The sequence below is a fragment of the Pseudomonas faucium genome (genome assembly GCF_021602585.1).
Lineage (GTDB): Bacteria > Pseudomonadota > Gammaproteobacteria > Pseudomonadales > Pseudomonadaceae > Aquipseudomonas > Aquipseudomonas faucium.
Genome location: NZ_BQIP01000020.1, coordinates 1 through 113,381, shown reverse-complemented (window position 1 = coordinate 113,381; position 113,381 = coordinate 1). Strand labels below are relative to the sequence as shown.

The 113,381-nt window shown below is 64.7% G+C and carries 99 protein-coding genes, 5 tRNA genes and 1 pseudogene (1 of these 105 running past the window's edge); 59 read left to right on the top strand and 46 right to left on the bottom strand.

Features of this window, described 5'->3' with window-relative positions; translation table 11 throughout:
• The 5 genes in view from L6D75_RS21010 to L6D75_RS20990 are tightly spaced (at most 40 nt apart) and all read right to left on the bottom strand, a layout consistent with a single transcriptional unit that may run on beyond the window.
• Positions 1-202, bottom strand: partial view of a pyocin activator PrtN family protein gene (locus L6D75_RS21010; protein WP_176512153.1) — the 5' portion only. 77 nt of this gene lie to the left of the window's left edge; the window shows 202 of its 279 coding nt (coding positions 1-202); its start codon is at positions 200-202; its stop codon lies beyond the left edge, outside the window.
• Positions 203-211: 9 nt separating this feature from the next.
• On the bottom strand, positions 212-424 hold the full coding sequence (locus tag L6D75_RS21005; protein WP_176512152.1) for a hypothetical protein: 213 nt from the start codon (positions 422-424) through the stop codon (positions 212-214).
• 10 nt (positions 425-434) lie between these two features.
• A complete protein-coding gene (locus L6D75_RS21000) occupies positions 435-1,778 on the bottom strand; it encodes a hypothetical protein (RefSeq protein ID WP_176512151.1) in 1,344 nt (447 codons plus the stop codon).
• Positions 1,775-2,092 (bottom strand): hypothetical protein, encoded by a 318-nt coding sequence (locus L6D75_RS20995; protein WP_176512150.1) that lies wholly within the window; start codon positions 2,090-2,092, stop codon positions 1,775-1,777. Before L6D75_RS20995 ends, L6D75_RS21000 begins: the two co-directional genes overlap by 4 nt.
• 40 nt (positions 2,093-2,132) lie before the next feature.
• Complete coding sequence (locus L6D75_RS20990; protein ID WP_236193783.1) at positions 2,133-3,752, bottom strand: DNA cytosine methyltransferase; 1,620 nt, start codon at positions 3,750-3,752, stop codon at positions 2,133-2,135.
• Here L6D75_RS20990 and L6D75_RS20985 point away from each other — a divergent pair.
• Both L6D75_RS20985 and L6D75_RS20980 read left to right on the top strand, forming a co-directional pair.
• The gene (locus tag L6D75_RS20985) at positions 3,699-4,802 is read left to right on the top strand and encodes a hypothetical protein (RefSeq protein ID WP_236193782.1); all 1,104 of its coding nucleotides are present in this window, start codon (positions 3,699-3,701) and stop codon (positions 4,800-4,802) included. The genes L6D75_RS20990 and L6D75_RS20985 overlap by 54 nt on opposite strands.
• Positions 4,803-4,808: 6 nt before the next feature.
• On the top strand, positions 4,809-6,047 hold the full coding sequence (locus tag L6D75_RS20980) for a NosD domain-containing protein (RefSeq protein ID WP_176512149.1): 1,239 nt from the start codon (positions 4,809-4,811) through the stop codon (positions 6,045-6,047).
• A 48-nt stretch (positions 6,048-6,095) separates the two neighbouring features.
• Here the strand turns inward: L6D75_RS20980 and L6D75_RS20975 are convergent, their stop codons facing one another.
• On the bottom strand, positions 6,096-8,132 hold the full coding sequence (locus L6D75_RS20975; protein ID WP_176512148.1) for an acyltransferase family protein: 2,037 nt from the start codon (positions 8,130-8,132) through the stop codon (positions 6,096-6,098).
• Positions 8,129-8,719: a sel1 repeat family protein gene (locus L6D75_RS20970; protein ID WP_176512147.1), complete on the bottom strand. Its 591-nt coding sequence runs from the start codon at positions 8,717-8,719 to the stop codon at positions 8,129-8,131. The genes L6D75_RS20975 and L6D75_RS20970 overlap by 4 nt, the downstream gene beginning before the upstream one ends.
• Positions 8,720-8,921: 202 nt before the next feature.
• Here L6D75_RS20970 and L6D75_RS20965 point away from each other — a divergent pair, with 202 nt between their 5' ends.
• Both L6D75_RS20965 and L6D75_RS20960 read left to right on the top strand, forming a co-directional pair.
• A complete protein-coding gene (locus tag L6D75_RS20965; RefSeq protein ID WP_176512146.1) occupies positions 8,922-9,458 on the top strand; it encodes a hypothetical protein in 537 nt (178 codons plus the stop codon).
• A 9-nt stretch (positions 9,459-9,467) separates the two neighbouring features.
• Positions 9,468-10,640: a hypothetical protein gene (locus tag L6D75_RS20960; RefSeq protein ID WP_176512145.1), complete on the top strand. Its 1,173-nt coding sequence runs from the start codon at positions 9,468-9,470 to the stop codon at positions 10,638-10,640.
• Between the two features lie 398 nt (positions 10,641-11,038).
• Here L6D75_RS20960 and arsH read toward each other — a convergent pair whose 3' ends face one another.
• Genes arsH through L6D75_RS20940 form a run of 4 tightly spaced genes read right to left on the bottom strand, consistent with a single transcriptional unit; the run spans position 11,039 to position 13,901 of the window.
• On the bottom strand, positions 11,039-11,740 hold the full coding sequence (gene arsH / locus L6D75_RS20955) for an arsenical resistance protein ArsH (protein WP_176512144.1): 702 nt from the start codon (positions 11,738-11,740) through the stop codon (positions 11,039-11,041).
• A gap of 12 nt (positions 11,741-11,752) precedes the next feature.
• Positions 11,753-12,223 (bottom strand): arsenate reductase ArsC, encoded by a 471-nt coding sequence (locus L6D75_RS20950; RefSeq protein WP_176512143.1) that lies wholly within the window; start codon positions 12,221-12,223, stop codon positions 11,753-11,755.
• Between the two features lie 27 nt (positions 12,224-12,250).
• Positions 12,251-13,534 carry an arsenic transporter gene (locus L6D75_RS20945; RefSeq protein ID WP_176512142.1) on the bottom strand — a complete coding sequence of 428 codons (1,284 nt, stop codon included), beginning with the start codon at positions 13,532-13,534 and terminating at the stop codon, positions 12,251-12,253.
• A 19-nt stretch (positions 13,535-13,553) separates the two neighbouring features.
• The gene (locus L6D75_RS20940) at positions 13,554-13,901 is read right to left on the bottom strand and encodes a metalloregulator ArsR/SmtB family transcription factor (protein WP_176512141.1); all 348 of its coding nucleotides are present in this window, start codon (positions 13,899-13,901) and stop codon (positions 13,554-13,556) included.
• A gap of 127 nt (positions 13,902-14,028) precedes the next feature.
• Between L6D75_RS20940 and L6D75_RS20935 the strand changes: the two genes are divergently transcribed.
• The gene (locus tag L6D75_RS20935; protein ID WP_176512140.1) at positions 14,029-14,649 is read left to right on the top strand and encodes a LysE family translocator; all 621 of its coding nucleotides are present in this window, start codon (positions 14,029-14,031) and stop codon (positions 14,647-14,649) included.
• Positions 14,650-14,653: 4 nt separating this feature from the next.
• On the opposite strand, the gene L6D75_RS20930 is transcribed toward L6D75_RS20935, so the two are convergent.
• Both L6D75_RS20930 and L6D75_RS20925 read right to left on the bottom strand, forming a co-directional pair.
• Positions 14,654-16,426 (bottom strand): phosphoethanolamine transferase CptA, encoded by a 1,773-nt coding sequence (locus L6D75_RS20930; protein ID WP_176512139.1) that lies wholly within the window; start codon positions 16,424-16,426, stop codon positions 14,654-14,656.
• Between the two features lie 126 nt (positions 16,427-16,552).
• On the bottom strand, positions 16,553-17,578 hold the full coding sequence (locus tag L6D75_RS20925; RefSeq protein ID WP_176512138.1) for a LacI family DNA-binding transcriptional regulator: 1,026 nt from the start codon (positions 17,576-17,578) through the stop codon (positions 16,553-16,555).
• Positions 17,579-17,827: 249 nt separating this feature from the next.
• On the opposite strand from L6D75_RS20925, the gene L6D75_RS20920 reads away from it, so the two are divergent.
• From L6D75_RS20920 to L6D75_RS20880, 9 genes are all read left to right on the top strand, one after another.
• On the top strand, positions 17,828-19,177 hold the full coding sequence (locus L6D75_RS20920) for a uracil-xanthine permease family protein (protein ID WP_176512137.1): 1,350 nt from the start codon (positions 17,828-17,830) through the stop codon (positions 19,175-19,177).
• A gap of 21 nt (positions 19,178-19,198) precedes the next feature.
• Entirely contained in the window at positions 19,199-20,596 is a 1,398-nt protein-coding gene (locus L6D75_RS20915; RefSeq protein ID WP_176512136.1) for an amidohydrolase family protein, read from the top strand.
• A 21-nt stretch (positions 20,597-20,617) separates the two neighbouring features.
• Positions 20,618-21,331 (top strand): sulfite exporter TauE/SafE family protein, encoded by a 714-nt coding sequence (locus L6D75_RS20910; protein ID WP_176512135.1) that lies wholly within the window; start codon positions 20,618-20,620, stop codon positions 21,329-21,331.
• 46 nt (positions 21,332-21,377) lie between these two features.
• A complete protein-coding gene (locus tag L6D75_RS20905) occupies positions 21,378-22,634 on the top strand; it encodes an OprD family porin (RefSeq protein WP_176512134.1) in 1,257 nt (418 codons plus the stop codon).
• Between the two features lie 225 nt (positions 22,635-22,859).
• Entirely contained in the window at positions 22,860-23,342 is a 483-nt protein-coding gene (locus tag L6D75_RS20900) for a formate dehydrogenase subunit gamma (RefSeq protein WP_176512133.1), read from the top strand.
• Positions 23,336-24,895: a formate dehydrogenase beta subunit gene (locus tag L6D75_RS20895; RefSeq protein WP_176512132.1), complete on the top strand. Its 1,560-nt coding sequence runs from the start codon at positions 23,336-23,338 to the stop codon at positions 24,893-24,895. Before L6D75_RS20900 ends, L6D75_RS20895 begins: the two co-directional genes overlap by 7 nt.
• Positions 24,892-27,762 (top strand): formate dehydrogenase subunit alpha, encoded by a 2,871-nt coding sequence (gene fdhF, locus L6D75_RS20890; RefSeq protein ID WP_176512131.1) that lies wholly within the window; start codon positions 24,892-24,894, stop codon positions 27,760-27,762. Before L6D75_RS20895 ends, fdhF begins: the two co-directional genes overlap by 4 nt.
• Positions 27,759-27,962 (top strand): formate dehydrogenase subunit delta, encoded by a 204-nt coding sequence (locus L6D75_RS20885; protein ID WP_176512130.1) that lies wholly within the window; start codon positions 27,759-27,761, stop codon positions 27,960-27,962. Before fdhF ends, L6D75_RS20885 begins: the two co-directional genes overlap by 4 nt.
• 189 nt (positions 27,963-28,151) lie before the next feature.
• Entirely contained in the window at positions 28,152-29,969 is a 1,818-nt protein-coding gene (locus L6D75_RS20880) for an ABC transporter ATP-binding protein/permease (RefSeq protein ID WP_176512129.1), read from the top strand.
• Between the two features lie 103 nt (positions 29,970-30,072).
• On the opposite strand, the gene L6D75_RS20875 is transcribed toward L6D75_RS20880, so the two are convergent.
• Positions 30,073-30,765 (bottom strand): SOS response-associated peptidase family protein, encoded by a 693-nt coding sequence (locus L6D75_RS20875; RefSeq protein WP_176512128.1) that lies wholly within the window; start codon positions 30,763-30,765, stop codon positions 30,073-30,075.
• Between the two features lie 100 nt (positions 30,766-30,865).
• Between L6D75_RS20875 and L6D75_RS20870 the strand changes: the two genes are divergently transcribed.
• Positions 30,866-31,297: a LexA family protein gene (locus L6D75_RS20870; protein WP_176512127.1), complete on the top strand. Its 432-nt coding sequence runs from the start codon at positions 30,866-30,868 to the stop codon at positions 31,295-31,297.
• Here the strand turns inward: L6D75_RS20870 and L6D75_RS20865 are convergent.
• The gene (locus L6D75_RS20865) at positions 31,292-32,497 is read right to left on the bottom strand and encodes an MFS transporter (protein WP_176512126.1); all 1,206 of its coding nucleotides are present in this window, start codon (positions 32,495-32,497) and stop codon (positions 31,292-31,294) included. The genes L6D75_RS20870 and L6D75_RS20865 overlap by 6 nt on opposite strands.
• A gap of 136 nt (positions 32,498-32,633) precedes the next feature.
• On the opposite strand from L6D75_RS20865, the gene L6D75_RS20860 reads away from it, so the two are divergent.
• Entirely contained in the window at positions 32,634-33,911 is a 1,278-nt protein-coding gene (locus L6D75_RS20860; RefSeq protein WP_176512125.1) for a Y-family DNA polymerase, read from the top strand.
• Positions 33,912-34,032: 121 nt separating this feature from the next.
• Here L6D75_RS20860 and L6D75_RS20855 read toward each other — a convergent pair whose 3' ends face one another.
• Positions 34,033-35,316 (bottom strand): arsenic transporter, encoded by a 1,284-nt coding sequence (locus L6D75_RS20855; protein WP_176512124.1) that lies wholly within the window; start codon positions 35,314-35,316, stop codon positions 34,033-34,035.
• Between the two features lie 231 nt (positions 35,317-35,547).
• Between L6D75_RS20855 and L6D75_RS20850 the strand changes: the two genes are divergently transcribed.
• The 4 genes from L6D75_RS20850 (at position 35,548) to L6D75_RS20835 (ending at position 40,054) form a co-directional block, all read left to right on the top strand.
• Positions 35,548-37,788: a TonB-dependent siderophore receptor gene (locus tag L6D75_RS20850; RefSeq protein ID WP_176512123.1), complete on the top strand. Its 2,241-nt coding sequence runs from the start codon at positions 35,548-35,550 to the stop codon at positions 37,786-37,788.
• Between the two features lie 138 nt (positions 37,789-37,926).
• Positions 37,927-38,214: an iron transporter gene (locus L6D75_RS20845; RefSeq protein WP_176512122.1), complete on the top strand. Its 288-nt coding sequence runs from the start codon at positions 37,927-37,929 to the stop codon at positions 38,212-38,214.
• On the top strand, positions 38,211-39,725 hold the full coding sequence (locus tag L6D75_RS20840; RefSeq protein ID WP_176512121.1) for a PepSY-associated TM helix domain-containing protein: 1,515 nt from the start codon (positions 38,211-38,213) through the stop codon (positions 39,723-39,725). The genes L6D75_RS20845 and L6D75_RS20840 overlap by 4 nt, the downstream gene beginning before the upstream one ends.
• Positions 39,722-40,054: a DUF3325 domain-containing protein gene (locus L6D75_RS20835; protein WP_176512120.1), complete on the top strand. Its 333-nt coding sequence runs from the start codon at positions 39,722-39,724 to the stop codon at positions 40,052-40,054. Before L6D75_RS20840 ends, L6D75_RS20835 begins: the two co-directional genes overlap by 4 nt.
• Here the strand turns inward: L6D75_RS20835 and L6D75_RS20830 are convergent.
• The 3 genes from L6D75_RS20830 to L6D75_RS20820 all read right to left on the bottom strand — a co-directional run bounded on the left by L6D75_RS20830 (position 40,047) and on the right by L6D75_RS20820 (position 42,250).
• Positions 40,047-40,640, bottom strand: a complete 594-nt coding sequence (locus tag L6D75_RS20830) for a biliverdin-producing heme oxygenase (RefSeq protein WP_176512119.1) — start codon at positions 40,638-40,640, stop codon at positions 40,047-40,049. The two genes, L6D75_RS20835 and L6D75_RS20830, sit on opposite strands and share 8 nt — an antisense overlap.
• Positions 40,641-40,732: 92 nt before the next feature.
• Positions 40,733-41,518: a sulfite exporter TauE/SafE family protein gene (locus L6D75_RS20825; RefSeq protein WP_176512118.1), complete on the bottom strand. Its 786-nt coding sequence runs from the start codon at positions 41,516-41,518 to the stop codon at positions 40,733-40,735.
• Between the two features lie 108 nt (positions 41,519-41,626).
• The gene (locus L6D75_RS20820; protein ID WP_176512117.1) at positions 41,627-42,250 is read right to left on the bottom strand and encodes a helix-turn-helix domain-containing protein; all 624 of its coding nucleotides are present in this window, start codon (positions 42,248-42,250) and stop codon (positions 41,627-41,629) included.
• Positions 42,251-42,364: 114 nt separating this feature from the next.
• Between L6D75_RS20820 and L6D75_RS20815 the strand changes: the two genes are divergently transcribed.
• The 3 genes from L6D75_RS20815 (at position 42,365) to L6D75_RS20805 (ending at position 45,025) form a co-directional block, all read left to right on the top strand.
• A complete protein-coding gene (locus L6D75_RS20815; protein WP_176512116.1) occupies positions 42,365-43,501 on the top strand; it encodes an NAD(P)/FAD-dependent oxidoreductase in 1,137 nt (378 codons plus the stop codon).
• A 12-nt stretch (positions 43,502-43,513) separates the two neighbouring features.
• The gene (locus L6D75_RS20810; protein ID WP_176512115.1) at positions 43,514-43,891 is read left to right on the top strand and encodes a RidA family protein; all 378 of its coding nucleotides are present in this window, start codon (positions 43,514-43,516) and stop codon (positions 43,889-43,891) included.
• Positions 43,892-43,960: 69 nt separating this feature from the next.
• Positions 43,961-45,025 (top strand): YkvI family membrane protein, encoded by a 1,065-nt coding sequence (locus tag L6D75_RS20805; protein ID WP_176512114.1) that lies wholly within the window; start codon positions 43,961-43,963, stop codon positions 45,023-45,025.
• A gap of 107 nt (positions 45,026-45,132) precedes the next feature.
• On the opposite strand, the gene mcpA is transcribed toward L6D75_RS20805, so the two are convergent.
• Both mcpA and L6D75_RS20795 read right to left on the bottom strand, forming a co-directional pair.
• A complete protein-coding gene (mcpA, locus tag L6D75_RS20800; protein WP_176512113.1) occupies positions 45,133-47,019 on the bottom strand; it encodes a methyl-accepting chemotaxis protein McpA in 1,887 nt (628 codons plus the stop codon).
• Between the two features lie 144 nt (positions 47,020-47,163).
• Positions 47,164-48,042, bottom strand: coding sequence for a LysR family transcriptional regulator (locus L6D75_RS20795; protein ID WP_176512112.1), 879 nt, complete (start codon positions 48,040-48,042; stop codon positions 47,164-47,166).
• A 100-nt stretch (positions 48,043-48,142) separates the two neighbouring features.
• Here L6D75_RS20795 and L6D75_RS20790 point away from each other — a divergent pair, with 100 nt between their 5' ends.
• Positions 48,143-48,571, top strand: coding sequence for a PACE efflux transporter (locus tag L6D75_RS20790; RefSeq protein ID WP_176512111.1), 429 nt, complete (start codon positions 48,143-48,145; stop codon positions 48,569-48,571).
• A 7-nt stretch (positions 48,572-48,578) separates the two neighbouring features.
• On the opposite strand, the gene L6D75_RS20785 is transcribed toward L6D75_RS20790, so the two are convergent.
• The 5 genes from L6D75_RS20785 to L6D75_RS20765 form a co-directional block, all read right to left on the bottom strand.
• Positions 48,579-49,628 (bottom strand): hypothetical protein, encoded by a 1,050-nt coding sequence (locus tag L6D75_RS20785; RefSeq protein WP_176512110.1) that lies wholly within the window; start codon positions 49,626-49,628, stop codon positions 48,579-48,581.
• Between the two features lie 115 nt (positions 49,629-49,743).
• Positions 49,744-50,424 (bottom strand): GntR family transcriptional regulator, encoded by a 681-nt coding sequence (locus L6D75_RS20780; protein ID WP_176512109.1) that lies wholly within the window; start codon positions 50,422-50,424, stop codon positions 49,744-49,746.
• 17 nt (positions 50,425-50,441) lie between these two features.
• Positions 50,442-51,143 (bottom strand): FadR/GntR family transcriptional regulator, encoded by a 702-nt coding sequence (locus tag L6D75_RS20775; RefSeq protein ID WP_176512108.1) that lies wholly within the window; start codon positions 51,141-51,143, stop codon positions 50,442-50,444.
• 44 nt (positions 51,144-51,187) lie between these two features.
• Positions 51,188-52,498, bottom strand: a complete 1,311-nt coding sequence (locus L6D75_RS20770) for a C4-dicarboxylate transporter DctA (protein WP_176512107.1) — start codon at positions 52,496-52,498, stop codon at positions 51,188-51,190.
• A gap of 240 nt (positions 52,499-52,738) precedes the next feature.
• Positions 52,739-53,053 (bottom strand): helix-turn-helix domain-containing protein, encoded by a 315-nt coding sequence (locus L6D75_RS20765; RefSeq protein ID WP_176512106.1) that lies wholly within the window; start codon positions 53,051-53,053, stop codon positions 52,739-52,741.
• A 172-nt stretch (positions 53,054-53,225) separates the two neighbouring features.
• On the opposite strand from L6D75_RS20765, the pseudogene L6D75_RS27645 reads away from it, so the two are divergent.
• The 3 genes and pseudogenes from L6D75_RS27645 to L6D75_RS20755 form a co-directional block, all read left to right on the top strand.
• Positions 53,226-53,648 (top strand): annotated as a pseudogene (locus L6D75_RS27645) (PAS domain-containing protein); the annotation flags it as partial.
• 237 nt (positions 53,649-53,885) lie between these two features.
• The gene (locus tag L6D75_RS27640) at positions 53,886-54,884 is read left to right on the top strand and encodes a methyl-accepting chemotaxis protein (protein WP_443096554.1); all 999 of its coding nucleotides are present in this window, start codon (positions 53,886-53,888) and stop codon (positions 54,882-54,884) included.
• A 12-nt stretch (positions 54,885-54,896) separates the two neighbouring features.
• Positions 54,897-56,585 carry a putative bifunctional diguanylate cyclase/phosphodiesterase gene (locus tag L6D75_RS20755; protein ID WP_176512104.1) on the top strand — a complete coding sequence of 563 codons (1,689 nt, stop codon included), beginning with the start codon at positions 54,897-54,899 and terminating at the stop codon, positions 56,583-56,585.
• A 5-nt stretch (positions 56,586-56,590) separates the two neighbouring features.
• Here L6D75_RS20755 and L6D75_RS20750 read toward each other — a convergent pair whose 3' ends face one another.
• The 4 genes from L6D75_RS20750 to folD all read right to left on the bottom strand — a co-directional run bounded on the left by L6D75_RS20750 (position 56,591) and on the right by folD (position 64,195).
• Positions 56,591-61,420, bottom strand: a complete 4,830-nt coding sequence (locus L6D75_RS20750; RefSeq protein ID WP_176512103.1) for a dermonecrotic toxin domain-containing protein — start codon at positions 61,418-61,420, stop codon at positions 56,591-56,593.
• A 71-nt stretch (positions 61,421-61,491) separates the two neighbouring features.
• Complete coding sequence (locus L6D75_RS20745; RefSeq protein WP_176512102.1) at positions 61,492-61,980, bottom strand: Lrp/AsnC family transcriptional regulator; 489 nt, start codon at positions 61,978-61,980, stop codon at positions 61,492-61,494.
• A gap of 73 nt (positions 61,981-62,053) precedes the next feature.
• Positions 62,054-63,118 (bottom strand): ornithine cyclodeaminase, encoded by a 1,065-nt coding sequence (locus L6D75_RS20740; RefSeq protein ID WP_176512101.1) that lies wholly within the window; start codon positions 63,116-63,118, stop codon positions 62,054-62,056.
• A gap of 222 nt (positions 63,119-63,340) precedes the next feature.
• Positions 63,341-64,195, bottom strand: coding sequence for a bifunctional methylenetetrahydrofolate dehydrogenase/methenyltetrahydrofolate cyclohydrolase FolD (gene folD, locus L6D75_RS20735; protein ID WP_176512100.1), 855 nt, complete (start codon positions 64,193-64,195; stop codon positions 63,341-63,343).
• Between the two features lie 255 nt (positions 64,196-64,450).
• Here folD and L6D75_RS20730 point away from each other — a divergent pair.
• From L6D75_RS20730 to L6D75_RS20675, 12 genes are all read left to right on the top strand, one after another.
• Positions 64,451-64,527, top strand: a tRNA-Arg gene (locus L6D75_RS20730).
• A gap of 42 nt (positions 64,528-64,569) precedes the next feature.
• Positions 64,570-64,645, top strand: a tRNA-His gene (locus L6D75_RS20725).
• Positions 64,646-64,698: 53 nt separating this feature from the next.
• Positions 64,699-64,783, top strand: a tRNA-Leu gene (locus L6D75_RS20720).
• A gap of 43 nt (positions 64,784-64,826) precedes the next feature.
• A tRNA-His gene (locus L6D75_RS20715) sits at positions 64,827-64,902 on the top strand.
• A gap of 57 nt (positions 64,903-64,959) precedes the next feature.
• Positions 64,960-65,044: transfer RNA gene (locus L6D75_RS20710), tRNA-Leu, on the top strand.
• Positions 65,045-65,312: 268 nt separating this feature from the next.
• Positions 65,313-65,612: a DUF6388 family protein gene (locus L6D75_RS20705; protein WP_039603708.1), complete on the top strand. Its 300-nt coding sequence runs from the start codon at positions 65,313-65,315 to the stop codon at positions 65,610-65,612.
• Between the two features lie 247 nt (positions 65,613-65,859).
• The gene (gene tig / locus L6D75_RS20700) at positions 65,860-67,173 is read left to right on the top strand and encodes a trigger factor (RefSeq protein ID WP_176512099.1); all 1,314 of its coding nucleotides are present in this window, start codon (positions 65,860-65,862) and stop codon (positions 67,171-67,173) included.
• 91 nt (positions 67,174-67,264) lie between these two features.
• The gene (clpP, locus tag L6D75_RS20695; protein ID WP_003259400.1) at positions 67,265-67,906 is read left to right on the top strand and encodes an ATP-dependent Clp endopeptidase proteolytic subunit ClpP; all 642 of its coding nucleotides are present in this window, start codon (positions 67,265-67,267) and stop codon (positions 67,904-67,906) included.
• A gap of 108 nt (positions 67,907-68,014) precedes the next feature.
• Positions 68,015-69,298 (top strand): ATP-dependent Clp protease ATP-binding subunit ClpX, encoded by a 1,284-nt coding sequence (clpX, locus tag L6D75_RS20690; RefSeq protein WP_176512098.1) that lies wholly within the window; start codon positions 68,015-68,017, stop codon positions 69,296-69,298.
• Between the two features lie 162 nt (positions 69,299-69,460).
• The gene (gene lon, locus L6D75_RS20685) at positions 69,461-71,857 is read left to right on the top strand and encodes an endopeptidase La (RefSeq protein WP_176512097.1); all 2,397 of its coding nucleotides are present in this window, start codon (positions 69,461-69,463) and stop codon (positions 71,855-71,857) included.
• Between the two features lie 152 nt (positions 71,858-72,009).
• Positions 72,010-72,282, top strand: coding sequence for a nucleoid-associated protein HU-beta (gene hupB, locus L6D75_RS20680; RefSeq protein ID WP_176512096.1), 273 nt, complete (start codon positions 72,010-72,012; stop codon positions 72,280-72,282).
• A 183-nt stretch (positions 72,283-72,465) separates the two neighbouring features.
• A complete protein-coding gene (locus L6D75_RS20675; RefSeq protein ID WP_176512095.1) occupies positions 72,466-74,337 on the top strand; it encodes a SurA N-terminal domain-containing protein in 1,872 nt (623 codons plus the stop codon).
• A gap of 153 nt (positions 74,338-74,490) precedes the next feature.
• On the opposite strand, the gene L6D75_RS20670 is transcribed toward L6D75_RS20675, so the two are convergent.
• Positions 74,491-75,531, bottom strand: a complete 1,041-nt coding sequence (locus tag L6D75_RS20670) for a patatin-like phospholipase family protein (RefSeq protein ID WP_176512094.1) — start codon at positions 75,529-75,531, stop codon at positions 74,491-74,493.
• A gap of 154 nt (positions 75,532-75,685) precedes the next feature.
• Between L6D75_RS20670 and L6D75_RS20665 the strand changes: the two genes are divergently transcribed.
• The 3 genes from L6D75_RS20665 to L6D75_RS20655 all read left to right on the top strand — a co-directional run bounded on the left by L6D75_RS20665 (position 75,686) and on the right by L6D75_RS20655 (position 77,633).
• The gene (locus tag L6D75_RS20665) at positions 75,686-75,964 is read left to right on the top strand and encodes a hypothetical protein (RefSeq protein WP_176512093.1); all 279 of its coding nucleotides are present in this window, start codon (positions 75,686-75,688) and stop codon (positions 75,962-75,964) included.
• A 14-nt stretch (positions 75,965-75,978) separates the two neighbouring features.
• Entirely contained in the window at positions 75,979-76,758 is a 780-nt protein-coding gene (locus tag L6D75_RS20660) for a CHAD domain-containing protein (RefSeq protein WP_176512092.1), read from the top strand.
• Positions 76,759-76,835: 77 nt separating this feature from the next.
• On the top strand, positions 76,836-77,633 hold the full coding sequence (locus L6D75_RS20655; RefSeq protein WP_176512091.1) for an acyl-CoA thioesterase: 798 nt from the start codon (positions 76,836-76,838) through the stop codon (positions 77,631-77,633).
• A gap of 92 nt (positions 77,634-77,725) precedes the next feature.
• Here L6D75_RS20655 and L6D75_RS20650 read toward each other — a convergent pair whose 3' ends face one another.
• The 3 genes from L6D75_RS20650 to L6D75_RS20640 form a co-directional block, all read right to left on the bottom strand.
• Positions 77,726-78,094, bottom strand: a complete 369-nt coding sequence (locus L6D75_RS20650) for an Mpo1-like protein (RefSeq protein ID WP_176512090.1) — start codon at positions 78,092-78,094, stop codon at positions 77,726-77,728.
• Between the two features lie 75 nt (positions 78,095-78,169).
• A complete protein-coding gene (locus L6D75_RS20645) occupies positions 78,170-79,648 on the bottom strand; it encodes a methyl-accepting chemotaxis protein (protein WP_176512089.1) in 1,479 nt (492 codons plus the stop codon).
• A 126-nt stretch (positions 79,649-79,774) separates the two neighbouring features.
• Positions 79,775-80,572 (bottom strand): TatD family hydrolase, encoded by a 798-nt coding sequence (locus tag L6D75_RS20640; protein ID WP_176512088.1) that lies wholly within the window; start codon positions 80,570-80,572, stop codon positions 79,775-79,777.
• Between the two features lie 152 nt (positions 80,573-80,724).
• Here L6D75_RS20640 and L6D75_RS20635 point away from each other — a divergent pair, with 152 nt between their 5' ends.
• The 3 genes from L6D75_RS20635 (at position 80,725) to greB (ending at position 83,142) form a co-directional block, all read left to right on the top strand.
• The gene (locus L6D75_RS20635; RefSeq protein WP_176512087.1) at positions 80,725-82,131 is read left to right on the top strand and encodes an MltF family protein; all 1,407 of its coding nucleotides are present in this window, start codon (positions 80,725-80,727) and stop codon (positions 82,129-82,131) included.
• A gap of 217 nt (positions 82,132-82,348) precedes the next feature.
• Positions 82,349-82,657 carry a hypothetical protein gene (locus L6D75_RS20630; RefSeq protein ID WP_236193779.1) on the top strand — a complete coding sequence of 103 codons (309 nt, stop codon included), beginning with the start codon at positions 82,349-82,351 and terminating at the stop codon, positions 82,655-82,657.
• 11 nt (positions 82,658-82,668) lie between these two features.
• Positions 82,669-83,142: a transcription elongation factor GreB gene (gene greB, locus L6D75_RS20625; RefSeq protein ID WP_176518410.1), complete on the top strand. Its 474-nt coding sequence runs from the start codon at positions 82,669-82,671 to the stop codon at positions 83,140-83,142.
• A gap of 22 nt (positions 83,143-83,164) precedes the next feature.
• On the opposite strand, the gene L6D75_RS20620 is transcribed toward greB, so the two are convergent.
• Both L6D75_RS20620 and L6D75_RS20615 read right to left on the bottom strand, forming a co-directional pair.
• Complete coding sequence (locus L6D75_RS20620; protein ID WP_236193778.1) at positions 83,165-85,672, bottom strand: ABC transporter permease; 2,508 nt, start codon at positions 85,670-85,672, stop codon at positions 83,165-83,167.
• Positions 85,672-86,355, bottom strand: a complete 684-nt coding sequence (locus L6D75_RS20615) for an ABC transporter ATP-binding protein (protein WP_176517679.1) — start codon at positions 86,353-86,355, stop codon at positions 85,672-85,674. The genes L6D75_RS20620 and L6D75_RS20615 overlap by 1 nt, the downstream gene beginning before the upstream one ends.
• Before the next feature lie 10 nt (positions 86,356-86,365).
• On the opposite strand from L6D75_RS20615, the gene L6D75_RS20610 reads away from it, so the two are divergent.
• From L6D75_RS20610 to L6D75_RS20600, 3 genes are all read left to right on the top strand, one after another.
• Positions 86,366-86,971, top strand: a complete 606-nt coding sequence (locus tag L6D75_RS20610) for an arylesterase (RefSeq protein ID WP_176517678.1) — start codon at positions 86,366-86,368, stop codon at positions 86,969-86,971.
• 58 nt (positions 86,972-87,029) lie between these two features.
• Positions 87,030-87,311, top strand: coding sequence for a hypothetical protein (locus tag L6D75_RS20605; protein WP_176517677.1), 282 nt, complete (start codon positions 87,030-87,032; stop codon positions 87,309-87,311).
• Between the two features lie 106 nt (positions 87,312-87,417).
• Positions 87,418-88,395: a L,D-transpeptidase family protein gene (locus L6D75_RS20600; protein ID WP_176517676.1), complete on the top strand. Its 978-nt coding sequence runs from the start codon at positions 87,418-87,420 to the stop codon at positions 88,393-88,395.
• Between the two features lie 131 nt (positions 88,396-88,526).
• On the opposite strand, the gene oprI is transcribed toward L6D75_RS20600, so the two are convergent.
• Positions 88,527-88,778, bottom strand: a complete 252-nt coding sequence (gene oprI / locus L6D75_RS20595) for an outer membrane lipoprotei OprI (RefSeq protein ID WP_003259780.1) — start codon at positions 88,776-88,778, stop codon at positions 88,527-88,529.
• Between the two features lie 507 nt (positions 88,779-89,285).
• Here oprI and L6D75_RS20590 point away from each other — a divergent pair.
• Positions 89,286-89,567: a GNAT family N-acetyltransferase gene (locus tag L6D75_RS20590; protein WP_008095521.1), complete on the top strand. Its 282-nt coding sequence runs from the start codon at positions 89,286-89,288 to the stop codon at positions 89,565-89,567.
• Positions 89,568-89,643: 76 nt separating this feature from the next.
• Here the strand turns inward: L6D75_RS20590 and L6D75_RS20585 are convergent, their stop codons facing one another.
• Complete coding sequence (locus L6D75_RS20585; protein WP_176517675.1) at positions 89,644-90,720, bottom strand: 3-deoxy-7-phosphoheptulonate synthase; 1,077 nt, start codon at positions 90,718-90,720, stop codon at positions 89,644-89,646.
• Between the two features lie 233 nt (positions 90,721-90,953).
• Between L6D75_RS20585 and L6D75_RS20580 the strand changes: the two genes are divergently transcribed.
• From L6D75_RS20580 to cysB, 3 genes are all read left to right on the top strand, one after another.
• Positions 90,954-91,901, top strand: coding sequence for a putative 2-dehydropantoate 2-reductase (locus tag L6D75_RS20580; protein ID WP_176517674.1), 948 nt, complete (start codon positions 90,954-90,956; stop codon positions 91,899-91,901).
• Between the two features lie 104 nt (positions 91,902-92,005).
• On the top strand, positions 92,006-92,503 hold the full coding sequence (locus tag L6D75_RS20575) for a universal stress protein (protein ID WP_176517673.1): 498 nt from the start codon (positions 92,006-92,008) through the stop codon (positions 92,501-92,503).
• Positions 92,504-92,632: 129 nt separating this feature from the next.
• Entirely contained in the window at positions 92,633-93,607 is a 975-nt protein-coding gene (cysB, locus tag L6D75_RS20570; RefSeq protein ID WP_176517672.1) for an HTH-type transcriptional regulator CysB, read from the top strand.
• A gap of 123 nt (positions 93,608-93,730) precedes the next feature.
• Here cysB and L6D75_RS20565 read toward each other — a convergent pair whose 3' ends face one another.
• From L6D75_RS20565 to rloA, 5 genes are all read right to left on the bottom strand, one after another.
• Complete coding sequence (locus tag L6D75_RS20565) at positions 93,731-94,465, bottom strand: phosphoadenylyl-sulfate reductase (protein WP_176517671.1); 735 nt, start codon at positions 94,463-94,465, stop codon at positions 93,731-93,733.
• 83 nt (positions 94,466-94,548) lie between these two features.
• A complete protein-coding gene (gene pabB, locus L6D75_RS20560) occupies positions 94,549-95,892 on the bottom strand; it encodes an aminodeoxychorismate synthase component I (RefSeq protein ID WP_176517670.1) in 1,344 nt (447 codons plus the stop codon).
• 191 nt (positions 95,893-96,083) lie between these two features.
• The gene (locus L6D75_RS20555) at positions 96,084-97,064 is read right to left on the bottom strand and encodes an alpha-L-glutamate ligase-like protein (protein WP_176517669.1); all 981 of its coding nucleotides are present in this window, start codon (positions 97,062-97,064) and stop codon (positions 96,084-96,086) included.
• The gene (gene rloB / locus L6D75_RS20550) at positions 97,064-98,599 is read right to left on the bottom strand and encodes an osmotic stress tolerance membrane protein RloB (protein ID WP_176517668.1); all 1,536 of its coding nucleotides are present in this window, start codon (positions 98,597-98,599) and stop codon (positions 97,064-97,066) included. Before rloB ends, L6D75_RS20555 begins: the two co-directional genes overlap by 1 nt.
• Before the next feature lie 5 nt (positions 98,600-98,604).
• Positions 98,605-99,141 (bottom strand): retropepsin-like aspartic peptidase RloA, encoded by a 537-nt coding sequence (rloA, locus tag L6D75_RS20545; RefSeq protein ID WP_176517667.1) that lies wholly within the window; start codon positions 99,139-99,141, stop codon positions 98,605-98,607.
• A 289-nt stretch (positions 99,142-99,430) separates the two neighbouring features.
• Between rloA and L6D75_RS20540 the strand changes: the two genes are divergently transcribed.
• The 6 genes from L6D75_RS20540 (at position 99,431) to prpD (ending at position 107,963) form a co-directional block, all read left to right on the top strand.
• Positions 99,431-100,147, top strand: coding sequence for a GntR family transcriptional regulator (locus L6D75_RS20540; protein ID WP_176517666.1), 717 nt, complete (start codon positions 99,431-99,433; stop codon positions 100,145-100,147).
• Positions 100,144-101,034 carry a methylisocitrate lyase gene (gene prpB, locus L6D75_RS20535; protein ID WP_176517665.1) on the top strand — a complete coding sequence of 297 codons (891 nt, stop codon included), beginning with the start codon at positions 100,144-100,146 and terminating at the stop codon, positions 101,032-101,034. Before L6D75_RS20540 ends, prpB begins: the two co-directional genes overlap by 4 nt.
• A 66-nt stretch (positions 101,035-101,100) precedes the next feature.
• The gene (gene prpC / locus L6D75_RS20530) at positions 101,101-102,228 is read left to right on the top strand and encodes a bifunctional 2-methylcitrate synthase/citrate synthase (RefSeq protein WP_176517664.1); all 1,128 of its coding nucleotides are present in this window, start codon (positions 101,101-101,103) and stop codon (positions 102,226-102,228) included.
• Between the two features lie 164 nt (positions 102,229-102,392).
• Positions 102,393-104,981 carry a Fe/S-dependent 2-methylisocitrate dehydratase AcnD gene (gene acnD / locus L6D75_RS20525; RefSeq protein ID WP_176517663.1) on the top strand — a complete coding sequence of 863 codons (2,589 nt, stop codon included), beginning with the start codon at positions 102,393-102,395 and terminating at the stop codon, positions 104,979-104,981.
• Between the two features lie 150 nt (positions 104,982-105,131).
• On the top strand, positions 105,132-106,322 hold the full coding sequence (prpF, locus tag L6D75_RS20520) for a 2-methylaconitate cis-trans isomerase PrpF (protein WP_176517662.1): 1,191 nt from the start codon (positions 105,132-105,134) through the stop codon (positions 106,320-106,322).
• A gap of 156 nt (positions 106,323-106,478) precedes the next feature.
• The gene (gene prpD, locus L6D75_RS20515) at positions 106,479-107,963 is read left to right on the top strand and encodes a 2-methylcitrate dehydratase (RefSeq protein ID WP_176517661.1); all 1,485 of its coding nucleotides are present in this window, start codon (positions 106,479-106,481) and stop codon (positions 107,961-107,963) included.
• 119 nt (positions 107,964-108,082) lie between these two features.
• On the opposite strand, the gene acnB is transcribed toward prpD, so the two are convergent.
• Positions 108,083-110,692: a bifunctional aconitate hydratase 2/2-methylisocitrate dehydratase gene (gene acnB, locus L6D75_RS20510; RefSeq protein WP_176517681.1), complete on the bottom strand. Its 2,610-nt coding sequence runs from the start codon at positions 110,690-110,692 to the stop codon at positions 108,083-108,085.
• Between the two features lie 405 nt (positions 110,693-111,097).
• On the opposite strand from acnB, the gene L6D75_RS20505 reads away from it, so the two are divergent.
• Positions 111,098-111,577, top strand: a complete 480-nt coding sequence (locus L6D75_RS20505; RefSeq protein ID WP_176517660.1) for a DUF1289 domain-containing protein — start codon at positions 111,098-111,100, stop codon at positions 111,575-111,577.
• A 130-nt stretch (positions 111,578-111,707) separates the two neighbouring features.
• Here L6D75_RS20505 and queD read toward each other — a convergent pair whose 3' ends face one another.
• On the bottom strand, positions 111,708-112,064 hold the full coding sequence (queD, locus tag L6D75_RS20500; protein WP_176517659.1) for a 6-carboxytetrahydropterin synthase QueD: 357 nt from the start codon (positions 112,062-112,064) through the stop codon (positions 111,708-111,710).
• Positions 112,065-112,117: 53 nt separating this feature from the next.
• Complete coding sequence (locus tag L6D75_RS20495) at positions 112,118-113,197, bottom strand: patatin-like phospholipase family protein (protein ID WP_176517658.1); 1,080 nt, start codon at positions 113,195-113,197, stop codon at positions 112,118-112,120.
• Positions 113,198-113,381: the final 184 nt, after the last annotated feature.

Genomic DNA, 113,381 nt, shown 5'->3' with positions numbered 1-113,381 from the left:
AGGCAGCCAGGTCATTCAGGTGCACGCCGCGCGCACCCTTCTGGCTCGATTCCATCCAGACCAGCGGCAGGTTGATTTCGCCCTTGGCCACCTTGGCCTTGAGCTTGGTGGGCGTGATGTCGAAGTAGTCCTTGCAGACCAGCTCGATGGGGATGATGGCCTGGCCGTTGTACTGGGCCATCAGCAGGAAGGCGGTATTCATGTTGACCTCTCAGAAAATGTAACGGACAGGGGCAAGGTGGGTGGCCGGCAGCCTGGCCAGCACCGGCCCTTCGTCGAACTGGTCGCCGGCGGGTGGTGGCGGGTGTTGGTCATCGGCCTGGGCCACGCGGTGGTTGGTGGCGTAGATGGTCAGCACCACGCCGATCAGGAAGGCAAAGGCTGCTGCGGTGAGGCGGGCCCAGAAGACGGTGGTGTGCTTCACGGCGCCGGCCTCAGTAAGGGATGCACTTGTTGCAGGCGCCGGTCCAGCCTGGCGTTCCGCACCCTGAGCAAGGTTCGGTTTCCGGTGTGCCGCGCTCTTCCGGCCGGCTTTCAAGGTCGGGCAGGAGCAGAGCCAGCGCTTTCTGGTAGTTGGGGTTATCGTCCAGCATCTTGGAAATGCTGTCGCAGTCACCGCCAAGCCCGGTGATCTTGTCGTAGCCGGCCTGAACGACCGAACGGTAGTCGTAGACCATGTAGCGCAAGAGGTCCTGCGTCTGGTCGAGCTTTTCGTCCAGCGCTGTCAGGTCGGCCTGCAGCTGGTCGCACAGCACGCACCTGGAGAGGACAGTAGGTTTGAAGCCTGCCAGTGCGGCGCGCGCCATCCAGCCCGACAGCCGTAGGTTCAAGTCAATGGAGTCGGTTTCCTCGATATTGCGGCCATTCATCGAGCGGTATTCCTTTCGCTCTGGAGAGAAGCACACCCCCTCTTGAACGACGAAAGCACGCTCAAACGCTGCTTGCTCATCGTGCTCGGCCGGCGGCGCTGCTGCACAGTCCGGGCATGGCACGGTGTCGAGGATGTTGCCGACGGCGCCCTCGTCGTTGCAGGTGGTGCATCCTGGCGCTATCGCTTCTGGACCGGCGGACAGGGTGGCACGCGCCTTCCAACTGCTCCAGCCCGCCTGGGTGTGCGTGTCTGCGTAGCTTTCCGGGTCATCCTGGCTGCGGGTGAAGTCCAGGATGCTGGGGTCGAAGCCAGCCATTTCGGCGTGGTCTTGGCAGGACTTTACATACTCCGCCCGCTCATCGATCTCAGCCGGGGCACGAAGAATCGCCTGTGCTTCTCTTTCGGTCGGCCCTGCGCCGGCGGATAGGGCGTCGTGGTGGGCGCGCATCTTGCGCTTGAGCGCCGTTCCTATGTCGTGCTGATAAGCCTCATCCAGCAGCGCAGCCTGCTCGGCAAGCTGGGCGTGCAGGCTTTCGTTCCCAGCTTTCAAGGCATGGAAGGCTTGCGTGCAGTTCTTCAGCTCCAAGCGCAGCCACTCAACGTCGCAAGGATCGGCGTGGGTGTAGAGCGGCCCCAGCTTGGAGATCTCGTCGAGGCAGGCCCTCCAGCCCCCGCGATAGCCTTGGTCCCAGTCGTGGGAATCGCTCAGCTTGGCATTGCAGGAGGGAAGCGCCACCGGCTCGTCCTGGTGCTGCTCGGTTGACTTGGTCAGGAAGGCGCGCAGCTCGTCGTCAGCCTGGTGCAGCTCTGCCAGTGACTTGAAGTCGATGCGGATGCAGCCTTTGTCGCCCAGCGATTGGGTGGTGTAGAAGCCTGTGCGCAGCATGGCTGCCTTGTCGTTGCTCATTGTCCTTGCTCCAGTAGTTGAATGACGTCCAGGTAACCGGCGATGTGGCTGCCGGGCTTGTCGGCGGCGGTGCGCTTGAGGTGTCCCACCACCAGGGCCACGCCGTTGGTAGCGGCCAGCGTGCGGTGCATGGCCAGGACCGTGTCAGTGGCTTCCTTGCGTGCCTGCTGGCGCATGTATTCGTTGATGGGGCCGCGCACCACCAGCACCGGGATGGGCTTGGGGCGAATGGCGGTTTCGGTGGAGTAGGCTGGAACAGGCGCAGGGGTAGAGCGGCGAGCCCGGTCAAGGGCTGCCTGGGCGGTTGGGCTCATGGTGATCTCCAGCAGGCGCCGGTTGCCCGGAGCGGCATGGTCAGGATCTGCTGACCTGGGAAACGCTCAGCCCAACCGCAACCGGGCGAACCCAGATCGGCATGCTGCTGAGCATGAAGGTTTCGCCCTGGGCGGCCAGGAGCAGGGTGGTTCCCATCACATGGGCGATGGCCTCCGCCGCTGCCGGCGGTACCGCGTTGCCGATCCGTTCGCGCCAGGCCTGATCGCTCAGGCCGTCCAGCTCCAGCTGTTCCTCTGGCTCCACCAGGCTTTGCAGGGCGGCCAGCTCCAGGGTGGTGAACGGGCGGTGCCAGGTGCCGTCGAGCGACTCGATCACACAGGTGAGCCGATCGTTGGCCTCGGGCAAGCGGGGATCGGCAACGCTCCAGCGCCCGTTGTCGTGCATGGCGCTGGCGGAAACGGCCCCAGCAGAGCCACTCCAAGGCACGACGCCATAGTGGCCACCGGTCAGGTAGGCATCGCCCTTGGTGCGGCGCATGCCTGGGCGCGGGTCCTGCACTGCGAAGGCGCCTTGGCCAGTGGTGCTGCCAGCGATGACGGTGCGAGCCGCACGATCCCATTGAGTTACGTTGTACTTCCCATGCCCAATACCAACGTGGCGAGGGTCAGCGATGCATTGGCCGCCTGCGCTCGGCGACTGGCCGCCGGTGACAGTACCGGCATGGGTGTCCATCTTCACGATGCGGTACACGTTGTTATGGCGAACACCGTTTGGGCGTGGGTCAGCCACGCTGAACGTGCCTTGCCCAGGGCTCTTCACCCCGATCACCGCGCCGCTTGTGTCCTGCCAGCGGCGAACGCCGTACTGCTGGTACTGCAGGGCGCCGGCCCTGGCGCGCGGATCAGCGACCGAGAACTTGCCGTTGGTTGGGCCGCTGCGGGCAGCAACAGTGCCGGCCGGCTCCTGCCAGTCGTGCACACCCAAGAACCCTTCGCGGAATTGCGGAACGATGATCAGGTCGCGCAGGTAGCCATCCTCGATTGCTAGGTCGTTCAGGCTGCGCCAGTCCTTGCCGGCCTCGACGAGGGCCAGGCGAACCCAGGTCTTCCATTGCAGGGCCGGTACCCGGTGCATGGGGCCGGCCTGCTCGATGTCGCCGGCCAGGGGCATGCGGCCGAGGATATCGCCCACGGCGCGCAGGTTCTTCTTCTCCGGCTCGTACAGGAACGGCGGTACCTTCTCGACGTGGCGGGCCACCAGCAGGAAGCGTTTGCGGCTCTGGGCCAGGCCGCCGATTACGCCGCAGTCGTGGGTGGTTTCGGCAACCGCATAGCCAAAGTGGCTGAGCAGGGCGCCGATCTGGTCCAGCAGGTGCCGGCCGCGGCTGGCCAGGCGAGGAACGTTCTCGAACACCAGCAGCGGCACCGGGTCATCGCGCCAGGCCTCGCCGAACAGCCAGATGCAGCGCAGCGTCAGCTCGTTCAGGGCCTGGTACTTCGGGGTCATGCTCATGGTTTCGGACAGCAACCCGCTGGCGCCCTTGCAGGGAGAGCTGATGAACACCGCATCGGGGCGGCGGCCGCCGGCGGCGCGACGGATGTCCTCCGGCGTAGCCTCGCGCCAGCCTGACGGGGGCTCTTTGCCGTGGAAGCGGATGTACTGGTCGCGGGTGAACAGATCGATCAGCGTGCCATTCACGCCGCTCAAGCGCTCGAAGTCGGCCAAGCCGCCCTGGCCAACTTCAACACCGCCCGCCGTGGCGTGATCGACAACCGCTTCAAGGAGATCAGCGGGCAGACGCGCATTCCTGGCAATGCCACCCAGGCGCGAGTGGCCGCCAACGTCCGGGCATGGCAGTCGCTGTCCAAGCTCGGCGGCGCGCTACTTTCCAGCTTCACCGACTTGCCGGTGGCGGCCAGCGAGATGCGGTACCAGGGCCAGAGCTTCCTTGGCAGCCTGGCCGAGATGGGCGCCGGCCTGCTGAAGGGCAGGGGCAGCGCCGAGCAGCGCCAGATCCTGTCGGCCTATGGCGTCTACGCCGACTCGATGCGCGGCGAGATCATGCGCCGCTTCTCCGCCGACGACTCGGTGGGCGGCAAGATGTCCCGCGGCATGAGCCAGTTCTTCCGGCTCAACGGGTTGTCCTGGTGGACCGATGCCAACAAAGCCAGCGCCGGCTTGATGATGGCGCACAACCTGGCGCAGAACAAAGGCAAGGGCTGGGGGGCGCTGAACGCCGATTTCAAGCGCGCCTTGGGCCTCTACGACCTCGACGCGGGCAAGTGGGATCTTCTGCGGGACATGGACATGCGAATGGCCGATGGCCGCGACTACATGACCCCTGATGGCATATCTGGAATCAGCGATGAGCGTATCGGGGAGTATCTGTCCGGTCGCAATCGCCCCGTATCCGTGGGCGCTATCCGCGAAACTCGCCAGGACCTGAAGCGCAGCCTGCGCGCCTACGTCAACGACCGTGTTACCTATGCAGTGCTGGAGCCGGATGCGCGCACCCGCTCGATCATGAACCAGGGCACGCAGCCCGGTACCGTCCCCGGTGACCTGTTGCGCTTCGTCACCCAGTTCAAGAGCTTCCCCGCGGCCTACATGCAGAAGACGCTGGGGCGCGAGATCTTCGGTTTCACTGACGATGCCATCAATCACTACGGTATAGCCTTCTGGAAGGCATCGAACAGGAATCTGGTCTACGGAAACAAAATCACTGGCGTGGCTAACCCAACAAGTTGAGGTCTGTTGATCGACTTCATCGGCGAGGGGGCCGAATTTGCTGGCTACTTCGCCAACAGCGGCGCCACAGTCCGGGCGACAATCCCATGCTCCGACAACATCATTGTTCATAACCATCTCATTAACGGAAGTTACGGCGTAGTCTTGCTGGGCTGCGAGCGTACTCTAATTGCAATAAACGTAATGACAGGCCAGAACCACCGTTCCGTCTATATGGCGGAGTCGTGTGCGTGGACCGTGGTAGCGAACAACGAACTATCAAACTTTCTTTCCACGGCGGTTCTTCTCGGCTATGGCTGCATCGAAAACATTGTCATAGGCAACGTTTGTAAGCGGGAGCCAGGTGTGCAGCCAGCAGGCACCGGCGAGGCGGTTATCAACCTGACAACTGGCGCGCAACGAAACCTCATCACCACAAACAAGATATACGCAGACACAAACTACGGCATCTACATGGGTTGCGGGATGCAGCACAACCGCATCATCGACAACGATATCCGTGGCTACTACCTTGCGGGCATCGCACTGGAGAGCGACTGGGAGGCAATTGCCGACCGGCCTGCAGGTGCTTTGTACTCCAGGCCAAACTACCAGGCGCCGGGAACCGTGGCGCCAGGGGCTACGCAGTGGGCCTACCAGAACGCTGACAGTAATGTGATTCGCATCAACACAATTCGAGAGGGTGCGCCAGGTCGGTCGGTTGCCGCAATTTACATTGCCCAAGTTGATTCGAACTCTAACCTGAGTCTGACCAGAAACATTATCGCGGACAACGTCGTGTTCGGTAATGCCGATATGGCTTACTACCTGTGCGTGTACGAGGAAACATCCGGGCGGTTGGTGAACTGCAAGCTAGTAGGTCAGATGTTCTCTGATATTGCTGGGCCGCCTGTGGCATCAAAGGTCTTCATCAGTCGTGGTCGACTTCATTTCAGCACTTACAGGAATAACGACGTTTGCGATTCGATTGTCGTTAACTTTTCGGCTGGCGCCACAACACCATCGGTTTCTTACGGTGGCCGTTTCCAAACAGCGAATACTGCAGCTACGAGTATTACGACTTTCTCTGGTGGCGCTGAAGAACAGTTAGTCAACGTTCGCCTAGATCAGTTCACGACGTTAGTCCACAACAACGCTTTAATGCGGCTCAAGGGAAATTCGAACGTTGTGGCGACATCGTCAAACAGCTTCATTAAGCTGCGACTTATATCTGGAGTCTGGTTCGAGGAGGATAGGAGTTTCTAATTTGTGGAGTATGTGGCGGCGAGGTTTCTCGCCGTCACAGCTTTATATCTACTTGTTTGTAATAAGTTTTCCGAATGGGAAACTTGGCGTTTTCTCCCACTTGAGCGCTAGGTACTTGGCCCCTTCCACGGTGAAGTGAGTTTCGTCCTGGAACAGCCGATACCCGTCAGCTGAGGTCACGCAGTTTTCTTGGTCGTCACTGCAGAAGTACTCAGTCGGTATTACGGCGTGTACTCTTTCTCTGCTGGCCGCAATACCTCGAACAACGCTGTTCGTGAACTCTTGGCGCTGCAGAATTGTTGGCTTATCGAGAGCCTTGCAGCGCTCGATCACTTGGCGTTCGCTTAAAATGTATCGAGGGACGTTGTCGCAACCGTCCAGCGATTTTCCGATGTTCGGCGACTGTGCAAACACAATCACTTGCCCGGCGCTCTTCAGCGCCGCGTCTACTGTGCTGCCCAGCTTTTCCGCAAAGACCTTTCTGGAGGCGTCGATTGTTTTCACTGGGTTGGCGGTGTCCACGATGTATTGCTGCGGCACCTTGTACGGACCGTACTGGCTCGGCTCAACAGCCCACGCCCATCGTGAGGAAATGATCACGTAGTCATATTTGTTCGTCTTAAGGTGATTTTCCCAGGCATTGTTCTGAATGCGGCAACCTTCCTCTCGCGGATCGGGCGCAGCAAAGATGTGGGTGGTTCCGAATAGCGGGTTGCAGCCTACGTAATACCAGAGCGTTACCTTGATATTGTGCTTTTTCCCGATGTAGTCGAAGGCCCCGCGAATGTGTGCCGCGTGGCTGTCACCGATAATCAGCGCCGTCTTGGCGTCCGGATTTCGGGAGCCAACATCCTGAGCGTTCGAGTACGTCGAGATCAGCGAATTGTGCCAGTCGTTGCGTCGCAGATCGATGGCCTGGGTTACTTCCGACGACGCCTGCTTGTCAGTGGCGATACGCCATTCCCACCCGTTCTGCGAGTAAACCGCCACGCCGAAAGCCACCAGTAAACTCGCCGGCGCTGCAAGGTATGCAGTGAACCGCTTGTTGCTCACAGACGGACTGGAGCCGCCACGCACACGCAGTGGCACCTCAATGTAGCGATACTGGGCTTGGGCAGTTATCAGGGTGATCACGCCCATCAGGACAATGTCGAAGGTGCTTGGCTGGGTGAAGATGTAATAGTTGTAGAAGACGATGACCGGCCAGTGTGTCAGATACAGGGAGTAGGAGCGCTCGCCAACCCATGTCATCGCCCGGTTTCTCAGCAGCCACCCTAAGCGCTTGGCGCCGCCCGAATAGATCACCAAGGCAGCCGCCGCGCAGGGGAGAAGGGCTGTGTATGAGGGGAACGGCGTGTTCTCTGTAAATGTCGCCATGCACCATGCGATTACCGAAAGACCGACTGCAAGTAGGATTTCGTTAGCCTTGTTGGGCATGCGGTTTGCCGGCGCCCACACCAGCAGCGCACCAATCGCAAACTCATAGATCCGGAATGGCATGAGGAAGAACGGAGACGTTGGATCGAGACGGATCCAGGCCCAGGCGAAGTAGAGGCTAATGCATCCAGAGATGAACAGGATCGCAGGGGCTACCAGGCGACTGCGCGCCGATAGCAGGAAAACCAGAGCTGCTGGCCAAACCATGTAGAACTGCTCCTCAACGCTCAGCGTCCAGGTGTGCAGCAGTGGCTTTGTCAGCGCAGACGAATCGAAATACCCACTCTCAAGCCAGAACCATATATTGGAGGCCGAGAAGAGCGCGGCCACTGACGAAGCTGCAGAGCTCTTGAAATGCTCGCCAGACAGAAGTAGAAACGAGACGATGAACGAAACAATGATGGTGCAGGCCGCCGCAGGTATCAGTCGCCTTACCCGCCTAATGTAGAAATTGGCGAAGCTGAACTTGTTTCGCTCCACCGCATCACGTATCAGGCCGGTAATTAAAAAGCCAGATATGACAAAAAATACGTCAACACCAACAAATCCGCCGGGTATGAATGGCAGGCTTAAGTGAAAGAGTATGACGCCAAGAACGGCAATCGTCCGAAGTCCGTCAATGTCTGGTCTGTACTTTAAAGCGCTCACATCGTTTCCTTAAGCTTTTTCTTTGCCGCTACAATCCCTGCTGCTGCGGATTCTTTTAGAAGTCGCTGCGCCTCAATAGGATCCTTATTAGGGTTGCTATCATCTAGCAACATTTCTGCAAGGTAAAATTTCGAGATAGGAACATTTATCAATACAGGACTAGTGAAGATGGTTGTTGCTTTCTCAACGTTTTTCTGAACGAACCTACCCATCTTGTACTCAAGGGCCGCACGGTTGGCGAGTACAATATCGCCTTTCAGGATGAATCCTTGCTCAGCAATAAATACGGCGAGTCTTTTGCTTTCTTTATCTTTGCCGGTGTAGATGAAGGAGTTTGTGAGCGTCTGCGAAAATTTTATATCCCGAGACTCAACGATCGATCGGGCCAGATTCGAGAGCTGGGCATCGCTGAAGTTACTGATGGCTTCCCTGAGGAAGGTGGCAGCTTGTTCCGGCTGCTCAGGGGCATCTTGCGCAAGCTCATCCCAAATGTTTTTTTTGTTCAGTCGCCATTCACCCAAGGTGAAGATCGATGCAATTACCGCTGCGGCAACTGCGATGACAAATAGGTTGCTTCGTTTGGTCACTCTGGCCATCCCTTATGAGCCTGACTGGCTTGCGCGGCGCGCAAAAAATCGCGGGAATGTAGCAAATAGCCATTGCCTATGCAATGTGCCTGCGCGACGAAGGGAAATATCGTCTCACCAATGGCCTCTTGCCTGACCGACGCACTGCATCGATGTCAGAGAAGCATCTCTGCGGCTCGGTGCAGCAAGCATCCCCAATGCCGTGCTGATTGAAGCAGATCAGATCTGGACTGTCTCCGGCGCTCAGTACACCGAGGCCCAGCGCACGCAACGCGGACTTTCGTCAGGGGTACACCCGGAGGAGATTGGACACCGGCTGGTGGCCGAGACACTGGCTCAGCGCTTCGGGCTCTCCGTTACCTCGAAGAAGCAAGCGATTCGCCGAGACCCAATGTGGAAAGCCTTAGACATCAGCGCCAGTGGCCTTGTCAACAGCTCCACCGAGCCAGGGCGCTTCACCGGGTATCGGATCAGCGACCGCAGTATTGAGATCATCGTGAACCTAGCTACAGTGCCTACGGGGCCAGTGACCTTGGGCACTATTCCGATTGCCGACTTTACCGGCTTCGCTGGTGCCAATTTCAAGTCAAACCCTGACATCACTGGGAAAAACGGACTATTCACGGTTGGCTCAAGTGGCACCATCGCGTATCGTCCCGACCCAACCGTTACGGGAACTCCGACATCTTGCACGTTGTACTTGTCAATCCCGTATCACGATCCGTATTTCTGGTTCTAAGAGGAAGGCATGAAGCTGTTGATCTTTGGTGTTGCGGCAGTATTAGGGTCGACGAGCGTTTTCGCAGGAAACGAAACTGAGGCGTCACTCGTTGGCGACTCGGTTTTTATCCGATCTTCCTTCGGAATAAACCGTAACCTTATTAGAAGGGTTGAACTCCAAGATCCAGCTCTCGGGAATCAAGTGGTGAACTATGGCGGAGCTAGGATAGTTCCTGCTAATGGGGAGATTCCATTTGCTCGGGGTTATCTCGTTTCTGCGGAGCGCGACGAAGCTGTGCCAGTGAAGTTCAATGGCACGTATATCGGGGCGAACCATGGTGCTTTCTTTGGTGTGTCTATCCCTATCAGTTCAAGGGTTAAGGTTGGCAGCCAATGGACTGATCAGGAAGGCACGCGTTACAGGGTCGTGTCAGTTGATAAGAGCGCAGCAACTCTTATATCCAGCGAGCAAGCATCGCCGGGTAGCTGGAAATTCAAGACAGTGGTTTCTGGCGACCTGGTCGAGGTTGGTGGTGACGCGAAGCTTTCATCCAATGGCCAGACCAGGACGCAGATCTACCCGTCAGTCCGGAGGATTTCGATATCCGTTCGATCCGGCAACAATCAGCCGTTGCGGGAAGGCTTCAGCGCGGTGGACAAGGTTGCGGTCGATGAGGTTTACGACATCCTCAGCCCTGCGGAAGACCGCGCAGTGATGGCCAGGGTCTCGGTTGGATATGTGTTCCAGGGAACCGGGAACACCATCGATATGTCGGTTAGGGCAATGCAAGACCTGCATGGATTCTCATTGGCGGGAGCCCAGATATACCCGATCAATGCCAGCGGAACCGAATTGCTGCAGCGTGTTGAGTCCGGTGATCAGCTCTCGACATGGAGTGGTGCGGGGAAGGCCGTTACCGCATTGCGTATATCCACCAAACAGCACAGTGCTTCGCAACGTATCGAGACTGGGTCTTTCCAGTTTGGACATAGCGCTGTCGTGCGGGAAGCAACCCTCAATGGAAGACCCCTGCCGCTCGTTGAGCGCATCGACATCTCTGCAGCCCATAAGCAATACCTCATGGCTGTGGAGGGCGGTTCGGGTGGGTTCAGTGGAAATTTGAGGGCCGGTGATGTCGTGAAGGTATCGGCCTACCGAACCTATTGGATAGGAACGGAACCAGTTGCAAGCGAGCCTTGAGTGATCCGGGCGAGCAATGAGCCTGAAGTGATAGAAACACCTGCAATGCCAGTCCGGGATGCTGCCTTTTTCCTGACCAAAAAATAGCCACTTATGTGGCTATTCCTTCCCTCTTGCTTAATTTTTGCTACAGCAAAAACACGGCATGTCTACAGGCCCCGTAACCACAGGGCTTTCCCGATTAATCGACCCGATCCATCATCGGTGCAGCGCTGAAGCGGCGTGACGGCTCAGGGCGCGTGTTTTGGTTTGCAGTGTTCACGTTCAACGGGTTCCATACCGATTTTCAAGGCGTTTGGAGCGTTTCATCCGCAGGTCGGCACAACAGCGCGCGCCGTACCTGCTCGAATCAATCGCACAGGCCGCTAGTTTACCAACAGCGCCTGGCATCCGCCCCTTCAAATCGCCCGCTGATTCACCCGCGACGAAAGCGCCTCGGCACTCTCCTTACGCTCCGAATACCGATCAACCAAGTAATCCTGCCGATCACGCAGCAACAGCGTGAACTTCACCAACTCCTCCATCACATCCACCACCCGGTCGTAATACGCCGAAGGCTTCATCCGCCCAGCCTCATCGAACTCCAGGTAAGCCTTGGGCACCGACGACTGGTTGGGAATGGTGAACATGCGCATCCAACGCCCGAGCACGCGCAGCTGGTTGACCACATTGAACGACTGCGACCCCCCGCACACCTGCATCACCGCCAAGGTCTTGCCCTGGGTGGGCCGCAGCGCGCCAAGCGCCAGGGGTATCCAGTCGATCTGCGCCTTGAACACCGCCGACAGCGCGCCATGGCGCTCCGGCGAGCACCAGACCTGGCCTTCGGACCACTGCACCAGCTCGCGCAGCTCCTGCACCTTGGGATGCTCGACCGGCACATCGTCAGGCAGGGGCAGGCCGGAGGGGTTGAAAATGCGGGTTTCGGCGCCGAAATGCTCGAGCAGGCGCGCGGCTTCTTCCACCAGCAGGCGGCTGAAGGAGCGCTCGCGGGTCGATCCGTAGAGCAGCAGGATGCGCGGCTTGTGCTCGCTGCTGCGCGTCTTGGCGGGCGGAGCATCGAACAGGGAAAGGTCGAGGTTGGGCAGTTCTTCTGACATGGGTCCTCCTGCTCAGAGCGCGCCGATCCGGGCCAGCTCGTGCTTGAGCTGGTCACGGTCGAGGGCGTCGAAAGGCAGTGCAAAGAAGGCTTGGAAGCGTTTTTCGATATGGGCGAGGGTCGAGTTGAAGGCGGCGCTTATGGCGGCTTCGTTGCCTGTGACGTCGGACGGGTCCGCCAGCCCCCAGTGAGCTTTCAGCGCCGGGCCGAAATACACCGGGCAGGCTTCGCCGGCGGCCTTGTCGCACACAGTGATGACGATATCGGGCGGGTTGCCTTCGAAGGCATCGTTACCTTTGCTGCTGAGGCCTTCGATGGAGATGCCGGCTTGCTGCAGGGTGCTGAGGCTGCGCGGCAGTACCTGGCCCTTGGGGAAGCTGCCGGAACTGATCGCCTCGAACCCGGCGGGGGCCATGTGGTTGAACAAGGCTTCGGACAGGATGCTGCGGCAGCTGTTTGCCGTGCACATGAAAAGAACTCGCATGAAAGGCTCCTCGGTTCAGGTCGGGTTTCAGTAGCTCAGGCGCAGGGCCAGGGCGCTAAGGGTGATCAGCAGGACGGGCAGGGTCAGGACAATGCCGACCTTGAAGTAGTACGCCCAGGTGATGCGTACCCCCTTGCGTTCCAGCACATGCAGCCAGAGCAGCGTGGCGAGGCTGCCGATGGGGGTGATCTTGGGCCCCAGGTCGCAGCCGATGACGTTGGCGTAGATCATCGCCTCGCGCACCAGCCCGTCCGCGCCGCTCGCCTGGATCGACAGCGCGCCGATCAATACGCTAGGCATGTTGTTCATGACTGACGACAACAGCGCTGAAAGCAGGCCAGTACCCAAGGCGGCGCCCCACACGCCGTGCTCGGCCAGGCGGTCGAGCAGCTGCGTGAGCAAATCGGTGAGCCCGGCATTTTTCAAGCCGTACACCACCAGGTACATGCCCAGGGAAAAGACCACGACTTGCCAGGGCGCCTCACGCAGCACGCGGCGGGTAGAGATCTTGTGGCCGCGCGCGGCGACCGCGAACAACAGCGCTGCGCACATGCCAGCCACCGCGCTGATCGGGATACCCAGCGGTTCCAGTGCGAACAGGCCGACCAGCAGCAACAGCAGGGTCCACCCACCCACCACGAATGTGGCGCGGTCGCGGATGACTGCGCTGGGCTGTTGCAGCGCGTCAAGGGCGTAGTGCCTTGGCAGGTCGCGACGGAAGAACACGAACAGCACCAGCAAGGTCGCGGCCACGCTGGCCAGGTTCACCGGTGCCATCACCGAGGCATACTCGGCGAAGCCGAGCTTGAAGTAGTCGGCCGAGACGATGTTCACCAGGTTGGAGACCACCAGCGGCAGGCTCGCCGTGTCGGCAATGAAGCCTGCGGCCATGACGAATGCCAGCGTCGCCGCCGGCGAAAAGCGCAAAGCGACCAGCATCGACATGACGATGGGCGTAAGTATCAGCGCCGCACCGTCGTTGGCGAACAGTGCCGACACCGCAGCGCCCAGCAGCACGCAAAAGGCGAACAAGCGGTAGCCACTGCCTTTTGCCCAGCGTGCCACGTGCAGGGCGGCCCACTCGAAAAAGCCTGCTTCATCCAGCAACAGGCTGATGATGATGACGGCGATGAAGGTGGCGGTGGCATTCCAGACAATGGCCCAGACGGTGGGGATGTCTTGCAGGGAAACCGCGCCGGCAGCCAGTGCGATGAGCGCGCCCAGCGCCGCGCTCCAGCCGACGCCAAGGCCTCTGGGTTGCCAGATGACCAGAACCAGGGTGAAGACGAAGACAGCTACTGCAATCAGCATGGCAGGCTCGCTCGAGGGTTCAGCAGCAGGCGGCGTCACGAACGGGCCGGCCGTCCATGTTCTGCAGGCGCGAGGCGTTGTCCTGCAGCCATTGGGCATTGGCCTGCAAGGTCAGCTGCAGCATCTCGTGCACCCAGGCGGGCAGTTCGGGGTTGAGGCGGTAATACACCCACTGGCCCTGGCGGCGGTCGAGCAGCAGGCCGCTGCTGCGCAGTTGCGCCAGGTGGCGGCTGATCTTCGGCTGGCTGTCGTCCAGGGCGCACATCAGCTCGCAGACGCACAGCTCGCCCAGGCGGGTGATGAGCAGCGTGGCACGCACGCGGGTCTCGTCGGACAAGCTTTTGAAGACCTCGGGAGGAGTGAGCATGGCAGGGCCCTTTACATATGGATAATCGAATATACGGATTTCCATATGTAAAAAGCAAGTCGCCTGCGATGAGCGCCGGGGGAGGCATGCTAACCTCAAGCCATTTCACCCTCAGGCACGAATGCCCATGTCCATTGCCGACAACCTGCTTGCCTTCACCTTCGCTGCCACCTTGCTGACCCTGACCCCGGGCCTGGATACCGCGCTGATCCTGCGCACCGCCACCGTGGAGGGCCGCCAGCAAGGGCTGCGTGCCGCGCTGGGCATCAATGCCGGTTGCCTGCTGTGGGGCGCTGCGGTTGCCTTTGGCCTGGGCGCACTGCTTGCGGTGTCGGCGCTGGCCTACGACATCCTCAAGTACTGCGGCGCCGCCTACCTGGCGTGGCTGGGGGTGAACATGCTGGTGCGGCCCAGGCAGTCGCTGGGGGCCGTTGCAGGGGAGGGGCGCGGGCAAGCCAATTGGTTTCTCAAAGGCATGCTGGGCAACCTGCTGAACCCGAAGGTGGGGATTTTCTACGTGTCCTTCCTGCCGCAGTTCATCCCGCAGGGCCAGCCGCTGGTGGCCTGGACATTCGGCCTGGTGGGCATCCACGTGGCCCTGGGGTTGCTCTGGTCGATGGCCCTGATCGGCGCAACACAGTCACTGGCGGGTGTGTTGCGCCGGGGCAGGGTCATCCAGTGGATGGACCGTGCGACAGGCCTGGTCTTCGTCCTGTTTGCCGCACGGCTGGCACTGGGCAGGCGCTAAGGGCTCAGTGCCTGGCGGGTTGTTCCTGGCTGATGTCGGCCGTTTTCTGCACCTGCTCGGCCTTGTCCTGGGGCAGCTTGTCGAACTCGTGCAGGCCGTCCTTGCGGTACGGGTCGCCGATCCAGCGCGGCGCCACCACGAACTGCGGGCTCACCAGGCTTTTCGCCGGCTCGAAGCGGTCGTAGCTCAGGCCAGCCAGGTCCGACAGCGTGTGGATCAGGTGCGAGCTGCTGTACGGCCGGTTGGCCAGGGCCTGCAGGTCACGCGGGTGGGCCGCCTGCCAGCTGGGGGACGTCCACAGCAGGAACGGGATGGTGTACATCGGCCGGGTCGGCGCGCCTTCGTTGCGGCCCAGGCGGTCATGGTCGCCGGAGCTGTACACATCCTCGCCATGGTCCGACAGGTACATCAAGAAGCCGTTGGGCGTGGTGGCCGCATAGCGCTTGATCAGGCTCGACACCACGTAGTCGTTGTAGCGCACCGCGTTGTCATAGAAGTTGTAGGTTTCCACCTGGCTGTCGCTCAGCGCCGCAGGGGCGCCCTGGCGGTCGGTGAAGTGCTCGTAGTCCTGCGGGTAGCGGTAGCGGTAGTCCATGTGCGTGCCAAGCAGATGGATGATGATGAACTTGTTCTTGGCCGGGTCCTGCAGGGCCTTTTCGAACGGCGCGAGCACCACATCGTCGTACTGGCTGGCGTTCTGGCTGCGCTGGTTGTTCAGGTACGCCTGCTCGTCCGTCTGCTGGGAGAAGGTGGTGAGCATGGTGTTGCGCTTGGTCATGGTCTGCTGGTTGGTGATCCAGAAGGTCTTGTAGCCTGCCTGTTTCATCAAGTTGATCAGCGACGGGTCGGTGAGGAAGCGGTCAGGGTTCTGCTCGTCGCCGAAGGTCAGGATCTGCTGCATCACCTCGATGGTGTAGGGGCGCGGCGAAACCACGTTCTGGAACACCGTCAGGCCCTTGTCGCTGGCGGCCAGGGCGTCGAGGTTGGGCGTGGTGTCGCGGTTGTAGCCATACAGGTGCATGTGCTCGCGGGTGGTCGACTCGCCCAGCACCAGCACCAGGGTGCGCGGGGCGTCGCCGCTGCTGTCCTGCAGCTGCTGCAAGGGCGGCAGCGCGGCGTTCTGGGCCAGCAGGGCCTGCATGTTGTCGAGCTGCTGGCGGTACTGTTTGTAGCCCACCAGCAGTTGCCACGGCACCGCAGGCTCCATGCGCTGCTGGACCTTCTCCAGGGCGTCGGCGAAGTTGCGTTCCTGCGTGACCATCTGCTTGTAAAACGGGAACACCAGGGTGGCCGCCAGCAACAGCAGCACCACCGGCAGGCGGCTGCGCAGGGGCAGGGTGACCGGCCGCACGCGTTTCCACAGCAGCACGGCGCCCACGGTGTACAGCAGCAACGCCAGCATCAGCCAGATGTTGAAGTACTGGCTGAAGTATTCCCCGGCTTCGGCGGTGTTCGACTCGAACATCACGAAGATCACGCTCTGCGAGAACTCCTGGCGATAGATGCCGAAGTAGCTCAGCCCTACCAGCGAGGCAGCCCACAGCACCAGGCCGATGACTGCGGTGGTGGCGCGGGTGAAACGCGGCAGCAACAGCACCGGGGCAAGCCACAGGGTGCTGAGGAACAGCGAGTCACGAAAGCCGGCAAAGCCGGTCGTGCCGCTGAACAGCAAGAGCGCCTGGGTGACGCCGGAGAAGTACCAGAAGAACAGCAGGAGCCAGCCCAGGCCGGCCCAGTCCACGCGCTTGGGCGCGGATGGGGATGCAGTGTTTGCCACGTTTGCCTCTTAGAACCATGGCGGCGGCCAAGTGGGCACGCTGCCGAAAGGCGGTGACGCTAATCTGCCGTATGTGAAAATTGCGTCATCCAGGCATGGAAAATCCATCAAGTGGCGCGAATGGCGCTATGCCTGCCGGGTTGAGTCGCGCACCACCAGGCTGGGCATGGGGGCATGGATGCATTCGCGCGCGCCAGTGCCGTTGATGTGTTCGAACAGCAGTTCGATGGCGAGCGCGCTCACCTCTTCAAGGTGCATGTCCAGCGATGTCAGGGGTGGGGAGCATTCCCGCGCACGCAAGCCGTCATAGCGGGTGACCACTTTCACATCCTCCGGCACCTGCCGCCCGCTGCCCTGCAGCGCCTGCACGGCGCCGGTGGCGAAGGCGTCGACCGGCACGCACAGGCCGTCGATGCCAGGGTGTGCCTGCAGCAGTTGCAGGCAGGCCGCCGCGCCCGCCGCTTCGCCACCGCCTTCATCGGCCCGCACGATCGCCGCCACCTGGCCGTGACGCGCGCAATAGGCGCGGTAGGCCCGCTCCATGTCCAGGTAGGAATGCCGGGCCTGCGCGCCGATGATCAGGCCGATGTGCCGTGCGCCCTGTCGCTGCAGGTGCTCGAGCAGCAGCGCGCCGGTCTGTTCGCCGTGCATGTCGATGTACGGCAGCGCCTCCCGGGCCTCGGGCTGGCGCCCGATGGTCACCACGTTTACCCCGCGCTTGCGCAGGCAGGCGACGTTGGGGTCGTCGGCGACCGGTTCGATGATCACCGCGCCGTCGATGTCCAGCGTGTGCAGCAATGCCTGCGCTTCGTCCATCGGCGGCACCAGCACCAGTGCCACGCCTTGGCGCATGGCCGCCTCGGTCGCGGTGGCGGCGATCTCCATCAAGAAGCCCAGGCGCGAGGAGCCACCGGCAACCGCGAATGGCATGGACGAGAGCAGGGCGATGGCATTGGCGCGGCCGGTGCGCAGGCGCTGGGCGCGCAGGTTGGGGCTGTAGCCAAGGCGCTCGGCCACGGCCTTGACCATGGCCCGCGTCTGCGGGTCGACCTGCCCACGGTCGTTCAAGGCGTGGGAAACGGTGGTGCGCGAAACGCCTGCAGCGTCGGCGACATCGGCGATGGTGGGGCGGCGAGAAGGGCTGCTGGGCATGGGCGGGGCGGCTCTTTGAACGATGGCCGCAGTTATACGCTGCCACAAAGTCAGCGGCTACTTGGCGGCCCGTGTCGAACAGCCGTTGACACTGCCAAGGGTTGAGTCTAGATTTCAACTAAATCGATTTGGGTAAGTATAAAAATCGATTTGGTCTGGTAAATACCTGCATTTTCCAGGCGGCTTCACCCAGCGCTTAATAACAATAATTCAATGGGCCGCCCAAGGCGGCTCAGCTTGAGGTGGGATATGCCGAATCGCGTGGATACACCGCTTTGCCCTGTTGACGAGCGCCTGCCCTGGCGCCAGCTGTTGATGTTTGGTGCCCAGCATGTGCTGGTGATGGCGGCATCGCCGATTGCCTCGGTGTTTCTGATGGCCACCGCGCTGGGCTTTTCCAGTGCGTTGACCCTGCAGTTGCTCAGCGCCACCTTCCTGGTCTGCGGCCTGGGCACGCTGGTGCAGTCGCTGGGCCTGCGCGGCTGTGGCGCGCGGCTGCCGTTCATCATGCTGCCGGGCGGCGCGCCGATCATGCTGTTCATCCTGATCGCCCAGCAGAACGGGGTCGCCACCGCGTCCGGTGCGGTGATCCTCACGGGCGCGTTCTACTTCCTGGTATTGCCGCTGTTCCGACGGCTGCTGCGGTTTTTTCCGTCCGTGGTGGTCGGCACCATGTTGCTGCTGGTGGCGGTCAACCTGGTCAAGCTCTCGGGGCAGTTGATCGTCGGCCAGCCTGGCAGCAGCCACTTCGCCGCGCCCGAGCAACTGCTGCTGGCCTTCGCCACCATCGCCATCACCGTGGCCTGCGCCCGGCTGTTGCGGGGCATGCTGGCGCAGCTGTCGATTCTGCTCGGCCTGCTGGGGGGCAGCTTGCTGGCGGTGGCGCTGGGCGCTTTCGATTATTCAGGCGGCGGTGACGCCCCGCTGTTCAGCCTCCCTGCCTTCATGCCCTTTGGCGTGCCGCACTTCGACCTGTTCGCCTCCATCCCGCTGATGCTGTTCTGCCTGGTTTCGATGGTCGAGGCCACGGGGCAGACGGTGGCGATCAGCGAGGCGGTGGACAAGCCCCTGGATGTCGACCGCGATGTGGTGCGCACCATTCGCGGGGACGCCTTGACCTCGATCCTGGGCGGCTTCATGGGCACTTCGCTGATCATCACCAGCGGCGAGAACATCGGTGTGATCCGCGCCACCCAGGTGCGCTCACGCTATGTAACGGCCGTTTCCGGGGTGTTGCTGCTGCTGTTCGCCGTGCTGGCGCCGCTGGCGCGGCTGATCGAAGGCGTGCCCGAGGCCGTGGTCGGCGGCACCAGCCTGATCGTGTTCGCCATCGTCGGCACCATGGGCATCGACATGCTGCGCAAAGTGGACATGCGCAGCCACGGCAACCTGTACGTGGTGTCTGTCGCCCTGGCAGTCGGCCTGCTGCCGATTCTCGTGCCGGGCGTCTACAGCCAGTTCCCCAGTGGCGTGGCCGGCCTGCTCGGTAACGGCGTGGCCATGGGCGCGCTCACTGCGGCGGTCATGAACTTCCTCTTCCATTGCACGGGCGCCAAAGCCTCTTCGGCAGATGCCAAGGCCAAGCTGCTCAATCCCTGACGCGTACACTAAGGCTCACTTATGAACTCCATTGTTTCCAAGCATTTGGCGCTTGCGCCTGAACAACTGCTGGCTGCCGGCCAGTTGCTGGCCCCTGACTGGCTGTTGCTGCCCGAAGGGCCGCGCCGCGGGCAGGCCGTGCTGGTGGTCGATGGCCGCTTTGCCGACGTCGGGCCGCTGGCGCTGCTGCAGGCCCGGTACCCAGGCCATGCGCTGCTGCGGCTGGAAAACCAGTTGATCATGCCCGGCTTCATCGATACCCATCACCACCTCAGCCAGAGCTTTGGCAAAGGGCTGGTGTTTGGCGAACCGTCGGAGATCTTCCGCCGGGTGTGGATCCCGCTCGAGGGCTCGCTCGATACCGACCTGCTGTACCTGACCAGCAAGCTGGCGGCATTCGAATCGCTGCGCGGCGGCTTCACCACCGTGTGCGATGCCGGTACCCGCTCCAGGGAAGGGGTCGAGGCCATCGCCCAGGCGGTGCATGAAGTGGGCATGCGCTGCGTGCTGGCAAAAACCTGCAACGACCTCGAAGGTGAGCGGGTGCTGGATGCCGCCGGGGTGCTTTCGCGGGCGCAGCAACACCTCGCGCAGTGGGACAATGACCCGCTGATCACGCCGTCTTTGGCGGTGCCGATTCCGGAAATTGCCACCGACAGCACCCTGGGGGCGGTGTATGGCCTGTGCCGTGAAGCGGGGAGGGTGTTCCAGAGCCATGTCAACGAGCACCTGGTCGCGGTCGAGCGCTCGCTCGAACGCTACGGCGTGCGCCCGTTGGAGCACCTGCACCGGGCCGGTGCGCTGGGCCCTGGGGCGCTGCTCGCCCACGCAACGCTGCTCACCTCGAACGAAATCTGCCTGTTGCGCGAGAGCGGCGCCACGGTCAGCTACAACCCGGTGGCCAGTGCCTGGAAGGGCAATGCCGTGGCCCAGGCGCATTTGATGCACTGCCTGGGCATCCCCGTGGCGCTCGGCACCGATGGCACCCGCGGCGATGGCTTCCGCCTGCTCGACTACGCCGAGGCGGCGCAACGCTTTGCCCATGGCTTGCCGGTCGGCGACTCGGTGTGTGGCGGTGGCCAGCTGTGGCTCGACATGGCGACCCGCCAGGCCGCCGACGCGCTGGGCTTGGGCCAGGTGACCGGCAGCATCGCCGCCGGCCGGGCGGCGGATTTTTTGCTGGTGGACCTGGCGGTGCCGGAGCTGCTGCCGTCGTGGAACCTCAGCTGGGACCTGGTCCGGCTGGCCAACCGCGAGCAGATCCAGGCCGTCGTGGTGCACGGCAAGCTGCGCCTGTGGCAAGGCTGGCCGACCGATTGGGACGCCCGCGCGCTGATGCGCCAGGTGGACGAGCTGGCCAGAAGCGTCGTGCACCAGGCGCCCATCCATAAAGTGCATCCCCTGCCGACTGTGGCGTGACTCCCGTGGAACGAGCAAAAAATGAATCTACCTTTCGACCCCCTGTACCTCATCGCTGTCGCCGTGGCCTGCGGCGCGCTCGTCCAGGGCGCCACCGGCATGGGCTTCGCGCTGATCGTGGCGCCGGTGATGGGCCTGCTGGCGCCCCAGACGCTGCCGGTGAGCCTGTTGATCCTCATGCTGCCGTTGAACGCAGCCGTCGCCTGGCGCGAACGCCGCGCCATCGACTTCAGGGGCAGTTCGTGGATTACCCTGGGGCGCTTCGCCGGCACCTTTGGCGGGGTGTGGATCCTGCTCTGGCTGCCGCTTTCGCAGCTGAACCTGTTCATCGGCCTGTCGACCATCGCCGCCTGCCTGGTCACCTGGATGGCGCCTTCCTTCGTGCCGGGGCGGCGGGCGCTGATTTCCACGGGGGTCATCACCGGCATTACCGAAACCGCCACCGGCGTCGGTGGCCCGCCGCTTGCCCTGGTGTACCAGCACTCGCCGGTGGCCACCTTGAGAGGGTCGGTGGCGCTGTGCTTTTTGGTGGGGGAGGTGATCTCGCTGGTGGTGCTGGCCCTGGGCGGGCATCTGCGCACCGAACAGCTGTCTCCGGTGCTGGCCCTGTGCTTGCCCTTGGCGCTGGGTGTGATCGCCAGCAACTGGGTGCGCAATTACCTCGATGAAGCGCGCCTTAGGCGCTTCGTGCTGATCTTCGCCTTCGTCTCCGGGGCGCTGTTGCTGGTGCAGTAAGTCACGTCCGCCGTATTCCACAACAAGTACAACAAAGGAATTCGCCATGTTGAACGTCAAGCTGCCCACTGGCTGGGCGGGTTTGCTGTGCCTGTGCGCCTGCGCGCTGGATGCTGATGCGGGGCTCGTCGACGAAAGCAAGGCGACGTTGCTGCTGCGCAATTACTACTTCGATCGCGACTACCGCGACACCGGCGCGGTGCAAAGCCAGCGCCAGGAATGGGCCCAGGGCTTCATCTTCAAAGCCACCTCCGGCTACAGCCAGGGGGTGCTCGGCGCCGGGCTGGATGTGCTGGGGCTGTTGGGCGTGAAGCTGGACAGCAGCCCGGACCGCACCGGCACCGAATTGCTGCCCTATGACCATGATGACGGCCGCGCCCCGGGTGATTACGGGCGGCTGGGCCTGACCGCGAAGGTGCGCCTGGCGCGTACCGAATTGCGTGTGGGCGAACTCCTGCCAGAGCTGCCGATCTTGCGCTACAACGACGGCCGCCTGCTGCCGCAGAGCTTCCAGGGCGCCATGCTCACCTCGAACGCCATCGACCACCTCACCCTGCAGGCCGGGCGCATCCACGCCTTCAGCCCGCGCAGTGCGGCGGACAGCGAAGCGCTTTATCCATCGATCGCCGGCCGCACCGTGGCAACGGCCACCTCGGACCGTTTCACCTTCCTGGGCGGTGAGTACCGCCTGGGCCAGGCGTCGGTGCTGGGTGCATGGACGGCCGAGCTGCAAGACGTCTACCGGCAGAACTACTACAGCATTGCCCATGCCCAGCCGCTAGGTGGCTGGACGCTCGGCGGCGTGCTCGGCGCCTTCGACACGCGCGAGGCGGGGCGAGCCTTCGCGGGGCAGCTGGACAACCAGGCGGCGTCGCTGCTGCTGTCGGCCGCGCACGGCGGCCACCGCTTCTACCTGGGCTTGCAGCGGATGTACGGGGAGGATGGCTGGGTCACCATCGACCGCACCCTGGGCAGCACCCTGGCCAACGACATGTTCGCCAACACCTTCGTGTACGCCAACGAGCGCTCCTGGCAACTGCGCTACGACTACAACTTTGCCGCATTGGGCATCCCCGGCTTGATGCTGCTGGCGCGCTATACCCATGGCGACCAGGTGCGCAATGCCGACACGGCGGATGGGCGCGAATGGGAGCGTGATGTGGCGCTCACCTACACCTTCCAGTTTCGCCAGCTGCAGGGGCTGAGCGTTCGCTGGATCAATGCCAAGGTGGGGCGTGATTTCGGCACGAACGACTTCACCGAGAATCGGCTGATCGTCAGCCTGCCCATCGAGCTGTTCTGAGCGGGTCGGTTTCAGGACGCGCCTGGTCGCTCGCATGCATCTGCCTGGCGCTACAAGTGCCATGCTTGTGTGATGCCGTGAGCCCAGTGCGCGCAGACGCACGGCCATCGGCAAGGAGGCGGCCGACACGCAACCGTGGCGTGGCCGGTATGCCGCAGCAGAACACGCCGGATACCTGCCCCGCCTACCCATCCAGGCAGGGTCCGTGATGCCGAGGTCCGCTGAATGCCTGATGAACTGCTTCACCTGCCTGCCATCCAGAGCATCCTGAGCCGCGAGAAGGACGCCCCCGGCGCCCTGTTGCCGATCCTTCACGCCATCCAGGACGCCATCGGCTTCATCCCCGAGGCCGCCGTGCCTCAGGTCGCCCACGCCCTCAACCTCAGCCTTGCCGAAGTGCGCGGGGTGATCAGCTTCTACCACGACTTTCGCACTGCGCCGCCGGCCCGCCATACCTTGCGCCTGTGCCGGGCCGAGTCGTGCCAGAGCCGCGGCAGCGAAGCGTTGGCCGCGCAACTGCGTGACCAGCTGGCGCTGGACGACCACGGCACCAGCGCCGATGGCGCCATCAGCCTGCGCCCGGTGTACTGCCTGGGCGCCTGCGCCTGTTCGCCGGCCCTGGAGCTGGACGGCCAGGTGCATGCACGGCTCACCCCCGAACGCCTGCGGGCGCTGGTGAACGGTTGCCTGGAGGACGCAGCATGCTGAAGCTGTTCATTGCCTGTGATTCCGTGGCGCGAGCCGTGGGCGCCGACCAGGTCGCCGCGGCCCTGCAGCGCGAGGCCGAGCGCCGGCAGTTGCCCATCGACATCCAGCGCACCAGCGCGCGCGGCCTTTATTGGCTGGAGCCGCTGGTGGAGTGCGATGGCCCGCAAGGGCGCAACGGCTTTGGCCCGGTCACGCCTGAGGCGGTGCCCGCGCTGCTCGATGCCTTGGCCGGCGAGCCGGGCGGCCATTCATTGGCGCTGGGGCCGGTGGAACAGATCCCTTACCTGAAAAGCCAGCAACGCCTGCTGTTCGCCCGTGCGGGGATCACCCGGCCGCTGTCGCTGGACGACTACCGCGCCCATGGCGGCTTCACTGGCCTTGAGCGGGCCTTGGCCCTGGGCGCTGCCGAGGTGGTCGCGGCCGTGCTCGATTCCGGCTTGCGCGGGCGCGGCGGCGCGGCGTTCCCGGCCGGGATCAAGTGGCGAACCGTGCGCGACGCCGTGGCCGTGCAGAAGTACGTGGTGTGCAACGCCGACGAAGGCGACTCCGGCACCTTCGCCGACCGCATGCTGATGGAGGGCGACCCGTTCCTGCTGATCGAAGGCATGCTTATCGCAGGTCTCGCCGTGGGGGCCAGCAAAGGCTACCTCTATGTGCGCTCGGAATACCCCGACGCCATCCGCGTGCTGGGCCAGGCCATCGCCATCGCCCGCGCTGCCGGCTACCTGGGCGCGGACGTGGCCGGCAGCGGTCAGGCGTTCGATCTGGAAGTGCGCGAGGGTGCCGGTGCTTACATCTGCGGCGAGGAAACCGCGCTGCTCGAGTCCATCGAGGGCAAGCGCGGCATCGTCCGCGCCAAGCCGCCGCTGCCAGCCCTGCAGGGCCTGTTCGGCCAGCCGACCCTGGTGCACAACGTGCTCACCCTGGCGTCGGTGCCGGTCATCCTGGCCAAGGGCGCGGCGTTCTACCGCGACTTCGGCATGGGCCGTTCGCTGGGCACCATGGCCTTCCAGCTGGCCGGCAACATCCGCCATGGCGGCCTGGTCGAGCGTGCCTTCGGCCTGACCCTGCGCGAGCTGGTGGAAGGCTACGGCGGCGGCACCGCCAGCGGCCGGCCGTTGAAGGCCGCCCAGGTCGGTGGCCCGCTTGGCGCCTGGGTCCCGCCCAGCCACTTCGACACGCCACTGGACTACGAGGCCTTCGCCGCCATGGGCGCGATGCTGGGCCACGGCGGGGTGGTGGTGGCCGACGACACCCTGAACATGGCCAGCATGGCGCGCTTCGCCTTGCAGTTTTGCGCCGAGGAATCCTGCGGCAAGTGCACCCCGTGCCGCATCGGCTCGACGCGCGGCATGGAAGTGGTCGACCGGCTGATCGCCAGCAGTGGCTTCACGGAGCGCCACGACCAGGCCCTGTTGCTGCGCGACCTGTGCGACACCCTGCAATACGGTTCGCTGTGCGCCATGGGCGGCATGACCGCCTACCCGGTGGCCAGCGCGCTCAAGTACTTCCCCGCCGATTTCGGCCTGACCACCCCGGAGGCCGCCCAGTGATCAACTACTTCGACCCCGCCAGCGACCTGGGCACCCCCGCCCGCGACAGCGACGTACAGGTCAGCCTGAACATCGACGGGCGCAGCATCAGCGTGCCCGCCGGCACCTCGGTGATGCGCGCCGCGGCGCTGCTCGGCACCAGCATCCCCAAACTGTGCGCCACCGACAGCCTCGAAGCCTTCGGCTCGTGCCGTATGTGCATGGTCGAGATCGACGGCATGCGCGGCTACCCGGCCTCGTGCACCACGCCGGTCAGCGAAGGCATGGTGGTGCGCACGCAGACCCCGCGCCTGGCCGACCTGCGCCGCAACGTGATGGAGCTGTACATCTCCGACCACCCGCTGGACTGCCTGACCTGCTCGGCCAACGGCAACTGCGAGCTGCAGACCGTCGCCGGCCAGGTCGGCCTGCGCGAGGTGCGCTACGGCTATGCCGGCGCCAACCACTTGTCCGAGCAAAAGGACACCTCCAACCCGTACTTCGACTACGAGCCCAGCAAATGCATCGTCTGCAGCCGCTGCGTGCGCGCCTGCGAAGACATCCAGGGCACTTTCGCCCTGACCATCACCGGGCGTGGTTTCGAATCACGGGTGGCCGCCGCGGGCGGCGACAACTTCCTGGCCTCCGAATGCGTCTCCTGCGGCGCCTGCGTGCAGGCTTGCCCGACCGCGACCCTCACTGAAAAAAGCCTGGTGCAGCTCGGCCAGCCCGAGCGGGCGGTGATCACCACCTGCGCCTATTGCGGCGTCGGCTGCTCGTTCCGCGCCGAGATGAAGGGCGACCAGCTGGTGCGCATGGTCCCGGACAAGAACGGCGGCGCCAACCACGGCCACGCCTGCGTCAAGGGCCGCTTCGCCTGGGGCTATGCCACCCACCCGGACCGCATCACCCGGCCGATGATCCGCAAACGCCTGGAAGACCCGTGGCAGGAAGTCAGCTGGGACGAGGCGGTGGCCTACGCCGCCAGCGAGTTCCGGCGCATCCAGCTCAAGTACGGGCGCGATTCGATTGGCGGCATCACCTCCAGCCGCTGCACCAACGAAGAAGCCTACCTGGTGCAGAAACTGGTGCGCACGGCGTTCGGCAACAACAACGTCGACACCTGCGCGCGTGTCTGCCATTCCCCCACCGGCTACGGCCTCAAGCAGACCCTGGGCGAGTCGGCCGGCACCCAGAGCTTCGACTCGGTGATGCAGGCCGATGTGGTGCTGGTGATCGGTGCCAACCCCACCGACGCGCACCCGGTGTTCGGCTCGCAGCTCAAGCGCCGCCTGCGCCAGGGCGCGCGGCTGATCGTCATCGACCCGCGGCGCATCGACCTGGTCGACTCGCCCCACGCCCGCGCCGAGCTGCACCTGCAACTGCGCCCAGGCACCAACGTGGCCATGCTCAATGCCCTGGCCCATGTGATCGTCAGCGAGGGCCTGCTGGCCCAGCGCTTCATCGATGCCCGCTGCGAAACCGAGGACTTCGCCCGCTGGCGCGACTTCGTCAGCCTGCCTGAAAACGCACCGGAATCTCTGGGGCCGGTGTGCGGCGTGCCTGCCGAACAAATCCGCGCCGCCGCCCGGCTGTACGCCACCGGCGGCAACGCGGCCATCTACTATGGCCTGGGCGTGACCGAGCACAGCCAGGGCAGCACCGCGGTGATGGCCATCGCCAACCTGGCCATGGCCACCGGCAACATCGGCCGCGAAGGGGTAGGGGTGAACCCGCTGCGCGGGCAGAACAACGTGCAGGGCTCGTGCGACATGGGCTCGTTCCCCCACGAGCTGCCCGGCTACCGGCACATTTCCAACGAAGGCGTGCGCGCCGAGTTCGAGCAGGCCTGGGGCGTGACCCTGCAGCCCGACCCGGGGCTGCGCATCCCCAACATGTTCGAAGCCGCGCTCGATGGCAGCTTCAAGGCCCTGTACTGCCAGGGCGAGGACATCGCCCAGAGCGACCCCAACACCCAGCACGTCACCGCCGCCCTGCGCGCCATGGAGTGCGTGGTGGTGCAGGACATCTTCCTCAACGAAACGGCCAAGTTCGCCCATGTGTTCCTGCCGGGCAGCTCGTTCCTCGAAAAGGACGGCACCTTCACCAACGCCGAGCGCCGCATTTCGCGGGTGCGCAAGGTGATGGAGCCGCTGGCCGGCAAGGCCGACTGGCAAGCCACGGTGGCCCTGGCCAACGCCCTGGGCTACCCGATGCACTACCGCCACCCGTCCGAGATCATGGACGAGATCGCCCGCCTGACACCGAGCTTTCGCCGCGTCAGCTACGCCGAGATCGACCGCCACGGCAGCCTGCAGTGGCCGTGCAACGACGTAGCGCCCCACGGCACCCCGACCATGCACATCGACCAGTTCGTGCGCGGCAAGGGGCGCTTCATGCTCACCGGCTACGTGCCCACTGACGAGAAGGTCAACAGCCGCTACCCGCTGCTGCTGACCACCGGGCGCATCCTCAGCCAGTACAACGTCGGCGCCCAGACCCGGCGCACCGGCAACGTCGCCTGGCATGATGCCGACCGCCTGGAAATCCACCCCACCGATGCCGAGAGCCGTGGCATCCGCGACGGCGACTGGGTAGGCATCGGCAGCCGCGCCGGGCAGACGGTGCTGCGCGCCAAGGTCAGCGGCCGGGTGGCGCCGGGGGTGGTGTACACCACCTTCCACTTCCCCGAGTCTGGCGCCAACGTGATCACCACCGACAACTCCGACTGGGCCACCAACTGCCCGGAATACAAGGTCACGGCCGTGGAGGTGGTGAAGGTGTTCCAGCCGTCGCAGTGGCAGAAGCGTTACCAGGACTTCAGTGATGAACAGCGGCGTTTGCTCGAGGAGCGGCGCAGCGCGGAGCAAGCCGAGGTGCGCCGATGAGCAGTGACAACCTGGTCAAGATGGCCAACCAGATTGCCCATTATTTCGATTGTGAGCCGAGCCATGAGCTGGCGGTGAAGGGGGTGCGGCAGCATCTGTTGAGCTTCTGGACCCCGGCGATGCGCCAGCAGCTGGGGGAGTGGATAGCGGCCAATGCGGGGCAGGGGCTGGACCCCAAGGTGGTGGAGGCTTTGGGTTAGGCGTTGGCTGCACTGGCCCTATCGCCGGCAAGCCGGCTCCCACAAAGCACCTATGTACCTCTGTACCTGTGGGAGCCGGCTTGCCGGCGATAGGGCCGGTACAGACAACATGAAATGTCCGTCATTTAGGCCAGAATAATCCCGGCACAATGCTACGCTCGCGGAAACACTCTGCACGGATACCCCCCCATGGACATGAACTGGCACCAGGCCCTGCAAGAGAGCCTGAGCTGGCTTGCAATCGCCTCGTTCATCACCCTCATCGGCTTCACCGCCGCCGCTGCCCTGGCCGTGCGCTACACGCGCTGGGGCCGGCAGTTCTGGCAGCTGGCCGGCCCGTACTTCACCTTCCGGCGCAGTTGGCGGCCGTTGCTCGGGTTTGCCCTGCTGCTGGTGCTGACGCTGTTCTCGGTGCGCATGAACGTGCTGTTCTCGTTCTGGTACAACGGCTTCTACAGCGCCTTGCAGGCCCTCGACCAGGCAGCCTTCTGGTACCTGCTGGGGGTGTTCGCGGTGCTGGCGACCCTCCACGTGCTGCGCGCGCTGTTCACCTTCTACGTGACCCAGGCGTTCAGCATCCAGTGGCGCGTGTGGCTGACCGAACGCCTGACCGGTGACTGGATGCACGGCGATGCCTACTACCGCGGCCAGTTCCTCGCCGAGCCGGTGGACAACCCCGACCAGCGTATCGAGCTGGACGTCAACGCCTACGTCACCAACTCGGTGTCGCTGGCGCTGGGCGCGGTCAGCGCGCTGGTGTCGCTGGTGGCCTTCACCGGCATCCTCTGGGGGCTGTCGGCGCCGTTGACGGTGGCCGGCTACGAGATCCCGCGGGCGATGGTGTTCGCCGTCTATGTGTATGTGCTGATCGCCACGTGGGTTGCCTTCCGCCTCGGCCAGCCGCTGATCCGCCTGAACTTCCTCAACGAAAAACTCACCGCCAACTTCCGTTACGCGTTGATGCGCCTGCGCGAGAACGCCGAGAACATCGCCTTCTACCAGGGCGCGCCGGTGGAGCGGGCGACCTTGCTCGGGCGCTTCGGCGCGCTGATCGTCAATGTCTGGGCGCTGGTGTACCGGAACCTGAAGTTCAGCGGCTTCAACCTGGGGGTCAGCCAGGTGGCCGTGGTGTTCCCGTTCATCCTCCAGGCGCCACGCTTTTTCAGTGGCGCGATCAAGCTGGGCGATGTGATGCAGACCTCCCAGGCGTTCGGCCAGGTGCAGGATTCGCTGTCGTTCTTCCGCGAGTCCTACGACACCTTCGCCCAATACCGCGCCACCCTCGACCGTCTGACCGGTTTTCTCGATGCCAACCGGCAGGCCGCCGCATTGCCGCGGGTGCTCACCGAGGAGCAGGCGCAGGCCTTGGACATCAGCGGGCTGCAGGTGCTGCGCCCCGATGGCCATGCGCTGATCGCCAACCTCGACCTGCGCCTGCACGCCGGCCAGGCGCTGCTGATCAAGGGCCCCTCGGGCAGTGGCAAGACCACCCTGCTGCGTGCGCTGGCGGGCTTGTGGCCGTATGCCGAGGGTGAAGTGCGACGGCCCACGGGCACCCAGGCGTTGTTCCTCTCCCAGCGCCCGTACTTGCCCCTGGGCGACCTGCGCACCGCCATCGCCTACCCCGCCGGCGGCACGGCCGAGGACATGCCGCGCATGCAGCAGGCCCTGCGCCAGGTCAACCTGGCGCACCTGGCTGAGCGGCTGGAGGTGAGCTGCGACTGGTCGCACATCCTCTCGGTGGGCGAGCAGCAGCGCCTGGCGTTCGCCCGGGTGCTGTTTAACCGGCCGCAGGTGGTGTTTCTCGATGAGTCGACGTCGGCGATGGATGAAGGGCTGGAGCATGCGCTGTATTCGCTGCTGCGCCGGGAGATGCCGCAGACCTTGCTGGTGAGTGTGGGGCATCGCAGCACGCTGGCGGACTTCCATACCCATCGGCTGGAAGTGGATGGGCAGGGTGGGTGGTCGCTCCTCGAGCAGCGGCCGGAGGTTGAGCTGCAGGTGTAGGTGTATGGGCTGGCCCCATCGCCGGCAAGCCGGCTCCCACAGGTACACAGGTACTTTGTGGGAGCCGGCTTGCCGGCGATAGGGCCGGAACACCCCCCGCCATTCACGCGTCGTGCATCACGATCAACTCAGCCCCTTCATTGCGCGCATTCCCCACCGCCTTGCCCACCGCAAACCACTCGAACGCCTCCACCGGCAAGCACTGCTCGCGCGCCAGCCGCTCGGCTTGCGCGGCCGGCACCTGGGGGTCGATCCACGCCCGCGCATCCGCCGGCGCCAGCACCAGCGGCCGGCGGTCATGGATATCGACCATCCCGGCATCACTGGCAGCGGTGATGATCACGAAGCCATCCCCCTCGTTCGGCTCGAGCCCCACACGCACCTGCGCCAGCGCCGCCATGAACATCGGCGCCTGGTTTTTCAGGCGAATGAAATAGGGCTGCTTGCGCTTGGGGTCGTTGGGGTCGGTTACCCATTCGTACCAACCATCAGCCATCACCAGGGCCCGCCCCTGGGGCCACAGGGCCTTGAAGAACTTGCCGGTGGTCACCGTCTCCACCCGCGCGTTGATCGGCGCAGGCCGCTTGCCGGTGGCCCAGAACGGCGCCCAACCCCAGTGGCAAGGGTCGATGCGCAGGCCGTCGGCGGCGTTGTGCAGGATCAGCACGCGGCTGCCGGGGGCGACGTTGTAGCGGCCGATGGGCAGGTTGTCGTAACCGCTGATCACGTCCTGCTCGGCGTCCAGTTCACGCAGGTAATCGGCGAGGCCCTGGTACTGGGCGAAGCGTCCGCACATGGCATGCACCCCACTTGTCGAAATTTCCTACGCCGAGATTGACCGGGTCGCAGGCATATCATTACTGTATATGTATACAGTTATTATTCAAGGCAGTGACATGGCTTCCATCCTGGGCCCGCTCACCTGTGGCAGCGCTGCGCTGCCGCGCTACCTGTTTCGCGTTCCGGCGGGGTTCCCGTCGCCGGCGGCGGACCACATGGAGCAACCCATCTCGCTGGACGAGTTGTTCAACCTGCGCGCGCCGCACATGTACCTGGTCAGGATAGACGGCGACAGCATGCAGGGCGCCGGGATCTTCGACGGCGACCTGGTGCTGGTCGACCGCTCGATCGAGGCGCGCCACGGCCATATCGTGATTGCCGCGGTCAACGGCGAACCCTTGTGCAAGCGGTTGCAACGCATTGGCGCGCAGGTGGTGCTGCGCTCGGAAAACCCGCGGTTTGCGCCACGCTACATCATGGAGGGTGACGAATTGACCATCTGGGGAGTGGTGACCTTCAGCGTGCGCAGCCACGACCCACATTCATGAGGCCCGCAGCGCGATGCCCAGCAAGGTCGCGCCGGCAAAACCGGCGCCCACCAGGAAGGTGGCCTGAAAGCCCAGCCCATCCCACAGCAGCCCCGCCACCACGCTGGCGGCCAGCAGCGCCAGCCCGGTCAGCAGGTTGAACAGGCCGAACGCCGTGCCGCGCAGGTGGGCCGGCGCGCTGTCGGCGATCAGCGCCGCGAAGATGCCCTGGGTAAAGCCCAGGTGCAGGCCCCAGGCCACCACCCCCAGCGCCAGCCCGGCCCAGCCCGGCACTAGTGCCAGCAGCACGTCGGCCGCGACCAGCAAGCCGAGCCCGGTCATCAGCACGCCGCGCCGGCCGACGCGGTCCGACAGCGCGCCGGCGGGGTAGGCCGACAGCGCGTAGGCCAGCGCCATCAACACCAGCACGGCCGGCGCCCACAGCGGCGCCAGGCCCATGTCCTGGGCTCGCAGCAGCAGGAACGCCTCGCTGAAGCGGCCCAGGGTGAACACCATCGCCAGGCCGATCAGGCGCCAGTAGGCCGGGCCCAAACGTGCCAGTTGGTGCCATGCCAGCGGCGAGCGGGCGCTGCTTTTCGCTGCCGAAGCCGGCGGTTCGCGGACGAAGGCGACAAGAATGTACACGGCCAGAAACGCCGGGATCACCGCCACCCAGAACACCGTCTGGAAGTGGCTGGCGGTCAGCCACATCAGCAGGATCGCCAGCAGCGGCCCGAGGAAGGCGCCGACCGTGTCCAGCGCCTGGCGCAGGCCGAAGGCCGCCCCGCGCAGTTCGGCCGGGGTCACGTCGGCCACCAGCGCATCGCGCGGCGCGCCGCGGATACCCTTGCCGACCCGGTCGACGAAACGCGCCCCGATCAGCCATTCCAGCCCCGAAGCCATCGGGAACACCGGCTTGGTCAGCGCGCCCAGGCCATAGCCCAGCACCGTCAGCAGCTTGCGCTTGCCGAAGCGGTCGCTGAGGGCGCCGGAAAACACCTTGGTGATCGACGCGGTGGCCTCGGCAATGCCTTCGATGACGCCCACCGCCACCACCGAGGTGCCGAGCACGGTGACCATGTACAGCGGCAGCAGGGCGTGGATCATCTCCGAGGAAATGTCCATGAACATCGACACGAAACCCAGCGCCCAGACGCTGCGGGGGATCTTCGGCAAGGCCTTGCTGGCGGCCGGTGGTGCGGTTTTTTCGACGCTGCGCATGGTGGAGCCTCGGCGCGATCGCTACGTTCGAAACTGTAGGAGCCTGGGCGCAGGATGCAAATCGGATGAGTGGGCAGCGCGTGCGCCCGGCGCTGTGGTTAACTGTATATAAATACAGTATTCGTGAACCCGCCCGATGAAACCTTCTCCTGTCTATGCCCTGGTCGACTGCAACAGTTTCTACGCCAGCTGCGAGCGCGTGTTCCGCCCCGACCTGCTGCGCACGCCCATCGTCGTGCTCAGCAACAACGACGGCTGCATCATTGCCCGCAGCGCCGAGGCCAAGCCGTTGGTGAAGATGGGCCAGCCGTACTACCAGGTGAAGGACCTGCTGCGCCGTCACGGGGTGGTGGCGTTCTCGTCCAACTATGCGCTGTATGGCGACATGAGCCAGCGGGTGATGACCGTGATCGAGGGCATGGTCCCGGCGCTGGAGGTGTATTCCATCGACGAAGCCTTCGTCGACCTTAGCGGCATGCCTGGCGACCTCGAGTACCTGGGCCGTGGCATCCGCGAGCGGGTGTTCAAGCACACCGGCATCCCGGTCGGGGTCGGTATTGCCGGCACCAAGACCCTGGCCAAGCTGGCCAATCACGCGGCCAAGCGCTGGGCGGTGCAGAGCGGCGGGGTGGTCGACCTGCGCGACCGGCCACGTTGTGAGTGGGTGCTGAAAAAGTGCGACGTGTCCGAGGTATGGGGCATCGGCAAGCGCCTGACCGCGCACCTGCAGGCCATGGGCATCCGCAGCGCCTGGGAGCTGTCGCGCGCTGACCCTGGCCTGCTGCGCAAGACCTTCAGCGTGGTGGTGGAAAAGACCGCCCGCGAACTGGCCGGCACGCCGTGCCTGCAGCTGCAGGAAATCGACCCGCCCCGCCAGGAAATCTGCTGCAGCCGCATGTTCGGCCAGCGCCTGACCGAGCTGGCGCCGATCAAGGAAGCGGTGGCCACCTACGTGATGCGCGCCGCCGAGAAGCTGCGCGGGCAACGCTCGCTGGCGCGGCGCATGCGCGTGAGCATCCGCACCGGCATGTTCAACCCGGACGAGCCCCGTTATGCCAATGGCGTGGTGGTGCAGCTGCCGTATCCCACCGACGATGTGCGACTGCTCACCCGCATGGCGCTGGAGGCGCTGGAGCGGGTTTATCGCCAGGGCTTTCGCTACAGCAAAGCCGAGGTGCTGCTGCTGGAGCTGTGCCAGCGCGGCGAGTTCACCGGCGACCTGTTCACGCCAACGCAGACGGCGCAGGCCGAGCGGGTGATGGGTGTGATCGACGGGGTGAACGCGCGCTGGGGTAGGGGCACGCTGCGCAGTGCCGCGGTGCCGGCAGTGGGGGAGTGGGCGATGCGGCGGGAGTTGATGAGTGCGGGGTTCACCACGCAGATGGCGGGGTTGTGGCGGGTGAACGGCTTGTGACATCGCGGGGGCCGCAGCGCGGCCCATCGCCGGCAAGCCGGCTCCCACAGGTTCCGCGCCGCCCTTGAGGACCTGTGGGAGCCGGCTTGCCGGCGATGGGCTGCACAGCAGCCCGACACACTCAAAGACTCAACCGCAAGGCCAACGCCGCCAACGTCACCAGCAACACCGGCACCGTCAACAACACCCCCACCTTGAAGTAGTACCCCCAACCAATACTCACGCCCTTGCGCGCCAGCACATGCAGCCACAGCAACGTGGCCAGGCTGCCGATCGGGGTGATCTTCGGCCCCAGGTCGCAGCCAATCACGTTGGCGTAGATCATCGCCTCCCTCACCACCCCCTGCGCCTCGCTGGCATGGATCGACAGCGCGCCGATCAGCACGCTGGGCAGGTTGTTCATCACCGACGACAACAGCGCCGCAATCAGCCCTGTCCCCAGCGAGGCGGCCCACATCCCGTGGCCGGCCAGCCAGTTCAGCGCGCTGGTGAGCGAGTCGGTCAGGCCGGCATTGCGCAAGCCATAGACCACCAGGTACATCCCCAGTGAGAACACCACGATCTGCCACGGCGCCTCGCGCAGCACGCGGCGGGTGGAGATCACGTGACCGCGCGCAGCGACGGCGAACAGCACCGCCGCGCACGCTGCGGCCACTGCGCTGACCGGGATGCCCAGCGGTTCGAGCACGAACAGGCTGGCCAGCAACGCCAGCAGCACCACCCAGCCGACACGGAAGGTCGCCCGGTCGCGCACGGCCATGGCCGGCAGCTTCAACTCATCGGTGGCATAGCGTTGCGGAATGTCCCGGCGAAAATACAGCCACAGCACCAGCAGCGTGGCCGCCACCGCCACCAGGTTGACCGGCACCATCACGGCGGCATAGGCGTTGAAGCCCAGGCCGAAGTAATCCGCCGACACGATATTGACCAGGTTCGACACCACCAGCGGCAGGCTGGCGGTGTCGGCGATGAAGCCGGCGCCCATGACGAAGGCCAGGGTCGCGGCAGGGGAGAAGCGCAGCGCCAGCAGCATCGACATGACGATCGGGGTGAGGATCAGCGCCGCACCGTCATTGGCGAACAGCGCCGACACCGCCGCGCCCAGCAGCACCATGAAGGCGAACAGGCGGCGCCCGTCGCCTCGCGCCCAGCGCGCCACATGCAGTGCGGCCCATTCGAAGAACCCGGCTTCATCCAGCAGCAGGCTGATGACGATCAGGGCGATGAAGGTGCCGGTGGCGTTCCAGATGATGGCCCACACGGCAGGAATGTCGTGCAGCGAGACCACCCCGAACAGCAGCGCCAGCGCGGCGCCGAGGGTGGCGCTCCAGCCCACGCCCAGGCCTTTGGGTTGCCAGATGACCAGGGTCAGGGTGAACAGGAAGATCAGTGCGGCGGTGAGCATGGACAGCTTGTCTCGACGTGGATGGGAAGGGCGGTCCCGACTGTACACGGGCCACCGTCGCTTCGGACAAGTTCCGTTACAAACATGTAAGTTTCGTAAATAAGATTTAAACTCATTTGAGAATCACTATATTCACCATCCCTGTTGGCCCCCAAACGAGGCCGGTGGGCGAAGGCTCCCGGCATCCGCCTGGGGTGTGCCGTTCGCCCATGATCCGCAGGAGATGTGTCAATGCAGTGCAAAACCTCACCCAACAGCGTGGCCCTGGCCTTCGTCGCCCTGGCATCGCCAGCCATGCTGGCCAATGCCGCCGACGCCGAGCCGCAGCGTTCCGGTGAGGTGCTGCAGGCCCCGGCAGGGGAAAAGGCGCTGGTGATCCAGGACACCCTGATCACCGCCGAGCGCGAAGCGCGCCAGGCGCTGGGCTCCTCGATCATCACCGAAGAAGACATCAAGCGCCGCCCGCCGGCCAACGACCTCTCGGACATCATCCGCCGCGAGCCTGGCGTCAACCTGACCGGCAACAGCGCCAGCGGCGCACGCGGCAACAACCGGCAGATCGACCTGCGCGGCATGGGCCCGGAAAACACCCTGATCCTCATCGACGGCAAGCCCTCCAGTGCGCGCAACGCCGTGCGCTACGGCTGGAACGGCGACCGCGACACCCGCGGCGAAACCAACTGGGTGCCGGCCGAGGCGGTCTCGCGCATCGAGATCCTGCGTGGCCCGGCGGCCGCGCGCTATGGCTCCGGGGCCATGGGCGGGGTGGTCAACATCATCACCAAGCGGCCCACGGATGAGCTCAAGGGCAACCTCAACTTCTACACCCAGATGCCCGAAGACAGCGCCGAAGGCGCCAGCCGCCGCGCCAACTTCAACCTCAGCGGCGGCCTTACCGACGACCTCGGGTTCCGCCTGTTCGGTGGCCTGGCCAAGACCGACGCCGACGACCTGGACATCAACGCCGGGCATGCCAACAGCGCGCTGGTGGCCGGCCGCGAGGGCGTGCGCAACAAGGACATCAACGGCCTGCTGAGCTGGAAGCTCAACGACGAGCACCGCCTGGAGGCCAGCGCAGGCTACAGCCGCCAGGGCAACATCTACGCCGGCGACACCATGAACAGCAACGGCGGCGGCAACCTCGAACTGATCGACAGCCTGTATGGCCACGAAACCAACGTCATGCAGCGCAACACCTACGACCTGACCCACCTGGGCGACTTCACCTGGGGCACCAGCAAGAGCACCCTGGCCTACGAGTACGTGCGCAACTGGCGCCTCAACGAGGGCCTGGCCGGTGGCCCGGAAGGGGCGATCAACGACAGTGGTGCGGCGATGTCGCGGCTGCGCAACACGCGCCTGAGCAGCGAGGTGAACCTGCCGTTCGCCATGGGCAGCACCGAGCACGTGCTGACCTTGGGTGGCGAGTACCTGTACGAGTCGCTCAATGACCAGGGTTCGTTCCGCCCGCAAAGTTTCGACCCGAGCGGCGGCAGCGGCAACGCGATCATCGGTTTCGACCGCAGCGACTCGAAGATGACCGCCAAGAGCTACGCGCTGTTCGTCGAGGACAACATCATCCTTGGCGACACCACCGTGACCCCAGGCCTGCGCTTCGACCACCACGAGATGTTCGGCGACAACTTCAGCCCCAGCCTCAACCTGTCGCACAAGCTCACCGAGGCGCTGTCGGTCAAGGGCGGCATCGCCCGGGCCTACAAGGTGCCGAACCTGTACCAGTCCAACCCCAACTACCTGCTCTACAGCCGAGGCCAGGGCTGCAGCGTGCAGCAGGGCAACTCGGGCGGCTGCTACCTGCAGGGCAATGCCGACCTCAAGCCGGAGATCAGCGTCAACAAGGAAATCGGCCTGCTGTACGACCGTGGCAGCTGGCGCACCAGCGCGACGTACTTTCGCAACGACTACCAGAACAAGATCATCGGCGGCACCGACCTGCTCTACACCATCAACAACGGCCGCCGCGTGACCCAGTGGGAAAACGCCGGCAAGGCGCGGGTGGAAGGCATCGAGGGCAACCTGTTCGTCGAGCTCAGCCCGGTGCTGGACTGGAACACCAACCTGACCTGGATGCTCGACAACGACAACCGCGAGACCGGCGAGCCGCTGTCGGTGATCCCCGAGTACACGGTCAACAGCACCCTCGACTGGCGTGCCACCGACAAGCTGTCGTTCCAGCTGGCCGGTACCTACTACGGCAAGCAGAAGTCGCCGACCTACAACTACCGCACCCAGGAAAAGTACGACAGCGAGGCGCAGCAGGACGTCGAGGCCTATGGGCTGGTGGATGTGAGTGCCGGGTACAAGTTCAACGCCAACTATGACGTGCGGGTGGGGGTGAACAACGTGTTCGACAAGCAGATTCTGCGTGGCGGCAATGCCAGCAGCTCGGGGGCCAATACCTATAACCAGCCGGGGCGGGCGTTGTTTGCTGCGCTGAATATCTCCTTCTGATTGCAGGGCCGCTTTGCGGCCCTTTCGCGACACAAGGCCGCTCCTACAGGCAGGCGAATGTTCCTGTAGGAGCGGCCTTGTGTCGCGAAAGGGCTGCAAAGCAGCCCCAATGCCACAATGACCTCAAGGAATCCCCCAATGAGCAACCCCCCCGCCTGGCTGCAAATCCTCTCCCGCAGCGCCGCCGCGCTGCTCGGCGGCTATGCCTTCAGCTACGCCGCCACCGCCTGCCTGGCCCGGCTGTTGCCACTGGCCGACCGCGACGCGGTCATCGTCGCCACCTTGCCCGCCTTCATCTTCTACACCCTGGCCATCCTCTGGGCCTTCGCCAGCCGTGACGCCCTGCGCGCCTGGGCACCGCTGGCGGTGGCGGTGCCCTTGGCACTGGTCGGTTTCTGGCCCCAGGCCCTGGAGTGGCTGGCATGAAAAACACCTTCACCCAATCGATGGCCTGGCTGCACACCTGGGCCGGGCTGATCTTCGGCTGGCTGCTGTTCGCCATCTTCGTCACCGGCACCCTGGCGGTCTTCGACAAGGAGCTCAACCACTGGATGCAGCCGGAGATTCCGTCGGCAGCAGTGCCCCAGGCCACCGCCGCGCAACGTGCCATCGACTACCTGCAGGCAAACGAAGCCCAGGCCGGCAACTGGGGCGTCAGCCTGCCGACCGAGCGTGCCCCTGGGCTGCGGGTGTCCACCGGCGAGCGGCGCCATGGCGGCGGGGTGCAACTGGACCCAGGCAGTGGTGAGCCCATCGCGGTGCGCGACAGCGTCGGCGGCAACTTCTTCTTCCGCTTTCACTTCACCCTCGACCTGCCGCGCAACTGGGGCATCTTCGTGGTCGGGGCGCTGGCCCTGGTGATGCTGGCGGCGCTGGTCACCGGCATCGTCATCCACAAGAAGATCTTCAAGGAGTTCTTCACCTTCCGGCCCGGCAAGGGCCAGCGTTCCTGGCTGGACTTTCACAACGCCAGCGCGGTGCTGTTGCTGCCGTTCCACCTGATGATCACCTACACCGGCCTGGTGATCTTCATGCTCATCTACATCCCGGCCGGCGTCGATGCGTTGTTCGCCGGCGACAACCGCGCCTACTTCCAGGCCCAGGGCAACGCCCGCCTGGAGCAGCCACGGGCGCTGAGCAAACAGCCGGCCGAGCTGGTCGACATCGCGCCGTTGCTGGCCCAGGCCGAGGCGCGGTTGGGGCCGATCGCCGGGTTCAACATCCGCAACCCCAACACTGCAGGAGCACGTATCGAAATCCGCCCCGAACTGGGCAATCGCATCGCACTGTCAAAGGGCCAGGCGATGGTCTTCGACGGAGTCAGCGGCGCGCTACTCAGCGATGTCAGCGAGTGGCGGGCGGCGCCGTTGACCCAGCGGGTGATGGCCGGCCTGCATTTTGCCCAGTTCGGCGGCTACCCGATGCGCTGGCTGTACTTCGTCTGCGGCGTGATCAGCTGCGTGATGATCGCCAGCGGGCTGGTGCTGTTCTGCGTCAAGCGCGGGCGCAAGTACGCCAGCAGCGAAGCGCCTGGCCACCGCTGGTACAGGCTGGCCGAGGTGTGCAATGTCGGCTTCGTTTCCGGGCTGCTGCTGGCGTGCGTGGGCCTGTTGTGGGCCAGCCGCCTGTTGCCGATGGAGCTGGCCGGGCGCGAGGCCTGGGAAGTGCGGGCGTTCTTCGGCCTGTGGTTGTTGGCGCTGCTGCACGCGGGCGTGAGGCCGGCGCGGCAGGCTTGGGTCGAACAACTGGGTTTGGCGGCGCTGCTGTGCATGGGCCTGGTGGCGTTCGGCGGGCTGGATGACGCGTTGCGCCTGGGTGTGGCGGCAGGCGCGCTGGCCTTGGGCGCCTTGCTGGGCCTGGTGGCGCTGCGCGTTCAGCGGGCGCAGCCGGCAACGCGCAAGGTCGGGGCAGGGCGGCGGCTGGAGGTGGGCGCATGATGCTGTTGATCGCAGGTGCCGGGCTGTTTGCCTATGCCGGCATGCTCGGGCTGTGCCAGGGGCTGCAGCGGCACTACAAACAGGTATGGCAGCGCGAGTGCCCGGCCGTGCTTGGCAAGCTCCTGCGCGGCGCGGGTTGGCTGGCGCTGCTGGCCAGCCTGTGGCTGTGCGCCCAGGCCTGGGGTTGGGCGATGGGGCCGGTGGCGTGGTGCGCGTTGCTGTCCCTGGCCGGGCTGCTGCTGGTCGTGCTGTTGCCTTACTGGCCGCGCCTGGCGGTGTGGCTGGCCGGCGCACTGCCGGCTTGGGGGCTGTGGCAGTGGGTCAGTTGACCGGCGCCGGGTTGAGCACGTTGCGCTGCCCCAGCCAGTGTTCGAAACAGGCGAAGGTGTCGATTGCTGCCTGCACGGTGGCGGCCTGCGCCGCCGGGGCGCTCGGGGCCCGGTCGAGGCGCTCGAGGAAGTCGCGCCAGTAGCGCCCGGTAAGGGCGCCATACACATCCAGAAACCCCGCGCCGCTGCTCGGCCCCAGGCCAAGGCGCTCGGCCATCGCCCGCTTGAGCACCTGGCCGCCCAGGGTCGAGCCTTCCAGTACGTACATCACGCCCAGTGCGCTGGCTTCGTCGCGCACCACCGGCAAGGCCTGGCACAAGGGCAGGGTGTCGATGTCGCTGGCGCTCAGTGCGAGGGCCTGCAGGTCCAGGGCCAGTGCGGGGGTCTTGGCGCGCAAGGGTTCCTGGTACGCGCCCAGGCGCGCTTCGAGCGGCGCGTGGAAGCCGTAGTAGGCTTGCATCAGCCGGCTGTAGGCGGCGGTGTCGAAGCCGGCATCGAAGAACGGCAGGCGCGCCTCGAGGGCTTTGTGGCAGGTGAGGGTGCCTTCGCGCAGGGCGAGCAGTAACGGGCTGGGGGTGGCTGGCATTGAACGGGCTCTGGTGGCATTTCGCCTAGTTGGACTGGCGATCGTACCGCAGTGTTCCTGCCAGGCCGCGACTTTATCGCGGCCTGGCCGCTTCAGAATGCCAGTTTGTAGCCGATCAGCAGCAGCATCGCCGCCAGGCACGGGCGCAGCACGCGGTCGGAGATGCGCCCGGTGAGGTGGCTGCCCAGGTAGATGCCGGGCAACGAACCGAGCAGCAGGTAACCCAGCAGCGACCAGTCCATGTTGCCCATGCCGGCGTGGCCGAGGCCCGCCACCAGGGTCAGGGGCACGGCGTGGGCGATTTCGGTGCCCACCAGGCGGCGGGTGACCAGGAACGGGTAGAGCAGGAACAGCGCCACGGTGCCCAGCGCGCCGGCACCGATCGAGGTCAGCGTGACCATCACCCCGAGCACCACGCCGGTCAGCACGGTGAGGATATTCAGGCTGCGGTCGCTCAAGTGATAGTGGTCACCGGCATGGCGGCTGGCGAAGGCCTGCAGGCGCGACTTGAACAGGATCGCCAGCGCGGTGAGGATCAGCACCACCGCCAGGCCCTGCTTGATGATGGCGTTGAGCGCCGAGGTGTCGGTGTGCAGGGTGCTGAGGAACAGCAGGGTGAGTGCCGCAGCCGGCACGCTGCCCAGGCTCAGCAGGCCGGTGATCTTCCAGTCGATGTTCTTGTTGCGGGCATGCACCCAGACGCCACTGGCCTTGGTGATGGCGGCGTAGAGCAGGTCGGTGCCCACGGCGGTGGCGGGGTTGATGCCGAACCAGAGCAGGATTGGCGTCATCAGCGAGCCGCCACCCACGCCGGTCATGCCGACGATGAAACCCACAACCAGTCCGGCCAGGGTGAAACCGAAAGAACCTACATCCATACGCTACTCGACTGCCCAGCTTTGCCCGTGATCGGATGGGTGCCAGCATATAGGGAGTTTTTATAGCCAAATAGACTTGTTCGTTATTAGGTTATAACCAGCGGCAGCTCAGCGGTCGGTCATCACCACCATCACATGGGCGTCGCCACCGTCGTCGCTTTCCGACAGGTAGATATGCCCCACCTGGCTGTCGAAATACGCCGTTTCCTGCGGGCCGATACGCACCGCCTCGCCGGTTTCGAACTCGATGCGCACGCGCCCGCTCAGCACCACGGCGAACTCCTGCCCGGGGTGGCGGATAAAGTCATCGAACTGGCCGCGTTCGCGCGCGATGATGCGGGCATAGGCGGGGGTCATGCGCCGCTGCGGGAAGTCCCCGGCAAGCGGGTGGTAGTCGTAGGTGCCGGTGGAGTAGCCCGCCGCCGCCGGCAAGGAGTCGACCACCACGGTCACAGGTACCGGGGCATTCACCGAGCCGCTGGCACGAAACAGCTGGGCGATGTCGATATTCAGCGCCCGCGCTGCGGCGGCGAGTTTCTCGTAGCCCACCGACACCTGCGCCAATTCCATCTTCGACAAGGTCGAGACCGGCACACCGCTGAGCGCAGACAACTGCTTGAGCGTCAGCTGGCGGGCCTTGCGCACCTGGCGCAGGCGCCCGCCAACCTCGGCGCGATCGAGCAGGGGCAGGGCAGTGGGGCGGCCTGTGGCGGCAGGGCGGTCATCGGGCATTCGCGGCTCTCGGTGTAGGGCAAAGGTCGGGCATCTTACCTTGCGGCCTTGCTTAATTCTAAATTCTCATATATTAGAATTCTCATAAATGATAATTCCCTGGCAGGAGCGTGCATGACCCCGATCTACGACACCTTGATCATTGGTGCCGGCATTGCCGGCGCCTCCCTGGCCTACCGCCTGGCGGGCCAGCGCCAGGTGCTGCTGCTGGAGCGTGAAGCGCAGCCGGGCTACCACTCCACCGGGCGCTCCGCGGCGATGTTCATGGAGGCCTACGGCACCCCGCAGATCCAGGCCCTGACCCGCGCCAGCCGGGCGTTCTACGAAACGCCGCCGGCCGGCTTCTGCGAGCACCCGCTGCTGGAGCCACGTGGCTGCCTGTACGTCGCCAGCCATGAGCAGGGCGAATTGCTCCAAGCCACCTACGCGCAGAACCTGGCCAATGGCACCGACGTCAGCCTGCTGGACCGCGAAGCCGCCCTGGCGCTGGTGCCGAGCCTGCGCGACGAAGTCATCGCCGGTGCCGTGCACGAGCCAGGCGCCATGGACCTCGATGTGCATGCCCTGCACCAGGGCTTCCTGCGCGGCTACCGCGCCGCCGGCGGCGAGCTGCGCTGCAATGCCGAGCTGCTCCAAGGCCGTTACCTGGATGGCGTGTGGCATGTGACGCTGGCCGACGGCAGCCAGTTGCAGGCGCGCGAGCTGGTCAATGCCGCAGGCGCCTGGGCCGACCGGGTGGCCGCGCAATGCGCGGTGGCGCCGATCGGCCTGCAGCCGTGCCGGCGCAGCGCCTTTACTTTCCCCGGCCCGGCCGAGCAGGACTTCGCCCGCTGGCCGGCGGTGATCGGTGTCGACGAGAGCTTCTACTTCAAGCCCGACGCCGGCCAGTTGCTGGGCTCCCCCGCCAACGCCGACCCGGTCGAGCCGCAGGACGCCGCCCCCGAAGAGCTCGACATCGCCCTGGGCATCTACAACATCGAAGCCATGACCACCCTGGCCATCCGCCGCCCCAGCCACAGCTGGGCGGGCCTGCGTTCGTTCGTCGCCGATGGCGACCTGGTGATCGGCTTCGCCCCGCGCGCGCCGGGCTTCTTCTGGCTGGCGGCGCAGGGCGGCTATGGTATCCAGTCGGCGGCCGGTGCTTCGCGCCTGGCCGCCGACCTGTTGCTCGGGCAGCCGCTGTGCCCGAGCCTGATTGCCCAGGGCGTGGCGCCCGAGCGCCTGTCCCCGGCACGTTTCCAGTCATCCTGAAAGGAGCTTTGCATGAGCAACGACATCCAGCGTTTCCCCAGCAGCCTGCCATTCCCGTTCTCGCGTGCCGTCAAGGCGGGCGGTTTCCTGTTCCTTTCCGGGCAGGTGCCGATGAGCCCGGCGGGCGAGGTGGTGCGTGGCGATATCCAGACCCAGACCCGCGCCGCCTGCGAGCGCATCGCCGAGAGCCTGGAGGCCTGCGGCGCGCGCTTCGACCAGGTGGTCAAGGTGACCGTGTGGCTGTCCGACATGGCCCACTTCGCCGGTTTCAACGAGGTCTACAAGGCCTTCTTCGGCGACGCGCTGCCGGTGCGCTCCACCGTGGCCTCAGCACTGGCGCTGGGCGTGGACGTGGAAATCGAAGTGCAGGCCTATATCGGCCAGGGCTGAGTGCAGCCCCGTCGCGGCCATGCCCGCGACGGGGCCACCCACACACAACAAAAATAACCTGAGGTTCACATGCAAGAACAACTGAAGATCGCCGGGGCCTTCGTCGGCGTGATCGTAGGGGCGGGCTTTGCGTCCGGGCGGGAATTGCTGTTGTTCTTCGTCGATTTCGGCGTCTGGGGGCTGGCCGGGGCGCTGGTCAGCGCCGCGCTGTTCACCTTCCTGGGCATGGCCTTGGCGGCGCTTGGCAATCGCCAGCGGGCGACGTCGCACAAGGATGTGATCCAGGCCATCTGCGGGCGCCACCTGGGTTTGTTCGTCGACTGGCTGATCACCTTCTTCATGTTCGCCGTGACCGTGGTCATGCTGGCCGGCGGCGGTGCCTTGCTGGAGCAGCAGTTCGGCATCCCGGCGCTGACCGGCAGCGTGCTGGTGACCCTGCTGGTGGTGGGCATCGTGTGTCTGGACGTGCGCAAGGTGATCGTCGCCATCGGCGCCATCACCCCGCTGCTGATCCTGGTGGCCTCGGCCATCGCCCTGTATGCCGTGTTCACCCGCGGGCAGAGTTTCGCCATGCTCGACCAACTGGCCAGCCAGCAGCAGGCCGGTACGCGCCACTGGCTGCTGGGGGCGTTCTTGTATGTGTCGTACAACATCGTCGCCGGCGCGCCGATCCTGGCGATTCTTGGCGGTTCGGCCAAGGGCGAGAAGACCGCGATATGGGGCGGCTTGCTCGGCGGCGCCGCGCTGGGTGGGCTGATGCTGGTGATGAGCGCAGGCTTGCTGTCGCGCCTGGACAGCGTCGCCGACCTGCCGATGCCGATGCTGTCGATTGCCAACGAGGTTTCACCGCTGCTGGGGCTGGTGATGTGCCTGATCATTTTCGGCATGATCGTCAACACGGCGGTGGGCACGCTGTTCTCGTTCCTGTCCCGGCTGCTGCCGGCGGGCACCGCCAAGTTCCGCTGGGGCTCGGTGGTGACCGGGGTGGTGGCGTTCGTCTGCAGCCTGGTGGGCTTCATCAGCCTGGTGGGGCAGGTGTATCCGCTGTTCGGCTACCTGGGGTTCGTGCTGATGGCGGCGGTGTTGCTGGCCTGGCTGCGGCGCGGCAGGCAGGGCAAGGTGGCGGTGGCCTAGGGCTGCTGCGCAGCCCAATCGCCGGCAAGCCGGCTCCTACAGGTTTCATGCGATTTTGGCTGCAGCATATTGCCTGTGGGAGCCGGCTTGCCGGCGATGGGCTCACCTCAGATGCGGAAGCTGCCCACCAGTTGCTTCAAGCGCCCGGCCTGCTGCGCCAGCGCATCGCAATGGCGCAGGGTTTCATTCAGGTTCTCCACCCCTTGCTGGTTCAGCGCGTTGATCTGGGTAATGTCCAGGTTCAGGCTCTCGACCACCGCCGTCTGCTCTTCGGTCGCGGTCGCCACCGACTGGTTCATGCCGTCGATCTCGCCAATGCGCTGGGTCACGCTGGCCAGGCGCACGCCGGCCTGGTTGGCCACCTGCACGGTCTGCTCGCTGGACACCTGGCTGGTGTTCATGGTGTGCACCGCCTCGCGTGAGCCCACCTGCAGGCCGGTGATCATGCGGTGGATCTCTTCGGCCGACTCCTGGGTGCGGTGCGCCAGGTTGCGTACCTCGTCGGCGACCACAGCAAAGCCGCGCCCAGCCTCGCCCGCGCGCGCAGCCTCGATGGCGGCGTTGAGCGCCAGCAGGTTGGTCTGCTGGGAAATGCCCTTGATCACGTCGAGGATCTTGCCGATTTCGTCGGTGCTGGCATTGAGCGTTTCGATCTGTGCGCAGGACTCGCTGATGCGCTGGGACAGGGCGGTCATCGCACTGATCGTTTCCTCCACCACCTCGCGCCCGCCGTGGGCCTGTTCGCTGGCGCCGCTGGCATGCTGCGAGGCGTCGGCGGCGTTGCGGGCGATTTCCTGGGTGGCGGCGCCCAGCTGGTTGATCGCCGCGGCAACGCTGTTGGTGCGCATGCTCTGCTCTTCGGAGCCAATGATCGAGGCATTGGAGGCGTTGACCACCTGCTCCGACAGGTCATGCACCAGGCGCGTGGCCGAGGACACTTCGCTGATCGAGGTGTGGATGCGCTCGACGAAGCGGTTGAACGAGCTGGCCAGTTCGCCGAACTCGTCCTTGTGCTGCACGTCCAGGCGCCGGGTCAGGTCGCCTTCGCCCTCGGCGATGTCGCGCATGGCCCGGCCCATGGTGGTCAGCGGGCGCATCAGTACCGGGATCAGCAGGCCCAGCAGCACGGCGATGGCGACCACGGCGATGAGCATGGCGATGACCGCCGAGGTGCGGAATTGGCCGATGGCGGCGTAGGCCTTGTCCTTGTCGATCGACAGGCCGATGTACCACTGCGCCGACGGCAGGCCGGCCACCGGGGCGAACGAGATCAGCCGCTCCTGGCCATCGAGCTGCACATCCTGCATCCCCGCGGCCACGCGTAGGCCGCTGCCGGGGTAGATGTCCTTGAGGTTCTTCATCAGCTGGCTTTTGTCGGGGCTGACGATCACCTGGCCTTCGCTGTCGGCCAGGAAGGCATGGCCGATGCCGCCGAAGTCGACCGAATTGATGATCTGCACCAGGGTGTCGAGGGTCAGGTCGCCGCCGACCACGCCGATCAACTCGCCGCTGGCCTTGCTTTTGACCGGGGTGGCGATGGTCACCATCAGGCCGCCGACAGCGCCCTGGTAGGGGGCGGTGAGCACGGTCTGCCCGGCGTTCGCCGCACTGGCGTACCACGGCCGCTGGCGCGGGTCGTAGCCGGCGGGCATCTGCGTGTCGGGGCGCTGGGTGAACACGCCGTTGGCCTGGCCCAGGTAGGTGAAGAGGAAGTTGCGCGTGTAGGAAGGTTGCTCGATCAGCCCGGCCAGCGTGTCGCCGGCCCCTTGCGTGGCGATGTCCTGGGCGAGGTTTTCCAGCACCAGGATGCGCCCGCTCATCCAGTTCTGCACGCTGCTGGCGGTCAGGGCGCCAGCCTGCTGGACCGACGCTTCGATGTTCTGGCGCAAGGTGTTGCGTTGCAGGTAATCGTTGTAGAGGGTGAACAGGGCGAATGCCAGCACCACGACGCCGCAGGCGCTGAGCAGGATTTTGTGGCGAAATTTCAGGTTCATGTTTCGAGACCTTAAGCCATGGAGGGGAGGGCGCCGCGCGCTTGTGGCGCGCTGGCGGGGCCTGTCTCCTGAGCTATCGGCGCGGGCGGTAAAACATTGAAATGCCGGCGCATTGTCTTGCGCCGCAGGCGACGGACGGCACCCCTAGCGGTGCGCCAGCTGCTCGATCAGCAGGCGAGCTGCCTGGCCCAGCGGTTGTTGCTTGCGCCACAGGGCGTGGATGGGCAACTGCAGTTCGTTGCGCGTGTTGCCGAACGCCAGGCGCACCAGCCGGCCGCTGGCGATCAGCGGCGCGACCCGGGCCAGTGGCAGGTCACCCCAGCCAAGGCCGGCTTCGACCATCTGCAGGGCCAGGTCGAAACTGTCGGTGGACCAGTGCGTGGCACCGATCAGCGCCCGCGGGTCGAGCAGCGGCAGGTCGCGGCTGCGCACCAGGATCTGGCGCACCTCGATCAGGTCTTCAAGGTTACGGATGCGGCCTTCGCGCAGGGCCGGGTGATGGGGCGCCAGGGTCGCCACCAGGGTTTGCGTACCGACGTGCTGGAAGCCGCGCCGGGCATCGACCTGCAGGCCGGCGAAGGCCACGCACAGGTCGGCGCGGCCGCTGTCGAGCAGTTGCAGGGCTTCGTCCTGGGGGGCGCTGAGCAAGTCGATGTCGAGCAGCGCAAAGCGCTCGCCGAGGCTGGCGATGGCGGCCAGCAGGGGGCGGTGGTCGATGTCCGGTACCACGGCCACGGTGAGGCGGCTTTCCAGCCCCTGGGACAGCTCCAGCGCATGCACCTGCAACAGCCCCAGCTGTTCGGCGATCAGCCGCGCGTGGGGTTCGAGCGCCAGGGCCTGGGCGGTGGCGCGCACTTCGCGTGGGCCGCGCTCGAACAGGGCATAGCCCAGCTCCGCCTCCAGGTTGCCGATTGCCATGCTTACCGCCGAGGGCACGCGGTGCAAGGCCCGGGCCGCTGCCGAGAACGAGCCGCGGTCGAGCACGGCGAGAAACAGCAGGATGTTGTCGCTGGAAAAGTTCATGGGCGCATGCTGTCAGTTAATCTGAAAGCTGCCAACTTTTTCTGTCAGGTTAATTGAAGCATCCTTGCGCCCTTCGTTTTCGCGACATGAGGTTTTCCCGGTGCAGGGAGTCAAACGCAAACTGGTCTATGTGACCTTCTATGAACTGATCGGGCTGTGCATGTCGACCCTGGGGCTGGCGTATCTGTCCGACACCCAGGCCTCGCACACCGGGCCGCTGGCGGTGATGATCACCACCATCGCCATGCTCTGGAACCTGATCTACAACAGCCTGTTCGAGTACTGGGAAAGCCGCCAGGCCAAGCGCGGGCGCAGCGTGGCGCGGCGGGTGGCGCATGCGGTGGGGTTCCAGCTGACCTTGGTGGTGTACCTGATTCCGCTGATTGCCTGGTGGCTGGGCATGAGCCTGGTCGAGGCGTTTCTGGTGGACCTGGCGTTCATCATTCTGGTGCCGTGCTACACCTTTGCCTACAACTGGGCGTTCGATCGCATCTTTGGCTTGCCGACATCGGCCATGGCCACTGCCTGAGGCGCCGCTAGGGCAGGCGAATCAGCAACGGTTGCTGGACTTGTGGCACCTCTTCCGGCTCCTGCGCCCGTGGCGCACTGGCCAGCAGGCTGTCCTCGACCTGCCCCGACAAGTAGTACACCCCCGCCATGGCCCCGCTCTGGCGGTTTTCCATCAACTCCTGCCACTCCTGGTTGAGCGCCACGTTGAGGATCACCCGCAACTGCTCGACCATCTCCGGGTGGTCGCGGTCATGGGTGATCATCCCGTAGCCCGCCGCCGCCACCGAAATCATCGCTCCGGCCACCTTGCCCACCGCGCTCGCCACGGCGCTGGCGATGCCCCGTGGGGCGAGCGTGGCGCCGAGTTTTTCGCTGGCCCGGTTGGCCACCGATGACAGGCCGACATCGGTCCTGCCTGGCCCCTTGGCGGCTTGTTGATGCAGGTATTCGCGCAGGGCCAGCCAGGCGGGTTGCTGGTCCAGGGCCTTGGCCCGCAGCAGTTGGTAGAGGCTGGCATTGCGCGCCGGTGGCGGGCCCAGGTTGATCGCCGGGATGCGGTTGAGGCGCTGGCTGACCTGTTCGGGCGGGGCGTTGTAGCGCTGAATGATGGCCGGCAACTGCTGGCCGAACAGCTGGATGTACAGCTCGCAGGCGCGGTCGCGGATGCTTTCGGGGTTGATCTGCTCAGCCACCGGGTCGATCACCCGCTTGTGGTACTGCTCCTGCAGGTACAGGGCCAGGCGTTTTTCCGCAGGCTCGCGGCCTTCGCCGCTGTCGAGCTTGTACCAGGCCACCTTGAGGGTCAGCCATTGCTGGGTCCAGTAGCCGGTGAACCAGGGGATGAAATCGCTCTCGGTGCGCTGCTGCACCTGCTCCTTCCACACCCGCATCGAGCGCCGCGCATAGTCGTTGGCCGAGCCTGCGGCGCCGACCGAGGCATCGATCAGCTCCTGGTCGATGCGTTGCCAGGCGGCGGGGTTGAGTACGGCGGGCGGCGGCGGCGGAGCAGGGCGTTTGCCGGCGCAGCCGGCGAGGGCCAGCACAAGGCAGAGCAGCAGGGGGATGCGCAAGCTCACTCGGTGGCCTCCCTGGGGTAGAGGCTGGGCGGTTATCCGAGTATAGGGCGCGGTGCTGGGGGCTGCGCTGCAGCCCATCGCCGGCAAGCCGGCTGCCACAGCTGCAGCGGCCCATTCACTCCAGGTTCAGCTTGTCTTCCAGACGGTCCAGGTGCTCGTGCATCAACGCCAGCGCCGCCCCTTCGTCACCGGCTTCCACGGCATCGATGATCGCCGCGTGCTCCTGCCAGGCGCAGTGGTCGCAGCAAGGCGATTCGTAGCGGGCGATGATCAGCGAGGTCATCGGCACCAGCCCATTGAGAAACCGTGCCAGCGGTGCGTTGGCGGCCACCTGGGCGAGCTTGAGGTGGAACTCGCCACCCAGGCGGATCGCCGCACAGCGCTCGCCGCGTTCGTGATGCTGGCGTTCGCGCTCCACCAGCTGGCGCAACTGGCGCACCTGCGCCGGCCGGGCACGCTGCGCGGCCAGGCTGATCAAGGTGGTTTCGGCCAGGCGCCGGGCGCTGAGCACCTGGCGCGCCTGTTGCGGGTCCGGGGCGGCCAGGTGCGCGGTGTGGCTGGGGCGCTGCACCACCACCTGCTGGTCCGAGAGGCGCCCGAGCACCCGGCGGATCACCGTGCGGCTGACGCCGAATGCGTTGCCCAGGGCCTGTTCGGGCAGCAGGCTGCCAGGCGGCAGGCGCTGCTCGAGGATGGCGTCGAACAGGCGTGGGTAGATCTGCTCGGCCGACAGGCGGGTTTCGCCGGCGGCGAGCAGGGCAGGCAGGCGGGGGGCGGCGTGGGCGCAGGCGGTCATGGTCGCTCTCCTTTGGGTCAGGGCTGCGGATGGTCGTCCGGGATGTTCAGTTCGATGCCCATGCGCTGGCCCTCGGCGAGGATGTGCAAGCGCATCTGGGCACTGGCCTGGGCGCTGTTGCGCTCGCGGATGGCGCGCACCACCGCTTCGTTTTCCTTGAGCCGCGCGGCCAGGTGCTCGGGCGAGTTGCGCAGCATGCCGGCGCTCTGCTTGAGGGCATTGCCGGTCTGCTGCACCACGCTCTGGAAGATCGGGTTGGTGGTCAGGGCGAACAGCGCTTCGTGGAAGGCGATGTAGGCCTTGGCACCGGCCTCGCTGTCATCGGCCTCCAGGGCTTCGCGCATGTCCATCAGGGTCAGGCGCAGTTGGCCGATGTCCTGGCTGTTGGCCGACTGCGCCACCAGGCCGACGATGAAGGGTTCGAGGGTGTAGCGCAGCTCCAGCACGTCGGCCAGGCTGGCGGCGGCGGTATCGCTGGCGGTTTCCAGCGTGGCGGCCTCGGCGTCCAGCACCAGCACGCCCTTGCCCGGCATCGAACGCACCAGGCCCAGGGTTTCCAGCACGGTCACCGCTTCGCGCAGGCTGGGGCGGCTGATGCCCAGTTGCTCGGCCAGTTCACGCTGGCCCGGCAGCATGTCGCCGGAGCGCCATTGGCCGCGGGCCAGGGCTTGGCGCAGTTTTTCCACCACTGAGGTGACGACGGTCGATGAGCTGATCACGTTTCGCTCCTGAAAGGGCCGGCGCCAGCGCCGGCCACATGGGCTCAGAATTCCTGTTGATGGGCGTTGGCGGCCTTGCGCGGTGCATGGGCGAAGCCGGGTTTGCCATCGAGCACGTTCTGCGCGCGCTCAAGGTCGATGTCCTTTTCCCAACGGGCGATGGCCACCGTGGCCACGCAGTTGCCGATCAGGTTAGTCAAGGCTCGGCCGATGCCCATGAACCAGTCCACCGCCAGTACCAGCACCAGGCCCACCACGGGGATGGCCGGCACGGCGGTGAGGGTGGCGGCGAGGATCACCAGCGCCGAGCCTGGGATGCCGTGGGCACCCTTGGACGTCACCAGCGACACCAGCAGGATGGTCAGCAGGTCGGTCATTTCCAGCGGCGTGCCGGTGGCGTTGGCGATGAACACGATGGCCAGGGTCAGGTAGATGGAGAAGCCATCGAGGTTGAACGAGTAGCCGGTGGGGATCACCAGGCCGACGGTGGAGCTGCCGATGCCCAGGTGCTCGAGCTTGCGCATGATCTGCGGCAGCACGGCGTCGGAGGAGGCGGTGCCCAGCACGATGGTCAGCTCTTCGCGCAGGTACTTGATGAACGGCAGCAGCTTCAGGCCGGAAATGCGCATCACCGTGCCCAGCACGATCAGCACGAAGCCTGCGCAGGTCAGGTAGAACAGCGCCACCAGGCCGCCCAGGTGCTGCAGCGATTCCAGGCCGTACTTGCTGGTGGTGAAGGCGATGGCGCCGAACACGCCGATCGGCGCCAGGCGCACGATCATGCCCATGATGCGGAAGATCACGTGGCTCAGTTCGTTGATCAGCCGCGAGATGCCGGCCGCCGATTCGCCCACCAGGTTCAGCGCGCTGCCGAACAGCACCGAGAACAGCAGGACCTGGAGGATGTTGTTGTCGGCAAAGGCGCCCACCACCGAGGTCGGGATCAGGTCCATGAAGAACGCGGTGGCGCCGTGGATGTGCTGGCCACGCTCGGCCAGGCTGCTGGCGTCGGCGCTGGACAGCTGGTCGAGGTGGATGTTGGCACCGCTGCCGATCCCACTGCTGAAGGCGAACACCAGGCCGATGACGAGGGCGATGGTGGTCAGCACTTCGAAGTAGATCACCGATTTGAGGCCGATGCGGCCGACTTTCTTCAGGTCGCCGGCACCGGAAATGCCGCTGACCACCACGCAGAACACGATCAAGCCGATCAGCATCTTGATCAGCTTGATGAAGCCGTCGCCCAGGGGTTTGAGTTGCAGGGAAAGGTCGGGGAAGCTGAGGCCGCAGGCGATGCCGAGGGCAAGGCCGAGCACCACTTGCAGGAAGATCGAACGCGAGCACCATTTGAGCATGGGAGGTATCTCTGTCGGTGTCCTTGCTTCGGTGCCGCACGGGGCGAAAGAGCGCAGGACTTATTTATTTTTGTGGTCTTACCGGTTTGTTTAGCGCGGAGCCATAAAACCGCGAAATTTCCTACAAGGCAAGGGTTTTTGGCCTTACCGGTCTGACCAGTTGTGGTGCACGATGGCCTGCCGGGCTCTAGTCCGGTGCGTGGGTGGGAAAGGGTCACTCAAGCGGTGGGACGAACGGAGTCAGGGCTTGGCCAGCACCTGGTCGACCGCTGCAATCAGCTTGCCAAGATCCTTGGGCGGGGCGTTGTGGATGACGCCGAACAGATAGGCGCGCTGCTCCTGTTCGTCGTCGGGTTCGGCGAAGAATTCCTTGGGCTTGATGCCCAGTACCCCGGCGAACATCAACAGGGCGTCGATGCTGGGGCTGTAGGTGCCGGTTTCGAAGCGGCTGATGGTCTTGGGATCGAAACCGGTCCGTTCGGCGAATTGTGCCTGCGTCAGACCCGCCAGTTTGCGGTAGCGGCGCAGGGCAAAACCCAGACCTGATCTCGTCATCACTTAATTCCCATGCAGAATCAAGAACTTAACGATATTCATCCATATAGCACAACGCCATATTTCATCACTTTCATTTCATTTTTGTGACGGATTTCGTAGAATTCTTGGCTTGACCGGATAGTCAACGTCGCGCATCCAGCCCGATCGGGCGCCAGGCCCGGGCTGCTGGATGCACATTTGCACATTGGAGCGGATCGACGTGGATCGGTTCCGATGGCTGCCAAAGGGCAGCGTCCGGGCCGTCAGTGAATGGAGTCTCATCGTGCGCCTCAACTTGCCGGTAACCCCGGTCGAGCAATGTTTCCCCCAGGATCAGCGGCTGATTTCGGCCACCGACACCGCCAGCCTGATCACCTACTGCAACCCCGAATTCGCCGCCATCAGCGGCTACAGCGAAGCCGAGCTGATCGGTAGCCCGCACAACCTGGTACGCCACCCGGACATGCCGCCGGCGGTGTACGAGCTGATGTGGCGCTACCTCAAGGCCGGCAAGAGCTGGATGGGGATCGTCAAGAACCGCTGCCGCAATGGCGACTACTACTGGGTCAATGCCTATGTCACACCGATACGCGAAGGCGGGCGGGTGGTGGGCTACGAGTCGGTGCGGGTCTGCCCGAGCCGTGAGCAGGTGCGCCGGGCCGAGGCGTTGTACGCGCGCCTGGCCGAGGGCAAGGCCCCCCTGCCTGCGGGCCGCCGGCTGGCGCTGCTGGGCCAGGCGCTGGCCTTGCCACTGCTGGGCGGGGTGCTTGCCGTGGGCGCCAACCAGCTCTGGCCCGGGTTGCCCGGCCAGGGCCTGACCCTGGCGTTGTTCGCGGCCTACGGGCTGTGGATGCGCAACAGCCTCGGCCGGCAGATGCAGCAGGTGATCGAGGGCGCCGAAGGCACCTTCGCCGACCCGCTGGCCGCGCTGACCTACAGCGACCTGCCCGGTACGGCCGGGCAGTTGCAACTGGTGCTGACCAGCGAAGAAGCGCGCCTGAAGACCGCGCTCACGCGCCTGAGCGACCTGGCCACGCAAATGGCCGTGGCCGCCCAGGACGCCGGGCGCCTGTCACGCGGCACCGAGGCGGCGCTGCTGGAGCAACGCGCGCAAACCGACCTCAGCGCCACGGCGATGACCGAGATGGCCGCCTCCATCAGCGAGGTCGCCAGCCATGTGCAACTCAGCGCAGGCGAAGCACAGACCGTGCACCTGCTGGCCGAGCAGGGCAGCCAGGTGGCCGATGCCAGTGGCGCGGCGATCCAGGCGCTGGCCGCCACCGTCGAGCAGATCAACCAGGCGGTGCTGCACCTGGCCGGCCAGTGCGCCGGGATTGGCGAGGCCACCGGGATGATCCGCGCCATCGCCGAGCAGACCAACCTGCTGGCCCTCAATGCCGCCATCGAAGCGGCGCGGGCCGGCGAGCAAGGCCGCGGTTTTGCGGTGGTCGCCGATGAAGTGCGCGCCCTGGCCGACAAGACCCGGCAATCGACCCTGCACATCCAGAGCATCATCGACGCCCTGCGCAGCGGCGCCGAGCAGGCCGTGGGCATGGCCAGCCAGGGCAGCGCGGCAGCGGAGCAGGGCGTGGCCCAGGTGCAGCAGGCGCAGCAGACCCTGCATGGCATCCGCGATGCAGTGCAGCGCATCAGCAGCATGAGCCAGCAGATGGCCACCGCCTCGCAGCAGCAGTCGGCAGTGGCCGAGGACGTTTCGCGGCAGATCAATGGCGTGGCGGGCATTGCCCAGCAAAGCGCCCACAGTGCCAACGCCGCCGCCTCGCGCGGTGCGGAGCTGGAGCAGGTGTGCGCCGGCTTGCGCGCCCTGGTGGAGCGCTTCAACCGCTGAAGCAGGATGCTTATGGACGATAACTACCGTGCGGCCGTGGACGCGGCCGCGATCTTTTCCGAAACCGACCTGCGCGGGCGTATCACCTACGTCAACCAGCAGTTCTGCAGCATCTCCGGCTACAGCCGCGAGGAGCTGCTGGGGGCCAACCACCGCATTCTCAATTCGGGCCTGCACGAGCCGGAGTTCTTCCTCGGCATGTGGCGGGCGCTGGCGGCGGGCAGGGTGTGGAAGGGCGAGATCTGCAACCGCGCCAAGGACGGCTCGCTGTACTGGGTCGACAGCACCATGGTGCCGCTGGTGGACCCGGCCAGCGGCAAGGTGCGCAAGTATGTGTCGATCCGCTTCGATGTGACCGAGAAGCGCCAGTTGCTGCACACCTTGCAGTGGCGGGTGGGGCACGATGTGCTCACCGGCCTGCCCAACCGCGCCTACCTGTCCGACTTGCTCAACCAGGCTTTGGCCTTCTCGCGCCGGGAAGATATTGCGCTGGCGGTGTGCATGCTCGACCTGGACGGCTTCAAGGCGGTCAACGATGGCTACGGGCACGCGGCCGGCGACCTGCTGCTGGTGGAAGTGGCGCAGCGGTTGAAGGGCATCCTGCGTGGCGGCGATGCCGTGGCGCGGCTGTCGGGCGACGAATTCGTGCTGATCCTGCGCCACGTCGACAACCCCCAGCAGTTGCATATGGCCCTGCAGCGGGTGTTGCGGGCGCTGGCCGCGCCCTATGTGATCCGCGAGCAGCGCCTGACCTTGAGCGCCAGCATCGGCGTGACCTTGTTCCCGCAGGATGACGAGGACGCCGACACCCTGGTGCGCCATGCCGACCAGGCCATGTACGTGGCCAAGCAGCGCGGGCGCAACCGCTACCAGGTGTTCGATGTGTCCGAGGAGCTCGAGCTCAAGGCCACCCACCAGACCGTGGCGCGGGTGCGCTGGGCGCTGCGCAACCGCGAGCTGAGCCTGCACTATCAACCCAAGGTCAACCTGCGCACCGGCCAGGTGCTGGGCTTCGAGGCACTGCTGCGCTGGCAGCGCCCCTCGGGCGAGCTGGTATTGCCCGGCGAGTTCCTGCCGCTAGTGGAGCAGACCGACCTGATCGTCGAGATCGGCGAGTGGGTGATCGCCCAGGCCTTGCAGCGCCTGCTGGCCTGGCAGCGGCTGGGCAAGCCCTGGTCGCTGAGCGTGAACATCGCGGCGCGGCATTTGCAGCGTGGCGATTTCGTCGAACGGCTGAAACAGTTGCTGGCGGCCTATCCGCATGTCGACCCAGCCCGGTTGGACCTGGAGATCGTCGAGTCGGTGGCGATCGACAACTTGCAGCATGTCAGCCGCTGCCTGGAAGCCTGCCAGGCGCTAGGCGTGCGGTTTTCCCTGGATGATTTCGGCACCGGTTACTCGTCGTTGAGCTACCTCAAGCGGCTGCCGACCCAGACCATCAAGATCGACAAGTCGTTCGTGCGCGACATCCTCCACGACCAGGACGACCTGGCCCTGACCGGCGCGGTGATCGGCCTGGCGCGGGCCTTCGGCCGCGAGGTGGTGGCCGAAGGGCTGGAAAGTGTCGAGCATGGGCGGGTGCTGATGGCGCTGGGCTGCGAACTGGCGCAGGGCTACTGCATTGCCCCACCGATGCCCGCCACCCAGGTGGTGCCGTGGGTGGCGGGTTATCGGCAACCCAGCGAATGGCAGGATGCCTAGCCGGTTCAGGTGAGGGTGCTGGCCATGGCCTCGGTCAGGCTGCGCAGCAGCGCGTCTTCGGCTGCCTTGCGGGTGCTGAGCAGCAACTCGCTGGCCCGCTGGTAGATGGCGCTTTCATCGGCATGGCGCCCGGACACCAGGTCGACCCGCTGCAAGGCGCCGCCCTGGCGCCACTGCAGGCCGTCGATGTGGCCCAGTTCGCGCTCCAGTGCATCGATGTAGGCCGCCGGTACGCGTGGCCCGGTGTAGTCCCCCAGGCTCTGCGTGGGCTCGGTCAGTTCGCTGTGGTACTCGCTTGCCGCCTCCCATTCCCTGGCCAGCGCTTGGAATTCCCCGGCACGCAGGCGGCGCAGCCACTGCTGCCAGAAGCGCTGGTCGCATGCCCATTGGCTGAACAGGGCGGCGTCCACCTGCGCGTTTACGCCAGCGCCCAGGCGGTTGACGGTCGCCGGGCTCAGGCGTGCCAGGTAGTCGAAGCGGATCACCTGCGGTTGCGGCGGTAGCCCGAGCGGCCCGCGTAGCTGCATGCGCGCGTGCAGGGCCATTTCGATTTCGTCGACGTTGTAGTCCGGCTCGGTCAGTGCAACGTCGTTGAGGTCGTCGTCGGCGTCCAGCGCTGGGGCAGCTTCACGTGCTTGCGCATCAGCCGCTTGCGCCAGTGCCCGGCGCCGGGCCACGCGGGCATTGAACAGGTCGCCGATGCGCTCGTCGAGGCGCTGCTGGCGCAGCAGGCCGGCAGCACTGTTCAGGGCCACCTGCTCGCTGTGCGTGCCGGGCGCCGCGGTGTTGACCGCGTCCCACAGCATCACGTCGGTTTCGACCTGCTGGAACAGCAGGCTGGCCTGATCGACGCAGCCTTGGGTGGCATCGTCGATCGCCTCCATTACCTGCTCGTGCAACTGCGCCCGGCCCCATCCACCCTCGGCTGCTTCGCCGGGGTTCTCGCTGAGCGTGCGCAGCACGTGCTGCATGCGGGTGCGCACGAGGCCTGGCTGGCTCTGGTAGTCGGCTGTCAGGGTCAGCCGCTCGAACAACTGGTAGAGCGGCTGCCATGAGGGGTCGTCGGCGGTCATCGCGTGGTGCTCCTGCAATTCGTCAGGCCAGTCGATGTACCAGGGGATTTCGACCTCGACGTCGCCGAGCGCGGGCAACCCGGCTTCGGCCAGGCGCTGGTGGGCTTGCTCGGTGAACGGGTTGTTGTCGAAGTCGAAAGAGGCGCGTGGCTCGGCCCCATGCACCGCCTCGGCGAACGCGCTGCCCTGAAGGTCAGGGGCTTCGGTGAGCTCGTTCTCGCTGAGGTCCAGGCTGTGCAGTTGCAGCGGGCGCTGGTTCATCAGCTCGGTGAGGCCGGTGGGCCATTCGTCTATGCCGGTTTGCTGCAGGTCCAGGGCCTGCAACTGGTGCCAGCCGCTGACATCGGGTGCCAGGTCCAGCGGGTTTTCGCCGAGGAACAGGGTCTGGATGCGGTTCAGGCGGGCGAGTGCGGCCCGGCTTTCTTCGCTCAGGGTGGTGTCGTTGCTGGTCATGCTCAGGTCGATCAGCGACGGCCAGCGCTGCAACGCCTCGAAGTGCTCGGTGGTGAGGTTCAGGCCATTGTTGTCGATGGCCAGGGTAGTCAGCGACGGCAGGCTCGCCAGCCGCTCCAGCGCGGCGACCGGGAGATCGTCGAGCGCGTTGCCCAGGTTCAGCCGCCGCAGGTTGCGCCGCCCGGCCAGCAGCTCGAGGTTGGCAGCCTCGGCCAGGTCCACGCTGTTGCTCGACAGGTCCAGGCTCTGCAGGGCATCCATCTGCCCGATCGAGGGCGGGATGGCTTCCAGCGTGTTGTACTCAAGGTCCAGGGTCTGCAGGTTGGAGAAGGCGCCAAGGAAATCATCCAGGCTGTCAACCGCTGAGCCGGACAGGTAGGTGATCCGCAGCTGCCGCACATGGGGCATCGGTGCCGGCAGGGTGGGCAACTGCCCCAGGTTGTGGCCATCGAGCTCGAGAATCACATGGTCGACCCTGCTGGCAGCATGGGTCGATTCGCGGCGCCAGGCCATGCGCAGGCGCCTGGCCGCTTCACCGCGCACTGCGCGCTGTGCCTCCAGCGAGGTGCCGTTGGCGACATGCGGGTCATGGATCCACAGCTGAAGGGTGCTTTCGAGCTGCAGGTACTCGCCCCTGAGGCGTTCGAGCAACGCACTCAACGGTTGCCCTCCTGCTTCCTGGAGCAGGCGTTGGCGCAGCGCCTGGTGCGCTTGTGGCTCGGTGGAGGGGAACAGCCGGTTGAACAGTTCGTCTTCGCTGACCCAGCCCAGGCCGCGCCCGCTCAAGGGATAGCCGACCTGGCCGCCGGGCAGCCGCCGTGGCAAACGGTACCAGGGGCGCACCGGCTGCATGCCCAGGTGCCGCGCTGCCGAGGCGCGATCGCTGGCGAGCAGGCCGAGCAGGCCGAGCAGGGCATCCTTGAGCGCGTCGGGCTCATGGATCTGCAGGCCGAGGGCGGTGCGTTCGCTGTCGGGCAGGGCATTGAGCAGCGCCTGGAAGATGTCCGCCCGGTTGGCCAGGGCCTCGCCTTGCTCATTGAGCGGCTCGTACCCTTTTTCGCTGCGAACGATGCGTTTCGCCGGCAGCGCCTCCGGGCCGCAGGCCTGCAGCAGTCGGCCGGAAACCGAACCTTCGCGCAGTTCGATGCGAACCTCGCCCGTCCAGCCGGGCAGCTGCGCGAGGGCGCCGAACACCAGGGCGTCGCGATCTTCGACCGGGCCGCCGGGCTGGTGCAAGCGGGCCAGGGCGCGGTTGATCCGGGCTTCCCTCAGGTACAGGCGGGCGGACTCGCCCAGGCGCAGGGGCAGGCGCTGGGTGCGTTGCATCTGCAGCAGGTCGGCGGGGCGTGCCTGGGCCAGCAGCTCGGCTTGTGCCCGGGCACTGAGCGAGGGGAAATCCCGTGCCAGCAACTCGCCCTGGGCTACCCGCGCGGGCGCAGGCGGGACCTGGCCGCCGAGCATCTCCAGGGCGTCGAGCAGCAATGCCGGGGCGGGTTCGCGATCGACCATGACCCGGCGCAGCACCGCTTCGTCGTAGCCGCTGCATTGCAAGGCGCGCTGCAGTGCAGGCGCGTCCATATCTCTCGCGCTGGTGGCCAGGCGTTGCAACAGCTGTGCGCGATCCCAGTGCAGCGGTTGTTCATGGGCGAAGATCCACGGCCCGGGCTCCATGCCCTGCAAGCTCGGCCGCACGCGCTGCCCTGGCGCTGCGGCCAGGCGACGGCCGCCATTGCCGGCCTGCTCCAGCGGGTAGTTGTGGGTGGGCGTTTTCAGCCAGGTTCGCCCTTGCCCCTGATGCAGGCCATCGGCGCGCACGGTCAGCTGCCCTGGTGCTTCGCGGTGGAAGGGTGCAAGGTCGCCGTGCCACAGCCGAGTGCCGGCCTCGCTGTCGACCAGATGCCAACCCTGCAGTGGGCCTGCGGGTACGCTCAGTGCTTCCACGGCGCCCAGCGCAGCGAACTGCACCAGGCTCTCGATCACGCCGAACAGGTGGGCGATGGCCGCGTCGCTGTCTTGCGCGTTGGCGGCGTGAACGCCATCGAGGAATTCGTCGACGATCTGCGCGCCACCCACCACCAGCATCAATTCGGCAAGGCCTGGCACAAAGAAGCTGGCCAGGTTGAGCACCGTCAGCCCGGCGCCCAGCCAGCTTTCCAGGCGCGCCAGTAGTGCGCTGGCGTCCAGTTGAGCGACGGGTACGGCAATGCTGGCGGCATCGATGAACTTGCGCTCCACCTGCGTGCGTGCGCGCGCCTTGAAGCAGTCACCTGGCCACTGCTCCAGGCCCAGTGGCAGCCTGGCGTTCTTGTCGCGGGTTTCCTGCCAGATGTCACGCGGGCCGGGGAAGGCGCGCCTGAGCCAGCTGAACCTGTCGCCCTTGTCCAGCACCGGCGGGGTGGGGTGCAGTTCGGCGTAGGGGTAGTGGGGGTAAAGGGTTTCGCGCAGGCGTTGGAGGAAACCGGCCTGCTCCGGCAGGGGGACGTGGCGGATGAAGAAGGCACGGAAGTCATGGTCGGCCAGGCGGTCGGTGAGCGCGGCTCGCAGTTCGCCCAGCGAGGCATGCTGGCGCAGCGCGCCTTGTGGGTCGCCGGGCAGGTACAGCAGGCAGCTTTCGTCTGCGCTGGGGTCCTGCAACTGAATGACTAGCGGGCCATTGAGCGGCGTGCCGAACAGGGTGATGAACTGGCGCTGGACAACGCGGCTGCCGCTTTCGCGGGTGATCTGCGCCTGGTCTTCCAGCACTGCCCGTGCCAGCGCCTGGCCGTGGCTGTCGAGGTGCCCGCGCAGGGTGGCCATCGCCAGTTCGGCGCGTAACGCACTGCGGTCCTGCTTTTCGAGCAGGGCACGAAAAGCGTCGTTATCGACGATATCGCCCAGGTGGGCGCGGTAGCGCTGGCCCAGGTCCAGGTTGCGGATGCCCCGGACCAGGGTCGCGGTATCCAGCGCCAATGGGCTGAAGTCGGCTGCCAGCAGCTTGGCAGGGGTGTCGGCTTCGGCATTTTGCAGGGCGGCTTCGAGCATCGACAGGTGCTTGCGCGGGGCGTCACCGGTAAACGACACCTGCGCCTGGAGCAGGCTCGCCACTGGCGTTTGCGGGAACCAGCGTGCCAGCGCGTGTTCCAGCAGCGGCTTGCAGAAGGCATCGATCGGCTGCAAGGGCGCCAGGGCCAGCTTCAGGCGCTGCGTCTGTTGCTGGCTGTCGCGGATCAGCAGCGCCAGTTCGGCGCGCTGCTCTGGGCTGGCTTGCCGCAGCCAGTCGGGGATCTGGCGTTGGATGAGGGCGAGGTGGGTGTGGTGTGCATGCGTCATCGTCTGCTCCTGCGGGAGGGGGGAGCAGGGAGGCTAGCGATGCCGATGGCAGGAGCGCGGGTAGATAGGCACTACCCGTCGACAGTACCTGCGCTGCTTTTCACCACGGCCAGGTGCGGGTGGGCGACCAGCTTGTCGATGTGCAGGGCTTCGGTGTTCATCCAGCTTTCGCTGAGCACCCGGTAATGCTCCATGTCGCGGCAGTGCAGCTGCAGGCTGTAGTCGAAATGGCCGCTGATCAAGTGGCACTCGTGCACCTGCGGGCAGGCGCGCATGGCGGCCTCGAAGGCCTTTTGCGCGACGCGCCCGCGCTGGTTGGACAGGGCCACCAGCACCAGCAGCGACAGGCCCGGGGCGACCTTGTGCGGGTCGATGATTGCGCCGTAGCCACGAATCACGCCGCGTCGCTCCAGCTTGCGCACGCGCTCAAGGCACGGGCGCGGGGTGAGGTGGACCAGGCTGGAGAGCTTTTCGAAGGTGATGCGGCCATCCACGCGCAGCACATCGAGGATGGCGTGGTCGATGCGGTCCAGCGGCGGTGGGGTGTCCTGGGTGTCCATGCACGTCGGCTTCTTTGTCGAAGGGGCATGCACAGGTTAGGCAAAAAGGGGCTGGCGTGCAGCCCCTGGTCAATCAGGCACATGCGCTACCGGCCTTGGGCGTGGTGCGAATGCCCACCACCCGGGGCTGGAGCAGGGCATACAAGTCCTTGGGGTTTTCCAGCGAGGGCACCAGCGCGATGCCCTGGCCGATGTTCAAGGCCCGCGCGGTGTCCAGCACGTAGCGCAGCGCCGAGTAGTCCTCCAGGGCAAAGCCTACCGAGTCGAACAGGGTCACTTGCGCGGCGTGCTCGCGGCCCGGGGCCTTGCCTGCCAGCACCTGCCAGAACTCGGTCACCGGCGAGCCGGCGGGCATCTGCTGGATTTCGCCTTCGACGCGGCTTTGTGGCTCGTACTCCACGATCACCCGCGCGCGCTCGACGATGTCGCGGTGCAGTTCGGTCTTGCCAGGGCAGTCGCCGCCCACGGCATTGAGGTGCATGCCGGGCTCGATCATGTCTGGGGTGAGGATCGTGGCGTTGCGCTTGTCGGCGGTGACCGTGGTGACGATGTCGGCGCCGCGTACGGCTTCGGCGACGGAGTGGGCGACGATCAGCTTCAGCCCGGGCCGGCCGGCCAGGTTGGCCACCAGTTTCGCCGTGGCCTTGGGGTCGGTGTCGTACAGGCGGATTTCATCGATGCCCAGCATCGTCTTGAAGGCGATGGCCTGGAACTCGCTTTGCGAGCCATTGCCGATCAGCGCCATGCTGCGGCTTTCTTCCCGTGCCAGGTAGCGCGCCGCCAGGGCCGAGGTGGCGGCGGTGCGGATCGCGGTGGTCAGGGTCATTTCGCTGAGCAGCAGCGGCGCACCGGAGCGCACTTCGCTCAGGGTGCCGAAGGCCATGACCGTGGGCAGGCCTACGCGGGTGTTCTTCGGGTGGCCGTTGACGTATTTGAAGGCGTACAGGTTGGCGTCCGCAACCGGCATCAGCTCGATCACCCCCTCGGGCGAGTGGTTGGCCACCCGCGCGCATTTCTCGAAGGCCGGCCAGCGCAGGTAGTCCTGGCGGATGTATTCGGCCATTTCCATCAGGCAGGTGGCCAGGCCCTTGCGGTTGACCAGGCGGGCGATGTCTTGCACGTCGATATAGCGGGTCATGGGGGTCTCCCTGCAGCAGCGCTCTCAGAGTGGGCGCAGGGCTATTGTCCCGCGGGCGCGGAGCCAAGGTTGGCTGAAACAGGGAGGCGGGGCAGCGGGACCGGCTGATTTCAAGGCCGTGGCAGCCGAATCGGCTGTGTTGCCTGGCAGTGCCAGGATTGCCGTGCGTGCAGGCAAAAAAAACGGCACCTGCCTGAGGTGCCGTTTTCATTTCACGCCATGTTACTTGTGCAGCTCTTCTGCTGCGTACAGCGTGTTCTCGAGCAGGCAGGCGCGGGTCATCGGGCCGACGCCGCCCGGCACCGGGGTGATCCAGCCGGCGCGGGGCAGGGCGGTCTCGTAGACCACGTCGCCCACCAGCTTGCCGTCGTCCTGGCGGTTGATGCCCACGTCGACGACGATGGCGCCTTGCTTGATCCACTCACCCTTGACCAGGCCCGGCTTGCCGGCGGCCACGACCACCAGGTCGGCCCGGCCGACGTGGCCGGCCAGGTCCTTGGTGAAGCGGTGGCAGACGGTCACGGTGCAGCCGGCCAGCAGCAGCTCCATGGCCATCGGCCGGCCGACGATGTTGGACGCGCCGACGATGACCGCGTCCATGCCGTACAGGTCCTGGCCGGTGCTTTGCAGCAGGGTCATGATGCCTTTTGGCGTGCAGGGGCGCAGCAGCGGGATGCGCTGGGCCAGGCGGCCGATGTTGTAGGGGTGGAAGCCATCGACGTCCTTGTCCGGGCGGATGCGCTCGAGCAGCAGCGAGGCGTCCAGGTGCGCCGGCAGCGGCAGTTGCAGGAGGATGCCGTCGACGGCCGGGTCGTCGTTGAGGCGGTCGATCAGCTCGGTCAGGGCTTGCTGCGTGGTATCGCTGGGCAGGTCGAAGGCTTGCGAAATGAAGCCGACCTCTTCGCAGTCCTTGCGCTTGTGCGAAACGTAGACTTGGGAGGCAGGGTCGGTGCCGACCAGGATCACCGCCAGGCCCGGCGTGCGCAGGCCTTGCTGGCGACGCTCCTCGACACGTTGAGCGATCTCTTTGCGCAGGTTGGCGGCGATCGCCTTGCCATCGATTAGGTGTGCAGTCATAGACGCGTGATTAACCATCGAGAAAGGAACAATAAAGAGGGCGCATTCTCGCACGACATGGCCCGAGGGCAAAGGCGGGTGGTCGGGCAAATCCCCTAACCCCTTAAATAATTTAAATTTTTTTGAGAAAGGTGTTGACGCTCCTACGGCTCGCCTATAAGATTCGCCGCACTTGTCGGGCACAGCCTAGCACTGGTTGGCAGAGTCGGGCAGAATGGGTGGTTTGTAACTCGTTCGGTTAGGCTTTTAGCTTATGCGCCCGTAGCTCAGCTGGATAGAGCATCCGCCTTCTAAGCGGATGGTCGCAGGTTCGAGTCCTGCCGGGTGCGCCATTAGGCAGCTTGGGCAAGCAAGTAAGGCTGTATAGCGATATGGTGGGCGTAGCTCAGTTGGTAGAGCGCTGGATTGTGATTCCAGTTGTCGTGGGTTCGATTCCCATCGTCCACCCCATATTCTTCAGAGGCGCCTTGATGCAGATCTGGCGCCTTTGTTTTAAGCGCTACGCGGACGTGGTGAAATTGGTAGACACACTGGATTTAGGTTCCAGCGGCGCAAGCTGTAAGAGTTCGAGTCTCTTCGTCCGCACCATGCTTCTGTAGGCAGTACCGCAACATAGCAACACCGCAATATGGTGGGCGTAGCTCAGTTGGTAGAGCGCTGGATTGTGATTCCAGTTGTCGTGGGTTCGATTCCCATCGTCCACCCCATATTCTTCGAAGGCGCCTTGATTGTATAATCGGGCGCTTTTGTTTTTTCTGCGTTGCGCGGACGTGGTGAAATTGGTAGACACACTGGATTTAGGTTCCAGCGGCGCAAGCTGTAAGAGTTCGAGTCTCTTCGTCCGCACCATCTGATATAAGCGCGTGCTTTCAAGTTGTTGAGGGCATGGCGGTAAAAAGGGCAGCCCATGAGCTGCCCTTTTGCTTTTTGCCGGGTGGCTGATTCAGGAGTGGGCAGGGGTGTGCTCTGGCACCAGGCGCACTTCGCTTGCGTAGGAATGTGCTATTGGCTGGCAAGAATGCGTGCGGCCCTTGTAATCCTCTGGTGGCACCCCAATAAAAGCTGATAGATTTCAGCCGGTTGAAACCCCGGCCCGTATGCCGGTAGAGGATTACCCATGATTGCCAAAGAAGCCCGCCAGGCCCTGGCGCTGCAGCGATTCGCCGAGGCGAACCCGCAACTGCTCGAAGAAATCCGCGAGCTCGATGCGCGCGAGCAGGCCCAGCAGATCGAGTGGGCCTTCGAGGATGCCGCCGATGAGCAGGGCATCCAGCCCTGGGAGCTGGCGCTGCAACTGATTGCCGAAAGCCCCGAGCAGCTCCAGGCCATGCGCCTGGAAACCCATCGCGAAGTGGCCGAGGCGCTGGGCATGGCCTGGGAAGAGTACTGCCAGTTCAACGAAATCGACCCCGAATAAGGGTGTTTTCCGAGGCTGTGGTTGTTTGACAAGTTATTTCGGCGGCGTGGTGCCAAAAGGCGCTGTGCAACCCCCTGATATGAACGGGCCCGGCGGCACGCCGTGCGGGCCTTGCAAGCTAATCGACCGGCGTAGTTTCCCGTCGTCCCGGGTGGGGTGACTTCTGCTGCGTGACTCACTAGAATGCTTGCCCTTGATTCTGGAGTCGGGCTATCGCCGGCTAACGTCTGTGCAACGAGGAATATCCATGCAAGTTTCTGTTGAAAACACTTCCGCTCTCGAGCGCCGCATGACCATCGCCGTTCCGGCCGAGCGCGTCGAGAACGAAGTCAACAAGCGTCTGCAGCAGACTGCCAAGCGCGCCAAAGTCGCGGGCTTCCGCCCAGGCAAAGTGCCGATGAGCGTGATCCGCCAGCGTTTCGAAGCCGATGCCCGTCAAGAGGCGTTCGGTGACCTGGTCCAGGCTTCCTTCTACGAAGCCATCGTCGAGCAGAAGCTGAACCCGGCTGGCGCACCTGCCGTTGAGCCGAAGTCCTTCGAAAAGGGCAAGGACCTGGAATTCGTCGCCATCTTCGAAGTGTTCCCTGAGTTCACCGTTGCTGGCCTTGAGTCGATCAACGTCGAGCGCCTGAGCGCCGAAGTGGCCGACGCCGACCTGGACAACATGCTGGAAGTGCTGCGCAAGCAGAACGTGCGCTTCGAAGCCGTTGAGCGCGCTGCCGAGAAAGACGACCAGCTCAACATCGACTTCGTCGGCAAGATCGACGGCGAAGCCTTCGCCGGTGGTTCGGCCAAGGGCACCCAGCTGGTACTGGGCTCCGGCCGCATGATCCCAGGCTTCGAAGATGGCCTGGTAGGCGCCAAGGCGGGCGAAGAGCGCGTTGTCAACGTGACCTTCCCTGAGGACTACCAGAACCTGGACCTGGCTGGCAAAGCCGCCGAGTTCACCATCACCGTCAACAGCGTGTCGGCTCCTCAGCTGCCAGAACTGAATGAAGAATTCTTCGCCCAGTTCGGCATCAAGGAAACCACCCTGGAAGGCTTCCGCACCGAAGTTCGCAAGAACATGGAGCGTGAGCTGCGCCAGGCGATCAAGACCAAGGTCAAGAACCAGGTCATGGACGGTCTGCTGGCCGCCAACCCGATCGAAGTGCCGAAGGCGCTGCTGGAAAACGAAGTCAACCGTCTGCGCGTGCAGGCCGTTCAGCAGTTCGGCGGCAACATCAAGCCTGAGCAACTGCCGGCCGAGCTGTTCGAAGAGCAAGCCAAGCGCCGCGTGGTGCTGGGCCTGATCGTTGCCGAGGTGGTCAAGCAGTTCGAGCTCAAGCCGGACGACGCCAAGGTTCGCGAGATGATCGAAGAGATGGCTTCGGCCTACCAGGAGCCTGAGCAGGTCATCGCCTGGTACTACAAGAACGACCAGCAACTGAACGAAGTCCGTTCGGTTGTGCTGGAAGAACAAGTTGTAGATACTGTTCTGCAGAAAGCGACTGTGACCGACAAGTCGGTCTCGTACGAAGATGCCGTAAAGCCAGCACAGGCGCCTGCCGAAGCTGAGTAATACGCGTCACTCGTAGGAAACCCCCACAAGCCAGCCTTCGCGCTGGCTTGTGCGTATTCAAGCCATGACTATTTGGGAGTGAGCGCAGGACATGTCCCGCAATTCTTATATTCAGCAGAGCTCTGACATCCAGGCCGCAGGCGGCCTGGTCCCGATGGTTATCGAGCAGTCCGCCCGTGGCGAACGTGCCTACGACATCTACTCGCGCCTGTTGAAGGAGCGAGTGATCTTCCTGGTTGGCCCGGTAGAGGACTACATGGCCAACCTGGTAGTGGCGCAGCTGCTGTTCCTTGAAGCGGAAAACCCGGACAAGGATATCCATCTGTACATCAACTCCCCAGGCGGCTCGGTGACAGCTGGCATGTCGATCTACGACACCATGCAGTTCATCAAGCCAGACGTCTCGACCATCTGCATCGGCCAGGCCTGCAGCATGGGCGCCTTCCTCTTGGCCGCTGGTGCCAAGGGCAAGCGCCACTGCCTGCCGAACTCGCGCGTGATGATCCACCAGCCGCTGGGCGGCTTCCAGGGCCAGGCGACCGACATCGAGATCCACGCCCAGGAAATCCTCAACATCAAGGCGCGCCTGAACGAGCTGCTGGCCTACCACACCGGCCAGGACCTCGAGACCATCAAGCGCGATACCGAGCGTGACAACTTCATGAGCGCCTCGCGCGCGGCCGAGTACGGCCTGATCGACTCGGTCTACGACAAGCGGCAACTGGCCTCCTGACCTCAGGTGCCAGAGCAGGTAGGTGCCGAAAGCGCCTACCTGCGGACTTGAAAAAGCCCGCAATTGCCTTCATCTTGTGTTTCAAGCCTACCGGATTGGATCGATCGAATGACTGACACCCGTAACGGCGAGGACAGCGGCAAATTGCTTTATTGCTCCTTCTGCGGCAAAAGCCAGCACGAAGTGCGCAAACTGATTGCCGGGCCCTCGGTATTTATCTGCGACGAGTGCGTCGACCTGTGCAACGACATCATCCGTGAGGAGGTGCAGGAAGCCCAGGCCGAGAGCAGCGCGCACAAATTGCCTTCGCCGAAAGAAATCAGCGGCATCCTGGACCAGTACGTCATTGGTCAGGAGCGCGCCAAGAAGGTGCTGTCGGTAGCGGTGTACAACCACTACAAGCGCCTGAACCAGCGTGACAAGAAGGGCGACGAAGTCGAACTCGGCAAGAGCAACATCCTGCTCATCGGGCCTACCGGCTCGGGCAAGACCCTGCTCGCCGAAACCCTTGCTCGTCTGCTGAACGTACCGTTTACCATTGCCGACGCCACCACCCTGACCGAAGCCGGTTATGTGGGTGAGGACGTCGAGAACATCATTCAGAAACTGCTGCAGAAGTGCGACTACGACGTGGAAAAGGCCCAGATGGGCATTGTCTACATCGACGAAATCGACAAGATCTCGCGCAAGTCGGACAACCCGTCGATCACCCGTGACGTTTCGGGCGAAGGCGTGCAGCAGGCGTTGCTGAAGCTGATCGAAGGCACCGTGGCTTCCGTGCCGCCGCAAGGTGGCCGCAAGCACCCGCAACAGGAATTCCTGCAGGTTGATACCCGCAATATCCTGTTCATTTGCGGTGGCGCCTTCTCCGGCCTGGAAAAGGTCATCCAGAACCGCTCCACCAAAGGTGGCATCGGTTTTGGCGCCGAAGTACGCAGCAAGGAAGAAGGCAAGAAGGTCGGCGAATCGCTGCGCGAAGTCGAACCGGACGATCTGGTCAAGTTTGGCCTGATCCCCGAGTTCGTCGGCCGTCTGCCGGTGCTGGCGACCCTCGACGAGCTGGATGAGGCGGCGCTGATGCAAATCCTCACCGAGCCGAAGAACGCCCTGACCAAGCAGTATGCCAAGCTGTTCGAGATGGAAAGCGTGGACCTCGAGTTCCGCAGTGACGCCCTCAAGGCCGTCGCCCGCAAGGCCCTGGAGCGCAAGACTGGCGCCCGTGGCCTGCGTTCGATCCTCGAAGGCGTGCTGCTCGACACCATGTACGAAATTCCTTCGCAGAAGGAAGTCAGCAAGGTGGTGATCGACGAGAGCGTCATCGAAGGCACGTCGCAGCCGCTGCTCATCTACGAGAACAGCGAGCCGCAAGCCAAGGCCGCGCCTGACGCCTGATTCAGGCGATTGGCAGGTGGCGGTAGCAAGCAGAAGGGGCCTACGGGCCCCTTTCTGCTTTTCCTATACAAGCGCTTGTAATTTCCCAGGCATGCCCCCACATTAGGTCCAAGCATCATTTCCACCGGTTTCCGGCCATAAGGCCGCTGTAGAGGCGAAATCATGAAGACCACCCTCGACTTGCCTCTTTTGCCATTGCGCGATGTCGTTGTTTACCCGCACATGGTCATCCCGCTGTTCGTGGGGCGTGAAAAGTCCATCGAAGCCCTCGAGGCGGCGATGACGGGCGAGAAGCAGATCCTCCTGCTGGCCCAGAAGAACCCAGCCGACGACGACCCGGGCGAAGACGCCCTGTACCGCGTCGGTACCGTCGCCACCGTTCTGCAACTGCTGAAGCTGCCCGATGGCACCGTCAAGGTGCTGGTCGAGGGTGAGCAGCGCGGTGCCGTCGAGCGGTTCAGCGAAGTAGAAGGGCACATCCGTGCCGAAGTATCCCTGATCGACGAAACCGACGCCGCCGAGCGCGAGTCGGAAGTGTTCGTGCGCACCTTGCTGTCGCAGTTCGAGCAGTACGTGCAGCTGGGCAAGAAAGTCCCGGCCGAAGTACTGTCGTCGCTGAACAGCATCGAAGAGCCTGGTCGCCTGGTCGACACCATGGCCGCGCACATGGCGCTGAAGATCGAGCAGAAGCAAGAGATCCTCGAGATCGTCGACCTGACCACGCGCGTCGAACACGTGCTGGCCCTGCTCGACGCCGAAATCGACCTGCTGCAGGTGGAAAAGCGCATCCGCGGCCGGGTCAAGAAGCAGATGGAGCGCAGCCAGCGCGAGTACTACCTGAATGAGCAGATGAAGGCCATTCAGAAAGAGCTCGGCGATGGCGACGAAGGCCACAACGAAGTCGAAGAGCTGAAAAAGCGCATCGAAGCCGCAGGCCTGCCCAAGGACGCGCTGGCCAAGGCCCAGGCCGAGCTGAACAAGCTCAAGCAGATGTCGCCGATGTCGGCCGAGGCCACCGTGGTGCGCTCTTACCTCGACTGGCTCGTGCAGGTGCCGTGGAAGGCCCAGAGCAAGGTCCGCCTGGACCTGGCCAAGGCCGAGGAAATCCTCGATGCCGACCACTATGGCCTGGAAGAGGTCAAGGAACGCATTCTCGAGTACCTCGCGGTGCAGAAGCGCGTGAAGAAGATCCGTGGCCCGGTACTGTGCCTGGTCGGCCCGCCTGGCGTCGGCAAGACCTCCCTGGCCGAGTCGATCGCTGCCGCGACCAACCGCAAGTTCGTGCGCATGGCCCTGGGTGGCGTGCGTGACGAGGCCGAAATCCGTGGCCACCGTCGGACCTACATCGGTTCGATGCCGGGCCGCCTGATCCAGAAGATGACCAAGGTGGGTGTACGCAACCCGCTGTTCCTGCTCGACGAGATCGACAAGATGGGCAGCGACATGCGTGGCGACCCTGCCTCGGCGCTGCTGGAAGTGCTCGACCCCGAGCAGAACCACAATTTCAACGACCACTACCTGGAAGTCGATTACGACCTCTCGGACGTGATGTTCCTGTGCACCTCGAACTCGATGAACATTCCGCCGGCGCTGCTCGACCGCATGGAAGTCATCCGCCTGCCGGGCTACACCGAGGACGAGAAGATCAACATCGCGGTCAAGTACCTGACGCCCAAGCAGGTCAAGGCCAACGGCTTGAAGAAGGAAGAGCTGGAGATCGACGTCTCGGCGATTCGCGACATCATCCGTTACTACACCCGTGAAGCGGGCGTGCGGGGCCTCGAGCGGCAGATCGCCAAGGTGTGCCGCAAGGTGGTCAAGGAGCACACCGGGCAGAAGCAGGTGAAGGTCAAGGTCACCAGCGAGCAGCTCGAGCACCTGCTCGGCATTCGCAAGTTCCGCTACGGCCTGGCCGAGCAGCAGGACCAGATTGGCCAGGTCACGGGCCTTGCGTGGACGCAGGTGGGCGGCGAACTGCTGACCATCGAATCGGTGGTGATCCCCGGCAAGGGCCAGTTGATCAAGACCGGTTCGCTCGGCGACGTCATGGTCGAATCCATCACTGCCGCGCAAACCGTGGTCCGTAGCCGTGCCCGCAGCCTGGGCATCGCGGCCGACTTCCACGAGAAGCACGACGTGCACATCCACATGCCCGAAGGCGCCACGCCCAAGGACGGCCCGAGTGCCGGTATCGGCATGTGCACCGCGCTGGTCTCGGCGCTGACCCAGATTCCGGTGCGTGCCGACGTTGCCATGACCGGCGAAATCACCCTGCGTGGCCAGGTTCTGGCGATCGGCGGGCTGAAGGAAAAACTGCTGGCAGCCCACCGCGGTGGAATCAAGACGGTGATCATTCCCGAGGAGAATGTTCGCGATCTGAAGGAAATTCCGGAAAATATCAAACAGGATCTTCAGATCAAACCGGTCAAATGGATTGACGAAGTCCTGCAAATTGCGCTGCAATACGCCCCGGAGCCCTTGCCAGATGTGGCTCCTGAGATTGTCGCGAAAGATGAAAAGCGCGACGGCGATGCTAAGGAAAGAATCAGCACGCATTAGTAGTTTTTGCTTGGGGGGCTTTCCTTGACAGTTTTTTCGGGGCCTTGCTATAAAGCGGCACGCTATTGTCAACAAGCCACCCAGCGCACGTTTCATAAGCTTTTCATTACATACTTAGAAACAAACTCAATAGAGAAATAAGGGGACTTAGAGTGAACAAGTCGGAACTGATTGACGCTATCGCTGCATCGGCTGACATTTCCAAGGCTGCCGCAGGCAAGGCTCTGGATGCTGTGATCGACTCCGTGACCGGTGCCCTGAAAGCAGGCGACGACGTCGTCCTGGTTGGCTTCGGCACTTTCTCGGTCAAAGAGCGCGCTGAGCGCACCGGCCGCAACCCGCAAACCGGCAAGGCCATCAAGATCGAGGCTGCCAAGGTTCCAGGCTTCAAGGCTGGCAAAGGCCTGAAAGACGCCGTCAACTAAGTCGTCTCTTTCAGCCGGACCCGGCCTGGCCAGGTCCGAGCACGCTGACGGCGGGCCGCAAACGTTCCCGCCTGACACGTTTGCTAAGAAAAGGCGCATCCTCGGATGCGCCTTTCTTTTATCAGGATTCTACCCACGCTCCGCGGTTGTCGACGCAGTGGTACAGCCGTTTCTGGGGGACGCATGCTGCAAAATATCAGGGACAATTCACAAGGTTGGATTGCCAAGACCATCATCGGCCTCATCGTCGTGCTGATGGCGTTGACCGGCTTCGATGCCATTTTCAAGGCCACCACCCATAGCCAGGACGCCGCCAAGGTGAACGGGCACACCATCAGCCTCAATGAGCTGAGCCAAGCGGCCGACATGCAGCGCCGCCAGCTCGTGCAACAGTTGGGCAAGGATTTCGACCCGGCACTGCTGGACGAGAAGCTGCTGCGTGATGCCGCACTCAAAGGGCTGATCGAGCGCAAGCTGCTGTTGCAGGGCGCCGAAGACGCCAAGTTCGCTTTCTCCGAGGCCGAGCTGGATCAAGTGATCCTGCAGACCCCCGAGTTCCAGGTCGATGGCAAATTCAACGCCGACCGCTTCGACCAGGTCATTCGCCAGATGGGCTACGGCCGCATGCAGTTCCGCGACATGCTTGCCGAGGAAATGCTGATTGGCCAGCTGCGCACCGGCATCGCCGGCAGCAGCTTCGTCACCGACCAGCAGGTCGATGCCTTTGCCCGCCTGGAAAACCAGACCCGCGACTTCGCTTCCCTGACCTTCAAGGCCGACCCGGCAGCGGTCAAGGTGAGCGACGAAGAGGTCAAGGCGCACTATGACCAGCACGCCAAGGAGTTCATGACACCCGACCAGGTGATCATCGACTACATCGAGCTGAAGAAGTCGGCGTTCTTCGACCAGGTCAAGGTCACCGACGAAGAGCTCAAGGCCCAGTACGAGAAGGAAATCGCCAACCTCGCCGAGCAGCGCCATGCCGCGCACATCCTCATCGAGGTCAACGACAAGGTCACCGATGCCCAGGCCAAGGCCCGCATCGAAGAGGTCGAGCAACGCCTGGCCAAAGGTGAAGACTTCGCCAAGCTGGCCAAGGAGTTCTCCCAGGACCCAGGTTCCGCCAACAACGGTGGTGACCTTGGTTTCGCAGGCCCGGGCGTATATGACCCGGCGTTCGAGACGGCCCTGTACAAGCTCAACGACGGCCAGGTTTCGGCCCCGGTGCGCACCGACTTCGGTTACCACCTGATCAAGCTGCTGGGCAAGCAGGCGCCGGAAGTACCGAGCTTCGCCAGCCTGAAGGACAAGCTGACCCATGACCTGAAGATGCCGCTGGTCGAGCAACGCTATGTCGATGCCAGCAAGCAACTGCAGGACGCAGCCTACGAGGCTGCAGACCTGGCCCAGCCGGCCCAGGACCTGAACCTCAAGGTGCACACCTCGGCGCCGTTCGGCCGTGAGGGTGGTGAAGGCATCACGGCCAACCGTGGCGTGATCCAGGCGGCATTCTCCGAAGAAGTGCTGGAGGAGGCTGCCAACAGCACCGCCATCGAGCTGGATCCGGAAACCACCGTGGTACTGCGCGTCAAGGAACACCGCAAGCCTGCGCAGATGCCGCTGGAAGCCGTGGCCAAGAACATCCGCGAGCACCTGGCCAAGGAAAAGGCGACTGCCGAACTCAAGGCCAAGGCAGACAAGCTGATCGCCGGCCTGCGTGACGGCTCCATCGCCGCCACCGCTGGCCACGATGGGCAGAACTGGAAGGCCTTCGAAGCCGTTACCCGCGGCCAGGACGGTATCGACCCCGCCGAGCTGCAGGCGCTGTTCCGCCTGGCCAAGCCGCAAGCCAAGGACAAGCCCGAATACGGCAGCGTGGTCCTGGCCGATGGCAGCCTGGTTGTGCTGCAGCTCAAGGGCGTCAACGAAGGCGCGGCCGCCAGCGATGAAGAGAAGCAGCAGATTCGCCGCTACCTCGCTTCGCGCGCGGGCCAGCAGGACTTCGCGGCGTACCGCAAGCAGCTGGAAAGCACAGCGGACATCACGCGCTACTGAGTGACTGTTCGGTAAAAAAACGGGCCGCTTGAAGCGGCCCGTTTTTTTTGTGTGGCTTGTACCTCCCACAGGTACCCCATTGCCCTGCAGGCCGATGAGGTATTTGTGGGAGCGGGCTTGCCCCGCGAAAGGGCCGGCACAGGCAAGCGAAACCTAGCGCTTCTCCCCCTCGTAGTTGTCCAGCGTATCGCGCGCAATCTCCCGCCCCAGCGCAATCAGCTCCGGCGCCTTGTAGAACTCGAAGAACCGGCAAACCCGCTTGGGCACGTTGATCAGCACATCGGGCGGGTACCCCGCGATCTTGTACTGCGCCAACGACGTCTGCATCACCTCGAAGCTCTGGTTGATCAGGTCCAGCAGCGAAGCCGGCCCGACGTTGTCGATGATGAACGACCCCGTGGCCGATTTCGGCGCCCCCTCGCGCTCCGGCGCCGCCGCCGGTTGCTGGGCTTCAGGGGCGGCCGCATCGGCCAGCCACGGGCTTGGCGGCGCCAGGCCCTCGGCGACGATCTCCTGCTCGATGCGGATCAGCTCTTCGGCGGGCTTACGCCGGAACGGCAGGCGCGAGCCGAGCGAGCTCAGCAGCGCATCGAAGCGCATCTTGAACGCGGCCGGCCGCTCGATCACCGGCAGCTGGTACTGCTTCTGGTTGGTGGAGTTGAGGTTCACCGCAATGATCAGGTCGCAGTGGCTGGACACCACCGGCACGATCGGCAGCGGGTTGAGGATGCCGCCGTCGACCAGCATGCGGTTGCCCTGCATCACTGGGGTGAACAGGCTGGGAATCGCCGCCGAAGCACGCATGGCCTGGTGCAAGCAGCCTTCCTGGAACCAGATTTCCTGCTGGTGCGTCAGGTCGGTGGCCACCGCCGTGTAGGGGATGCGCAGTTGCTCGATGTTGATCTCGCCGACGATCTTGCGGATCTGGCCGAACACCTTGTCGCCGCGAATCGCGCCGAGGCGAAAGCTCACGTCGACCAGGCGCAGCACATCCAGGTAGTCCAGGCTCTCGATCCAGTTGCGATACTCCTCGAGCTTGCCCGCGGCATAGATGCCGCCGATCACCGCGCCCATCGAGCAGCCAGCGACACAGGCAATGTCGTAGCCGCGCCGTTCGATTTCCTCGATCACGCCGATATGGGCGTAACCCCGAGCCCCACCTGACCCCAACACCAGTGCTACGCGTTTGCTCATGATCGATCCTTAGGCTGTGCAACCATGGTCCTACAATGCACCGAGCGTTGCCTGTGCTTCAATGTAGACTCTAGGCAATGCCTGCCGGAAGCGGCACTTTTCGGGTGCCCGAGCGTCGAACAGCCACTTTACTCCAACCATTGAGGTACCCCTGATGAAAGCCTGGATTTCCCTTCCTCTGATTGCCCTGGCCCTGGCTGGCTGTGCGGGCAAGACGGCCTACCGCGATAGCTGCGCGACGCAGCTGGATGCCGCCTGGAAGGAGCTCGACCTGGCCAAGGCCGAGGGCTTTGCCGGTACCGTCAGCTATTCCAAGGCGTTGTCGCTGCTGACCGGGGCCAAGACCCAGCAGCAGTTCGAAGGTTTCGAAGGTTGCACGAACAAAGCCGAGAAGGCGCGTTTCTACATTCGTGAGTCGCGCGCCGGGCGCTGACCGAGGAGCGTCGTATGTCCGCCATGCTCGATCATGTGGTTGCCCAGGTGCTGGCCTTGCAGGTGCGCCTGCTGGCCTGTCGTGAGCGCCTGGCTGCCGATACCGACAGCGAGGCACTGCACGACCTGCGCATCGGCGTGCGGCGCCTGCGCAGCCTGCTGCGTCCGCTGCGCGGGTTGCCAGGCGTCGAGCAGCTCGAGGCGGCGGCGAAGGCACTCGGCACCCTGACCACACCCTTGCGCGATCGCGAGGTGCTTGCCGGCGAGCTGATTGCGCGTGGTTTGCTCGAGCCGGGGCAGCGGCGCCTGCAAGGGCGCGCCGCAACCTTTGCCAGCGTGGCCAAAAGCCTTCAACTGGGCCGGGTGCTGGGCATCCTCGATGCCTTTCCGCTGTTCCTGCGCGCCGCCGGGCGCGAGGGCCTGGCCAAGTCGTTGGGCAAGCGCGTCGACAAGCGTCTGGTCAAGCAGTGGCGCAAGCTCGATGAGGCCTTGCAGGACCCCGCCCACGACCGTCATCGCTTGCGCTTGCTGATCAAGCGCGTGCGCTACGGCGACCAGGCCTATCCGCAACTCGAGCACGCAGGGAGCAAGCTGCAGGGCTTGCTGAAGAAGGCCCAGGGCGACCTGGGCAACTGGCATGACCGCCTGCAATGGCTGCTGCAGGCCGACGAGCATGCCGACCTGGCGCCGTGCAAGGCTGATTGGGAGCAGGAGCTGCACGAGGCCGAGCGCAAGTCGGATGCCACGCTGCAGGCCTTGCAGGCCGCACTCAAGCGGCGCAAGCCCGGCAAATGACCGATATGCGGGCTGATCCCGCAGGCATGGCTGGCTAGTATGGGCGAACATCCATTGCCGCCTGCAGGAGCCGGCCCATGAATTTCAATGAATTGCTCGACGCCGTGCAGGCGAGCCCCGACGGGGTCTGCATCCCGGCGACCTGGGCCCAGGGCCGCGCCGCCTTCGGTGGCCTGATGGCCGCGATGGTGTTCCAGGCCATGCGCCAGAAACTCTCCGACAACCGCCCCGTGCGCTCCCTGGCGATCAGCTTCGTTGCGCCGGCGGCGCCAGACGTGCCGACCCACTTCGAAGTCGAGGTGCTGCGCGAAGGCAAGGCGGTCAGCACCTTGCTCGGCCGTGCTGTGCAGGGCGGGCAGGTGGTGACCCTGGTGCAGGGCAATTTCGGCGCGGGGCGGCCTTCGGTGGTCGAGGTGCCCGCATTGCCGGCGCCGGCGATGAAACCGCTGGATCAGGCTGCGCCGGAGCTACCCTACATCAAGGGTGTGACGCCAGAGTTCATGCGCCATGTCGCCTTGCGCTGGGCCATCGGTGGGTTGCCCTTCAGCGGCAATCAGTCCAGGCAGATGGGCGGGTGGGTGCGCTTGCGCGATGTGGCCGAAGAGCAGGTCAACGAGGCTCATCTGCTGGCCTTGGTGGACGCCTGGCCGCCCAGCCTGATGCCGTTTCTCAAGCAACCTGCGGCAGGCAGCACACTGACCTGGACCATCGAGTTCATTCAGCCAGTCGCGACGTTGTCGACCCTGGACTGGTGCCGCTATTGCGTGGAGACCGAGCATGCCCGGGAAGGTTACGGGCATGCTGCGGCGACGTTGTGGACTGCGCAAGGGGAGTTGCTGGCATTGAGCCGGCAGACGGTTACCGTGTTTGCCTGATGTGCGAGGTGGCATCATCGCCGGCAAGCCGGCTCCCACAGGTTCGGCGCGAGTTCAGGCCTGAGTGGGAGCCGGCTTGCCGGCGATCGATTTCAATGCCGATGCTTGTGCCGTTCGCGCCAAGCTTTCAACCAGGCGCCGCTGAGCACGAAGCGCGGAAAGGTGATGAACTGCTCGGTCAGCAGCCGCTGCATGGCATCCTTGCGGTCGGCAAACGGCTCCGGCTGCTGCGCCTCCAGGCGGTGGCCCTGGCGCTGCATGCCCAAGCCGGCGAGCAAGGCGATGACGCCGACGGCGATCTGCCCCAGGTCCAGGGCGAACAGGCCAGACAACACCAGCAAGGCGCCGAGGATGAACAGCGGCACCGCAATCAGGTGCAGCACCAGGTTGGTTGGGTGGCGGTGATTGTGGTGATAGCCGCGCCATTGCCAGGCGGGCAAATTGGGCAGTCGTTTGTTCATGGGCATTTCCTCGCGGTCATGCCCAAAGCTTAGTGCTGCGCTGGACAGCCAGCCAATCGAGGCTGGCTATGGTGGTTATAGCTTCAGTTGGCCTATGGCCTTGCTCAGCTCACCCGCCAAGGCGGCCAGCTCGTTGCTGGTGGTGGCCGAGCCGACGGTCTGCTGCACGGTCTGTTCGGTGACGTCGCGAATGCTCACCACCGCGCGGTTCATTTCTTCGGCTACCTGGCTCTGCTGCTCGGCGGCCACGGCAATCTGCGTGTTGCTCTCACGCATCTGCGCCACGGCTCCGGTGATCTCGGCCAGCGCCGCGCCGGCCTCCTGGGCTTGGCGCACGCAGTCGTCGGCCTTGTACGAGCTTTCCTGCATGAATTCCACTGCATCGCGGGTGCCGGCCTGGAGGTCGGCGACCATGTGGGTGATTTCGTCGGTGGAGGTTTGCACGCGCTTGGCCAGGTTGCGCACCTCATCGGCCACCACGGCAAAGCCACGGCCCAGGTCGCCGGCGCGGGCCGCTTCGATGGCGGCGTTCAGGGCCAGCAGGTTGGTCTGCTCGGCGATGCTGTGGATCACCCCGACCACGCCGTTGATCTTCTGGCTGTCTTCGGCCAGCTGGCGAATCATCTCGGCAGTCTGCTGCACGCCGCTGGACAGCCCGGCAATCGAGTCCTGCACCCGGTCGACCACGTCCTTGCCGCTGCCGGCCAGGTCATCGGCGGTCTGCGACAGGTCGCGGGTGGCGCCGGCATGCTGGGCGATATGGTGCACGGTGGCCGACATCTCGTTGATGGCGGTGGCGGCCTGGTCGGTTTCGCTCTGCTGGTCAAGCATGCCGTGGCGCACGTCGTTCATGCTCGCGGCCAGGCGCGCAGCGCCGGCATCCAGTTGCCCGGCGGTGCGCGCCACGGTGCCCACCACCCGGTGGTAGGTCTGCTGCATGGCATTGAAGGCCCCGGCCATCTGGCCAACTTCGTCGCCGCTGGCCAGTGGCACGCGGGCAGACAGGTCGCCGGTCTTTTCCACGCGCAGCATCACATCCTTGAGCGTGTTGAGCTGGCTCAGCAGGAAGCGGATCAGCAACTGCGAGGCGCAGAGCATGGCCAGCATCAGGATCAGCACGCACACGGCATAGTTGCTGAAGCGGTCGAAGAACACCTGGCGCAGGCTCGGCGACTGGGCCAGCACGGCCACCTGCTGTTCGCCGTGGCGCAGTACCTGGGCGCCGCGCAGCGGGTTGTCGCCAAGGATCCAGGCGGCGGGCAATGCCACCCAGCCCTGGGCGTTGCGCAACGCTTCCAGCGGTTCGCCGGCAACGCTTGGGGCCTGCTCGGCTGGCCAGGCGATCACGTTGGCCTGTTGGGGCAAGGGTTGCCCGGCGGGCCAGGCCGACAGCAGCTCGGCCTGGGCCTGCGCCTGAGCCTGCGCGGCGTCGGCGCGGGCGCGCTGCTCCAGGTGCACGGCATACAGCACCAGCAGCAAGGTGGTGACAAAGGCCACTGCATTGACGGCCCAGAATTTGTACTTCAGGGAAATATTGCTAAGCCAGGCACCCATGGGTAGGTCTTCTCTGAGTTGAGCGGAAACAATATTGGCAAGGTGCCATCATTGTGCCCGCTCTCGCCAGGGAAGCGTTGATGTGCATCAACAAATGCTTTTGCCGGGGTGCGATCATGCCCGCGCTCAAGCGAGCTGGAAGAATGCCCGGGCTGTGGCCGTGGTATGCGCGGCCGTGGCTTCGATGCTTTCGCCCCGGTGCAGCGCCACTTCGCGCAGCACCTCGGGCAGGAACGCCGGCTCGTTGCGCCCGTTCTTCGGTTTCGGCCGCAGGCTACGGGGCAGCAGGTAGGGCGCATCGCTCTCCAGCATCAGGCGCCCTTGCGGGATGTTGCCCACCAGCGGGTGCAGGTGCGTGCCGCGGCGTTCATCGCAGATCCAGCCGGTGATGCCGATGTGCAGGTCCATGTCCAGGTAGGCGAACAGCGCTTGGCGCTCGCCGGTAAAGCAATGCACCACGGCTGCCGGCAAATGGTCACGATAGTCCTTCAAGATGGCCAGCAGCCGTTCGCTGGCGTCGCGCTCGTGCAGAAACACCGGCAGGCGCAGCTCGGCCGCCAGCGCCAGTTGGGCCTGCAGGGCCTTTTCCTGGAGGGGGCGAGGGGAGAAATCGCGGTTGAAGTCCAGCCCGCATTCGCCCACGGCGCGAACCCGCGCCTCAGCGAGCAGTTGGCGCAGTTGCCGCTCGCTGTCGGCATCCCAGGATTTGGCATCGTGGGGGTGTACGCCGGCAGTGGCGAACAAGTGCTGGCCGTCGCCATCGAGCTGCTGGCACAGCTCCAGCGCCTGTTCGCTGACCGCAAGGCTCGTGCCGGTGAGGATCATCTGCACCACGCCGGCCTCGATGGCGCGCTCGACGATGGCCGCCTGCTGGTCGTGGAAACTGCTGTTGGTCAGGTTGACGCCGATATCGATCAGTTGCATGGTGCTACCTCGTGCCGCGGGGCGGCCAGCATAGCAAAAAGCGCGATATTCGGAAAAACCAAGAACTTCAGGCTGTTGCCGTGGTCTTTTACCGTCATTTATCACGAACGCAACCTATGGATAACGCCCACCGACCTCGGACACGTTCCCCCATGCTGCGAACCTTGCTGACCCTGCTGCTGATGCTGGGGCTGACTGCTGTCGGCCCGGCCTACGCACGCCTGCCTGGGCCCCAGCAGCATGTGCCGGCGAGTAAGGTGCGCGACCTGGAGCAGATTCGCAGCAGCAAGGTGCTGCGCGTGCTGGTCAACCAGAGCCGCAACAGCTCCGGCGAGGTCAAGGGCGAACCGGTGGGCATCGAATACTACCGCCTGCGCGGGCTCGAGCATTACCTCAACGCCCGAGCCAGCGATGGCCAGCAGATCCGCCTGGAAATCATCCCGCGGGCCAAGGAGCAGCTGCTGAGTGCGTTGCAGCGTGGCGAAGGCGACCTGGCCGCGCCGGGTGAGCTGCTCGACCCGGCCGGGGTAGGGGCGGTGGAGGGCAGCGCGCCGGTGCTGGACCAGGTGCCGCTGTGGCTGGTCGGGCGCAAGGGCGAGCGCAGCTTCACCCGCGTCGAGCAGCTGTCCGGGCGCACCGTGGCGCTGACCAGCGCCAGTGCTGCCGGCGCGCTGATCCAGCAGCTCAACCAGCAGCTGGCATTGCGCAAGCGGCCGCCGATCAAGGTCGAATGGGTCGATTCGACCCTGGCGGTGGAGGATGTGCTGGAGATGGTCCAGGCCGGTATCTACAAGCTGACCATCGTCGAGCGCCCGATCGCCCAGCGTTGGGCTCGGGTCATGCCGCGCCTGCGCCTGGACAGCCGGCTGCAGCTTGGCCCGCCGCAAGCCATGCGCTGGTACGTGCGGCGTGACGCGACGCTGTTGCTGGCGACGGTCGACCGCTACCTGAAGGGCTACCGAGCCCCCGAGAACCAGGATGCGGCGTTCGAGCGCATCTACCGGCGCCAGTACCGCGTGCACAACCCCCTGGCCAGCAAGGACCGCCAGCGCCTGGCCGCGTTGCGCCCGGTGCTGCAAAAACATGGCCAGGCGCAGCAGATCGATTGGCTCAACCTTGCCGCGCTGGCCTTCAAGGAGTCCACCCTCGATACCCAGGCCCGCGGCAGCGGCGGGGCCCATGGCCTGATGCAGATCACGCCGTCGGCGGCGCAGCGGGTCGGGGTCAGCAATACCGGCACGGTCGACGGCAATGTCCAGGCCAGCGCGCGCTATTTGGCGCTGATCCGGCGCAAGTTCTTCGCCAGCCCGAAGATCAACGAGCGCGAGCGCATGGCCTTTGTGCTGGCGGCCTATAACTTGGGGCCGGAGCGGGTCCAGGCCATGCGCGTGGAGGCGCGCAAGCGCGGCCTCAATGGCAATCAGTGGTTCTTCCAGACCGAGCGGGTGGCCATGGAGCAGGTAGGCATGGGGCCGGTGAATTTCGTCAACAGCGTGAACAAGTACTTCCTGGCGTTCAACCGCGAACGGGCGCGGCTCGAACGTGTGGCCAAGCGCTGACCTCGCCCGCTCCGCACTCAGCCAGGCAGGCTGCGATCAAGGTCTACTTGCAGCTTGCCGCTCGAGGCTCTAGGATACCGCCTGCGCCGATTTAAACAGCTACTTGCGGGGCGCAGGACCGCCCCGGCACCGGGTCATCCGAAATACCGCTAAAGCGCTGGTTCGGTGACGCCTCCCACCGCTGCCCAGCGGGATTCGCGAGGCGGAGAAAAACTCCATGAGTTGCCCACGTACCAGTGTCTGTCTGAGCCCATTGCCTGCCCCCCAGGCATCCCGCACACCGCGCATTCTGCTCGGCGGCCAACATCAGCCCACCCTTTTGCGGCACCTTGAAGGCCTTTCCCGGCGCAAGGGCCAGGCCCGTGCATTCCTGATCCAGTTCGCCGAAACCGCCTGCCACCTGGAGCAGTTCGGCAACGACCGTTTCGACCTGGCCGTGATCCAGGCGCCTACCGCGCAGGACGCCGCCGAAGTGATCGGCCACCTCACCCGCATCGCGCGCCAGGGCCTGATTACCCGACGCTGAGGAGCGCGCTGTTGAGTACCAACATCATCACCACGGAAGGTCACGAGGCTCTGAAGAAGGAGCTGGACCATCTGTGGCGGGTGTATCGCCCGGAAATCACCCAGAAGGTTGCCTGGGCAGCCTCGTTGGGTGATCGCAGCGAGAATGCCGACTACCAGTACAACAAGAAGCTCTTGCGCGAGATCGACCGGCGCGTGCGTTACCTGCGCAAGCGCCTCGAGGACGTCAAGGTGGTGGCCTACTCGCCGCAGCAGGAGGGCAGGGTGTTCTTCGGTGCCTGGGTCGAGATCGAGAATGACGAGGGCGAAACCAAGAAGTTTCGCATCGTCGGTTATGACGAGATCTACGGGCGCAACGACTACATCTCGATCGATTCGCCCATGGCCCGCGCCCTGCTCAAGAAAGAGGAGGGCGACGAGGTGCTGGTGCATACGCCGACCGGCGAAGCGACTTGGTACGTGAACAGCATCAGCTACGGGCAATGAAGTGATGATGCTCGCCCGGGCCTCATCCTTCTCGTAGCACCGTCAACGGGCTGGCATTCAATGCTCGCCGCGTCCCCAGCACCCCGGCCCCACCCACCAGCAGCGCCCCGACCAGCGGCAGCACCAGCAGCCAAGGATGCGGGCTCCACTGCAGGTCGAATGCATAGCGGTACAGCACCAGGGTAATCAGCTCGCAGCCAACCGCCGCCAGCGCACCGCTGGCCGCCCCCAGCAGCCCGAACTCGATACGCCGGGCCTTCACCAGCAACGGCCGCGCCGCGCCAAGGGCGCGCAGCAAGGCGCCCTGGCGAATTCGTTCGTCCAGCGTCGCCTGCAGCCCGGCGAACAGCACGGCCAGCCCCGCTGCCAGCACGAACAGCAGCACGTATTCGACCGCCAGAGTGACCTGGGCGAGGATGCTGCGCAGCTGGTCCAACAGTGCATCGACCTGCAGGATGGTGACCGCCGGGAAGGCCCGCGACAGGGCCACCACGTCCAGGTCATGCCCGGGTGCCAGGTAGAAGCTGGTGAGGTAGGTGGTCGGCAGGCCCTGCAGCGTGCCGGGCTGGAAGATCATGTAGAAGTTGGGCTGGAAGCTGTCCCAATGCACGCTGCGCAGGCTGCTGACCCGCGCCTGGCGTTGTTCGCCGCCGATGTCGAACGTCAGCAGGTCACCCAGCTCAAGCTTCAGGCTGGTGGCCAGCTCGGCTTCAACCGATACGCCCGGGATGTCATCACCCGAGGGCAGCGCTTGCCACCATTGGCCTGACGTCAGGGCATTGCCGGCGGGCAGGTCGGCCGCCCAGGTGAGGCTCAAGTCGCGTTGCACGGCGCGTTCGCCGGCCGAGTCCTTGCTGACCAGTTGCTGTACTGGCTGGTCGTTGATCTGGGTAAGCCTGCCAGGCGTCACCGGGTACAGCGGCGCCGAGGCCGCATTCACTTCATGCAGGCGCTGGGCAAAGGCCTGGCGGTCGTCGGGCAGGATGTTCAGGGCGAAATGGTTGGGGGCGTCCTTGGGCAATTGCGCCTGCCAGGTGTCGAGCAGTTCGGCGCGCAACAGCGCCACCAGCGCCATGGCCAGCAGAATCAGGCCGAAGGCCAGGGCCTGGCCGGCCGCCGCCATGGGGTGGCGCAGCAGTTGACCGAGGCCCAGGCGCCAGGTCAGCGGCGCGCCTGCCAGCAGCCGACGCAGGCTGCGCAGGCCGAGCAGGAGCAGGCCGCCCAGCAACAGGGCGGCGAGCAGGCCGCCGCCGAGCAGGGCGAAGGTCAGCAGCAGGTCGAGGCTCAGGCGCCACATGATCAGCCCGAGCGCGAACAACGCGGCGCCATAGACCAGCCAACTGCTTGGCGGCACCGGCAGCAAGTCGCGGCGCAGCACCCGCAGCGGCGGCACCTGGCCCAGCGCGGCGATCGGCGGCAGGGCGAAGCCGGCGAGGGCGACCAGGCCGGTGGCGATGCCGGCCAACGCCGGGACGATGCCGGCGGGCGGCACTTCATTGGGCAGCAGGCCCTGGAGCAGGCGGAACAGGCCCAGTTGCGCCAGCCAGCCGAGCACGGCGCCCGCCAGTGCGGCGGCCAGGCCGAGCATGGCCAGTTGCAGGCAATACAGCCCCAGCGCCTGATGGCGCGAGAGGCCCAGGCAGCGCAGCAATGCACTGGCATCCAGGCGCCGCGCGGCGTAGCGGCTGGCCGACAAGGCCACGGCAACACCGGCCAGCAGCACCGCCACCAGGCTGGCCATGTTCAGGTAGCGCTCGGCCTTGCCCAATGCCCCGCCGATCTGGCGGTTGCCGTCACGGGTGTCGAGCAGGCGCTGGCTGGCGGCAAGGTTGTTGGTCAGCGCCTGGCGGTATTGCGCCAGGGCCTCGCTGTCGCCGCGCCACAGGTCGCGGTAGCTGACCCGGCTGCCGGGCTGGATGACCCCGGTCGCCTGCAGGTCGGCAAGGTTCATCATCACCCGTGGGGTCAGGCTGTAGAAGTTGTTGGCGCGGTCCGGCTCATAGGTCAGCACGCGGCTCATGCGCAGGGTCTTCATGCCGACATCGATGCTGTCGCCCACTTTCAGCCCCAGGGCCGCCAGCAGGCGTGGCTCGACCCAGGCCTCGCCTGGCGCCGGGCCGCCGCCGGGGGTTTCCTCGGCATAGGGCGCGGCGGCGCTGCGAACCTGCCCGCGCAACGGGTAGGCGCCATCGGCGGCCTTGATGCTCGACAGCTGTATGCCGGCATCGCCACCCACCACGCTGGTGAACTCCACCACCTGGGCGTGGCGCAGCCCCAGCGCGGTGCCGGCTTCGATCTGTTCGGCGCGGGCCGGCGCGCTGCCTTGCAGCGCCAGGTCAGCGCCCAGAAACTCACTGGCACGCAGTTGCATGGCGCCATTGAGGCGGGCACCGAAATAGCCGATGGCGGTGCTGGCGGCAACGGCCACCAGCAGGGCGAAGAACAATACCCGTACCTCGCTGGCACGGATGTCGCGCAGCAACTGGCGCAGGGCCAGGCCACAAAGACGGGGCAGCGGCATGTGTTTCATCAGGCCTCCACCGGCGCCACCAGGCGGCCCGCATCCAGGCGGATCTGGCGCCGGCAGCGGCGGGCCAGGCGTTCGTCGTGGGTCACCAGCACCAGGGTGGTGCCGTGCTCCTTGTTCAACTCGAACAGCAGGTCGCTGATGCGCTCGCCGGTGTGGCTGTCGAGGTTGCCGGTGGGTTCGTCGGCGAACAAGACGGCAGGTTGCGCGGCGAATGCGCGGGCGATCGCCACCCGTTGCTGCTCACCGCCGGACAGCTGGCGCGGGGTATGCGTCAGGCGTTTGCCCAGGCCCACGCGCTCGAGCAAGGTGCGGGCATGCTCGCGAGCATCGCGGCGGCCGTCCAGCTCCAGGGGCAGCATGACGTTCTCCAGGGCATTGAGGCTGTCGAGCAGCTGGAACGACTGGAACACGAAGCCGACATGCTCGGCGCGCACCCGGGCGCGCTGGTCCTCGTCCAGCGGGCCGAGGTCGTGGCCGGCGAGGATCACCTTGCCGGCGCTGGGGCGGTCCAGGCCTGCGAGCAGCCCCAGCAGGGTCGACTTGCCCGAGCCCGAGGCGCCGACGATGGCCAGGCTGTCGCCCTGGGCCAGGTCGAGGGAGAGGGCGTGAAGGATGGTCAGGTCGCCTTCCGCGCTGGGGACCACTTTGCTAAGGTGCTGCGCAACGAGAATGCTGGGGCCCATGGAGAATCCAATGCGAGTGTGGTGGTTGAGTGCCGGTCTGGCTCTGTGTTGCCTGGCCCAGAACGCGGTGGCGGGAACACTGCTGGTAGTCGGCGATAGTATCAGCGCCGGTTTTGGCCTGGATACCCGTCAGGGTTGGGTCTCTCTGTTGCAGACCCGGCTCAAGGACGAAGGTTTCGACGACCAGGTGGTCAACGCCTCGATCAGTGGCGACACCAGTGCCGGTGGCCAGGCGCGCCTGCCGGCGCTGCTTGCAGCGCACAAGCCGAGCCTGGTGGTGCTGGAGCTGGGCGGCAACGATGGCCTGCGCGGGCAGCCGCCGGAGCAATTGCAACAAAATCTTGCCTCGATGATCGAGCGTTCCCGCGCGGCGGGGGCCAAGGTGCTCCTGTTGGGCATGCGCCTGCCACCCAACTACGGGGTGCGCTACACCACGGCGTTTGCCAACGTGTATGAACAGCTGGCAACGGAAAAGAAGGTGCCGCTGGTGCCGTTTTTCCTCGACGGCGTGGGCGGTGTGCCGGAGCTGATGCAGGCCGATGGCATCCATCCGGCGCAAGGGGCCCAGCAGCGCTTGCTGGAAAATGCCTGGCCGGCGATAAAACCCTTGCTGTGACGCTTTAAACGGGGCCGGCTTTCGGCTAATGTTGCGCCCCCCGTTTCGAGAGCCCCCGATGCCGCGCCCTGCCTGGTCCCTGTTTGCCTACCAACTGATCGAGCCCGATGAACAGCTCGACCTGTTCGCTTGCCAGGAAATCCGCGTCCACCTGGTGGCCCGCCAGCTCGAACTGGGCGTGCCGGTCGATCGCACCCTGTGTGGCGGCCTGCTGCCGGCTCAGCCACGCTGGTCGGGCGTGCCGCGCTCGATCTACCGCGACGGCCGCCTGTGCGACCTGTGCCGTGCGATTCTCGACGCTCAGCGGCGCGGCATGCGCCCCATCTGGCCGGAACTCTGATCGCCTTTCATCATCTGAAACGCTTGTAAGCCGCCGATGCCTCCCGCTTGCATCGGGGCGGGTGTACAATCGTTGGTCTTGACCCACCTTTCGAAGGATTTACCGGATGTTGCCGCGCTTTCCCGCCGTCACCCGTTGCCTGACCCTGGCCGCCCTGCTGGTAGCAGGCCCTGCCGTTGCGTTGGAGCTGCCCCTGCCGCCACCCGGTGAAGACATCGTTGGCCAGGTACAGGTGATCAAGGCCAAGTACGAGGACACCTTCGCCGACATCGGCACCGCCAACGACCTCGGCTACCTGGAAATGATCGCGGCCAACCCGGGCGTCGACCCGTGGCTGCCGGGCGCGGGCACCGAGATCATCCTGCCGACGCGCTACATCCTGCCGCCGGGCCCGCGTGAAGGCGTGGTCATCAACCTGGCCGAATACCGCCTGTACTACTACCCGAAAGGGCAGAACGTGGTCTACACCTTCCCGCTGGGTATCGGCCGCGAGGGCTGGGGTTCGCCGGTGGCGAGCACCAAGATCACCGCCAAGACTCCAAACCCGACCTGGACGCCGCCGGCGTCGATCCGTGCCGAGCATGCGGCGGACGGCGACATCCTGCCCACCGTGGTACCGGCTGGCCCGGACAACCCGCTGGGCCCGTTCAAGTTCACCCTGGGTGTGCCGGGTTACCTGATCCATGGTTCGAACAAGAAGTTCGGCATCGGCATGCGTACCAGCCACGGCTGCTTCCGCATGCTCAACAACAACGTGCTCGAACTGTCGAAGATGGTGCCGGTCGGCACCCAGGTGCGCATCATCAACGAGCCGTACAAGTTCGGCATCAGTGGTGGCAAGGTTTACCTCGAGGCGCACACGCCGCTCGACGATCATGGCAACCCGTCGGTGGTCGACAAGCACACGGCGGTGATCAACGCGCTGCTCAAGCGTGAAGACCTGGCCAACAACCTGCGCATGAACTGGGACATGGTGCGTGATGTGGTTGCCGCGGAAGATGGCATGCCGGTGGAGATTGCCGTGCCGGTCAGCAACCAGGGTACTGCGCCGATGGTTTCGAGCATCCCGCCAGAACTGCAGTAACGTCACAAACAAAGGCCTGCCCCGGACACGCGTGCGGGGCAGGCCTTTTGCTATCTGTTAGATGCGTTTGCCGAGGCAATAAAAAAGCCGACCCACAAGTGGGTCGGCTTCTCAACAATCCGTGAGGATTATTACTTGCGGCTGGCTTTGTCCAGCATACGCAGAGCGCGCTCGTTGGCTTCGTCAGCGGTCTGCTGAGCCTTCTGAGCGGCTGCCAGAGCGTCGTCAGCCTTACGGTAGGCTTCGTCAGCACGGGCTTGAGCGCGAGCTGCTGCGTCTTCAGTCGCAGTCAGACGAGCTTCGGTTTCTTTGGATACGCTGCTGCAACCGGTAGCCAGAACTGCGGCCAGAGCCAGAGCAGAGAATTTCAGAACGTTGTTCATCGTGTTCCCCTTCAAGGACTTTCTATTAAATAGCCATCTCTCGGAAAAGAGAAACTGGCCGGCGTACATAGTACCCATTACTTGTAGTAAGTAAACTGACCGAGCGCAAGAACTGCAAAAAAAATGTTGCTCTAGGGGTAGCCGACAAGATTTGTGGGGGAATTGTGAAAAAACCGTGCAGCGGCTGCAAGCGGTTGTAGAACAGGAACTTTTTTGCGAACTAACGGTGACTTTAACTGTCGTTCGTCGTCTTAACCCGTAGAACATCCGGCTGCTGTTGTGGGCCACGCAGGCCGGGGCCTGCAAGCCACGAGCCTGCCACTTTTTAAGCACAACCACCTTGAGCAATCGCGGGTGCCGCGCCTACTATTTGGGGTGGCCGGCCGGCAGAACCATTGCAATCGGCTTGCGGTCCAAGGGGCAAGAGGTGGCGTAGAGGTTCCTCCGCCGGATAAACCAGCATCGGTTAAGGTCAGGGTCTGCCGAAAAGGCCTGCGAGGAGTAGTGATGAGTGAAGCGTTGACCATCCACCATGACCAGGCCGGTCATCAGTTCGAGACCAACGTGGACGGTCATCGTGCCTACCTGACGTACATGGACCTGGGCAAACAGACGCTGGATATCTATCGCACTTTCGTGCCCAACGCCCTGCGTGGCCGTGGCATCGCTGCCGCGTTGACCGAGAAGGCCCTGGAGTACGCCGACCAGATGGGTTACACGGTGATCCCATCATGCTCGTATGTAGAGCGCTACATGGAGCGCCAGCAGCGCCACTCGAGCAAGGCCTGACTCCTTAAAAAAAACAGGGCCGCTTCACCCCCATCGCCGGCAGGTCGGCGATGGGGGTGAAGCGGCCCTGTTTTTTTCAGCCGCGCTGACGCTGTGGCAGTACATCCTTGAGCTTGGCGTGCATGCTGCGCAGGGTTTTCTCGGTGGCCGACCAATCGATGCAGGCATCGGTGATCGATACGCCGTACTGCAGTTCGTCGAGGTTCTTTGGAATCGACTGGCAGCCCCAGTTCAGGTGGCTCTCGACCATCAGGCCGATGATCGACTGGTTGCCTTCGAGGATCTGGTTGGCGACGTTTTCCATGACCAGTGGCTGCAGCGCCGGGTCCTTGTTGGAGTTGGCGTGGCTGCAGTCGACCATGATGTTGGGCTTGATCTTGGCCTTGGCCAGGTCCTGTTCGCACAGGGCGACGCTGACCGAATCATAGTTCGGCTTGCCGTTGCCACCGCGCAGCACCACGTGGCCGTAAGGGTTGCCCTTGGTGGTGACGATGGAAACACCCCCTTCCTGGTTGATGCCGAGGAAGCGGTGCGGCTTGGACACCGACTGCAGCGCGTTGATCGCCACGGTCAGGCCGCCATCGGTGCCGTTCTTGAAGCCGACCGCCGAAGACAGGCCCGAGGCCATTTCGCGGTGGGTCTGGGATTCGGTGGTGCGCGCGCCGATGGCCGACCAGCTGATCAGGTCCTGCAGGTACTGCGGGGAGATCGGGTCGAGCGCCTCGGTGGCGGTCGGCAGGCCTTTTTCGGCCAGGTCCAGCAGCAGTTGGCGGCCGATGTGCAGGCCGTCCTGGATTTTGAACGAGTCATCCAGGTACGGGTCGTTGATCAGGCCTTTCCAGCCGACGGTGGTGCGCGGCTTTTCGAAGTACACGCGCATGACCAGGTACAGCGTATCCGACACTTCCTCGGCCAGCACTTTGAGGCGCTCGGCGTATTCGTGCGCCGCCTTGATGTCGTGGATCGAGCAAGGGCCGACCACCACGAACAGGCGATGGTCCTTGCCGTCGAGAATGTTGCGCACCACTTGGCGGCCGGCAGTCACGGTCTGCAGGGCCTTGGCGCTGAGGGGGATTTCCTTCTTGAGCTGATCGGGGGTGATCAAGGTCTCGTTGGAGGCAACGTTAAGGTCATCGATCGGTAAATCAGCCATCGTGTTACTCGTCAGGTCACGGGTGCCGGCCGCCAGCAATCCCCGTGCGGCCCAGCAGCAAGAATGTTCGCAGCGGGGAGCCGAACCTTAGCGCGTTAAAGGGGTTGCGACAATGGCCTGTGCCCGTCGCGGCAGGGTTTTTCCCTGCTCAGGCAGCCTTGCGCTGCCATCGGGATGCGCAGAATGCCGCAAAGGGTGTAAAAAAGCGCATCCACTTCATTCAGGAGATCAGCATGGCCCCTCGTAAACCGCGCATCGGCATCATCGGCAGTGGCGCCATCGGAGGCTTTTATGGGTTGATGCTGGCGCGCGCCGGTTTCGACGTGCATTTTCTGCTGCGCAGCGAATATGCCGTGGTCCGTGAGCGGGGGCTGAAGCTGGACAGCGCGCTCTACGGCACCTTGCAACTGCCCGTGCAGGCCTACGCCAATGCCGCCGACATGCCAGCCTGTGACTGGTTGCTGGTGGGGGCCAAGGCCACCAGCAATGCTGAACTGGCGCCGCTGATCGTCCAGGCCGCCGCCGCCGATGCCAAGGTGGTGCTGTTGCAAAATGGCCTGGGCGTCGAAGAGCAGTTGCGCCCGGCCTTGCCCGGCAACCTGCACCTGCTCGGTGGCTTGTGCTTCATTTGCGTCAACCGCCAGGGCCCCGGCGATATCCGTCACCAGGCCCTGGGTGCGGTCAACCTGGGTTACCACAGCGGGCCGGCCAGCGATGGCGGTGCAGAGATCGTCGAGCAAGGGGCAGGGCTGTTCCGCGCGGCGGGCATCGACTCCCAGGCCATGCCTGACCTGGCCCAGGCGCGCTGGCAGAAGCTGGTGTGGAACGTGCCGTACAACGGCCTGTCGGTGCTGCTCGGTGCCAGCACCACGCCGCTGATGGCCGATGCCGACAGCCGTGAACTGGTGCAAGCCTTGATGGCGGAGGTGGTACAGGGTGCAGCGGCCTGTGGCCATGCGCTGCCGGCGGGGTATGCCGAGCACCTGCTGCGTGTCACCGAGCAGATGCCCGACTACTGGCCGAGCATGTACCACGACCATGCCGAGCAACGCCCGCTGGAGCTTCAGGCGATCTACGCCGAGCCGCTGGCGCAGGCGCGCGCTGCCGGTTGCCAGCTGCCGCGCATGCACATGCTCTACCAGGCGCTGGCCTTCATCGACCGCGCCAACCGCGCCGGCTGATACCGCTGTAACCCGCGGCGCCAGTGCGCCGGACGGCAAAGCGAGTGGGCGGCGCGCTGCTAAGCTGAAGCTTGCTCTGCCGCAACGGCAGTCGAGGAGGTCGAATGATCCGCTCCATGCTGTATGCCACCGACCTCGGTGTCTACGCGCCCTTCGTCATGCAGCACGCCCTGGCCCTGGCCCGTACCTTCAATGCGGAGTTGTACGTGATCCACGCCGTGGAGCCCATGGGCCAGTTCGCCGAATCCCTGTTGCAGAGCTACCTCGACGAGCAGACGCTGGATGCGCTGCACAGCGAGGGCGTGAACACGGTGATGGCCAACATCGAGCAGCGGGTGCTGGAAAACTTTCGCGACGAATTGGGCGAAGACGCTGACCTTGCCGTGATCAAGGCGGTGCGGGTGCGCCAGGGCGACCCGGCCCAGGTGATCCTCGAGCAGGCGCAGCGGCTGAGTGTCGACCTGCTGATCTTCGGCAGCCACAGTGCCGGTGCCGGGGTGGACGTGCCACTGGGCCGCACGGCGGTACGGCTGCTGCAGCTGTCACCGGTTCCGGTGTACATGGTGCCGCTCTCGCAGCACCTCGGGCGTAGGAAAACTTGAAGCTGGCGGCAGCTTGTTTCGGAGCGGCGTGTAACAAAATAGTTCTAGTTTTATTTCGAGAACCACTAATATAGTTATATCTCGTCGCTGCCTGCTGCCGCTGACTTACCGCTGATTCGAGGGAAACCTATGAAGCTTCAACAACTGCGCTACATCTGGGAAGTGGCGCACCATGACCTCAACGTCTCCGCGACGGCGCAGAGTCTGTACACCTCGCAGCCGGGTATCAGCAAGCAGATCCGCCTGCTCGAGGATGAACTGGGTGTGGAAGTCTTCGCCCGCAGCGGCAAGCACCTGACCCGTGTCACCCCGGCTGGCGAGCGCATCATCAATACCGCTGGCGAAATCCTGCGCAAGGTCGAGAGCATCAAGCAGATCGCCCAGGAATTCTCCAACGAGAAAAAGGGCACGCTGTCCATCGCCACCACCCACACCCAGGCGCGCTATGCGCTGCCGCCGGTGATCAGCAGCTTCATCAAGCAGTACCCGGAAGTGGCCCTGCACATGCACCAGGGCTCGCCCATGCAGATCGCCGAAATGGCCGCCGATGGCACCGTCGACTTCGCCATTGCCACCGAGGCGCTGGAGCTGTTCGGCGACCTGATCATGATGCCTTGCTACAAGTGGAACCGCTGCGTGGTCGTGCCCCAGGGCCACCCACTGGCCAAGCTGCCCAAGCTGACCCTGGAAGCGGTGGCCGAGTACCCGATCGTGACCTACGTGTTCGGTTTCACCGGCCGCTCGAAGCTGGACGAAGCCTTCAATCATCGTGGCCTGACGCCGAAAGTGGTGTTCACCGCCGCCGACGCCGACGTGATCAAGACTTACGTGCGCCTGGGTCTGGGCGTCGGCATCGTGGCCGGGATGGCGGTCGACAGCAAACTCGACAGCGACCTGGTGGCCCTGGATGCCAGCGAGTTGTTCGAGGCCAGCATCACCAAGATCGGCTTCCGCCGTGGCACCTTCCTGCGTGGCTTCATGTGCGACTTCATCGAGAAGTTTGCGCCGCACCTGACCCGTGAAGTGATGGCCAAGGCGATCCAGTGCCATAACAAGCAAGAGCTCGAAGAGCTGTTCGAAGGCGTCGAGCTGCCGGTGCATTGAGCTGAGAATGCATGGGGCCGCTTTGCGGCCCTTTCGCGGCACAAGGCCGCTCCTACAGAAGAATACGTACCCCTGTAGGAGCGGCCTTGTGTCGCGAAAGGGGCGCAAAGCGGCCCCAGCTATTCAAGCCTTGCTGATCAGGTTGCCAGCGTGCAGCCCGCATTCCTTCTGGGTCGACTCTTCCCACCACCAGCGGCCTTCGCGCTCGTGCTGGCCCGGCAGCACCGGGCGCGTGCAGGGCTCGCAGCCGATGCTGATGAAGCCGCGCTCGTGCAGGCTGTTGTGCGGCAGCTCGAGCATGCGGATGTAGCCCCACACTTCGGCGCTGGTCATCTGCGCCAGCGGGTTGAACTTGTACAGCGTGCGCTCCGGGGTGGAGAAGGCGCCGTCGATTTCCAGTGCCGCGACCTGGCTGCGCGTGCCTGGGCTCTGGTCGCGACGCTGGCCGGTGGCCCAGGCGCTGACGGTGGCGAGCTTGCGCCGCAGCGGTTCGATCTTGCGGATGCCGCAGCATTCGCCGTGGCCGTCCTTGTAGAAGCTGAACAGGCCCTTGTCCTTGACGAACGGGTCGAGCTTGGTGCGGTCAGGGCTGAGGATCTCGATCGGCAGGTTGTACTGCTCGCGTACCTGGTCGATGAAGCGGTAGGTCTCCGGGTGCAGGCGGCCGGTGTCGAGGCTGAACACCTTGACCTGCTTGTTCAGTTTCCAGGCCATGTCGACCAGCACCACGTCCTCGGCGCCGCTGAAGGAGATCCACAGGTCGTCGCCGAAGTGTTCGAAGGCGAGCTTGAGGATGTCCTGCGGGGACTTGCTGGCATAGGTCGCGGCCAGGGCGGCGACGTCGAAGGGTAGGCTCATCAGGCGGTTTCCATCTTGGCTGTGGCGCTGTGCGCTCGTAATGAGGTGATGGTAACAAAAAATGGCAGGGCAGACGTGCTGGCCTACAGGCCTTGCAGGGTCTGCATCAGCACCCGAACCTTGGCGATCGATTCTTCGTATTCCGCTGCCCAGTTCGAGTCGGCTACCACCGCGCCGCCGCCCCAGCAGCTTACCTGCCCATCCTTGACCAGCAGGCTGCGAATGGCGATGGAGCTGTCCATCTCGCCACGCACATCCACGTACAGCAGCGAGCCGCAATACAGGGCGCGGCGGGTCGGTTCGAGCTCGTCGATGATCTGCATGGCGCGGATCTTCGGCGCGCCGGTGATCGAGCCGCCGGGGAAGCTGTCGCCGATCAGGTCCAGGGCGTCCTTGCCGGCGGCCAGCTGGCCGGTGATGCTGCTGACCAGGTGGTGCACGTTGGGGTAGCTCTCCAGGCTGAACAGCTCGGGCACTTTCACCGAGCCAATCTCGCAGGTGCGCCCCAGGTCGTTGCGCAGCAGGTCGACGATCATCAGGTTTTCCGAGCGGTCCTTGGGGCTGTGGCGCAGCTCCTCGGCATTGCGGGCGTCTTCGCGGGGGTCGGCCGAACGCGGGCGGGTGCCCTTGATCGGGCGGGTTTCCACCTGGCCCTGGCTGACGCGGATGAAGCGCTCCGGAGAAAAGCTCAGCAGTGCGCTGCCATCGGCCAGTTGCTGGTAGCCGGAGAACGGCGTCGGGCAGGCCTTGCGCAGCGCCTGGTAGGCGCGCCAGGGGTCGCCCTGGCAAGGGGCGCGAAAGCGCTGGGTGAGGTTGATCTGGTAGCAGTCGCCGGCCTGGATGTAGTGCTGTACCTGGTCGAAGGCAGCCCGGTACTGCTCGGGCTGCAGGTCCCCCTGCATGGGCGCGAGCAGCTTGAAATCGCCCGGTGCAGTGCTTTCGGCGGCTTCGAACAGGGCGATCAGGCGTTCGCGTTCTGCACTGGCAAGGCTTGGGTGGAAGACCAGTTGGCTGCTGCCGAGCAGGTGGTCGGTGACCATGGCCCATGCATATAGGCCCAGCTGCGCGTCGGGCAGGCCGAGGTCATCGATGGCCTGGCTGGGCAGGTGCTCCAGGCGGCGGCCGAAGTCATAGCTCAGGTAGCCGATCAGGCCGCCGGCGAAGGGCAGTTCGGCGCCGTTGGGGAGCTGTGCCGGGCCCAGTTCGGCCAGGCCTGCGCGCAGGCGCAGCAGGAAGGCGCGGCCGTCTTCGTCGGGTTGGGCTTGCAGGTGCTGCCGTGGCCAGGCGCTGAGCAGGTCGAAACGGCCGCGCTCGGCACCGGGGCGGGCGCTGTCGAGCAGGATCGCGCCGGGCGCTTGGCGCAAGCGGGCGAAGTAGGCGGCGGGGTCGGGCTGGTAGGGCAGGGGGTGGAGCGTACAGGTCGGCATCAGAATGGACGGCGATGAAAAAGCGAGGAGGGCGATTGTAGACCTGTGTAGGAAAAGCGCCTAGCGCTGGGCGCGACATTAAACCTTCGGGTTGCGCCTATGGCGGCCCCATCGCCGGCAAGCCGGCTCCCACAGGGGTATCACCAACCTTGTCTGTGGGAGCCGGCTTGCCGGCGATCGGGCCTTGTGGCTCAGCGCGGGCGCACGTGCCCGAACAGGTTCTGGGTCACCCGCACCCGCTGCTCGGCATCTTCGCTGATGCCATCCTTGGCCAGCGCTTCCAGGTGCGCCTCGATGGCGTGGGTGCGCTGGGTCAGGCCGGTGTCGTTGGCGATCTGGATGTTCAGCCCAGGCCGGGCGTTGAGTTCGAGAATCAGCGGCCCCTTGTCCTGGTCCAGCACCATGTCCACGCCGATGTAGCCCAGGCCGCACAGCTCGTAGCAGCCGGCCGCAAGCTTCATGAAGCCATCCCAGTTCGGCAGCTGCACGCCGTCCACCGCATTGGTGGTGTCCGGGTGCTTGCTGATGATGTTGTTCAGCCAGGTGCCGCGCAGGGTCATGCCGGTGGCAAGGTCCACGCCCACGCCGATGGCGCCCTGATGCAGGTTGGCCTTGCCGCCGGACTGGCGGGTCGGCAAGCGCAGCATGGCCATCACCGGGTAGCCCATCAGCACGATGATGCGGATGTCCGGCACGCCCTCGTAGCTGATGCTCTTGAAGATCTGGTCGGGGGTGACGCGGTATTCGATCAGCGCACGGTCGCGGTGCCCGCCCAGCGAGTACAGCCCGGTGAGGATGCTGGAGATCTGGTGCTCGATCTCCTCGTGGCTGATGATCTTGCCCGACACCGTGCGGTAGCGGTCTTCGAAGCGGTCGGCGATGACCAGGATGCCGTCACCGCCGGCGCCCTGCGCCGGCTTGATGACGAAATCGTTGCGCCCGCCGATGATCTCGTCGAGCTTTTCGATTTCCTTTTCGGTCTCGATGATGCCGTACATCTCCGGCACATGGATACCGGCCGCGAGCGCGCGCTCCTTGGTGATGATCTTGTCGTCGACGATCGGGTACAGGCTGCGCTTGTTGTACTTCAGCACATAGTCCGCGTTGCGGCGGTTGATACCCATGATGCCCCGGGCCTCCAGGGCTTTCCACGTCTTGATCAGGCCAAACATCAGGCGTCAGCCTTCTTCACGAATGCCTTGAAGCGAACGAGCTCGGTCAGGCGGTAGCCGCGGTAGCGACCCATCGCCAGCATGAAGCCCACCAGAATCAGCAGTACCGCCGGGAAGGTGAAGACGAAGTACACCAGCTCCGGCACCATCATCAGCAGGTGCGCAAGCGATGCGGCGAACAGGGTGCCGATGGCCACCTTCATGGCATGGCCGCCACCGCGTTCTTCCCAGGTGATCGACAGGCGTTCGATGGTCATGGTCAGGATCACCATCGGGAACAGCGCCACCGACAGGCCGCGCTCCAGGCCCAGCTTGTGGCTGAACAGGCTGATGGCGGCAATCAGCACCACCACGAACGTCAGCACCACCGACAGGCGCGGCAGCATCTGCAGCTTCAGGTGCTCCAGGTACGAGCGCAGCGACAGGCCCAGCGCGGTGATCACCGTGAACAGCACGATGCCGAAGCCCAGCTGGGTCTCGCGGAAGGCCAGGGCGATCAGCACCGGGGTGAAGGTACCCAGGGTCTGGATACCGATCAGGTTGCGCAGCACCAGGATCACCAGCACGCCGATCGGGATCATCACCATGATCATGAAGGTCTGCTGGGTCTGCAGCGGCAGGCTGTACAGCGAGTACTCGAGGAAGTCGGCGTCGGTGTTCTCGTCGGTCAGCTTGGCCAGGCGGATGGCGTTCATCTCGCTGTTGTTCATGCTGAAGGTGACGTTGGCCTTCTTGCCGCCATCGACGGTGATCAGGTTGTCGTCACCGGTCCACCACAGCAGGCGGTCGCTCGGCAGGCCCTGCTCGCCGGTGTCCGGGTTGAAGTACAGCCAGTCGTTGCCATTGAAGCTGCGCAGCCACAATTCAGGCGTTTGCGGGGTGTCGGCCACCAGGCGGATGGTGTGCACCTTTTCCATCGGCACGTGGGCGATCGACAACAGCAGGTCGATGACCTGGGCCTTCTTCATGGCCGAGGTGTCGCCGGCCAGCAGCAGCTTGACGTTGTCGTCGTTGAGGTTGTTGACCCGCTTGATGGTCTCGCTGACGAAGGTCTCGACGTCGGCCGAATGCTGGCGGATCGGCGCCATCAGGGCTTCGGCGGCGATCTTCTCGGGGCCTTCGACGGCCAGGCTGTCACGGAAGGTCGGGCCCTTGATGGTGGTCTTTTCGTTGCTGTAGCGCTTGGTCAGCACCAGGCGGTAGTAGAGGGTCTGGTTGCCATTGGCGCGGCGGGCCGACCAGGTCACCTTGCGGTTGCCGTCGGCGCGGTTGACGCTGACCCCGTAGTTGTTGGAGATGAAGCTCTCGTTGAGGCTGACGTAGTCGCGGTTCAGCGGCGGCACGAACATCTGCACCTTGACCGGGTCCTTGGTGCTGGCGACGAATTCGACCTTGGCGTCGATGTTCCACAAGTCATCGGTTTCATCTTCGGTCACCGGGATGCCGAGGAAGAAGATCTGATAAGCGGTGACCGCCACGCCCAGCAGCACCAGCACGGTGATCAGGACTTTCAGATGGAGGGTAAGAGAGCGCATCGGGATTACTCTGCTTTGGGAGCGTCGGTGGCACAGGCAGGTTTGCCGGCCGCGTATTTAAGGCTTGGGTCGACCAGTGCGTCGAAGTGCTTGAGCGCCTCGGAACCGATCAGCAGCGGGAACTGGAACGCGCTGCGGTCGGTAAGGTTGACTTCGATGGTGCGCCGGGCCTGGCCCATGCAGATGTCGAGTTCGATGACCGGGCGCGCGGTGTAGGCCTTGCCTGACTCCGCATCATAGTCGCCGGCCCGGCGCTTGATCTTGCTGACCCGGGCCAGCGGGCGCTCGATCGGGTGCGAATGGGCGGCGTCGATGGCCAGGTAGAAGCGCACCCAGCTTTCGCCGTTGCGCTTGAAGCGCTTGATGTCGCGGGCGCTCAAGGAGGCGGTCTTGGCGCCGGTGTCGAGCTTGGCGGCCACTTCCAGGTCCAGGTCGCCAAGGCGCGCGTATTCGTTCAGACCGTACACGGTCTTGCCTGCCGCCTGGCCAAGGGCCGGCAGCAAGGTGAGGCATAGCAGCAATAAAACGGGTGTAAGTCTCATAATCCTGGCGCGGTGCTGTGCAGGGTTCGGGGCAAGGCGACTGGCAACGGCTGCGCAACCTTCCTCATTAACTGTCAACAACATGAATTGATGACAAACACACTATCCATCCTTCGAAGGCGCGGCATTCTATCACGACGATGTCTTGACGCCAGCGCGTCGCGATCTGACAGCGCGGGCGAGGGGTAAGTTCGTTCTTAGACGATTGTCGACAATATTCATTTTGTCTTTGACTCATGACGCTTGATTCGCTAATTTCTGCCCAAGTGATTAGCAAGGTGTCGACAATATGCTGGACCTCAGCAGCCCCAGCCCCGCCGCGTCAGACGAAACGGAAACCTTGTCCGAGAACGTCTTCCGGCGCATCCAGGCGGCCATCGTCAAAGGCGACATCGCCCCGGGCAGCAAGATCTCCGAGCCTGAGCTGGCGCGCACCTATGGCATCAGCCGCGGGCCGCTGCGCGAGGCCATCCACCGCCTCGAAGGCCAGCGCCTGCTGGTGCGGGTGCCGCATGTCGGGGCGCGGGTGGTGTCGCTGAACCATGCCGAGCTGATCGAGCTGTACGAAATCCGCGAATCGCTCGAAGGCATGGCTTGCCGCCTGGCCGCCGAGCGCATGAGCCAGGCCGACATCGACGAGCTGCGCCGGGTGCTCGACACCCACGAGCGTGACGCCGCGTTCCAGGCCGGGCAGGGCTACTACCAGCAGGAAGGCGACTACGACTTCCACTACCGGATCATCCAGGGCAGCGGCAACCAGACCCTGGTCAAGATGCTCTGCGGCGAGCTGTACCAGCTGGTGCGCATGTACCGCATCCAGTTCTCCGCCACGCCCAACCGGCCCCGCCAGGCCTTTGCCGAACACCACCGCATTCTCGATGCCATCGCCGACCGTGACGGCGAGCTGGCAGAACTCCTGATGCGCCGCCACATCGGCGCGTCCAAGCGCAACATCGAGCGTCACTATCTGGACGCCCACAACAACAGCCCACGAGGTGAGAAATGACTGTGAAGAGCACCCCCGGTCAGCGTTTCCGCGACGCCGTTGCCGCTGAACATCCGCTGCAAGTGGTCGGCGCGATCAACGCCAACCATGCCCTGCTGGCCAAGCGCGCCGGTTTCAAGGCCATCTACCTCTCCGGCGGCGGCGTTGCCGCAGGCTCGCTGGGCCTGCCGGACCTGGGCATCACCGGCCTTGACGACGTGCTCACCGACGTGCGGCGCATCACCGATGTCTGCGACCTGCCGCTGCTGGTGGATGTCGACACCGGCTTTGGCGCCTCGGCCTTCAACGTGGCGCGCACCGTGCGCTCGATGATCAAGTTCGGCGCCGCCGCCATCCACATCGAAGACCAGGTAGGCGCCAAGCGCTGTGGCCACCGGCCGAACAAGGAAATCGTCACCCAGCAGGAGATGGTCGACCGCATCAAGGCGGCGGTGGATGCCCGTACCGACGACAGCTTCGTGATCATGGCGCGCACCGACGCGCTGGCCGTGGAAGGCCTGAACGCAGCGCTGGACCGTGCCGCGGCCTGCGTCGAGGCCGGCGCCGACATGGTCTTCCCGGAGGCCATCACCGAGCTTGCGATGTACAAGACCTTCGCCGACCGGGTGAAGGCGCCGATCCTGGCCAACATCACCGAATTCGGTGCCACGCCGCTGTACACCACCCAGGAACTGGGCGAGGTCGACGTGTCGCTGGTGCTGTATCCGCTGTCGGCGTTCCGCGCCATGAACAAGGCGGCCGAGAATGTCTACACCGCGCTGCGCCGTGATGGCACCCAGAAGAACGTGATCGACACCATGCAGACCCGCATGGAGCTCTACGATGCCATTGGCTACCACGCCTTCGAGCAGAGCCTGGATGCGTTGTTCGCGCAGAAAAAAGGCTGAGCCGCTACAGCCACCCCGAATTAGCCAGAAAAGCTTCCATAACAAATTCAAGAAAGGAGAAACACCATGGCCGAAGCAAAAGTACTCAGTGGCGCAGGCCTGCGCGGCCAGGTGGCCGGCCAGACCGCGCTGTCGACCGTGGGCCAGGCCGGTGCCGGCCTGACCTACCGTGGCTATGACGTGCGCGACCTGGCCGCCGGTGCCGAATTCGAAGAAGTGGCCTACCTGCTGCTGTACGGCGAGCTGCCGACCCAGGCCGAGCTGGCTGACTACAAGCGCAAGCTCAAAGGCCTGCGCGACTTGCCCCAGGCCCTCAAGGAAGTGCTCGAGCGCATCCCGCGCGATGCCCACCCGATGGATGTGATGCGCACCGGCTGCTCGGTGCTCGGCACCCTGGAGCCCGAGCTGACCTTCGACGCCGAGCGCGAGAAGACCGACCGCCTGCTGGCGCTGTTCCCGGCGGTGATGTGCTACTGGTACCGCTTCAGCCACCATGGCGTGCGCATCGACTGCAGCAGTGACGAAGACACCCTGGGCGGGCACTTCCTGCACCTGCTGCACGGCAAGAAGCCGAGCGAGCTGCACGTCAAGGTGATGAACGTGTCGCTGATCCTCTACGCCGAGCACGAGTTCAACGCCTCGACCTTCACCGCTCGCGTGTGCGCCTCGACCCTGTCCGACCTGTACTCGTGCATCACCGCCGCCATCGGCTCGCTGCGCGGCCCGCTGCACGGTGGCGCCAACGAGGCGGCGATGGAGCTGATCGAACGCTTCCAGAGCCCGCAGGAGGCCACTGCCGAGCTGCTGCGCATGCTCGAGCGCAAGGACAAGATCATGGGCTTCGGCCATGCCATCTACAAAGAGTCCGACCCGCGCAACGAGGTGATCAAGGGCTGGTCGAAGCAGCTTGCCGATGAAGTCGGCGACAAGGTGCTGTACCCGGTTTCCGAGGCCATCGACAAGACCATGTGGGAGCAGAAGCGGCTGTTCCCCAACGCCGACTTCTACCATGCCTCGGCGTACCACTTCATGGGCATCCCGACCAAGCTGTTCACCCCGATCTTCGTCTGCTCGCGCCTGACCGGCTGGGCGGCGCACGTGTTCGAGCAGCGCGCCAACAACCGCATCATCCGCCCGAGCGCCGAGTATGTCGGCGTCGAGCAGCGCCAGTTCGTGCCAATCGAGCAGCGCTGATACAGAAGGCCCCTGGGGCTGCCTTGCAGCCCTTTCGCGACACAAGGCCGCTCCTACAGGCGCGGCGCATACCTGTAGGAGCGGCCTTGTGTCGCGAAAGGGGCGCACAGCGCCCCCAAGGCCACACCTGCATACCGAACACCGTGACCGAGCCTGATAACGATATGAACACCACATACCGCAAGAACCTGCCAGGCACCGACCTGGACTATTTCGACGCCCGCGCCGCGGTCGAGGCGATCAAGCCCGGCGCCTACGACGGCCTGCCCTACACCTCCCGCGTGCTCGCCGAGAACCTGGTGCGCCGCTGTGACCCGGCCACCCTCGACGCCTCGCTCAGCCAGCTGATCGAGCGCAAGCGCGACCTCGACTTCCCCTGGTTCCCGGCCCGCGTGGTGTGCCATGACATCCTCGGCCAGACCGCGCTGGTCGACCTTGCCGGCCTGCGTGACGCGATTGCCGACAAAGGCGGCGACCCGGCCCAGGTCAACCCGGTGGTACCGGTGCAGCTGATCGTCGACCACTCGCTGGCCGTCGAATGCGGGGGCTTCGACCCACAAGCGTTCGAGAAGAACCGCGCCATCGAAGACCGCCGCAACGAAGACCGCTTCCACTTCATCAACTGGACCAAGAAGGCGTTCAAGAACGTCGACGTGATCCAGCCCGGCAACGGCATCATGCACCAGATCAACCTGGAGAAGATGTCGCCGGTGATCCACAACGACCGCGGCCTGGCCTACCCGGACACCTGCGTCGGCACCGACAGCCACACCCCGCATGTCGATGCCCTGGGCGTGATCGCCATCGGTGTTGGCGGCCTGGAAGCCGAGAACGTCATGCTCGGCCGCGCCTCGTGGATGCGCCTGCCGGAAATCGTCGGCGTCGAACTGAGCGGCAAGCTTGCGCCGAACATCACCGCCACCGACCTGGTGCTGGCCCTGACCGAATTCCTGCGCAAGCAGAAAGTGGTCGGCGCCTACCTCGAATTCTACGGCGAGGGCGCGCGTGCCCTGACCCTGGGCGACCGCGCGACCATCTCCAACATGGCCCCCGAATACGGCGCCACCGCCGCGATGTTCGCCATCGACCAGCAAACCATCGACTACCTCAAGCTGACCGGCCGCGAAGAGCAGCAGGTCAAGCTGGTGGAGACCTACGCCAAGGCCACCGGCCTGTGGGCCGACAGCCTGGCCCAGGCCGAGTACGAGCGCGTGCTGCGCTTCGACCTGTCGAGCGTGGTGCGCAACATGGCCGGCCCGTCCAACCCGCACGCCCGTGTGGCCACCAGTGACCTGGCGGCCAAGGGCATTGCCGGCGCCTGGGAAGAAGTGCCAGGGCAGATGCCTGACGGCGCGGTGATCATCGCCGCCATCACCAGCTGCACCAACACCAGCAACCCGCGCAACGTGATTGCCGCAGGCCTGCTGGCGCGCAACGCCAACAAGCTCGGCCTGGGCCGCAAGCCGTGGGTCAAGTCGTCGCTGGCGCCAGGCTCCAAGGCCGTGCAGCTGTACCTGGAAGAGGCGGGCCTGGAGAAGGAACTGGAGCAACTGGGCTTTGGCATCGTCGCCTTCGCCTGCACCACCTGCAACGGCATGTCCGGCGCGCTGGACCCGGTGATCCAGCAGGAAATCATCGACCGCGACCTGTACGCCACCGCCGTGCTGTCGGGCAACCGCAACTTTGACGGGCGTATCCACCCTTACGCCAAGCAGGCGTTCCTCGCCTCGCCACCGTTGGTGGTGGCCTATGCCATCGCCGGCACCATCCGCTTCGACATCGAGAAGGATGTGCTGGGCGTGGTCGATGGCAAGGAAATCCGCCTCAAGGACATCTGGCCGAGCGACGAAGAAATCGACGCAGTGGTGCGTGCGGCGGTCAAGCCCGAGCAGTTCCGCAAGGTCTACATCCCGATGTTCGCCATCGAGGAAGACCGCGGGCCGAAAGTGGCACCGCTGTACGACTGGCGCCCGATGAGCACCTACATCCGCCGCCCGCCGTACTGGGAAGGTGCCCTGGCCGGCGAGCGCAGCCTGCGCGGCATGCGCCCGCTGGCGGTGCTGCCGGACAACATCACCACCGACCACCTGTCGCCGTCCAACGCCATCATGATGGACAGCGCGGCGGGCGAGTACCTGGCGAAAATGGGCCTGCCGGAAGAGGACTTCAACTCCTACGCGACCCACCGCGGCGACCACCTGACCGCCCAGCGCGCCACCTTCGCCAACCCCAAGCTGTTCAACGAAATGGTGCGCAAGGAAGACGGCAGCGTGAAGCAGGGTTCGCTGGCGCGCATCGAGCCGGAAGGCAAGGTGACCCGCATGTGGGAAGCCATCGAGACCTACATGCAGCGCAAGCAGCCGCTGATCATCGTCGCCGGTGCCGACTACGGCCAGGGCTCGTCGCGTGACTGGGCGGCCAAGGGCGTGCGCCTGGCGGGTGTCGAGGCGATCGTCGCCGAAGGCTTCGAGCGCATTCACCGCACCAACCTGGTGGGCATGGGCGTGTTGCCGCTGGAGTTCAAGCCGGGCACCGACCGCAAGACCCTGGGCCTGGAGGGCAGCGAAACCTATGACGTGCTGGGTGAGCGCAAGCCGCGTGCGACCCTGACCCTGGTGGTGACCCGGGCCAATGGTGAACGCATCGAGGTGCCGGTGACCTGCCGCCTGGATACTGCCGAGGAAGTGTCGATCTACGAGGCGGGCGGGGTGCTGCAGCGCTTTGCCCAGGACTTCCTTGAGGCTAGTGCCTGAGGATGAAAACGGGGGCCGCTTTGCGGCCCTTTCGCGACACAAGGCCGCTCCTACAGGGCGGCGCCGTTCCCCTGTAGGAGCGGCCTTGTGTCGCGAAAGGGCTGCAAAGCAGCCCCAGGCTATTCGCCGTACCACCAGGACAGCAAACCGATGCCACACGTACCCCAGATCAAAGTCCCCGCCACCTACATCCGTGGCGGCACCAGCAAAGGCGTGTTCTTCCGCCTGCAAGACCTGCCCGAAGCCGCCCAGGTGCCTGGCCCCGCCCGTGATGCCCTGCTGCTGCGGGTGATCGGCAGCCCCGACCCCTACGGCAAGCAGATCGACGGCATGGGCGGTGCGACCTCCAGCACCAGCAAGACCGTGATCCTCTCGCCAAGCATCAAGCCTGAACACGATGTCGACTACCTGTTCGGCCAGGTCGCCATCGACAAGGCCTTCGTCGATTGGAGCGGCAACTGCGGCAACCTCTCCGCCGCCGTCGGCTCGTTCGCCATCAGCAGCGGCCTGGTCGACCCCGCGCGCGTTCCGCGCAATGGCGTGGCCACCGTGCGCATCTGGCAGGCCAACATCGGCAAGACCATCATCGCCCATGTACCGATCACCGAAGGGCAGGTGCAGGAAACCGGCGATTTCGAACTCGACGGCGTCACCTTCCCGGCGGCCGAAGTGCAACTCGAATTCCTAGACCCTGCCGCCGACGAAGACGGCGACGGCGGCGCCATGTTCCCCACCGGCAACCTGGTGGATGACCTGGAAGTGCCTGGTGTGGGCTGCTTCAAGGCCACGCTGATCAATGCCGGCATCCCGACCATCTTCGTCAACGCCGCCGATATCGGCTACACCGGCACCGAGCTTCAGGATGCGATCAACGGTGACGCGCAGGCGCTGAACCGTTTCGAAACCATCCGCGCCTACGGCGCCGTGCGCATGGGCCTGATCGAGCACATCGACCAGGCTGCCGGGCGTCAGCACACGCCGAAGGTGGCGTTCGTCGCGCCGCCAAGCACCTACACTGCGTCCAGTGGCAAAGCCGTTGCCGCCGCTGACATCGACCTGCTGGTGCGTGCACTGTCCATGGGCAAGCTGCACCATGCAATGATGGGCACTGCTGCAGTGGCCATCGGTACCGCCGCGGCCATTCCCGGCACGCTGGTCAACCTCGCCGCGGGCGGGGGCGAGCGCAGCGCGGTGCGCTTCGGGCACCCGTCCGGCACGTTGCGGGTGGGCGCCGAGGCGCGCCAGGTGAAGGGTGAGTGGACGGTGACCAAGGCAATCATGAGCCGCAGCGCGCGCGTGCTGATGGAAGGCTGGGTGAGGGTGCCTGGCGATAGCTTCTGATGCACCCATGACGCTCGGCTCTCGTTGACTGGGGCCGCTTGCGGCCCTTTCGCGACACAAGGCCGCTCCTACAGGAACGGCGCCGCCCTTGTAGGAGCGGCCTTGTGTCGCGAAAGGGCTGCAGAGCAGCCCCAGCTTTTGCAAAGGGAGCATACGATGAGCGCCAACGTAGACCTGAACGATCGCCCCGACTACGACCGGGTGCTGCAAACCCTCGCCGACTATGTCCTCAGCTACCGGGTCGAATCACCCGAGGCACTGGACACCGCGCGCAACTGCCTGATGGACACCCTCGGCTGCGGCCTGCTGGCCCTGCGCTTCCCCGAATGCACCAAGCACCTGGGCCCCCTGGTCGAAGGCACGGTCGTGCCCAACGGCGCCCGGGTGCCTGGCACCGGCTATCGCCTGGACCCGGTCAAGGCCGCCTGGGACATCGGCTGCAGCGTGCGCTGGCTGGATTACAACGACACCTGGCTGGCGGCGGAGTGGGGCCACCCCTCGGACAACCTCGGTGGCATCCTGGCGGTGGCCGATCACCTGTCGCAAAAGCACGTGGCCAACGGCGAGGCGCCGCTGATGATGCGCGAGGTGCTCCAAGCCATGGTCATGGCCCACGAGATCCAGGGCGTGCTGGCGCTGGAGAATGCCTTCAACCGCGTGGGCCTGGACCACGTGGTGCTGGTCAAGGTGGCGTCCACGGCCGTGTGCGCCAAGTTGATGGGCGCCAACCGCGAGCAGTTGCTGTCGGCGTTGTCCCATGCCTTCGTCGACGGCCAGGCGCTGCGCACCTATCGCCATGCGCCCAATGCCGGTTCGCGCAAGTCGTGGGCCGCAGGCGATGCCTCGAGCCGCGGCGTGCGCCTGGCCGATATCGCCCTGCGCGGCGAAATGGGCGTGCCCGGGGTGCTGAGCGCGCCGCAGTGGGGCTTTTACGACGTGTCGTTCAGCCATGCCAACAAGGACCTTTCGCTCAAGCCTGCCGATCAGCGTGAGCTGCGGTTGGCGCAGCCTTTGGGCAGCTATGTGATGGAGAACGTGCTGTTCAAGATCAGCTTCCCCGCCGAGTTTCACGCCCAGACCGCCTGTGAGGCGGCGCTGCTGTTGCATCGGCAGGTGCGCAACCGGCTGCATGAAATCGACCGTATCGTCATCACCACCCAGGAGTCGGCGATTCGCATCATCTCCAAGGTCGGCCCCCTGGCCAACGCCGCCGACCGCGACCACTGCCTGCAGTACATGGTGGCCGTACCGCTGATTTTCGGGCACCTGGAGGCCGAGCATTACGAGGATGCGTTCCATGCCGCGCACCCGAGCATCGATCGGCTGCGCGAGAAAATGGAGGTGGTCGAAGACCCGCGCTTCAGCCACGAGTACCTGGAGCCGGGCAAGCGTTCGATTGCCAATGCGCTGCAGGTGTTCTTCAAGGATGGCAGCAGCAGCGAGCAGGTGGTGGTGGAGTACCCGCTCGGGCACCGGCGCCGGCGCGATGAGGGCATACCGCTGTTGGAGGCGAAGTTTCGCGAGAATTTGGCGACACGTTTTGCCCGGCAGCGCTGCGAGGCGATATTTGCCTTGTGCAAGGACCAGCAGCGGCTGGAGGGCACGGCGGTGCACAGGTTCGTGGACTTGTTCGTGATTTGAGTTGCTGCACTGGCTCACGAAACCTGTGGGAGCCGGCTTGCCGGCGATAGGGCCAGTACAGGCACACAAAAAAACCCCGGCATCTCTGCCGGGGTTTTCTTTACACCTTACAGCTCAGCTTACGCCTGGACCACTGGGATCTTGGCGTTGGCAGCCGCTTCGCGGAACTCGGCGATCTGGTCGAAGCTCAGGTAGCGGTAGACGTCGGCAGCCATGCTGTCGATGTCCTTGGCGTACTGCATGTACTCTTCGACGGTCGGCAGCTTGCCGATGATCGAAGCGACAGCGGCCAGTTCGGCCGATGCCAGGTACACGTTGGTGGCGTCGCCCAGGCGGTTCGGGAAGTTACGGGTCGAGGTGGAGACCACGGTGGAACCGGTCTGCACACGTGCCTGGTTACCCATGCACAGCGAGCAGCCTGGCATTTCCATGCGCGCACCGGCCTTGCCGTAGATGCCGTAGTAGCCTTCTTCGGTCAGCTGGTGAGCGTCCATCTTGGTTGGCGGAGCCAGCCACAGACGGGTCGGAATGCCACCCTTGACCTTGTCCAGCAGCTTGCCGGCGGCGCGGAAGTGGCCGATGTTGGTCATGCACGAACCGATGAACACTTCGTCGATCTTCTCGCCCTGAACCGAGGACAGCAGGCGGGCGTCGTCCGGGTCGTTCGGCGCGCAGAGCACAGGCTCCTTGACGTCGGCCAGGTCGATTTCGATGATTTCGGCGTATTCGGCATCGGCGTCGGCCGCCAGCAGCTCAGGCTTGGCCAGCCAGGCTTCCATGGCCTGGGCGCGACGCTCCAGGGTACGTGCATCGCCGTAGCCTTCGCCGATCATCCAGCGCAGCAGGGTGATGTTGGAAGTCAGGTACTCGGCGATGGCCTTCTCTGGCAACTTGATGGTGCAACCGGCAGCGGAACGCTCGGCCGAGGCGTCGGACAGCTCGAACGCCTGCTCGACGGTCAGTTCGTCCAGGCCTTCGATTTCCAGGATGCGGCCGGAGAAGGCGTTCTTCTTGCCTTTCTTCTCGACGGTCAGCAAGCCCTTCTGGATGGCGTAGTAAGGGATGGCATGCACCAGGTCACGCAGGGTGATGCCAGGCTGCAGCTTGCCCTTGAAACGCACCAGGATCGATTCTGGCATGTCCAGCGGCATGACGCCGGTGGCGGCGGCGAAGGCCACCAGGCCGGAACCGGCCGGGAACGAGATGCCGATCGGGAAGCGGGTGTGCGAGTCGCCACCGGTACCCACGGTGTCAGGCATCAGCATGCGGTTCAGCCAGCTGTGGATGATGCCGTCGCCTGGGCGCAGCGACACGCCGCCACGGGTGCGGATGAAGTCTGGCAGGGTGTGGTGGGTGTTGACGTCGATCGGCTTCGGATAGGCCGCGGTGTGGCAGAACGACTGCATCACCAGGTCGGCGGAGAAGCCCAGGCACGCCAGGTCCTTGAGCTCGTCGCGGGTCATCGGGCCAGTGGTGTCCTGGGAACCGACGGTGGTCATCTTCGGCTCGCAGTAGGCACCTGGGCGCACGCCCTGGCCTTCTGGCAGGCCGCAGGCACGGCCGACCATCTTCTGCGCCAGGGTAAAGCCCTTGCCGGAATCGGCAGGCTGCTCTGGCTTCTTGAACAGGTCCGAAGCACCCAGGCCCAGTTCGGCACGGGCTTTTTCGGTCAGGCCACGGCCGACGATCAGCGGGATACGGCCGCCAGCGCGGACTTCGTCGAGCAGCACTTCGGTTTTCAGGGCGAAGCTGGTGACCAGCTCGTCGCTGCCGTGGCGGCGCACTTCACCTTTGAACGGGTAGACGTCGATGACGTCGCCCATGGCCAGGTTGGTGCAGTCGAATTCGATCGGCAGGGCGCCGGCGTCTTCCATGGTGTTGTAGAAGATCGGGGCGATCTTGGTGCCGAAGCAGAAGCCACCGGCGCGCTTGTTCGGCACGTAGGGGATGTCGTCGCCGAAGAACCACAGCACCGAGTTGGTGGCGGACTTACGCGAGGAACCGGTACCGACCACGTCGCCGACGTAGGCAACCGGGAAGCCCTTGGCCTTGACCGCTTCGATCTGGGCCAGCGGGCCGACCGAACCTGGCTGCTGCGGCTCGATGCCGTCGCGGGCCATTTTCAGCATGGCCAGGGCGTGCAGCGGGATGTCAGGGCGCGACCAGGCGTCCGGGGCAGGGGACAGGTCGTCGGTGTTGGTTTCGCCAGGCACCTTGAACACGGTCAGGGTGTACTTGTCGGCGATCGCCGGGCGCGAGGTGAACCACTCGCCGGCAGCCCACGAATCCAGCACGGCCTTGGCGTGGGCGTTGCCCGCCTTGGCTTTCTCGGCCACGTCGTGGAAGGCATCGAACATCAGCAGGGTGTGCTTGAGCTGTTCGGCCGCGACGGCGCCCAGTTCGGCGTCATCCAGCAGCGCGACCAGCGTCTCGATGTTGTAGCCGCCCTGCATGGTGCCCAGCAGCTCGGTGGCGTGCTTGCGGTCGATCAGAGGCGACTTGGCTTCGCCCTTGGCGACGGCGGACAGGAACGCGGCCTTGACGTAGGCAGCTTCGTCCACGCCTGGCGGAACGCGGTTGGTGATCAGGTCTACGAGGAAGGCTTCTTCGCCGGCCGGCGGGTTTTTCAGCAGCTCGACCAGGCCTGCAGTTTGTTCGGCGTTCAGCGGCTGGGGCACGATACCCAGGGCGGCACGCTCTTCGATGTGTTTGCGGTAGGCTTCAAGCACAGTTATTACCCTCATCAGTGGTCCCTAAAGGGAGTCCGGGACGCTCATCCAGCATTCTCAACACCCATGCGCTATCACGGCTTTGTGGGCCGCCCAGCCAGGGTCGCGGAGAATCCTTACAGAAGCTGCTTTCAAAGTTTTACGCCTGCAGAACGGGGAGCTGATGAGGGCTGGCACGGACATGCGGGGGGCATGTGCCGGGCCAACGCCGTTCTACCGGATTAACTGTGCTCGTGACGCTTTGAAAACAGCTTCCAACGGACATTGTTGCCTTTGAAAAGGCCGGATGATTCTACGGCAAAAAAATCCGGAAGGTAAGGCGGTGCAGGCGACTTTAACGAGTGACCCTGGTTAGACAAAGGGCTAACATGGGCCGGTGTTCCACCGCCAAGCCGTTGTTTTTTCATGTCCAACCAGTCCATCAAGACCCCTTGCGTCGGCCTTTGCTCGACGGTGTACGGAGACACGGTTTGCCGTGGCTGCAAGCGTTTCCACCATGAAGTGATCCACTGGAATGGTTACGACGACGAGCAGAAGCGCGCCGTGTGGCGGCGCCTGGAGCAGTTGCTGGTGCAGGTGATGATGGCCAAGCTCGAGGTGTTCGACAAAAGCCTGTTGCGCCAGCAGTTGCAGCAGCGCTCGATCCGCTTTGTCGAGCAGCAGTCGGAATACTGCTGGGCGTATCAGCTGATTGCTCGCGGGGCGCGGATGATTCGTGACCTGGAGGCTTATGGCATGGCGTTGCTGCCGGAGTTTCGCGACTGGGAGCTGCCGCAGTTGCGCGATGCCATCGACCGCGAGTTCTTTCTGCTTTCCGAGGCGCATTACCAGCGCTATATCGCGCCGAGCTTTTTGCGCGATGCGGTGGAGGGTGGGCAGGGTTGAGGCCCTTGTAGTGGGGCTGCTGGCCCTATCGCCGGCAAGCCGGCTCCCACAGGAACAGCACAGGCCTCAAGCGCAGTGATATCCCTGTGGGAGCCGGCTTGCCGGCGATAGGCCCAGTGAAGATGCCGGCTCAGTCGCCGGTATATTCGCACCCGCTGGTGCAGGTCTCGTGAATTCGCACCTTGGACAGCTCAGGCAGCAATGGCTTGACCTGCTCCCAGATCCACTTGGCGATCACTTCGCTGGTCGGGTTCTCCAGGCCAGGAATGTCGTTCAGGTAGTTGTGGTCGAGCTGCTCGTAGATCGGCTTGAACACCGCCTTGATCTCGGAAAAATCGCGGATCCAGCCGGTGTGCGGGTCGAGCTGCCCGGTCAGGTGCAGCGCCACCTTGAACGAGTGGCCATGCAGGCGGCCGCACTTGTGCCCGGCGGGGACGTTGGGCAGGCGGTGGGCCGATTCGAACGTAAATTCCTTGAAGATTTCCACGCTGTCATAACTCTGTGTGAATCAATAATGCGCGCAGTCTACCAGCATGGCCGCTACAAGGCTTGCAGGCGTTCATGCAGCCGCCCGGTGGCAATCAGTTCCAGCAGTTCGTCGCCCAGGCGCTGGCTTTCGGCAATGGCTTTGTACCAGTAGCGCTTGCGGCTGGGGGCATCGCCCATGAAGCGCTTGAAGTCGTTGCGATCGGGCAGCTTGCCGAAGGGCAGGGCGGCCAGGTACTGCGCCGATGGAGTCATCAGCAGCACGTTCTGCAGGCGCGTGGCATCGCCCTTGCGCCAGGGCAGGGCCTTGTCGAACCAGCCGGGCACCACCTTGTCGGTGAAGTGCGGGTAAAGCACCAGGTCATCGCCGCGGTAGGGCAGGTCCAGGTGGTAGTCGAGCAGGCCGCCATCGCGGTAGGTGCCGGCGCCGGCACCGGGGATGTCGCGCACGCCTTCCATCACCATCGGGATCGAGCCCGAAGCCAGCAGGGCGTGGCGCAGGTTGGCCAGGCCCAGCGGCAGGCAGCGCGAGGGGAAATCGGTCAGGGCATCGAGCGGCGGCGCGGCGCGCTCGTCGTGCAGGATGATGCGCTCGAAATGCCGGGCCAGGCGCGCGCGGCCAAGCAGGTTGCTGGCGATCACCGACGACAGGCCCATGCCCAGGCGCCCGCGATGGTCATGGGCGAGCTGGCCGTGGCTTTTCACCACCAGGATGTTCAGGCGGTAGTGCGGGTTGGCGAGGATCTGCCCATCGCGGCCTTGCAGCAGGTCATCGAGCATGCGCTGGCAGCTGCTGCTGATCTGCTTCGGTGTGACGCCCTTGGCGAAATCCTGCTCGGTGTACAGCTCGCCCAGGCGCCGCAGGCCCTCGACCGGGTCGTCGAGGCAGGCGCTGGCGAAGCGCCAGGAGCCGATCGAGGCGCCGATCAAGGCGCGCTGGCGCGGCGCCGTCGGCAACCACTCACCGAACAGCGCCAGGTCCAGGCCCTGGATGCCCAACGGCTTGGGGCCGCCGGCAGCGCCAGGCAGCACGCCGACGTCGGCCGCTTGCAGGCCGCGCTCGCGGATTTGCCGCAGGGCGCGCCGGCCGGCCTTGAAGGTCAGCGCGGGGTATTTGATGTGGATGGCGGTCATGGCGGATCTCGCGGGCAACAAGCCGGTCATTATAGAGTTTTTCAGGGCCTTATCGCCGGCAAGCCGGCTTGTATGGTGATACTCGAAGGGGTGGTGGGACGACAAAGCCGATTCTGACTGTTAGCCGCAGTACAGACCGTGGGAGACCTCGCCCCACCCCTTCACCAAAGCGCCGATAAAGAAT

Excerpts from the sequence above, each read along its gene's own strand:
- L6D75_RS21000 (WP_176512151.1), bottom strand. The coding sequence starts at position 1,778 with ATGAGCAACGACAAGGCAGCCATGCTGCGCACAGGCTTCTACACCACC.
- L6D75_RS20995 (WP_176512150.1), bottom strand. The coding sequence starts at position 2,092 with ATGAGCCCAACCGCCCAGGCAGCCCTTGACCGGGCTCGCCGCTCTACC.
- L6D75_RS20960 (WP_176512145.1), top strand. The coding sequence starts at position 9,468 with ATGAAGCTGTTGATCTTTGGTGTTGCGGCAGTATTAGGGTCGACGAGC.
- arsH (WP_176512144.1), bottom strand. The coding sequence starts at position 11,740 with ATGTCAGAAGAACTGCCCAACCTCGACCTTTCCCTGTTCGATGCTCCG.
- L6D75_RS20950 (WP_176512143.1), bottom strand. The coding sequence starts at position 12,223 with ATGCGAGTTCTTTTCATGTGCACGGCAAACAGCTGCCGCAGCATCCTG.
- L6D75_RS20945 (WP_176512142.1), bottom strand. The coding sequence starts at position 13,534 with ATGCTGATTGCAGTAGCTGTCTTCGTCTTCACCCTGGTTCTGGTCATC.
- L6D75_RS20940 (WP_176512141.1), bottom strand. The coding sequence starts at position 13,901 with ATGCTCACTCCTCCCGAGGTCTTCAAAAGCTTGTCCGACGAGACCCGC.
- L6D75_RS20935 (WP_176512140.1), top strand. The coding sequence starts at position 14,029 with ATGTCCATTGCCGACAACCTGCTTGCCTTCACCTTCGCTGCCACCTTG.
- L6D75_RS20925 (WP_176512138.1), bottom strand. The coding sequence starts at position 17,578 with ATGCCCAGCAGCCCTTCTCGCCGCCCCACCATCGCCGATGTCGCCGAC.
- L6D75_RS20920 (WP_176512137.1), top strand. The coding sequence starts at position 17,828 with ATGCCGAATCGCGTGGATACACCGCTTTGCCCTGTTGACGAGCGCCTG.
- L6D75_RS20915 (WP_176512136.1), top strand. The coding sequence starts at position 19,199 with ATGAACTCCATTGTTTCCAAGCATTTGGCGCTTGCGCCTGAACAACTG.
- L6D75_RS20910 (WP_176512135.1), top strand. The coding sequence starts at position 20,618 with ATGAATCTACCTTTCGACCCCCTGTACCTCATCGCTGTCGCCGTGGCC.
- L6D75_RS20905 (WP_176512134.1), top strand. The coding sequence starts at position 21,378 with ATGTTGAACGTCAAGCTGCCCACTGGCTGGGCGGGTTTGCTGTGCCTG.
- L6D75_RS20900 (WP_176512133.1), top strand. The coding sequence starts at position 22,860 with ATGCCTGATGAACTGCTTCACCTGCCTGCCATCCAGAGCATCCTGAGC.
- L6D75_RS20895 (WP_176512132.1), top strand. The coding sequence starts at position 23,336 with ATGCTGAAGCTGTTCATTGCCTGTGATTCCGTGGCGCGAGCCGTGGGC.
- L6D75_RS20885 (WP_176512130.1), top strand. The coding sequence starts at position 27,759 with ATGAGCAGTGACAACCTGGTCAAGATGGCCAACCAGATTGCCCATTAT.
- L6D75_RS20880 (WP_176512129.1), top strand. The coding sequence starts at position 28,152 with ATGGACATGAACTGGCACCAGGCCCTGCAAGAGAGCCTGAGCTGGCTT.
- L6D75_RS20875 (WP_176512128.1), bottom strand. The coding sequence starts at position 30,765 with ATGTGCGGACGCTTCGCCCAGTACCAGGGCCTCGCCGATTACCTGCGT.
- L6D75_RS20870 (WP_176512127.1), top strand. The coding sequence starts at position 30,866 with ATGGCTTCCATCCTGGGCCCGCTCACCTGTGGCAGCGCTGCGCTGCCG.
- L6D75_RS20865 (WP_176512126.1), bottom strand. The coding sequence starts at position 32,497 with ATGCGCAGCGTCGAAAAAACCGCACCACCGGCCGCCAGCAAGGCCTTG.
- L6D75_RS20860 (WP_176512125.1), top strand. The coding sequence starts at position 32,634 with ATGAAACCTTCTCCTGTCTATGCCCTGGTCGACTGCAACAGTTTCTAC.
- L6D75_RS20855 (WP_176512124.1), bottom strand. The coding sequence starts at position 35,316 with ATGCTCACCGCCGCACTGATCTTCCTGTTCACCCTGACCCTGGTCATC.
- L6D75_RS20850 (WP_176512123.1), top strand. The coding sequence starts at position 35,548 with ATGCAGTGCAAAACCTCACCCAACAGCGTGGCCCTGGCCTTCGTCGCC.
- L6D75_RS20845 (WP_176512122.1), top strand. The coding sequence starts at position 37,927 with ATGAGCAACCCCCCCGCCTGGCTGCAAATCCTCTCCCGCAGCGCCGCC.
- L6D75_RS20840 (WP_176512121.1), top strand. The coding sequence starts at position 38,211 with ATGAAAAACACCTTCACCCAATCGATGGCCTGGCTGCACACCTGGGCC.
- L6D75_RS20835 (WP_176512120.1), top strand. The coding sequence starts at position 39,722 with ATGATGCTGTTGATCGCAGGTGCCGGGCTGTTTGCCTATGCCGGCATG.
- L6D75_RS20830 (WP_176512119.1), bottom strand. The coding sequence starts at position 40,640 with ATGCCAGCCACCCCCAGCCCGTTACTGCTCGCCCTGCGCGAAGGCACC.
- L6D75_RS20825 (WP_176512118.1), bottom strand. The coding sequence starts at position 41,518 with ATGGATGTAGGTTCTTTCGGTTTCACCCTGGCCGGACTGGTTGTGGGT.
- L6D75_RS20820 (WP_176512117.1), bottom strand. The coding sequence starts at position 42,250 with ATGCCCGATGACCGCCCTGCCGCCACAGGCCGCCCCACTGCCCTGCCC.
- L6D75_RS20815 (WP_176512116.1), top strand. The coding sequence starts at position 42,365 with ATGACCCCGATCTACGACACCTTGATCATTGGTGCCGGCATTGCCGGC.
- L6D75_RS20810 (WP_176512115.1), top strand. The coding sequence starts at position 43,514 with ATGAGCAACGACATCCAGCGTTTCCCCAGCAGCCTGCCATTCCCGTTC.
- L6D75_RS20805 (WP_176512114.1), top strand. The coding sequence starts at position 43,961 with ATGCAAGAACAACTGAAGATCGCCGGGGCCTTCGTCGGCGTGATCGTA.
- mcpA (WP_176512113.1), bottom strand. The coding sequence starts at position 47,019 with ATGAACCTGAAATTTCGCCACAAAATCCTGCTCAGCGCCTGCGGCGTC.
- L6D75_RS20795 (WP_176512112.1), bottom strand. The coding sequence starts at position 48,042 with ATGAACTTTTCCAGCGACAACATCCTGCTGTTTCTCGCCGTGCTCGAC.
- L6D75_RS20780 (WP_176512109.1), bottom strand. The coding sequence starts at position 50,424 with ATGACCGCCTGCGCCCACGCCGCCCCCCGCCTGCCTGCCCTGCTCGCC.
- L6D75_RS20770 (WP_176512107.1), bottom strand. The coding sequence starts at position 52,498 with ATGCTCAAATGGTGCTCGCGTTCGATCTTCCTGCAAGTGGTGCTCGGC.
- L6D75_RS20765 (WP_176512106.1), bottom strand. The coding sequence starts at position 53,053 with ATGACGAGATCAGGTCTGGGTTTTGCCCTGCGCCGCTACCGCAAACTG.
- L6D75_RS27640 (WP_443096554.1), top strand. The coding sequence starts at position 53,886 with ATGCGCAACAGCCTCGGCCGGCAGATGCAGCAGGTGATCGAGGGCGCC.
- L6D75_RS20755 (WP_176512104.1), top strand. The coding sequence starts at position 54,897 with ATGGACGATAACTACCGTGCGGCCGTGGACGCGGCCGCGATCTTTTCC.
- L6D75_RS20750 (WP_176512103.1), bottom strand. The coding sequence starts at position 61,420 with ATGACGCATGCACACCACACCCACCTCGCCCTCATCCAACGCCAGATC.
- L6D75_RS20745 (WP_176512102.1), bottom strand. The coding sequence starts at position 61,980 with ATGGACACCCAGGACACCCCACCGCCGCTGGACCGCATCGACCACGCC.
- L6D75_RS20740 (WP_176512101.1), bottom strand. The coding sequence starts at position 63,118 with ATGACCCGCTATATCGACGTGCAAGACATCGCCCGCCTGGTCAACCGC.
- folD (WP_176512100.1), bottom strand. The coding sequence starts at position 64,195 with ATGACTGCACACCTAATCGATGGCAAGGCGATCGCCGCCAACCTGCGC.
- L6D75_RS20705 (WP_039603708.1), top strand. The coding sequence starts at position 65,313 with ATGATTGCCAAAGAAGCCCGCCAGGCCCTGGCGCTGCAGCGATTCGCC.
- tig (WP_176512099.1), top strand. The coding sequence starts at position 65,860 with ATGCAAGTTTCTGTTGAAAACACTTCCGCTCTCGAGCGCCGCATGACC.
- clpP (WP_003259400.1), top strand. The coding sequence starts at position 67,265 with ATGTCCCGCAATTCTTATATTCAGCAGAGCTCTGACATCCAGGCCGCA.
- clpX (WP_176512098.1), top strand. The coding sequence starts at position 68,015 with ATGACTGACACCCGTAACGGCGAGGACAGCGGCAAATTGCTTTATTGC.
- lon (WP_176512097.1), top strand. The coding sequence starts at position 69,461 with ATGAAGACCACCCTCGACTTGCCTCTTTTGCCATTGCGCGATGTCGTT.
- L6D75_RS20675 (WP_176512095.1), top strand. The coding sequence starts at position 72,466 with ATGCTGCAAAATATCAGGGACAATTCACAAGGTTGGATTGCCAAGACC.
- L6D75_RS20670 (WP_176512094.1), bottom strand. The coding sequence starts at position 75,531 with ATGAGCAAACGCGTAGCACTGGTGTTGGGGTCAGGTGGGGCTCGGGGT.
- L6D75_RS20665 (WP_176512093.1), top strand. The coding sequence starts at position 75,686 with ATGAAAGCCTGGATTTCCCTTCCTCTGATTGCCCTGGCCCTGGCTGGC.
- L6D75_RS20660 (WP_176512092.1), top strand. The coding sequence starts at position 75,979 with ATGTCCGCCATGCTCGATCATGTGGTTGCCCAGGTGCTGGCCTTGCAG.
- L6D75_RS20655 (WP_176512091.1), top strand. The coding sequence starts at position 76,836 with ATGAATTTCAATGAATTGCTCGACGCCGTGCAGGCGAGCCCCGACGGG.
- L6D75_RS20650 (WP_176512090.1), bottom strand. The coding sequence starts at position 78,094 with ATGAACAAACGACTGCCCAATTTGCCCGCCTGGCAATGGCGCGGCTAT.
- L6D75_RS20645 (WP_176512089.1), bottom strand. The coding sequence starts at position 79,648 with ATGGGTGCCTGGCTTAGCAATATTTCCCTGAAGTACAAATTCTGGGCC.
- L6D75_RS20640 (WP_176512088.1), bottom strand. The coding sequence starts at position 80,572 with ATGCAACTGATCGATATCGGCGTCAACCTGACCAACAGCAGTTTCCAC.
- L6D75_RS20635 (WP_176512087.1), top strand. The coding sequence starts at position 80,725 with ATGCTGCGAACCTTGCTGACCCTGCTGCTGATGCTGGGGCTGACTGCT.
- L6D75_RS20630 (WP_236193779.1), top strand. The coding sequence starts at position 82,349 with ATGAGTTGCCCACGTACCAGTGTCTGTCTGAGCCCATTGCCTGCCCCC.
- L6D75_RS20620 (WP_236193778.1), bottom strand. The coding sequence starts at position 85,672 with ATGAAACACATGCCGCTGCCCCGTCTTTGTGGCCTGGCCCTGCGCCAG.
- L6D75_RS20615 (WP_176517679.1), bottom strand. The coding sequence starts at position 86,355 with ATGGGCCCCAGCATTCTCGTTGCGCAGCACCTTAGCAAAGTGGTCCCC.
- L6D75_RS20610 (WP_176517678.1), top strand. The coding sequence starts at position 86,366 with ATGCGAGTGTGGTGGTTGAGTGCCGGTCTGGCTCTGTGTTGCCTGGCC.
- L6D75_RS20605 (WP_176517677.1), top strand. The coding sequence starts at position 87,030 with ATGCCGCGCCCTGCCTGGTCCCTGTTTGCCTACCAACTGATCGAGCCC.
- L6D75_RS20600 (WP_176517676.1), top strand. The coding sequence starts at position 87,418 with ATGTTGCCGCGCTTTCCCGCCGTCACCCGTTGCCTGACCCTGGCCGCC.
- oprI (WP_003259780.1), bottom strand. The coding sequence starts at position 88,778 with ATGAACAACGTTCTGAAATTCTCTGCTCTGGCTCTGGCCGCAGTTCTG.
- L6D75_RS20590 (WP_008095521.1), top strand. The coding sequence starts at position 89,286 with ATGAGTGAAGCGTTGACCATCCACCATGACCAGGCCGGTCATCAGTTC.
- L6D75_RS20585 (WP_176517675.1), bottom strand. The coding sequence starts at position 90,720 with ATGGCTGATTTACCGATCGATGACCTTAACGTTGCCTCCAACGAGACC.
- L6D75_RS20580 (WP_176517674.1), top strand. The coding sequence starts at position 90,954 with ATGGCCCCTCGTAAACCGCGCATCGGCATCATCGGCAGTGGCGCCATC.
- L6D75_RS20575 (WP_176517673.1), top strand. The coding sequence starts at position 92,006 with ATGATCCGCTCCATGCTGTATGCCACCGACCTCGGTGTCTACGCGCCC.
- cysB (WP_176517672.1), top strand. The coding sequence starts at position 92,633 with ATGAAGCTTCAACAACTGCGCTACATCTGGGAAGTGGCGCACCATGAC.
- L6D75_RS20565 (WP_176517671.1), bottom strand. The coding sequence starts at position 94,465 with ATGAGCCTACCCTTCGACGTCGCCGCCCTGGCCGCGACCTATGCCAGC.
- pabB (WP_176517670.1), bottom strand. The coding sequence starts at position 95,892 with ATGCCGACCTGTACGCTCCACCCCCTGCCCTACCAGCCCGACCCCGCC.
- L6D75_RS20555 (WP_176517669.1), bottom strand. The coding sequence starts at position 97,064 with ATGTTTGGCCTGATCAAGACGTGGAAAGCCCTGGAGGCCCGGGGCATC.
- rloB (WP_176517668.1), bottom strand. The coding sequence starts at position 98,599 with ATGCGCTCTCTTACCCTCCATCTGAAAGTCCTGATCACCGTGCTGGTG.
- rloA (WP_176517667.1), bottom strand. The coding sequence starts at position 99,141 with ATGAGACTTACACCCGTTTTATTGCTGCTATGCCTCACCTTGCTGCCG.
- L6D75_RS20540 (WP_176517666.1), top strand. The coding sequence starts at position 99,431 with ATGCTGGACCTCAGCAGCCCCAGCCCCGCCGCGTCAGACGAAACGGAA.
- prpB (WP_176517665.1), top strand. The coding sequence starts at position 100,144 with ATGACTGTGAAGAGCACCCCCGGTCAGCGTTTCCGCGACGCCGTTGCC.
- prpC (WP_176517664.1), top strand. The coding sequence starts at position 101,101 with ATGGCCGAAGCAAAAGTACTCAGTGGCGCAGGCCTGCGCGGCCAGGTG.
- acnD (WP_176517663.1), top strand. The coding sequence starts at position 102,393 with ATGAACACCACATACCGCAAGAACCTGCCAGGCACCGACCTGGACTAT.
- prpF (WP_176517662.1), top strand. The coding sequence starts at position 105,132 with ATGCCACACGTACCCCAGATCAAAGTCCCCGCCACCTACATCCGTGGC.
- prpD (WP_176517661.1), top strand. The coding sequence starts at position 106,479 with ATGAGCGCCAACGTAGACCTGAACGATCGCCCCGACTACGACCGGGTG.
- L6D75_RS20505 (WP_176517660.1), top strand. The coding sequence starts at position 111,098 with ATGTCCAACCAGTCCATCAAGACCCCTTGCGTCGGCCTTTGCTCGACG.
- L6D75_RS20495 (WP_176517658.1), bottom strand. The coding sequence starts at position 113,197 with ATGACCGCCATCCACATCAAATACCCCGCGCTGACCTTCAAGGCCGGC.